The sequence below is a fragment of the Castellaniella sp. S9 genome (assembly GCF_027257175.1).
GTDB lineage: Bacteria > Pseudomonadota > Gammaproteobacteria > Burkholderiales > Burkholderiaceae_B > Castellaniella.
In genome coordinates this window covers 55,082-166,250 of record NZ_JAPFGD010000009.1, presented here as the reverse complement: position 1 = coordinate 166,250, position 111,169 = coordinate 55,082, and the positions used below count along the sequence as shown (strand labels likewise).

At 64.0% G+C, this 111,169-nt stretch carries 113 protein-coding genes and 6 pseudogenes (2 of these 119 cut by a window edge); 35 read left to right on the top strand and 84 right to left on the bottom strand.

Translation table 11 applies throughout. The features are described from left to right. The 4 genes in view from merA to merT are tightly spaced (at most 15 nt apart) and all read right to left on the bottom strand, a layout consistent with a single transcriptional unit that may run on beyond the window. Window positions 1-1,308: the 5' portion of a mercury(II) reductase gene (merA, locus tag OOZ48_RS15460; RefSeq protein ID WP_047351260.1), read on the bottom strand. It extends 339 nt beyond the left edge of the window; only the first 1,308 of its 1,647 coding nucleotides appear in the window; its start codon is at window positions 1,306-1,308; its stop codon lies off the left edge, out of view. Next, a complete protein-coding gene (gene merF, locus OOZ48_RS15455) occupies window positions 1,305-1,550 on the bottom strand; it encodes a mercury resistance system transport protein MerF (protein ID WP_000654684.1) in 246 nt (81 codons plus the stop codon). Before merF ends, merA begins: the two co-directional genes overlap by 4 nt. Window positions 1,551-1,552: 2 nt before the next feature. Next, window positions 1,553-1,828 carry a mercury resistance system periplasmic binding protein MerP gene (gene merP / locus OOZ48_RS15450; RefSeq protein ID WP_000735441.1) on the bottom strand — a complete coding sequence of 92 codons (276 nt, stop codon included), beginning with the start codon at window positions 1,826-1,828 and terminating at the stop codon, window positions 1,553-1,555. A 15-nt stretch (window positions 1,829-1,843) separates the two neighbouring features. Continuing rightward, window positions 1,844-2,194 (bottom strand): mercuric ion transporter MerT, encoded by a 351-nt coding sequence (gene merT / locus OOZ48_RS15445; RefSeq protein ID WP_001294667.1) that lies wholly within the window; start codon window positions 2,192-2,194, stop codon window positions 1,844-1,846. A 71-nt stretch (window positions 2,195-2,265) separates the two neighbouring features. Here merT and merR point away from each other — a divergent pair, with 71 nt between their 5' ends. From merR to OOZ48_RS15425, 4 genes and pseudogenes are all read left to right on the top strand, one after another. After that, complete coding sequence (gene merR / locus OOZ48_RS15440) at window positions 2,266-2,700, top strand: Hg(II)-responsive transcriptional regulator (RefSeq protein ID WP_036991831.1); 435 nt, start codon at window positions 2,266-2,268, stop codon at window positions 2,698-2,700. Between the two features lie 200 nt (window positions 2,701-2,900). Further along, the gene (locus tag OOZ48_RS15435; protein WP_269499724.1) at window positions 2,901-3,458 is read left to right on the top strand and encodes a recombinase family protein; all 558 of its coding nucleotides are present in this window, start codon (window positions 2,901-2,903) and stop codon (window positions 3,456-3,458) included. A 2-nt stretch (window positions 3,459-3,460) separates the two neighbouring features. Continuing rightward, window positions 3,461-6,433, top strand: a complete 2,973-nt coding sequence (locus OOZ48_RS15430) for a Tn3 family transposase (protein WP_269499723.1) — start codon at window positions 3,461-3,463, stop codon at window positions 6,431-6,433. 295 nt (window positions 6,434-6,728) lie between these two features. After that, window positions 6,729-7,199 (top strand): annotated as a pseudogene (locus OOZ48_RS15425) (IS3 family transposase); the annotation flags it as partial. 459 nt (window positions 7,200-7,658) lie between these two features. On the opposite strand, the pseudogene OOZ48_RS15420 reads toward OOZ48_RS15425, so the two are convergent. Then, a pseudogene (locus OOZ48_RS15420) lies at window positions 7,659-8,180 on the bottom strand (transposase); the annotation flags it as partial. Window positions 8,181-8,182: 2 nt separating this feature from the next. Next, window positions 8,183-8,401, bottom strand: a pseudogene (locus OOZ48_RS15415) (tRNA (N6-isopentenyl adenosine(37)-C2)-methylthiotransferase MiaB); the annotation flags it as partial. Between the two features lie 253 nt (window positions 8,402-8,654). Here OOZ48_RS15415 and sorT point away from each other — a divergent pair. After that, a complete protein-coding gene (gene sorT, locus OOZ48_RS15410; protein WP_269499722.1) occupies window positions 8,655-9,887 on the top strand; it encodes a SorT family sulfite dehydrogenase catalytic subunit in 1,233 nt (410 codons plus the stop codon). Window positions 9,888-9,899: 12 nt separating this feature from the next. Then, the gene (gene sorU, locus OOZ48_RS15405; RefSeq protein ID WP_269499721.1) at window positions 9,900-10,220 is read left to right on the top strand and encodes a SorU family sulfite dehydrogenase c-type cytochrome subunit; all 321 of its coding nucleotides are present in this window, start codon (window positions 9,900-9,902) and stop codon (window positions 10,218-10,220) included. A 153-nt stretch (window positions 10,221-10,373) separates the two neighbouring features. On the opposite strand, the pseudogene OOZ48_RS15400 reads toward sorU, so the two are convergent. From OOZ48_RS15400 to OOZ48_RS15355, 10 genes and pseudogenes are all read right to left on the bottom strand, one after another. Then, window positions 10,374-10,667, bottom strand: a pseudogene (locus OOZ48_RS15400) (protein translocase subunit SecF); the annotation flags it as partial. Window positions 10,668-10,924: 257 nt separating this feature from the next. Next, complete coding sequence (locus tag OOZ48_RS15395) at window positions 10,925-12,424, bottom strand: transposase (RefSeq protein WP_332108279.1); 1,500 nt, start codon at window positions 12,422-12,424, stop codon at window positions 10,925-10,927. Window positions 12,425-12,630: 206 nt separating this feature from the next. After that, window positions 12,631-13,299: a SorB family sulfite dehydrogenase c-type cytochrome subunit gene (gene sorB / locus OOZ48_RS15390; RefSeq protein WP_221892517.1), complete on the bottom strand. Its 669-nt coding sequence runs from the start codon at window positions 13,297-13,299 to the stop codon at window positions 12,631-12,633. An 11-nt stretch (window positions 13,300-13,310) separates the two neighbouring features. Further along, window positions 13,311-14,558: a SorA family sulfite dehydrogenase catalytic subunit gene (gene sorA, locus OOZ48_RS15385; RefSeq protein ID WP_045785196.1), complete on the bottom strand. Its 1,248-nt coding sequence runs from the start codon at window positions 14,556-14,558 to the stop codon at window positions 13,311-13,313. Between the two features lie 37 nt (window positions 14,559-14,595). Continuing rightward, entirely contained in the window at window positions 14,596-15,981 is a 1,386-nt protein-coding gene (locus OOZ48_RS15380; protein WP_044305152.1) for a YVTN family beta-propeller repeat protein, read from the bottom strand. Continuing rightward, a complete protein-coding gene (gene copM, locus OOZ48_RS15375) occupies window positions 15,981-16,472 on the bottom strand; it encodes a CopM family metallochaperone (protein WP_079391027.1) in 492 nt (163 codons plus the stop codon). The genes OOZ48_RS15380 and copM overlap by 1 nt, the downstream gene beginning before the upstream one ends. 4 nt (window positions 16,473-16,476) lie before the next feature. Further along, window positions 16,477-17,319 carry an anti-sigma factor family protein gene (locus tag OOZ48_RS15370; protein ID WP_061960173.1) on the bottom strand — a complete coding sequence of 281 codons (843 nt, stop codon included), beginning with the start codon at window positions 17,317-17,319 and terminating at the stop codon, window positions 16,477-16,479. Then, the gene (locus tag OOZ48_RS15365) at window positions 17,316-17,843 is read right to left on the bottom strand and encodes an RNA polymerase sigma factor (RefSeq protein WP_185807478.1); all 528 of its coding nucleotides are present in this window, start codon (window positions 17,841-17,843) and stop codon (window positions 17,316-17,318) included. The genes OOZ48_RS15370 and OOZ48_RS15365 overlap by 4 nt, the downstream gene beginning before the upstream one ends. Window positions 17,844-17,866: 23 nt before the next feature. Continuing rightward, on the bottom strand, window positions 17,867-18,307 hold the full coding sequence (locus tag OOZ48_RS15360; protein ID WP_044305150.1) for a nuclear transport factor 2 family protein: 441 nt from the start codon (window positions 18,305-18,307) through the stop codon (window positions 17,867-17,869). 117 nt (window positions 18,308-18,424) lie between these two features. Then, entirely contained in the window at window positions 18,425-19,471 is a 1,047-nt protein-coding gene (locus OOZ48_RS15355; RefSeq protein WP_044305149.1) for a YeiH family protein, read from the bottom strand. A gap of 131 nt (window positions 19,472-19,602) precedes the next feature. On the opposite strand from OOZ48_RS15355, the gene OOZ48_RS15350 reads away from it, so the two are divergent. Then, window positions 19,603-20,517 carry a LysR substrate-binding domain-containing protein gene (locus tag OOZ48_RS15350; protein WP_202808396.1) on the top strand — a complete coding sequence of 305 codons (915 nt, stop codon included), beginning with the start codon at window positions 19,603-19,605 and terminating at the stop codon, window positions 20,515-20,517. Window positions 20,518-21,016: 499 nt separating this feature from the next. On the opposite strand, the gene OOZ48_RS15345 is transcribed toward OOZ48_RS15350, so the two are convergent. Next, on the bottom strand, window positions 21,017-21,922 hold the full coding sequence (locus OOZ48_RS15345) for an IS3 family transposase (protein WP_036211117.1): 906 nt from the start codon (window positions 21,920-21,922) through the stop codon (window positions 21,017-21,019). Between the two features lie 64 nt (window positions 21,923-21,986). On the opposite strand from OOZ48_RS15345, the gene OOZ48_RS15340 reads away from it, so the two are divergent. From OOZ48_RS15340 to OOZ48_RS18580, 3 genes are all read left to right on the top strand, one after another. Continuing rightward, window positions 21,987-22,253: a BPSL0761 family protein gene (locus tag OOZ48_RS15340; protein WP_044305148.1), complete on the top strand. Its 267-nt coding sequence runs from the start codon at window positions 21,987-21,989 to the stop codon at window positions 22,251-22,253. A 2-nt stretch (window positions 22,254-22,255) separates the two neighbouring features. Beyond that, window positions 22,256-23,017 carry an SseB family protein gene (locus OOZ48_RS15335; RefSeq protein WP_079391026.1) on the top strand — a complete coding sequence of 254 codons (762 nt, stop codon included), beginning with the start codon at window positions 22,256-22,258 and terminating at the stop codon, window positions 23,015-23,017. 416 nt (window positions 23,018-23,433) lie between these two features. After that, entirely contained in the window at window positions 23,434-23,814 is a 381-nt protein-coding gene (locus OOZ48_RS18580) for an alpha/beta fold hydrolase (protein WP_199856242.1), read from the top strand. Window positions 23,815-24,124: 310 nt separating this feature from the next. On the opposite strand, the gene OOZ48_RS15330 is transcribed toward OOZ48_RS18580, so the two are convergent. Beyond that, window positions 24,125-25,060 (bottom strand): LysR family transcriptional regulator, encoded by a 936-nt coding sequence (locus tag OOZ48_RS15330; RefSeq protein ID WP_269499720.1) that lies wholly within the window; start codon window positions 25,058-25,060, stop codon window positions 24,125-24,127. Between the two features lie 113 nt (window positions 25,061-25,173). Between OOZ48_RS15330 and OOZ48_RS15325 the strand changes: the two genes are divergently transcribed. Together OOZ48_RS15325 and OOZ48_RS15320 are read left to right on the top strand one after the other, a co-directional pair. After that, window positions 25,174-25,662: a GlcG/HbpS family heme-binding protein gene (locus OOZ48_RS15325; RefSeq protein WP_269499719.1), complete on the top strand. Its 489-nt coding sequence runs from the start codon at window positions 25,174-25,176 to the stop codon at window positions 25,660-25,662. An 11-nt stretch (window positions 25,663-25,673) separates the two neighbouring features. Further along, window positions 25,674-27,227 (top strand): MFS transporter, encoded by a 1,554-nt coding sequence (locus OOZ48_RS15320; RefSeq protein ID WP_312483800.1) that lies wholly within the window; start codon window positions 25,674-25,676, stop codon window positions 27,225-27,227. On the opposite strand, the gene mobH is transcribed toward OOZ48_RS15320, so the two are convergent. Further along, complete coding sequence (gene mobH / locus OOZ48_RS15315; RefSeq protein ID WP_269499717.1) at window positions 27,169-29,031, bottom strand: MobH family relaxase; 1,863 nt, start codon at window positions 29,029-29,031, stop codon at window positions 27,169-27,171. The genes OOZ48_RS15320 and mobH overlap by 59 nt on opposite strands. Window positions 29,032-29,333: 302 nt before the next feature. Here mobH and OOZ48_RS15310 point away from each other — a divergent pair, with 302 nt between their 5' ends. From OOZ48_RS15310 to OOZ48_RS15300, 3 genes are read left to right on the top strand one after another with little or no spacing between them, the layout of a single operon-like run. Then, window positions 29,334-29,651, top strand: coding sequence for a type II toxin-antitoxin system PrlF family antitoxin (locus OOZ48_RS15310; protein ID WP_041536097.1), 318 nt, complete (start codon window positions 29,334-29,336; stop codon window positions 29,649-29,651). Next, the gene (locus OOZ48_RS15305) at window positions 29,651-30,109 is read left to right on the top strand and encodes a type II toxin-antitoxin system YhaV family toxin (protein ID WP_012112348.1); all 459 of its coding nucleotides are present in this window, start codon (window positions 29,651-29,653) and stop codon (window positions 30,107-30,109) included. The genes OOZ48_RS15310 and OOZ48_RS15305 overlap by 1 nt, the downstream gene beginning before the upstream one ends. A 27-nt stretch (window positions 30,110-30,136) precedes the next feature. After that, window positions 30,137-30,496, top strand: a complete 360-nt coding sequence (locus tag OOZ48_RS15300) for a DUF3742 family protein (protein ID WP_012112347.1) — start codon at window positions 30,137-30,139, stop codon at window positions 30,494-30,496. Window positions 30,497-30,502: 6 nt separating this feature from the next. Here OOZ48_RS15300 and OOZ48_RS15295 read toward each other — a convergent pair whose 3' ends face one another. The 23 genes from OOZ48_RS15295 to pilL2 form a co-directional block, all read right to left on the bottom strand. Next, the gene (locus OOZ48_RS15295) at window positions 30,503-32,026 is read right to left on the bottom strand and encodes a conjugal transfer protein TraG N-terminal domain-containing protein (protein WP_012112346.1); all 1,524 of its coding nucleotides are present in this window, start codon (window positions 32,024-32,026) and stop codon (window positions 30,503-30,505) included. Between the two features lie 15 nt (window positions 32,027-32,041). Next, window positions 32,042-32,401 (bottom strand): hypothetical protein, encoded by a 360-nt coding sequence (locus OOZ48_RS15290; protein ID WP_012112345.1) that lies wholly within the window; start codon window positions 32,399-32,401, stop codon window positions 32,042-32,044. Continuing rightward, window positions 32,398-33,792 carry an integrating conjugative element protein gene (locus OOZ48_RS15285; RefSeq protein ID WP_012112344.1) on the bottom strand — a complete coding sequence of 465 codons (1,395 nt, stop codon included), beginning with the start codon at window positions 33,790-33,792 and terminating at the stop codon, window positions 32,398-32,400. The genes OOZ48_RS15290 and OOZ48_RS15285 overlap by 4 nt, the downstream gene beginning before the upstream one ends. Window positions 33,793-33,801: 9 nt before the next feature. Next, a complete protein-coding gene (locus OOZ48_RS15280; protein WP_012112343.1) occupies window positions 33,802-34,749 on the bottom strand; it encodes a TIGR03756 family integrating conjugative element protein in 948 nt (315 codons plus the stop codon). Then, the gene (locus tag OOZ48_RS15275; protein WP_012112342.1) at window positions 34,746-35,192 is read right to left on the bottom strand and encodes a TIGR03757 family integrating conjugative element protein; all 447 of its coding nucleotides are present in this window, start codon (window positions 35,190-35,192) and stop codon (window positions 34,746-34,748) included. The genes OOZ48_RS15280 and OOZ48_RS15275 overlap by 4 nt, the downstream gene beginning before the upstream one ends. A gap of 159 nt (window positions 35,193-35,351) precedes the next feature. Then, on the bottom strand, window positions 35,352-35,846 hold the full coding sequence (locus tag OOZ48_RS15270) for a JAB domain-containing protein (protein WP_012112341.1): 495 nt from the start codon (window positions 35,844-35,846) through the stop codon (window positions 35,352-35,354). A 184-nt stretch (window positions 35,847-36,030) separates the two neighbouring features. After that, on the bottom strand, window positions 36,031-36,795 hold the full coding sequence (locus OOZ48_RS15265) for a DsbA family protein (RefSeq protein ID WP_113934405.1): 765 nt from the start codon (window positions 36,793-36,795) through the stop codon (window positions 36,031-36,033). Window positions 36,796-36,807: 12 nt separating this feature from the next. After that, complete coding sequence (locus OOZ48_RS15260) at window positions 36,808-39,678, bottom strand: conjugative transfer ATPase (protein WP_012112339.1); 2,871 nt, start codon at window positions 39,676-39,678, stop codon at window positions 36,808-36,810. Then, entirely contained in the window at window positions 39,678-40,127 is a 450-nt protein-coding gene (locus OOZ48_RS15255; protein ID WP_012112338.1) for a TIGR03751 family conjugal transfer lipoprotein, read from the bottom strand. Before OOZ48_RS15255 ends, OOZ48_RS15260 begins: the two co-directional genes overlap by 1 nt. Then, the gene (locus OOZ48_RS15250; RefSeq protein WP_269499716.1) at window positions 40,108-41,517 is read right to left on the bottom strand and encodes a TIGR03752 family integrating conjugative element protein; all 1,410 of its coding nucleotides are present in this window, start codon (window positions 41,515-41,517) and stop codon (window positions 40,108-40,110) included. Before OOZ48_RS15250 ends, OOZ48_RS15255 begins: the two co-directional genes overlap by 20 nt. Then, entirely contained in the window at window positions 41,507-42,433 is a 927-nt protein-coding gene (locus OOZ48_RS15245; protein ID WP_012112336.1) for a TIGR03749 family integrating conjugative element protein, read from the bottom strand. The genes OOZ48_RS15250 and OOZ48_RS15245 overlap by 11 nt, the downstream gene beginning before the upstream one ends. Beyond that, window positions 42,430-43,119 carry a PFL_4703 family integrating conjugative element protein gene (locus OOZ48_RS15240; protein ID WP_012112335.1) on the bottom strand — a complete coding sequence of 230 codons (690 nt, stop codon included), beginning with the start codon at window positions 43,117-43,119 and terminating at the stop codon, window positions 42,430-42,432. Before OOZ48_RS15240 ends, OOZ48_RS15245 begins: the two co-directional genes overlap by 4 nt. Continuing rightward, window positions 43,116-43,526: a TIGR03750 family conjugal transfer protein gene (locus OOZ48_RS15235; RefSeq protein ID WP_012112334.1), complete on the bottom strand. Its 411-nt coding sequence runs from the start codon at window positions 43,524-43,526 to the stop codon at window positions 43,116-43,118. Before OOZ48_RS15235 ends, OOZ48_RS15240 begins: the two co-directional genes overlap by 4 nt. A gap of 11 nt (window positions 43,527-43,537) precedes the next feature. After that, on the bottom strand, window positions 43,538-43,897 hold the full coding sequence (locus OOZ48_RS15230) for a TIGR03745 family integrating conjugative element membrane protein (RefSeq protein ID WP_012112333.1): 360 nt from the start codon (window positions 43,895-43,897) through the stop codon (window positions 43,538-43,540). Window positions 43,898-43,913: 16 nt separating this feature from the next. Further along, window positions 43,914-44,147: a TIGR03758 family integrating conjugative element protein gene (locus OOZ48_RS15225; protein WP_012112332.1), complete on the bottom strand. Its 234-nt coding sequence runs from the start codon at window positions 44,145-44,147 to the stop codon at window positions 43,914-43,916. Then, a complete protein-coding gene (locus OOZ48_RS15220; protein WP_012112331.1) occupies window positions 44,144-44,527 on the bottom strand; it encodes an integrative conjugative element protein, RAQPRD family in 384 nt (127 codons plus the stop codon). Before OOZ48_RS15220 ends, OOZ48_RS15225 begins: the two co-directional genes overlap by 4 nt. Before the next feature lie 98 nt (window positions 44,528-44,625). Next, window positions 44,626-45,375 (bottom strand): TIGR03747 family integrating conjugative element membrane protein, encoded by a 750-nt coding sequence (locus tag OOZ48_RS15215; protein ID WP_269499715.1) that lies wholly within the window; start codon window positions 45,373-45,375, stop codon window positions 44,626-44,628. Then, window positions 45,372-47,573, bottom strand: a complete 2,202-nt coding sequence (gene traD / locus OOZ48_RS15210) for a type IV conjugative transfer system coupling protein TraD (RefSeq protein WP_012112329.1) — start codon at window positions 47,571-47,573, stop codon at window positions 45,372-45,374. The genes OOZ48_RS15215 and traD overlap by 4 nt, the downstream gene beginning before the upstream one ends. A gap of 4 nt (window positions 47,574-47,577) precedes the next feature. Then, window positions 47,578-48,126: an integrating conjugative element protein gene (locus tag OOZ48_RS15205; protein WP_269499714.1), complete on the bottom strand. Its 549-nt coding sequence runs from the start codon at window positions 48,124-48,126 to the stop codon at window positions 47,578-47,580. Further along, window positions 48,123-48,713, bottom strand: a complete 591-nt coding sequence (locus tag OOZ48_RS15200) for a transglycosylase SLT domain-containing protein (protein ID WP_012112327.1) — start codon at window positions 48,711-48,713, stop codon at window positions 48,123-48,125. The genes OOZ48_RS15205 and OOZ48_RS15200 overlap by 4 nt, the downstream gene beginning before the upstream one ends. Continuing rightward, complete coding sequence (locus OOZ48_RS15195; RefSeq protein WP_012112326.1) at window positions 48,695-49,420, bottom strand: TIGR03759 family integrating conjugative element protein; 726 nt, start codon at window positions 49,418-49,420, stop codon at window positions 48,695-48,697. The genes OOZ48_RS15200 and OOZ48_RS15195 overlap by 19 nt, the downstream gene beginning before the upstream one ends. Window positions 49,421-49,434: 14 nt before the next feature. Beyond that, window positions 49,435-50,085 (bottom strand): hypothetical protein, encoded by a 651-nt coding sequence (locus OOZ48_RS15190; RefSeq protein ID WP_012112325.1) that lies wholly within the window; start codon window positions 50,083-50,085, stop codon window positions 49,435-49,437. Continuing rightward, complete coding sequence (gene pilL2 / locus OOZ48_RS15185; RefSeq protein WP_041536874.1) at window positions 50,082-50,681, bottom strand: PFGI-1 class ICE element type IV pilus protein PilL2; 600 nt, start codon at window positions 50,679-50,681, stop codon at window positions 50,082-50,084. Before pilL2 ends, OOZ48_RS15190 begins: the two co-directional genes overlap by 4 nt. A 224-nt stretch (window positions 50,682-50,905) precedes the next feature. Between pilL2 and OOZ48_RS15180 the strand changes: the two genes are divergently transcribed. Together OOZ48_RS15180 and OOZ48_RS15175 are read left to right on the top strand one after the other, a co-directional pair. Then, window positions 50,906-52,690 carry an ATP-dependent nuclease gene (locus OOZ48_RS15180; protein ID WP_012112323.1) on the top strand — a complete coding sequence of 595 codons (1,785 nt, stop codon included), beginning with the start codon at window positions 50,906-50,908 and terminating at the stop codon, window positions 52,688-52,690. Further along, on the top strand, window positions 52,677-54,491 hold the full coding sequence (locus tag OOZ48_RS15175) for an ATP-dependent helicase (protein WP_012112322.1): 1,815 nt from the start codon (window positions 52,677-52,679) through the stop codon (window positions 54,489-54,491). Before OOZ48_RS15180 ends, OOZ48_RS15175 begins: the two co-directional genes overlap by 14 nt. A 68-nt stretch (window positions 54,492-54,559) precedes the next feature. On the opposite strand, the gene OOZ48_RS15170 is transcribed toward OOZ48_RS15175, so the two are convergent. From OOZ48_RS15170 to OOZ48_RS15090, 17 genes are all read right to left on the bottom strand, one after another. Next, window positions 54,560-55,339: a competence protein CoiA gene (locus tag OOZ48_RS15170; protein WP_012112321.1), complete on the bottom strand. Its 780-nt coding sequence runs from the start codon at window positions 55,337-55,339 to the stop codon at window positions 54,560-54,562. A 140-nt stretch (window positions 55,340-55,479) separates the two neighbouring features. Continuing rightward, window positions 55,480-57,759, bottom strand: coding sequence for a helicase-related protein (locus OOZ48_RS15165; protein ID WP_012112320.1), 2,280 nt, complete (start codon window positions 57,757-57,759; stop codon window positions 55,480-55,482). Between the two features lie 103 nt (window positions 57,760-57,862). After that, on the bottom strand, window positions 57,863-59,011 hold the full coding sequence (locus tag OOZ48_RS15160; RefSeq protein ID WP_227335317.1) for a DUF6094 domain-containing protein: 1,149 nt from the start codon (window positions 59,009-59,011) through the stop codon (window positions 57,863-57,865). 25 nt (window positions 59,012-59,036) lie between these two features. Further along, the gene (locus tag OOZ48_RS15155) at window positions 59,037-59,687 is read right to left on the bottom strand and encodes a hypothetical protein (RefSeq protein WP_012112318.1); all 651 of its coding nucleotides are present in this window, start codon (window positions 59,685-59,687) and stop codon (window positions 59,037-59,039) included. 104 nt (window positions 59,688-59,791) lie between these two features. Next, a complete protein-coding gene (locus OOZ48_RS15150; protein ID WP_006226014.1) occupies window positions 59,792-60,133 on the bottom strand; it encodes a hypothetical protein in 342 nt (113 codons plus the stop codon). A 102-nt stretch (window positions 60,134-60,235) separates the two neighbouring features. Next, on the bottom strand, window positions 60,236-60,562 hold the full coding sequence (locus OOZ48_RS15145) for a hypothetical protein (protein ID WP_006226013.1): 327 nt from the start codon (window positions 60,560-60,562) through the stop codon (window positions 60,236-60,238). Window positions 60,563-60,656: 94 nt separating this feature from the next. Next, a complete protein-coding gene (locus OOZ48_RS15140) occupies window positions 60,657-61,346 on the bottom strand; it encodes a DUF3275 family protein (RefSeq protein WP_006226012.1) in 690 nt (229 codons plus the stop codon). A 58-nt stretch (window positions 61,347-61,404) separates the two neighbouring features. Then, on the bottom strand, window positions 61,405-62,334 hold the full coding sequence (locus OOZ48_RS15135) for a DUF3577 domain-containing protein (RefSeq protein ID WP_006226011.1): 930 nt from the start codon (window positions 62,332-62,334) through the stop codon (window positions 61,405-61,407). A 366-nt stretch (window positions 62,335-62,700) separates the two neighbouring features. Next, entirely contained in the window at window positions 62,701-63,054 is a 354-nt protein-coding gene (locus OOZ48_RS15130) for a DUF3085 domain-containing protein (RefSeq protein WP_006226010.1), read from the bottom strand. A gap of 141 nt (window positions 63,055-63,195) precedes the next feature. Continuing rightward, window positions 63,196-64,008, bottom strand: a complete 813-nt coding sequence (locus OOZ48_RS15125; protein WP_006226009.1) for a hypothetical protein — start codon at window positions 64,006-64,008, stop codon at window positions 63,196-63,198. 287 nt (window positions 64,009-64,295) lie between these two features. Continuing rightward, entirely contained in the window at window positions 64,296-64,574 is a 279-nt protein-coding gene (locus OOZ48_RS15120) for a hypothetical protein (protein WP_003108989.1), read from the bottom strand. Window positions 64,575-64,670: 96 nt separating this feature from the next. After that, window positions 64,671-65,408 carry a DUF5983 family protein gene (locus OOZ48_RS15115; RefSeq protein WP_003098947.1) on the bottom strand — a complete coding sequence of 246 codons (738 nt, stop codon included), beginning with the start codon at window positions 65,406-65,408 and terminating at the stop codon, window positions 64,671-64,673. A 213-nt stretch (window positions 65,409-65,621) separates the two neighbouring features. Further along, window positions 65,622-66,014, bottom strand: a complete 393-nt coding sequence (locus tag OOZ48_RS15110) for a hypothetical protein (protein WP_003098949.1) — start codon at window positions 66,012-66,014, stop codon at window positions 65,622-65,624. A 21-nt stretch (window positions 66,015-66,035) separates the two neighbouring features. Beyond that, entirely contained in the window at window positions 66,036-66,248 is a 213-nt protein-coding gene (locus OOZ48_RS15105; protein ID WP_003116833.1) for a hypothetical protein, read from the bottom strand. Window positions 66,249-66,585: 337 nt separating this feature from the next. Further along, window positions 66,586-66,897, bottom strand: coding sequence for a hypothetical protein (locus OOZ48_RS18575; RefSeq protein WP_003108988.1), 312 nt, complete (start codon window positions 66,895-66,897; stop codon window positions 66,586-66,588). A gap of 336 nt (window positions 66,898-67,233) precedes the next feature. Continuing rightward, window positions 67,234-67,734 carry a signal peptidase II gene (gene lspA / locus OOZ48_RS15095; RefSeq protein ID WP_003098955.1) on the bottom strand — a complete coding sequence of 167 codons (501 nt, stop codon included), beginning with the start codon at window positions 67,732-67,734 and terminating at the stop codon, window positions 67,234-67,236. Between the two features lie 3 nt (window positions 67,735-67,737). Next, entirely contained in the window at window positions 67,738-70,650 is a 2,913-nt protein-coding gene (locus OOZ48_RS15090) for a heavy metal translocating P-type ATPase (RefSeq protein ID WP_003098961.1), read from the bottom strand. A gap of 91 nt (window positions 70,651-70,741) precedes the next feature. On the opposite strand from OOZ48_RS15090, the pseudogene cadR reads away from it, so the two are divergent. Next, window positions 70,742-71,138, top strand: a pseudogene (gene cadR / locus OOZ48_RS15085) (Cd(II)/Pb(II)-responsive transcriptional regulator). 67 nt (window positions 71,139-71,205) lie between these two features. Here cadR and OOZ48_RS15080 read toward each other — a convergent pair. Together OOZ48_RS15080 and OOZ48_RS15075 are read right to left on the bottom strand one after the other, a co-directional pair. Further along, window positions 71,206-71,568: a DUF3703 domain-containing protein gene (locus OOZ48_RS15080; RefSeq protein ID WP_196588568.1), complete on the bottom strand. Its 363-nt coding sequence runs from the start codon at window positions 71,566-71,568 to the stop codon at window positions 71,206-71,208. Between the two features lie 24 nt (window positions 71,569-71,592). Beyond that, window positions 71,593-71,802 carry a hypothetical protein gene (locus OOZ48_RS15075; protein ID WP_014747696.1) on the bottom strand — a complete coding sequence of 70 codons (210 nt, stop codon included), beginning with the start codon at window positions 71,800-71,802 and terminating at the stop codon, window positions 71,593-71,595. Between the two features lie 411 nt (window positions 71,803-72,213). On the opposite strand from OOZ48_RS15075, the gene OOZ48_RS15070 reads away from it, so the two are divergent. After that, window positions 72,214-72,849, top strand: a complete 636-nt coding sequence (locus tag OOZ48_RS15070; protein ID WP_003098972.1) for a cation transporter — start codon at window positions 72,214-72,216, stop codon at window positions 72,847-72,849. 723 nt (window positions 72,850-73,572) lie between these two features. Here OOZ48_RS15070 and OOZ48_RS15065 read toward each other — a convergent pair. The 11 genes from OOZ48_RS15065 to OOZ48_RS15015 form a co-directional block, all read right to left on the bottom strand. After that, on the bottom strand, window positions 73,573-75,603 hold the full coding sequence (locus OOZ48_RS15065) for a DNA topoisomerase III (protein WP_269499713.1): 2,031 nt from the start codon (window positions 75,601-75,603) through the stop codon (window positions 73,573-73,575). Window positions 75,604-75,883: 280 nt separating this feature from the next. Next, entirely contained in the window at window positions 75,884-76,324 is a 441-nt protein-coding gene (locus OOZ48_RS15060) for a single-stranded DNA-binding protein (RefSeq protein WP_269499712.1), read from the bottom strand. Between the two features lie 73 nt (window positions 76,325-76,397). Next, on the bottom strand, window positions 76,398-76,925 hold the full coding sequence (locus tag OOZ48_RS15055; RefSeq protein WP_269499711.1) for a DUF3158 family protein: 528 nt from the start codon (window positions 76,923-76,925) through the stop codon (window positions 76,398-76,400). After that, window positions 76,922-77,701: a PFL_4669 family integrating conjugative element protein gene (locus OOZ48_RS15050; RefSeq protein ID WP_269499710.1), complete on the bottom strand. Its 780-nt coding sequence runs from the start codon at window positions 77,699-77,701 to the stop codon at window positions 76,922-76,924. Before OOZ48_RS15050 ends, OOZ48_RS15055 begins: the two co-directional genes overlap by 4 nt. Before the next feature lie 330 nt (window positions 77,702-78,031). Further along, complete coding sequence (locus OOZ48_RS15045; protein WP_269499709.1) at window positions 78,032-79,282, bottom strand: STY4528 family pathogenicity island replication protein; 1,251 nt, start codon at window positions 79,280-79,282, stop codon at window positions 78,032-78,034. 3 nt (window positions 79,283-79,285) lie between these two features. Next, a complete protein-coding gene (locus OOZ48_RS15040; RefSeq protein WP_269499708.1) occupies window positions 79,286-79,846 on the bottom strand; it encodes a DUF2857 domain-containing protein in 561 nt (186 codons plus the stop codon). A 15-nt stretch (window positions 79,847-79,861) separates the two neighbouring features. Continuing rightward, on the bottom strand, window positions 79,862-81,526 hold the full coding sequence (locus OOZ48_RS15035; RefSeq protein WP_269499707.1) for a ParB family protein: 1,665 nt from the start codon (window positions 81,524-81,526) through the stop codon (window positions 79,862-79,864). Continuing rightward, window positions 81,519-81,779 (bottom strand): hypothetical protein, encoded by a 261-nt coding sequence (locus tag OOZ48_RS15030; RefSeq protein WP_114470488.1) that lies wholly within the window; start codon window positions 81,777-81,779, stop codon window positions 81,519-81,521. The genes OOZ48_RS15035 and OOZ48_RS15030 overlap by 8 nt, the downstream gene beginning before the upstream one ends. After that, a complete protein-coding gene (locus tag OOZ48_RS15025; protein ID WP_269499706.1) occupies window positions 81,763-82,638 on the bottom strand; it encodes a ParA family protein in 876 nt (291 codons plus the stop codon). The genes OOZ48_RS15030 and OOZ48_RS15025 overlap by 17 nt, the downstream gene beginning before the upstream one ends. Before the next feature lie 43 nt (window positions 82,639-82,681). Beyond that, window positions 82,682-82,894, bottom strand: a complete 213-nt coding sequence (locus tag OOZ48_RS15020) for an AlpA family transcriptional regulator (RefSeq protein ID WP_269499705.1) — start codon at window positions 82,892-82,894, stop codon at window positions 82,682-82,684. Between the two features lie 119 nt (window positions 82,895-83,013). Next, complete coding sequence (locus tag OOZ48_RS15015) at window positions 83,014-83,769, bottom strand: hypothetical protein (protein ID WP_269499704.1); 756 nt, start codon at window positions 83,767-83,769, stop codon at window positions 83,014-83,016. 1,136 nt (window positions 83,770-84,905) lie between these two features. Between OOZ48_RS15015 and OOZ48_RS15010 the strand changes: the two are divergent. Then, window positions 84,906-85,067 (top strand): annotated as a pseudogene (locus OOZ48_RS15010) (superoxide dismutase); the annotation flags it as partial. Window positions 85,068-85,152: 85 nt separating this feature from the next. Here OOZ48_RS15010 and OOZ48_RS15005 read toward each other — a convergent pair. From OOZ48_RS15005 to OOZ48_RS14985, 5 genes are all read right to left on the bottom strand, one after another. Next, on the bottom strand, window positions 85,153-86,052 hold the full coding sequence (locus tag OOZ48_RS15005) for a DMT family transporter (protein WP_269499703.1): 900 nt from the start codon (window positions 86,050-86,052) through the stop codon (window positions 85,153-85,155). Between the two features lie 78 nt (window positions 86,053-86,130). Then, a complete protein-coding gene (locus OOZ48_RS15000; protein WP_269499702.1) occupies window positions 86,131-86,490 on the bottom strand; it encodes a DUF2149 domain-containing protein in 360 nt (119 codons plus the stop codon). Further along, a complete protein-coding gene (locus OOZ48_RS14995; RefSeq protein WP_269499701.1) occupies window positions 86,487-87,089 on the bottom strand; it encodes a MotA/TolQ/ExbB proton channel family protein in 603 nt (200 codons plus the stop codon). Before OOZ48_RS14995 ends, OOZ48_RS15000 begins: the two co-directional genes overlap by 4 nt. Window position 87,090: 1 nt before the next feature. Beyond that, window positions 87,091-87,759: a hypothetical protein gene (locus tag OOZ48_RS14990; protein WP_269499700.1), complete on the bottom strand. Its 669-nt coding sequence runs from the start codon at window positions 87,757-87,759 to the stop codon at window positions 87,091-87,093. Continuing rightward, window positions 87,756-91,904, bottom strand: a complete 4,149-nt coding sequence (locus OOZ48_RS14985) for a cobaltochelatase subunit CobN (RefSeq protein WP_269499699.1) — start codon at window positions 91,902-91,904, stop codon at window positions 87,756-87,758. The genes OOZ48_RS14990 and OOZ48_RS14985 overlap by 4 nt, the downstream gene beginning before the upstream one ends. A 72-nt stretch (window positions 91,905-91,976) precedes the next feature. Between OOZ48_RS14985 and OOZ48_RS14980 the strand changes: the two genes are divergently transcribed. Continuing rightward, window positions 91,977-94,259, top strand: coding sequence for a TonB-dependent hemoglobin/transferrin/lactoferrin family receptor (locus OOZ48_RS14980; RefSeq protein ID WP_269499698.1), 2,283 nt, complete (start codon window positions 91,977-91,979; stop codon window positions 94,257-94,259). On the opposite strand, the gene OOZ48_RS14975 is transcribed toward OOZ48_RS14980, so the two are convergent. Next, window positions 94,256-94,852: a Fur family transcriptional regulator gene (locus OOZ48_RS14975; protein WP_269499697.1), complete on the bottom strand. Its 597-nt coding sequence runs from the start codon at window positions 94,850-94,852 to the stop codon at window positions 94,256-94,258. The genes OOZ48_RS14980 and OOZ48_RS14975 overlap by 4 nt on opposite strands. Before the next feature lie 88 nt (window positions 94,853-94,940). On the opposite strand from OOZ48_RS14975, the gene aztC reads away from it, so the two are divergent. The 4 genes from aztC to OOZ48_RS14955 all read left to right on the top strand — a co-directional run bounded on the left by aztC (window position 94,941) and on the right by OOZ48_RS14955 (window position 97,314). Continuing rightward, window positions 94,941-95,912, top strand: coding sequence for a zinc ABC transporter substrate-binding protein AztC (gene aztC / locus OOZ48_RS14970; RefSeq protein ID WP_269499696.1), 972 nt, complete (start codon window positions 94,941-94,943; stop codon window positions 95,910-95,912). A 79-nt stretch (window positions 95,913-95,991) separates the two neighbouring features. Further along, complete coding sequence (locus tag OOZ48_RS14965) at window positions 95,992-96,450, top strand: HoxN/HupN/NixA family nickel/cobalt transporter (RefSeq protein WP_269499695.1); 459 nt, start codon at window positions 95,992-95,994, stop codon at window positions 96,448-96,450. A 278-nt stretch (window positions 96,451-96,728) separates the two neighbouring features. Further along, complete coding sequence (locus OOZ48_RS14960; RefSeq protein ID WP_269499694.1) at window positions 96,729-96,989, top strand: ribbon-helix-helix domain-containing protein; 261 nt, start codon at window positions 96,729-96,731, stop codon at window positions 96,987-96,989. A 4-nt stretch (window positions 96,990-96,993) separates the two neighbouring features. After that, window positions 96,994-97,314, top strand: coding sequence for a type II toxin-antitoxin system RelE/ParE family toxin (locus OOZ48_RS14955; RefSeq protein WP_269499693.1), 321 nt, complete (start codon window positions 96,994-96,996; stop codon window positions 97,312-97,314). Here the strand turns inward: OOZ48_RS14955 and OOZ48_RS14950 are convergent. Continuing rightward, entirely contained in the window at window positions 97,231-97,806 is a 576-nt protein-coding gene (locus tag OOZ48_RS14950; protein WP_269499692.1) for a type II toxin-antitoxin system RelE/ParE family toxin, read from the bottom strand. The genes OOZ48_RS14955 and OOZ48_RS14950 overlap by 84 nt on opposite strands. A gap of 338 nt (window positions 97,807-98,144) precedes the next feature. Here OOZ48_RS14950 and OOZ48_RS14945 point away from each other — a divergent pair, with 338 nt between their 5' ends. Together OOZ48_RS14945 and OOZ48_RS14940 are read left to right on the top strand one after the other, a co-directional pair. Beyond that, window positions 98,145-98,483, top strand: coding sequence for a hypothetical protein (locus OOZ48_RS14945; RefSeq protein WP_269499691.1), 339 nt, complete (start codon window positions 98,145-98,147; stop codon window positions 98,481-98,483). Next, a complete protein-coding gene (locus OOZ48_RS14940) occupies window positions 98,470-98,895 on the top strand; it encodes a DUF2231 domain-containing protein (protein ID WP_269499690.1) in 426 nt (141 codons plus the stop codon). Before OOZ48_RS14945 ends, OOZ48_RS14940 begins: the two co-directional genes overlap by 14 nt. A gap of 1 nt (window position 98,896) precedes the next feature. Here the strand turns inward: OOZ48_RS14940 and OOZ48_RS14935 are convergent, their stop codons facing one another. Next, window positions 98,897-99,235, bottom strand: coding sequence for a hypothetical protein (locus tag OOZ48_RS14935; RefSeq protein WP_269499689.1), 339 nt, complete (start codon window positions 99,233-99,235; stop codon window positions 98,897-98,899). A gap of 313 nt (window positions 99,236-99,548) precedes the next feature. On the opposite strand from OOZ48_RS14935, the gene OOZ48_RS14930 reads away from it, so the two are divergent. Further along, window positions 99,549-100,787, top strand: a complete 1,239-nt coding sequence (locus tag OOZ48_RS14930; protein WP_269499688.1) for an FAD-dependent oxidoreductase — start codon at window positions 99,549-99,551, stop codon at window positions 100,785-100,787. Window positions 100,788-100,850: 63 nt separating this feature from the next. Here the strand turns inward: OOZ48_RS14930 and OOZ48_RS14925 are convergent, their stop codons facing one another. Continuing rightward, a complete protein-coding gene (locus OOZ48_RS14925) occupies window positions 100,851-101,426 on the bottom strand; it encodes an HdeD family acid-resistance protein (RefSeq protein WP_269499687.1) in 576 nt (191 codons plus the stop codon). Between the two features lie 160 nt (window positions 101,427-101,586). Here OOZ48_RS14925 and OOZ48_RS18570 point away from each other — a divergent pair, with 160 nt between their 5' ends. The 6 genes from OOZ48_RS18570 (at window position 101,587) to OOZ48_RS14895 (ending at window position 108,295) form a co-directional block, all read left to right on the top strand. After that, a complete protein-coding gene (locus OOZ48_RS18570) occupies window positions 101,587-103,560 on the top strand; it encodes a glycine betaine ABC transporter substrate-binding protein (RefSeq protein ID WP_269499686.1) in 1,974 nt (657 codons plus the stop codon). Then, window positions 103,560-104,393 carry an ATP-binding cassette domain-containing protein gene (locus tag OOZ48_RS14915; RefSeq protein WP_269499735.1) on the top strand — a complete coding sequence of 278 codons (834 nt, stop codon included), beginning with the start codon at window positions 103,560-103,562 and terminating at the stop codon, window positions 104,391-104,393. The genes OOZ48_RS18570 and OOZ48_RS14915 overlap by 1 nt, the downstream gene beginning before the upstream one ends. A gap of 89 nt (window positions 104,394-104,482) precedes the next feature. Beyond that, a complete protein-coding gene (locus OOZ48_RS14910) occupies window positions 104,483-105,091 on the top strand; it encodes a hypothetical protein (RefSeq protein ID WP_269499685.1) in 609 nt (202 codons plus the stop codon). Between the two features lie 14 nt (window positions 105,092-105,105). Beyond that, the gene (locus OOZ48_RS14905) at window positions 105,106-105,861 is read left to right on the top strand and encodes a sulfite exporter TauE/SafE family protein (RefSeq protein WP_269499684.1); all 756 of its coding nucleotides are present in this window, start codon (window positions 105,106-105,108) and stop codon (window positions 105,859-105,861) included. Window positions 105,862-105,971: 110 nt separating this feature from the next. Next, a complete protein-coding gene (locus OOZ48_RS14900; RefSeq protein ID WP_269499683.1) occupies window positions 105,972-107,876 on the top strand; it encodes an FAD-binding monooxygenase in 1,905 nt (634 codons plus the stop codon). Then, window positions 107,873-108,295 (top strand): MarR family winged helix-turn-helix transcriptional regulator, encoded by a 423-nt coding sequence (locus tag OOZ48_RS14895; RefSeq protein WP_269499682.1) that lies wholly within the window; start codon window positions 107,873-107,875, stop codon window positions 108,293-108,295. Before OOZ48_RS14900 ends, OOZ48_RS14895 begins: the two co-directional genes overlap by 4 nt. On the opposite strand, the gene OOZ48_RS14890 is transcribed toward OOZ48_RS14895, so the two are convergent. Next, window positions 108,292-109,233: a LysR family transcriptional regulator gene (locus OOZ48_RS14890; protein WP_269499681.1), complete on the bottom strand. Its 942-nt coding sequence runs from the start codon at window positions 109,231-109,233 to the stop codon at window positions 108,292-108,294. The two genes, OOZ48_RS14895 and OOZ48_RS14890, sit on opposite strands and share 4 nt — an antisense overlap. A gap of 109 nt (window positions 109,234-109,342) precedes the next feature. On the opposite strand from OOZ48_RS14890, the gene OOZ48_RS14885 reads away from it, so the two are divergent. Further along, a complete protein-coding gene (locus tag OOZ48_RS14885) occupies window positions 109,343-110,623 on the top strand; it encodes a gallate dioxygenase (protein ID WP_269499680.1) in 1,281 nt (426 codons plus the stop codon). Between the two features lie 37 nt (window positions 110,624-110,660). Here the strand turns inward: OOZ48_RS14885 and OOZ48_RS14880 are convergent, their stop codons facing one another. Together OOZ48_RS14880 and OOZ48_RS14875 are read right to left on the bottom strand one after the other, a co-directional pair. Continuing rightward, window positions 110,661-110,936, bottom strand: a complete 276-nt coding sequence (locus OOZ48_RS14880) for a chaperone modulator CbpM (RefSeq protein ID WP_269499679.1) — start codon at window positions 110,934-110,936, stop codon at window positions 110,661-110,663. After that, window positions 110,933-111,169, bottom strand: the 3' end of a protein-coding gene (locus OOZ48_RS14875; RefSeq protein ID WP_269499678.1) for a J domain-containing protein. It continues 675 nt past the right edge of the window; 237 of the gene's 912 nt are visible here — the last part of the coding sequence; the start codon falls outside the window, past its right edge — the gene reads right to left on this strand; it ends in the stop codon at window positions 110,933-110,935. Before OOZ48_RS14875 ends, OOZ48_RS14880 begins: the two co-directional genes overlap by 4 nt.

The following is a 111,169-nucleotide window of genomic DNA, read 5'->3' as shown; positions in this document are numbered from 1 at the left end:
GGTGGCGACTTGCGGGTCGGTGAACACCACTGCCGGCATCGCGGTCAGATTGAGGGCTGCGTCGCCGCCGGTCATGTTGATCGCGGCACGGGTGCCGGCGGCCGCTGCCACGTAGACGAACTGCGGCTGGTCGGTGCAGTCGCCGGCCGCGTAGATGTTCGGGTTGCTCGTGCGCATGCCTTGGTCGATAACGATGGCCCCTTGCGCATTGACAGTGACCCCCGCCGCGTCCAGCGCGAGGCTGCGCGTATTCGGTGCCCGACCGGTGGCAACCAGCAACTTGTCAGCGCGCAATTCACCGTGTCCGGTGGTCAGCACGAATTCGCCGTTCACATGGGCGACCTGGCTGGCTTGCGTGTGCTCCAGCACCTCGATGCCCTCGGCGCGGAAAGCGGCTGTCACGGCCTCGCCGATGGCCGGGTCTTCCCGGAAGAACAAGGTGCTGCGTGCCAGGATCGTGACCTGGCTGCCGAGCCGGGCAAAGGCTTGCGCCAGTTCCAACGCCACCACCGACGAACCGATCACGGCCAGGCGTGCGGGAATGGTGTCGCTGACAAGCGCTTCGGTGGAAGTCCAGTAGGGTGACTCTTTCAGGCCCGGAATCGGCGGCACGGCCGGACTGGCACCGGTGGCGACCAGGCAGCGGTCGAACGTTACCTCGCGCTCGCCACCCTCGTTCAAACGGACGACCAGGCTCTGGTCGTCCTTGAAACGCGCTTCACCGTGCAAAACGGTGATGGCTGGATTGCCGTCCAGGATGCCTTCGTATTTGGCGTGCCGCAGTTCATCGACACGGGCCTGCTGCTGGGCCAGCAGTTTGCTGCGGTCAATCGCAGGCACAGTTGCCGCAATACCGCCGTCGAACGGACTTTCCCGGCGCAGATGGGCAATATGGGCAGCGCGGATCATGATCTTGGACGGCACACAGCCGATATTGACGCAGGTGCCGCCGATGGTGCCGCGTTCGATCAGCGTGACCGTCGCGCCTTGCTCGACGGCCTTCAGCGCCGCCGCCATCGCGGCCCCGCCGCTGCCAATGATGGCGATATGCAAACCGGCGCCCTCAAGTGCATCACGGATTTTTGGTTCATCTTTGAAATCACCAACCCGGATCAAGCCTTGATAACCCAATGCGGCGATGGCGGCCAGCAGTTGGTTGTGGCTCACGGCGGTGTCTGCCATGACTTGCGCGCGGCTTTCTGGATAGGACACCACAGCGGCATTCACGCCGGGAATCTTTTCCAAAGCATCTTTGACATGGGTGGCGCAGGATGTGCAGGTCATGCCATTCACGGTGATTTCGGTCATTTTTTTACTCCATTGAATTTCGGGGTGCAGCAGGCATCGGCTTGGCGTTTTCGTTGGATGGCGTAGATGGTCAAGCCGATGAAAATCGCCAGCGCAGGCAGCAGCACATAGTCCAGATAGCCGGTCAGCGCGGACAAGCCGACCACACCGAGCAAAATGACCAGAACAGGGGTGAAGCAACACAGCGCCACGAGGGTTGTGCCAATGATGCTGACCCGCAGCAGTGTCTTCGGGTCTTTCATGATCAGTTCTTGACTGATGATGGGTAGCCCGCATCCTCGGTAGCCTTGGTCAGTTTCTGCACGCTGGTCTTGGCATCATCGAAGGTGACCACCGCTTCGCGCGTCTCGAAGGTCACGTCAACTTTACTGACGCCATCGACCTTGGAAATCGCCTTCTTGACAGTGATCGGACAGGCCGAGCAGGTCATGCCCGGTACGGACAGCGTAACGGTCTGGGTGGCGGCCCACACGGGGGCAACAACGGCAGCGAGGGCAAGGGCGGAAAGCAGCTTTTTCATGGTGAACTCCTGTGATCAATAGAAAAATGGCACGACGTAGGGAAATCCGAGCGCGACCAAAACCAGCACGGCCACGCCCCAGAAAATGAGCTTGTAAGTAGCTCGCACTTGGGGAATCGCGCAAACCTCACCCGGTTTGCAGGCGGCTGACGGCCGGTAGATGCGCCGCCAGGCGAAGAACAACGCCACCAGCGCCACGCCGATAAAGATGGGGCGATAGGGTTCCAACACCGTCAAGTTGCCGATCCAAGCGCCGCTGAACCCCAAGGCGATCAGAACCAGCGGCCCGAGGCAGCAAGCCGAGGCGAGGATGGCGGCCAGCCCGCCAGTGAAGAGCGCGCCGCGCCCGTTTTGAGGTTCAGACATGCGTTTGTCCTTTCGAATCTGAATTGGATAGCTTAAGCTTACTTCCGTAGTTATGTACGGAGTCAAGCGATATGGAAAACAATTTGGAGAACCTGACCATTGGCGTTTTCGCCAGGACGGCCGGGGTCAATGTGGAGACCATCCGGTTCTATCAGCGCAAGGGCTTGCTCCCGGAACCGGACAAGCCTTACGGCAGCATTCGCCGCTATGGCGAGACGGATGTAACGCGGGTGCGCTTCGTGAAATCAGCCCAGCGGTTGGGCTTCAGCCTGGATGAGATCGCCGAGCTGCTGCGGCTGGAGGATGGCACCCATTGCGAGGAAGCCAGCAGCCTGGCCGAGCACAAGCTCAAGGACGTGCGCGAGAGGATGGCCGATTTGGCGCGCATGGAGGCTGTGCTGTCTGACCTGGTGTGCGCCTGCCATTCGCGGCAGGGGAATGTTTCGTGTCCGCTGATTGCGTCGTTGCAAGGTGGAACGAGCTTGGCAGGGGCTTCCACAGCTTAGCGTGCTTTATTTTCCGTTTTCTGAGACGACCACAGATCAGAAAAGACTGTGCAGCCGACTCTTGATATTCCGTGCAGTCACCTTCTGAAAATGACAGTTGAGCACAAACAACGTCAGAGTAGAGTGTAAATTTATATTTATTGACACATTCAGCCAAGGGTAATAGATTTCATCCTGACATTTTTACCTTTGGAGGCATCTTGCAAGGTCAACGTATCGGCTACGTCCGCGTCAGCAGCTTCGACCAGAACCCTGATCGACAACTGGAACAAACTGAAGTTGGCAAGGTATTCACCGACAAGGCTTCAGGCAAGGACACACAACGTCCCGAACTTGAAAGGCTGCTGGCCTTCGTCCGCGAGGGCGACACCGTGGTGGTGCACAGCATGGACAGGCTGGCCCGCAACCTTGATGACCTGCGCCGCATCGTTCAGGGGTTGACACAACGAGGCGTGCGCATGGAGTTCGTCAAAGAAGGGTTGACGTTCACCGGCGAGGACTCGCCGATGGCCAATTTAATGCTGTCGGTCATGGGGGCCTTTGCGGAATTCGAGCGCGTCCTGATCCGCGAACGTCAGCGCGAGGGAATCGTACTTGCCAAGCAGCGCGGGGCCTATCGAGGACGAAAGAAATCGCTGAACAGCGAACAAATTGCCGAGTTAAAACGGAGAGTCGCGGCAGGCGATCAAAAAACCTTGGTGGCTCGTGACTTCGGCATCAGCCGCGAAACTTTGTACCAGTACCTGCGGGAAGACTGACCATGCCGCGCCGCTCAATCCTGTCCGCCACTGAGCGCGAAAGCCTGCTGGTATTGCCCGATACCAAAGACGAACTGATCCGGCACTACACGTTCAACGAAAACGACCTGTCGGTGATCCGTCAGCGTCGCGGCGCTGCGAATCGATTGGGCTTCGCGGTGCAGCTTTGCTACTTGCGATTCCCTGGTATCTTCTTGGGCGTCGATGAGCCTCCGTTTCCGCCCTTGTTGCGCATGGTGGCCGCGCAACTCAAGGTGCCAGTGGAAAGTTGGAACGAGTACGGCCAGCGCGAGCAGACACGTCGGGAGCACTTGGTCGAGCTGCAAACGGTGTTTGGGTTCAAGCCCTTCACCATGAGCCACTACCGACAAGCCGTGCATACATTGACCGAGTTGGCCTTGCAGACCGATAAAGGGATTGTGCTGGCCAGCACCCTTGTCGAAAACCTGCGCCGGCAGAGCATCATCCTACCCGCCATGAATGCCATCGAGCGCGCAAGTGCCGAGGCCATCACCCGTGCCAACCGGCGTATTTACGCGGCGCTAACCGATTCTTTGTTATCACCCCACCGTCAGCGCCTGGACGAACTTCTCAAGCACAAGGACGGCAGCAAAGTGACGTGGCTGGCATGGCTGCGCCAGTCTCCCGCCAAGCCGAATTCGCGTCACATGCTGGAACACATCGAGCGCCTCAAAGCCTGGCAGGCACTCGACCTACCTGCTGGCATCGAGCGGCAGGTTCACCAGAACCGCTTGCTCAAAATCGCCCGCGAGGGTGGCCAGATGACGCCCGCCGATCTGGCTAAATTCGAGCCACAGCGGCGTTACGCCACCTTGGTAGCACTGGCCATCGAGGGCATGGCCACCGTCACTGATGAAATCATCGACCTTCACGACCGCATCATCGGCAAGCTGTTCAATGCGGCCAAAAACAAGCATCAACAGCAGTTCCAGGCTTCCGGCAAGGCGATCAACGACAAGGTGCGGATGTATGGCCGCATCGGTCAGGCGCTGATTGAGGCCAAACAAAGCGGCGGCGATCCGTTCGCCGCCATCGAAGCGGTCATGCCGTGGGACACCTTCGCCGCCAGCGTCACCGAGGCGCAAACACTGGCGCGGCCTGCGGATTTTGACTTCCTGCACCACATCGGCGAGAGTTACGCCACGCTGCGCCGCTATGCGCCGCAGTTCCTGGACGTGCTCAAACTGCGGGCCGCGCCCGCCGCCAAGGGTGTGCTCGATGCCATCGACGTGCTGCGCGCCATGAACAGTGACAGCGCGCGCAAGGTGCCCGCCGATGCGCCAACCGCATTCATCAAGCCGCGCTGGGCAAAGTTGGTTCTGACCGACGATGGTATTGACCGGCGTTACTACGAGTTATGCGCCTTGTCGGAGCTGAAGAACGCACTGCGCTCTGGTGATGTTTGGGTGCAGGGTTCGCGCCAGTTCAAGGACTTCGACGAATACCTGGTGCCGGTCGAGAAGTTCGCCACTTTGAAGCTGGCCAGCGAATTGCCGCTGGCAGTGACGACCGACTGCGACCAATATCTGCATGACCGACTGGAATTGTTGGAGGCGCAACTCGCCACAGTCAACCGGATGGCGGCGGCCAACGACTTGCCGGACGCCATCATCACCACCGCATCGGGCCTGAAGATCACGCCGCTGGACGCGGCAGTGCCAGACGCCGCGCAGGCCATGATCGACCAGACAGCTATGCTGCTGCCGCACCTCAAAATCACCGAGTTGCTGATGGAGGTCGATGAATGGACTGGCTTCACGCGCCACTTCACACACCTGAAGACCGGTGACACGGCCAAGGACAAAACCTTGCTGTTGACAACGATCCTGGCCGACGCGATCAACCTGGGGCTGACCAAAATGGCCGAGTCCTGCCCTGGCACCACCTATGCCAAACTGTCTTGGCTGCAAGCCTGGCACATCCGCGATGAAACTTATTCGACGGCGCTGGCCGAGTTGGTGAACGCGCAGTTTCGGCAACCCTTCGCCGGAAACTGGGGTGACGGCACCACGTCATCGTCGGACGGCCAGAACTTCAGAACCGGCAGCAAAGCAGAAAGCACTGGTCATATCAACCCGAAGTATGGAAGCAGCCCAGGACGGACTTTCTACACCCATATCTCCGACCAGTACGCGCCCTTCAGCGCCAAGGTGGTCAACGTGGGCATTCGTGATTCAACTTACGTGCTTGATGGCCTGCTGTACCACGAGTCGGACTTGCGCATCGAGGAACACTACACCGACACGGCAGGCTTCACCGATCACGTTTTTGGCTTGATGCATTTGCTGGGATTTCGCTTCGCGCCGCGTATCCGTGACCTGGGCGACACCAAGCTATTCATCCCCAAGGGCGATGCCGCCTATGACGCGCTCAAGCCGATGATCAGCAGCGACAGGCTGAACATCAAGCAAATACGCGCCCATTGGGACGAAATTCTGCGCCTGGCCACCTCCATCAAGCAAGGCACGGTAACGGCTTCGCTGATGCTGCGCAAACTCGGCAGCTACCCACGCCAGAACGGTTTGGCCGTGGCGTTGCGCGAGCTGGGGCGCATCGAGCGCACGCTGTTCATTCTGGATTGGCTGCAAAGCGTGGAGCTGCGCCGCCGCGTCCATGCGGGGCTGAATAAGGGCGAGGCGCGCAACGCGCTTGCCAGGGCGGTCTTCTTCTACCGATTGGGTGAAATCCGCGACCGTAGTTTTGAGCAGCAGCGCTACCGGGCCAGCGGCCTCAATCTGGTGACGGCGGCCATCGTGTTGTGGAACACGGTCTATCTGGAGCGTGCCACCAGTGCTTTGCGTGTCAACGGCACGGCGCTGGACGACACGTTGTTGCAATATCTGTCGCCGCTGGGGTGGGAGCACATCAACCTGACCGGCGATTACCTATGGCGCAGCAGCGCCAAGGTCGGTGCGGGGAAGTTCAGGCCATTGCGACCGCTGCCACCGGCTTAGCGTGCTTTATTTTCCGTTTTCTGAGACGACCCCTTGAAGGCCAGAATAGTCGGGGTTGGTATGGGGCGGTGGCGCTTCGGCGTCTTGTTACCAGCCGCAAGGGCCGCTTCACATGGCGTACGCCGATGGAAAATCCGTATATTCTGCGCGACGAGGTACGAAATACTATCGAGTCGCGCTACGTCGATGTCGCCTTTGCTATGAGCAACGCTTAGATGGAGAGCCGGATGCGCTGAAAGGTGCACGTCCGGTTCGGAGAGGAGAGGCAGGGAAATAGTTCGACTACGCCCTGCCTCTTACTCTACTCCGAACCCACGAGAGTTGGATCTACCTGGCGGTCGTCCTGGACCTGTTCTCGCGCCAGATCGTCGGCTGGGCGACGCAGGGCCACATGCAGGCCGACCTGGTTCTTCAGGCGCTGACGTCGGCGGTTTGGCGTCGCAAGCCGGAACCCGGCCTGATGCTGCACTCGGACCAGGGCAGCCAGTTCACCGGCGGCGACTGGCAGGCATTCCTCAAAGCCCATGGCATCGTTTGCAGCATGAGCCGCCGGGGAAACTGTCACGACAACGCGGTCGCCGAGAGCTTCTTCCAGCTGCTGAAGAGGGAGCGGATCCGTCGCAAGATCTATCTGACCCGGGCCGCGGCCCGGAGTGATCTGTTCGACTACATCGAGATGTTCTACAACCCCCGCCGCCGCCATGGCTCCAACGGAGGCTTGTCTCCGGTAGAGTTTGAAAGGCGGTCGGGACATTCAGGCCAGTAGGTGTCTACGAAACCCGGGGCGATTCACGGCGACGTCGACCATGGCATACATTAGGACGTAAATGGCCACGAAGGACACCAGCAGCATGACGGCCAATCTGAGGTAACCATTTGCGTGCCCTGCACCGCCACTGGACTGGCCGACGGAATGTGCCGCCGGATGCGCTTTCGCGTGCGGTTTACTTCCCTCGTGCTCCATGAGCGTCGTATAGGAAGTTCAACCGCCCTTTTTGGCGAGTCTGGCGGGTAGGAAGCGGCCACGCAAGCGCCGCTTTGGGCACAGATCGGGCACAGATCGGGGGTTCATGCGTGGGTTTTCGACATCGCGGGGCCACGCAGCGGCTCAGTGCGTAGCCATTTCTCACCGAATCCCGGCACAGGGCCGAGCGCAGCCCTGCGGGGTCGTGGCCGCATCGGATCGGACTCTGGCTTGGCTGCCGGCTGTGTGGCCGGCACCTCGTCACGCGGCCGGCGGCGGCGCGCGCGCCGCGGGCCGGTAGTGCGCTTCTTCCCGCGCACCGTGCTTCTCGAAGTGGGCCAGGATGGCGCGGATGGCGGTGGGTTCCTCGATGCTGGCGACGATCCGTACCGCGCCGCCGCAGTGGGCGCAGGTGGTGACGTCGATGGAAAAGACCCGCTTGAGCCGTTGCGCCCAGCTCATCGCACGGCGCTTCTGCTCGGGGCTGCGCGGCTCGTCGTGGGCGCTTGCGTCAACCGGCGCCGCATCGCCCGCAGGCCGCCTGCCGCGCCCCGAGGGCGTCAGCTGCGCACGCAGGTTTGCATTCGGGGCGAATACGCCGTGGAAGCGGGTGAGATGCGCGCGAGGTGGCGGGACCAGTGCCGCCAGCTTGGCGATAAAGTCCACCGCATCCCATTCGACATGCGTGGTCCCATTTCGCCACGGCGTCTTGAGCTGATACCGCACCCTACCCTGCGGTGAGATCGACAGCCGCTGCTCGCTGATCGCCGGGCGCGTGATGTAGGCGCCTTTTCGCGTACCGAACAGGTGTTGAACAGAATAACGTCGGCTTCTTCGGGGTTCTGGGTAATTTCCAGGCCACGATCGCCGCGCAGCACGTCGGCCATTTTGTCGGAATCGTATTCGTTCATCTGGCAACCAAAGGTTTTGATGAACAATTTGCGTGGGCCGGCGGCGTTGTCGGATTTGGGCAGGTTAATGCGTTTGAGGGGAGTTTCTTGCATGGTTTTAGCCGTGACGGGTGTTTATCCCGGGGGCATGAATAGTGGAAAACCCTTCATTTTAACGCGCGCCGGATCTTTTGACCCGACGACGCAGACTAAACCTTTATCCATAGCCCGTTTATGCCCGCGACGAGGTCGTTGTGCGGGCGTAAAGTGCCTATAATGGGACTCGATACTTAAGGAAATAAGCCAATAACACCAGGATATATTGGTGTGGTTCCCGGCTATTTCTGGTTTACACAAGGAGGTTGTCATGTCTGAACAAATCAATGTGCCGCGTCGTCGTGTCATGGCTGCAGCAGGGGCTGCAGCTGCGTGGGTGGGGGTTGGTGGGGTGGCGCGCGCCGACTCCACCGAACCGGCCTCGCAATCCAATCCCGGCCCGGTGTCGGCGGCCAAGCCACTGCCCGATTACGCCAAATGGAAAAACGCCGATAGCCTTATCGTGCATAGCGCCAACACCATCGAAACGCGTCGCGATGCGTTTGGTAGCAGTGTGGTCACTCCGCTCGACCGCCTGTTTATTCGTAACAACGTCAATCCCCCATCAGAATCGATCATGGCCGATCCCGACGGGTGGGCGCTTGAAGTGAACGGTGTAGGCAAGCCAACGACACTGACCGTAGCCCAGTTGAAAACGCTGGGGTTGCAGGCCCTGCCCATGGTGCTGCAGTGTTCGGGCAATGGCCGTGCGTACTTTCAGCACAAGCCCAGCGGCACGCAATGGCAGGTTGGGGCGGCCGGTTGCGTCATTTTTACCGGTGTACCCGTAGCCGCCGTTGTCGAGGCTTTGGGCGGCGTGGCCGACGGCATGGTCTACATGACAGGCACAGGCGGTGAAGAAATCCCCGCCGGGCTCGACCCTAACACCGTACGCGTCGAACGCTCGGTGCCCCTCGAAGCCATGAAAGACGCTATTTTGGCCTGGGAAATCAATGGCGAGCCCTTGCCATTGGCGCACGGCGGCCCATTGCGTCTTATTGTGCCCGGCTACACCGGCGTAAATAACGTCAAGTATTTAAAGCAACTGGCTTTTACCAAAGAGCAGTCGCAGGCCAGCATTCAGCAAAACAGCTACCGTATGACCGATATTGGTGTCAAAGGCGGCCCACAGTTTCCAGCCGTCTGGGAAATGCCGCCCAAGTCATGGGTCACGTTGCCGTCCGACCCTGCCAAGCCCATTAAGGCAGGTAAGGTCGTCATTACCGGTTTGGCTATGGGCGGTGTCGATGCCGCCACCAAAATCGAGGTTTCAGTTAATGGCGGTAAAGATTGGCAAGAGGCGCAGTTTGTTGGGCCCGACCTGGGTAAATACGCCTGGCGTCAGTTTGCCCTTACGGCAGACTTAAAACCGGGCAGCTACAATATAGCCAGCCGCACCACCAACGCCAAGGGCGAAGCACAACCGGCCGACCGCGTTGAAAACAATCGTGGCTACAACAACAACAGCTGGCGCGACCACATGGTCGCTATCAAGGTCGTTTAACAAGGAAACACAATGAAATTTGCAGCATTAGTTGCCGCTGCTGCGTTGTCCATGGCAGGCGCGCCTGCCATGGCCGACGATGCGCAGTTGGCTCGTGGTAAAGAACTCTTCATGAGCAAGGCTGTACCGGCCTGTGCAGTTTGTCATACGTTGGCCGATGCCGGCGCCAAGGGTGCCATCGGCCCTAACCTCGACGAGCTTAAGCCCGACGCAGCCCGTATCATGAAAGTGCTTAAAGAGGGCATGGGTGCTATGCCGTCGTTTGCAGCAACGCTTAACGCCGCCGACATGGAAGCCGTTACAGCCTACGTGGTGCATGCTACTTCCAAGTAAGCCTGCCCTGAAACGGCAATAAAAAAAATGCCCCGGTTTTTTGTTAACCGGGGGTATTGCTAGGATGGTGCTTTGGGTATTGCTACCCGCATGGTGCATCAGGTGGCAAGGTCGTGTGCAGCGGTACGCTAAAACACGTGGCCGACAAAAAAATCAGCCTTCTTCGATTTCTGCTGCAGGGTCGTCTTTTTTAACTGGCTTGACCAGGTCTTCGCGTTTGACGCCCAGCCACATGGCAATGGCCGCTGCCACGAAAACCGACGAATAAATACCGAACCAGATCCCGATGGTGAGCGCCAGTGCGAAATAGTGCAGGGTGGGGCCACCGAAAATCAGCATGGAAATCACCATGATTTGCGTGGAGCCATGGGTAATGACGGTTCGGGAAATGGTTTGCGTGATGGCTCCGTCAATGACTTCGCTAACAGACGCTTTGCGTTGTTTGCGGTCGTATAGGAAGTTCAACCGCCCTTTTTGGCGAGTCTGGCGGGTAGGAAGCGGCCACGCAAGCGCCGCTTTGGGCACAGATCGGGCACAGATCGGGGGTTCATGCGTGGGTTTTCGACATCGCGGGGCCACGCAGCGGCTCAGTGCGTAGCCATTTCTCACCGAATCCCGGCACAGGGCCGAGCGCAGCCCTGCGGGGTCGTGGCCGCATCGGATCGGACTCTGGCTTGGCTGCCGGCTGTGTGGCCGGCACCTCGTCACGCGGCCGGCGGCGGCGCGCGCGCCGCGGGCCGGTAGTGCGCTTCTTCCCGCGCACCGTGCTTCTCGAAGTGGGCCAGGATGGCGCGGATGGCGGTGGGTTCCTCGATGCTGGCGACGATCCGTACCGCGCCGCCGCAGTGGGCGCAGGTGGTGACGTCGATGGAAAAGACCCGCTTGAGCCGTTGCGCCCAGCTCATCGCACGGCGCTTCTGCTCGGGGCTGCGCGGCTCGTCGTGGGCGCTTGCGTCAACCGGCGCCGCATCGCCCGCAGGCCGCCTGCCGCGCCCCGAGGGCGTCAGCTGCGCACGCAGGTTTGCATTCGGGGCGAATACGCCGTGGAAGCGGGTGAGATGCGCGCGAGGTGGCGGGACCAGTGCCGCCAGCTTGGCGATAAAGTCCACCGCATCCCATTCGACATGCGTGGTCCCATTTCGCCACGGCGTCTTGAGCTGATACCGCACCCTACCCTGCGGTGAGATCGACAGCCGCTGCTCGCTGATCGCCGGGCGCGTGATGTAGCGGCACAGCTTTTCGAGCTTGTGGCTTTCGTGTGCTTCCGCGGCCACGCCGGCATGCAGCGAGAAGCCGCCGACCTTGCCGGCATCGCCCTCCAGCGAGCCTGCGTCACCGGGCAATGTTTGCAGCGTGACGACCTTGCGGCCAGCGTCGCGACCGGTGGCGATGCGGTAGGTCATCGAACTCATCCGCAGCCCATCCATGCCGTCGTCGCTACCCGCGCTGTCGGACAGGAACACGGATTCGTCTTCGCCTTCGAGCCAGCCGCGGCGCGACAGGTGCCGGCACACGCGATGCGCGATGGTGTTGGCGAGCTGCGTCAGTTGCGCAGAGGTGGGGGCACGGGCGCGGCGCAGGCGCGGCTTGCGCCGCGGGGGCTCGACGTTCGCGTCGTACACGCCGTCGAGCCACAGCATGTGGAAGTGAACATTCAGGTTCAGCGCGCTGCCGAAGCGCTGGATCAGCGTTACCGCGCCGCATTGCGCCGTATCCCGCGGCACGCCGGCCTGATCGGCAAGCCAACCGGCGATCACACGATGCACGATGCCCAGCACCGGGCTGATGGCATCCGGTTTGCCGGCGAACAGGAAGCGCAACGGGTAGGGGAAACTCAGCACCCATTGCCGCACCGGCCGCGGGCCGAACACCTCGTCCACCAGATGCCGCGCCGACTCGGCCATGCGCCGCGCGCCGCAGCTCGGGCACAGCCCGCGCTTCTTGCAGGAATACGCCACCAGCCTCTCGGCACGACAGTGCTCGCAGACCACGCGCAGGAAGCCGTGCTCGAGCACGCCGCAGCGCAGGTAGGTCTCGAACTCCTCGCGCACATACTCGGGCAGCGGGCGGTCTTCTACCTCACGGCGCGCGAGAAAGTCCGGCCAATGCGCCTGCACCAGCGAATACAGCAGCGTGCGCTCGGGACGGTGAGGCGCATAGCGAGCCGTGGGCAGATGCGCTGCCGGCGACGTTGCGTGCGCCACGGCATCCTGCAGCTGCGACACGGTCGCGGCGAAGCGCGGCACGAAACACTCCGGTGCAGGGAATGGCTGCTCAGGCTTGCGCCCGCCCCGAACCATGGTCGCGTTGAGCGGCAACCCACAGGTGCGCGAGGTGGCCGATGACGCCGCGGCGCGGCTGGCTCGCGTGCGCGAACGCCTGGCGGCGGGATGAGGAACGCGGACCGGCGTCAGCGGCTCAGCACCCACTTCGCCAGCGTATCCAGCTCGGCCGGCGTCAGTCCCGGGTACGGCGGCATCGGCACCGTGCCCCACTTGCCGGCGCCGCCCGCGCGGATGTTGGCGGCCACCTGCTGCAGCGCATCGGCCTTGCCGGCGTATTTCGCCGCGACCTCCTTGAACGCAGGGCCCACGACCTTCTGCTCGACGGCGTGACAAGCGGTGCAATTGTTGGCCTTCAGCAGCGCTTCGGGCTGCAGCGACGCAGCGGTAGTGGGGGTTGCCGGTGCAGCGGTCTTCGGGGGCGGCGCGGCGGCCACCATGGCGGGTGCCGGTGTGGCAGCGGTGGTCTGCTCGGCGCCGTAGGTCTTGACGAGGTAGTCGACCATTGCCGGAATGTCCTCGTCGGAGAAGGGCGCACCGAACGGGTGTTTCATCTTCTTCACCGTGGCTTCCCAGTAGCTGCGCGGGGAGGTGGACGGCTGGTACTGCACATATTGCGCCGAATGACAGGTCATGCAGTTCTGCTGCACCAGCCGGTAGCCCGGCAGCTCGCTGGGCTTGTATGCGGCCGTCTCAGCGGGCAGCGTGATGTCCAGCGCGAAAGCGGCAGGCAGCGCGGCCGTCGCCGATATGATCCCCACGAGAACGCGCAGGCAGTAACGTTGTTTTGTGCTCATGCCTGTTCTCCTCATGCCGCGACGACGCGCGTGGTCTCGACGACGTTGCGCATGTAGCCGGCCGGGTTCCACAACGCGGACAGCGGCTGGCTTTGACCGATGCGGTTGACCGCGCGCACCTTCAGTTCATGAGCGCCTCGCTTGCTCGGCTTGAAGGCCACACTCCACTCGCGGAAGGAATACTTGCCCAAATCCTTGCCGAGCCGGGCTTCCGTCCAGGTGTGTCCACCATCGGCGGAGAAGGCGACTTCGGTGATGCCGAAGCCGCCGTCGAAGGCAATGCCGCGCACCACCGTCTCGCGCCCAACGCGCACCTTGTCGCCGTCGCGCAGGCTGGTGATGAACGAGCGCACGTTGAACCGGTTGATAGGCACGGTCTTGGCTGGCGCCTTGCCCGGCTCCACGCAGGCGCAGGCGTTGTCGGGAATGCGGTAGGCCGTACTCATCCAGAACCCGTCGAACGCCTTGTCCAGCACTTGAATGTCGGACAGGTGCTTGACCCAGTAGGTGCCGTAATGGCCGGGAACGATCAGCCGGACCGGATAGCCGTTGAGCATCGGCAGGTCCTCGCCATTCATCGCCCAGGCCAGCATCACCTCGCCGTCGAGCGCGTGGTCGACCGCGAGCGCCTTGACGAAGTCCGGGCTCTCGCCTTGCAGCGGCGGATGGTCCAGGCCATTGAAGCTCACCTGCACGGCACCGGCCTGCACGCCGGCCTTCTCCAACACTTTCTTCAGCGGCACCCCTGTCCAGCGTGCGTTGCCCATCGCGCCATTGGACAGCTGGCCGCCGTTGGCGCGCGGCGTGAAATGCCCGCGGCTGTTGCCGGAGCACTGGTTGACCGCCACCAGCTCCACCGGGTCGGCCAGACGCTTCAGGTCGTCCAGCGACAGCTCCAGCGGCGTGTTGACCTTGCCGCCCACGCGCAGCCGATAGCTTTGCGGATCGATCGAGGTGGGAATGCCGCTCCAGTGGTAGCGCACGAAGAACGCGTCGTTGGGCGTGATGACGCCTTCGTTGAAGACCGAAAACGGCGTCTCCAGCTGCGGCGGCCGGCTGGTCAGCAGGATCAGCGGGCGCTTCTGCGGAAAGGCCACCAACTCGCGCTCGCCATTGTCGAACGGCAACACGACGCGACCCGCAGTCGCCGCAAGCGCCTCGGCGGTCGGACCCATCAGGCCGGCACCGGCGCCGATGGCGCCCAAGGTCTTCAGCACACGGCGGCGCGCAGGCCAGGGGGGGGTGTCGTCACGCTCCATGTTTGTCTCCTTCTTCGAGTAGATGGGAAACCGCGCCCTATCGGGCGCTCACCAGAACTGCATTCGACGCCTGCGCCGCCGCATCACCTTCGACCACGAGAATCTGCGCGACGGAAGGCGTTTTCGACGACATGGTGGTCACCGCGTCTCGCAGCGGGCCGATCACCGTGCCGTTGGCCGCCCCGGCGGGGTTGGTCTTGAAACTCGCGATCGGCGAACGCTGGCTGCTCACATACACGTTGTACACCGTTTGCGGCTTGAGCTTGAAGAGGAAGACTTCCAGAGCGTCCACCAGCCCCAGGTTGCGCGCCACGACGAAGCCGCGGGCCTCTCCCTGCGTGGCTTTGAGCGTAATGTTGACTGGCTCGTCGTTGACGCGGGGCACGAGGTGGGCTGTGCCCGTGCCGCTGGGCACGGCGTTCGACACATAGACCAGCGCCTGCGGGGCCTGCCCCACGGGTGCGCGAGCGATCACCCGGTCGGTGGCGGTGTCGATCACGTCCACCGCGTCACCGTTTTCCAGCCCCACGTACATGCGCGTGCCATCGTCGGATGGCCAGATGCCGTGCGGTAGCGCGCCCACCGGGATGGTGGCCAGCAGCTTGGGCGTGGCGTCGGTGGTGTAGACCTTCACCACGTGCTCGCCGCCGATGGTCACGTAGGCCAGCGTGCCGCGTGCGGTCTTGGCGAACCCGAGGTGGTTGGTGATGAATCCGGTCTCGATCACGCCCTTGACCTGAAGCGTATCGGTGTCGATGCGGGTCACCTTGCCCACGTCCTTGTGCGTCATCCACACTTCCTTGAAGTCCGGGGTGAACTGCAGGAAGGGCGAGAACGGGCTGACCACCGGGATGCGCTTGATCACCTTGCGCGTGGGCACGTCGATCACGTCCACCTCCGGCGTGAAGCTGTGCACCACGAAGGCGATGTTCTTCTGCGGATGGAACAGCACCATGCCCGGCCCGGGCGCGGTTTCGATGCGGCCGACTTCCTTGAAGGTCGCGGCATCGATCACGGACACGTAGTTCTCGCCGCGCACGACCGCCCACACGTGCTTGCCGTCCGGCGTGAAGAACGCCTCGTGCGGCGAGCGGCCGATGTAGGCGATGCCTTTGACCTGGTTGGTGGCGGTGTCGATGAAGGCGACCGAATTGGAGCCGTTGGAAATCGCGACCAGGGTCTTGTGGTCAGGCGAGAAGCCCAGGCCGTGCACGTTGAGCTCACCCTTGTACAACGGCGACAGCACCTCCGGCCGCACGTTGCCCAGCCGGATCTGGCCCAGCAGCGTGTTGGACGAAGGATCGATCACCGACACCGTGTTGGTGTTCTGGTCGGCGGTGTAGACGCGATCGGCGGGGGCCGGCGCGGCCAGCACGATGCTGCTGAACAATGCCAGCGGCAGAGTGAGGGAGAGTCGTTTCATCACCGGGTTCCTTGTGTTGTGCTGGTGGAGTGGGATGGGTTGCCCGCTGCGTCCTGGGTGGCGGCACCGTCGGCAGGTCGTGCGAGCCAGGCCTGCATCAGCCGGATTTCGTTGTGTTGCTCGGTGATGATCGACAGCGCCAGGTTGCGCAGCTCGGGGTCCTGGGTATGCAGGAGGACGGCCTTGGCCATGTCGATGGCGCCTTGATGGTGCGGAATCATCATCGTGACGAAGTCGTGGTCCGGGTTGCCGTTCATCGGCGCGGCGCGCATGTCGTGCTCCATCACCGCCATCGCGTCGTCCATCAATTGGGCGAAAGGTTTGGCCGTGCTCGCCACGAAAGCCGGCGGGGATTGCATTAGGGTTGCGGCCGGGTGGGAGTGGGCGTGTTGCGCCAGCGCCGGTGAAGCTACCAACATGGCCAAGGCAGCAAACACCAGCGGGCGGGTTGATCTCGAGAGCAACGTGATCGTGAAGGCGGGGGTCTGCATGCGTTCAGCTCGGTTGCAGTTGGGAATAGACGGCTGTTGCGATGCGCGCGAGCTCGCCCTTGTTGATACCGGCCGACAAAGCATAGCCAAATTTGCCGTCGATCCAATAGAACACGTTGACCGGCCCCTCCTGTGCGAAGCGGAAGCCGGTGTCCTGGTTGGCGGCCTGCTCGTGGGTGACATACAGGGTCAGCCGCTGCCCCGTGGCGTCGTGGTACATGAACTGCGCCACCGGGCCGCTTGATCCCGGCAGCAGGCGCCCGCCGATCAGCTCGTAGCCCAGCGCGCCCAGCTTCGGGGGGCGGATCTTTGCGCCCAGGCGCTTGGACAGCCAGGCGACCAGCTGGTCTTCCTGGTCGGCGCCGATCTCCACCGGGCGCCGCACGTCGGGGCTGTAGACCACGTGCGCGATGGCGGCTTGCCGGGACAGGCTGCCGGCCGCCGCGTTGATGATGGCCGCCGGTCCACGGGTCGATCGGGCGAGCATCTCTGGCGGTTGCAAGGCGCCTCGCCCCAGCCAGCCTGCGCCTGCACCCACAAACACCAGTGAAAAGCCCGCGGCCACGCGTTCGAGCGACCAGCGCGACAGGCGCGTTCCCGCGTGGGGTGCAGCGGAGCGCGTGCGCGGCGCACGGGCAGCCTGCAGCAATACGTCGGGAACGGGTTCATCCAGCAGCGACCCGTACAGCGCCTTGATCGCCTGCTTGTCTTGCCGGTAGGCCTGCAGGCGCTGCGCCTCCTGCGGGCGCTCTGCCAGGTAGCTTTCGATCTCGGCGCGCCGGTATTCGGGCAACAGGCCATCGACATAAGCCTGCAGATCGGCTTCGGTGATGGGCAATGCGTTCATTTCACCACCTTCAGAGTCTGGGGTTGAGAACGCCCCTCCATCACGCCACCCAGGCGAGCCCGCCCACGCGACAGGCGCGACATCACGGTGCCCAGTGGCACGCCGAGCGTACGCGCGATCTCCTCGTAGCTCATGTCTTCCAGCGCCACCAGCAGCAGCACCTCGCGCTGCTCGGTCGGAATCTGCCGCAGCGCGGTTTCGAGATCTCTCATGTCCAGGCCATCGGTCTGTGAAGCCCTCACCGGCAACGCCAGCGCTTCGTCATGCAGGGGCACGGTCGCCACGGCGGGCCGGCGGCGCTGGTCCACATGCAGGTTGTGCAGGATGCTAAACAGCCAGGCGCGCATATCGCCGTCCGGCCGCCAACTGTCGATGCGCGCCCAGGCCCGCTCCAGGGTGTCCTGTACCAGGTCGTCGGCAGCGGCGCGGTCGCCCACGAGCGCGCAGGCGTAGCGGTGCAGGCGCGGCAGGGCGGCGACCATAAGCGCGCCCGCCTCGGTCAGTGACACCTCCTGCGCATTCATCGCGCCGGGGCCTGTGTGGCCGATCAGTAGCTGGCGACCGCCAGTTTCGGATCGATCTGCCAGGTTTCGTTGACGATCTTCGCGTCGCGGTAGATCAACACATAGCGCACTTTGATTGGCTGCTTGCCCTCGAACTGCACATTGGCGGTCACGGTCGCGCCCCTGGGGTTGGCGGCTTCCTCGACCTTGTCGACCGACACCTTCAAGGCCCCTTGGGACTTGGTGAACTTTTCCCACACGCCGCGGATCGCATCGGCGCCCGCGTAGCTGCCGTCCAGCGGCCCCCCAACCCAGGTGAGGTGGGCGTTGTCGGCATAGCCGCGCATCAGCGCGGCCAGATCGCCCGAGCCGATGGCCTGGAAGTGCGTGCGGGCGTCGTCGGCGGGTCCGGCGAACGCCGTGCCGCTGAACAGGGTCGCGAGAGCGAAAGCGGTGGCGGTGGCGGTGGCGGTGAGTCGTTTCATGATCGGTAGTCCTTAGTACGTGGGTGGAAGAAATGAGGTTGACATTGAGGTATACGGGAGCGTCGGCCGGTTTATTCCCGCCTGGGCGCAAAACTCATCGCCTCATCGCGGCATGCTTCACCCCAGCCAGTGGCTGACGGCCCGGTTCACACCATAGCCGCCGACCATCAGAAAACCGAACAGCGTGGCCGCCAGCAGCAAGGGCTTAAGGCCCGCTTGGCGGATGGCTCCCACGTGGGTACGCAGCCCGAGCGCGGCCATCGCCATGGCCAGCAGCACGGTGTCGAGCTGCACCAGGGCCGCGACCCATTGCGGCGGCAGCCACCCCAGCGAATTCACGCCGGCGGCGGCGATGAACACCAGCGCGAACCAGGGAATGGTGATGCGGGCCGCGCCACCCTGTCCGTCGGCCCGGACGGCCCTTGACAGCGCCAGCAGGAACGGCGCAAGCATCATCACGCGCAGCATCTTGACGATGACGGCCGTGGCGGCGGCCGGCTCGCTGACGCTGCGCCCGGCGGCCACCACCTGCGCCACCTCGTGGATCGTCGAGCCCGCGTACACGCCATAGGCCTGCTCGGACAGGTGCAGGTACGGGTACAGCAGCGGGTAGGCGAACATCGCCAGCGTGCCGAACACGACCACCGTGGCCACGGCCACCGACACCTTGTGCGCCTGCGCGCGCACCACCGGCTCGGCGGCCATCACGGCGGCGGCGCCGCAGATCGCGCTGCCCGCGCCGATCAGCATCGAGGTCTGCCGGTCCAGCTTGAACACGCGCGTGCCCAGCTGCAGCGCGAGAACAAAGGTCAGCGCCACCATCAGCGCATCGATCACCACGCCGGCCCAGCCGATGGCGCCGATCTGCTGGAAGGTGATGCGAAAACCGTACAGCACGATGCCCGCGCGCAGCAGCCGGTTCTTGGAGAAATCGACCCCGGCAGCCGTGTGCGCGGCGATGGCCGGAAAGAACGTGTTGCCGGCCACGATGCCCAGCACGATGGCCAGCGTCAGCGCCGACAGGCCCCAGCGCCCCGCCCAAGGCGTCTGCGCCGCCACCATGGCGGCGGCGGCAAGTAGCCCCGCCAGCGCCAGGCCTTGCCACCAGGCACGCGTCCTCCAGGTCGGAGGCGCAGAGGTCGTGGCGGACAACGAGGTGGACATGGTCGGACTCCTTCACGGAAAACGTTGGCTGGCGCTTAGAGACCGCTATGAGCGCCGCGATGCACGTCAGCTTCCTGCATCTGGTACCATGAGTCCAATACATTCTTTTCAAGAAAACGTAACTTTAAGTTATGCGACTGAATCTTCACCTGCTGCGCGTGTTCTTCACTGTGGCTGAGCTGCGAAGCTTCTCGCGCGCGGCCGAGGCCCTGTTCATCAGCCAGCCCGCTGTCTCCAAAGCCGTGCGCGAGCTGGAATGCCAGATCGGCCTACCCTTGCTCGAACGTGGCGCGGGCGGCCCCAAGAGCGCCCGGGGCGTGCAACTGACGCCGGACGGTGCGGCGGTGTTCGAGCATGCACGGGGCATCTTTGCGCTGGAGCGGGCCGCGATCGAAGACGTGCAGGCGCGCGTGGGGCTGCAGCGCGGTCGCCTGCGGGTGGGGGCCAGCACCACCGTGGGTGCCTACTGGCTGCCCCAACTGCTGGCGGACTTTGTGCATCGCCATCCAGCCGTCGATGTGCAAGTGGTTCAGGGCAACACGCAGATGGTCTGCGAGGCCCTGCTCGACTGCCGCATCGACATCGGTCTGGTCGAGGGCGATGTGCACGACCCGCGTCTTGCAGCGCACACGTGGCGCGAGGAGCCGCTGTGCGTCGTCGCTGGCGTGCACTCGCCGCTGGCGCGCAGCCGACGCCTCACCGCCGCCACACTGAGCAGCGAGATCTGGCTGCTGCGCGAGCCGGGCTCCGGCACCCGCGACGTGGCCCACCGGCTGCTGCACGAACTCGCGATCCGGCCACAGCGATGCATAGAGATCGGCAGCAACGAAGGCATCGCCCGCGCCGTCGCGGCCGGCCTGGGGGTGGCACTGCTGCCGATGCGCGTGGTGCGCGAGCTGCTGGCGCTGCGTGAAGTGGCTGCCCTCAAGCTATCAGGCGCACCCAAGCTGGTCCGGCTCCTGTGGCGCGTGGAACTGAAGGGCCGTCCGCCGTCGCCGCTGGTGCTGGCCTGGCGTGAGGCGCTGGCGCGCCCGCTCGCGCACTGACCGGGCGCGAGCGGGCCGCTCTGCTGTCGTTGCCTTCAGGAGTAGTCGTCTGAGCTGCGCGAGTTACTGGCACCAGATCGCATTCACAAGCTGACCGAGCAGGAGTTCGTAGATGCCGTTTCCCGGGTGCACGCGATCCGAGACCAGGCCGTCAGGCAGGGATACGAGCACTTGGTCTTGCCTGACCGACCGCAGGCCGGCGACGACAAGGTGGAAAAGTTCGGCGAGTGGCTCTGACGGCAGCGATTCGCGGAACGCGATCCGCAGCGACGACTGCCGAAGTGGCTTATTGCTTCAATCGCCGATTCGATCTTAAAACCACCCTCCCGCGCCTGATCATCGCAGCGGCGCGTACGTGCGCTTGCCCGTTGCAGATGATCAGGTGGGCTGAGGGACATTGCTAATCAAGAGTACTTGTGGCGTCCCCTTGAAATCTACACACCAGGGCACCACATCGCAATTGTTTCCAAGCACCTGCAACGATTGGAGTTACCAGGATTTAGTGGACACCTGAGCGGCGGGACCGATGTGCCGCTTCGAACTCGATGGGACTAACGCCACCGAGGTAGCTGTGCCGACGGATCGGATTGTAGAAGCCTTCGATGTACTCGGATACGTCCAAGGCAGCCGTTTGGCGGTCCGCGTAGATGCGCTTCTTGATGCGCTCCTTCTTCAGGCTTCCGAAGAAAGACTCGGCAACTGCGTTATCCCAGCAGTTCGCCCGCCTGCTCATGCTTGGCTCAAGATGGTTGGCCTTGCAGAAGCGTCGCCACGCGTCGCTTCCATACTGCGTTCCCTGATCCGAGTGGATCAGGGTCTTTCTTGGGCGCCGAGCACGAACGGCCTTCAAGACGGCTTCTAGGACCAGCTCTCGATGAATCGTCGGCTTGACGGCCCAGCCTACGACCTTGCGCGAGAAGAGGTCCACGACGACGGCCAAATAGAGCCATCCTTGCCAGGTACGGATGTAGGTGATGTCCGTAACCCAGGCCTCGTTGGGCCTCGACACCGTGAACTGACGCTGCAGCACGTTAGGGATCAATGCGTGCGGCTTTGCAACCGGGATATGACGTATGCGGTAGCCGTGTAACGCCTGGAGGCCGTTCTCGCGCATGAGGCGTGCAACCCTGTGCTTGCTGCATTTCTCACCGCGTTCGCGTAGATCCTGCAGCACCCTGGGGGCGCCATAGATCCCGTGACTTGCGGTGAAAGATGATCGTATGAGACGTAGCAGGCGCGCATCTTCCTGGGCTCGATCGGACACCGGATGATCGAGCCAAGCGTAGTAGCCAGCACGAGCAACTCCAAGCAGCCGACACATCATCTGAACGCTGAACTCATTCCGATGCGACTCAATGAACTGATAAGCCCGCCGAGTCCGGCTTGGAACCTTCTTCGAAGACATGATGCTTGCCTCCCGCTGATCGCATGGATGCTAGACCTGTCCACAAGATGCTGGTAACTCCACGATGCCATCTGAGCGCACCCGCAATGTGCTGCAGGCGGGCGCATTCCTCAGGCAGCTAGCGGCCAGCCAAGCCGTGCCGAAAGAGGTGCGGCAAGAGGCATATCGACTGCTGCGGCACTATCCAACCGTCAGCGACATCGAGGCGATTGCTGAGCACGAAGAGCGGCTGCGAGCGCTGACCCAGTCGGCCTTCGTACGGCCCTACCTGAGCAGCGAGATCGAGGCGGATTGGTTCTCCGGGTACCCGCTTGGCCCTCATCGCATCTGACCATGAAGCAACCGAGCAGGCCGCGTGGAAGAGGGACTACGTCTGCGGAGACAGCGCTGGAGGCTTCCTTTGAACGGGCCCGCGACAGTGCAGCCGAGGAACGCGCATTCTTCAAGCGACTGATGGATGCGATCGTGTACGTGCATGCGCCCGTCTCGGACGACGCGCGGACACTGCGCCTCGTCCAGTTCCGCCATCCTGACGGTTTCGATGCGATCCCTTTCTTTACCTCGCTCGACAAGGCGCAGGCGGCCAGCTCGGCTGCTGTCAGAATTCTGGGAGTTTCAGGCCGTGAGCTGCTAACCGGTACTCGCGGCGCGACGTTGATGCTCAATCCCAACGACGGCGGCGTTGTCCTGTACCCGGAAGAGGTTGCGACATTGTTGGATACGGGCTTTCTGGCCAGGGTGGAACGGCTGGCGCCGGCGGAGTTCGCGGTGAGGCCTGCCCAGGCCGCACCGGCTTGGCTCGCTCCGGCCATCAGCGGCAGCCTTGAGCACGCCGACTTCGTCTCGTCGGCGTATCTCCTGGAAACTCACTCGTCAGGGGGCGTCGAACAGCCTCCCGGTCTGTTGATCTGGCTCGTGGTCGACCTGGCTTTCGCCGAGCGGGCGGCTCGTCTGGTGACCACCGCCATACAGCCCTTATGCTCAGATTTGGAAGTAATCATCGACTTGGCGGTCCATGACGTATCGCTGCCTTTGCTGGCGGGCTTGGATGATCCCCAGATCCTGCCCATATTCACGAGAATCAAGCCAACTTGAGCGCAGCTCATCGGCCTATGAGCCCTGAAGACAAGCTACTAGCACTCCTTCCGGAATTGACCGAGGAAGAGAAGGATCGGCGGACCCGCGAGGGTATGGCCGACGTCGACGCTGGACGTACGATCCCGCACGAGGAACTACTGCAATGGATCAGGCGATGGTCGGAGCCTTCCTGAGCAGTACTCCAAGAATGCCTGTGTCACGCGGCTTCTGGTTCGATCAAGCCTAGGTCTGTAATCCACGAACTGCCTGACGTCAAGGGGTGTTTCCTCGTTGAATCATGGTGTTAGAGCCGATTCGGCTGTTTTTCTCACGAATCCCTGCCGACCCTCTATATGGATAAGGCTGCTGTAGGGGCTGGTCGCGATCCCCGCGGCAAGCTTCCTGCTGATGAAATGTAGACATTCAAGTTCCGCGTGGTTTGCCTGGAGCTTCTAGGCCACGGCGAATCAGAGGGACTGGATGTATCATTCGCCGTGTACCGGGATGTGCTCGCAGCCTTGCTGGAGCACTTGGACATCGAGACGGCGGACATGTGTGGACTTTCCAAGGGCGCACGAGTCGGCCTGGACCTGGCAGCACAGATGCCACGGCGCGTACGGCGACTGGTCGTTGTCAATGCTTTCGCACGCCTGGGGCCACCTGATCACCTCGAGCGTGCGAAGCTGAAGCGCTACGCGCTGCTCGGGCAACCGGGCGGACGGCAACTATGGGCGGACCGACTGATCGGACTGATGGGCGTACGGGGATTATTCAACCATAGCGAACGGTTTCCGGCGCGCTGCGTCGCAATTTAATGCGGCGCATATACAGGGGCTTTTCAGTGAGCGCATCGAATACGACCAGCGCGCGGTGCTGTCGCGCGTCATGGCACCGACGCTTTTAATGCGTGGCATGCACGATGGCTTCGTGTCCGAATACTGCGTTCAAAAGATGCACAAACTGATTCGTCGATCCTCGATGGTGTTGTTGCGGAATACCGGTCATCTGCTGTATCTCGAACAACCGGCCGTGTTCAACCAGTATCTCTCAACGTTTCTCGAAGAATAAAAATTGCCGCTCCCTATCTTTCGTCAGTCGTGACTGTTTCCTACAGTTGCAGTGGCGCTAAGCGTTCTGTTTAGGGCAGTTGATCTGCATACTTTGCGGAAACCCTGCTTTCCACAGGCTTGCGTCGGTCTCGAGTATTTGGCCGATAAGGTTGCGCACAGTCGGCAGTCGCTCATGTCGTCGAAATAACGCCTCCACCTCCGAGGTAATGGCAGGTCCAGAGATCTCCCTGTAAAACACATTCGGCAGTTGGATGATTTGGGTCAAGATACTGGGAATGACCGCAACGCCCACACCAAGCGCCACCTGCGTCAGCACCGCAACCAAAGTTCCAGGGGCCGAGACGATATGTGGATTGAATCTCCCGCGCTTACCCACCTCGCGCAGTCCCAGCGCCTGCTCCGGAACCACAAACGACTCGTTCGCTAGTGCCCGCGGATGAATGTCACTGGGCGTCTGGGCCAAGATGTGGTCTGCCGGCAGAGCCAAGCAGAATCGGTCTCGTGCCAGGATATGGCTTGAGATCGAAGGTGGCAGGAGCACAGGCGTCCGGACAAGGGCCACATCGATTCTGCCTTCCTCAAGGAGGGTCGTGAGTTGGTCGGTTGGGAACTCCTTTGTGTTTACCATGACGTCAGGCCATTGATTGCGAAATCGCTGAACTTGGTCCTGGAGTACTCCGAAGAAGGCTGCTGAACCCACATAGCCGATCTCCACTCTTCCGACTTGGCCGCGACCGGCACGGCGGCCCACGTGGATCGCCCTATCAAGTTGCTCGAGGGTAGCGCGCGCTTCCGTCAGGAAGGCTTCTCCAGCAGGTGTCAAGCTGACTGACCGCTTTGTTCGATTGAACAGCCGCGCCTGCAACAAGCGTTCGACTTCCTGAATCTGCGCAGTCAATGTCGGGGGAGATAGCCCAAGCTGCTCAGCAGAGCGTGAAAAGTGCAGATTTTCTGCAACCGTGACGAACGAGCGGAGATGACGGATGTCCATGGTTATCGAGTTTTCTATTCATTTTTACTGAATTATCTTAACAAACTGCTTTATTGAACTGAATTGTCGGCCCTGCTTCAATGACAGGAATCTACTTTCATTGGAGTTTCGTGATGTCTCGTTTTTCACATCGGACAGCGGCACTTGCGCTTGCTGGCTCACTTGCACTGGCTTCGTTGCCGGCGGCCGCAGTCGAGTTGCCTAGCCAGCCGGTGCTCACCCTTGCTGCCGCACAACAGGTCCTCTCAGCTGCGCAATCCAAGGCACAAGCGTCTGGTTGGCCGTGCGTAATTGCCGTTGTCGACAGTTCCGGTTCGCCCATCCTTCTGCTTCGCATGGACAACGCGGCTGTGCCTGCAGGTGTAGAACTCGCTCCAGGTAAGGCGCGCACCGCTGCGCTCTTTCGACGTCCCAGCGGTGCGCTCGAGGATGCGATCAACGGTTCTCGACCTGCCGCCATCACTGCCCAAGGTTTCGTCCTGATGCGTGGCGGACTTCCTATCGTCGTCAACGGACACACTGTTGGGGCCATCGGAGTATCCGCGGACACCCCCCAGCATGATGAAGAAATCGCCCAAGCCGGCATAGCGGCACTCAAATAGCCGATCCCACGATGAATAATTCAGTTACCCGCCCCGCGATGAGGAAAGAGACCGCAATTCTCTTTGTCGCGTCAACCGGCTGCGCAATGACCGTCCTCGACACAAACGTCGTTGGTATCGTTCTGCCAACCATCGCCAGGGATCTACAGGCCTCGTTTGCCGAAGTGGAGTGGGTCATCAGTACCTATGTTCTATGCTTCGCAGCCCTACTCCTTCCCGCCGGCTCCATCGCTGACCGCTATGGCCGACGAAGGGTTTTTCTTTTCGGGATAGCACTCTTTGCAATTGCATCGCTGGCCTGTGGTCTGGCGCCTTCGGCACCGGGACTGTATCTGGCTAGGGCGGTTCAGGGAGTTGGGGCCGCGTTCCTTCTCGCCCCTGCCTTGGCCATCATCGGACACACATTCCACGATGAAAACGCACGTGGCCGTGCGTGGGCGATATGGGGTGGCATCATGGGGCTCACGATGGTCGTCTCGCCGCTGATTGGTGGAGCGATCAGCAGCGTGCTCGGCTGGCGCTGGGCTTTCCACATCAACCTTCCGATCTGTGTACTGCTTGCGATAGCGGTACTTACGCTGGTGGAGGAGTCGCGTGACCCAACACCGCGGACCTTGGACATCCCAGGAATCGTTCTCTTCGCACTAGCAATGTTTAGTGTCACCTGGGCCCTGATCGTCGGACCCAGCCACGGTTGGATGAGCGGCCCAGTTTTGTTGCGAATTGCGGGCGGCCTGTTGTTGTTCGCTGTCTTTGTCTGGGTTGAACGGCGTCGCACTCATCCAATGCTCGATCTTGAGCTTTTCACGGCTTGGCCCTTCGTGGGAGCGGTGTTGGCGATGTTCGCCTACGCCTCGTCGGCCCAGGTCATGGCATCGCTGCTGCCGTTGTTTCTGCAAAACGGCCGTGGCAATGGAGCACTTGCGGCGGGGATCGGCATGCTGCCCTTTGCTCTTGCCATGCTGATTTTTCCGCAAGTCGGCCGGCGACTCTCGCCGTATTTGGACAGCTCACGCATCTTGACTCTGGGTCTCGCAATCGTTGCACTGGGGAACTTGACCATGATGTTCGCCGCCCGACAACCGGGAGAGTTGTTGCTGATCGTCGGGATGGCAATCTTGGGAACAGGTGGCGGGCTGCTCAACGGCGAAACGCAGAAGGCCATCATGGGCACGGTACCCAGGCATAGGGCAGGAATGGCATCCGGCATTAGCACTACGTCACGTTTCTCTGGAATTCTGCTCGGTTTTGCCGGACTGGGGGCGGTGCTAGCCAGTGGCGTACGCTCTGCGCTCGAACAGGCAATGGCAGCGGAGCGTTTGCCGGTAGAGCCTGGATTCGTCGACAGCATCGCAGCGGGAGATCTTGAGCGTGCCGTCGGGGCTTATCCACCCGACCTCGCGGCCACGATTACTTCGCTTGCACAGCATGGCTATAGCGCGGGATTCTCACACGCCTTTTTGACGGCAGCGATCATTGCGCTTGCTTCGGCGGTGGTCGTGTTCGTCACGATGCGACGCCGAGAGATAGGTACGGATTGTCAGGTGGGACTTCAACGAAGATGAGGTGGGGATCGGACAGAAGGTAACCATGTAAACGCCTTGACTTCCTGGGTCCTGTCACTTCACATGGCCAGATGTTCAGGCCATTGGGATGCTTGCGGTGCAGTTGCAGTTTCTCAAAACGCTTCTGCACCCACTGCCAGTCTTGCTGCGCATCCTGCTTGGCAAGGGACTCCACCTGGGGGTGTTCCTGCGCATAGCGCTGGAACACCCCCGGACTGACCAGATAGGCCGTGTCGCTGACCGTATGCACGAGCGCCTTCGCATCGTTGATGATGAGCCGCCGCGAGGCGACTCCCTGTTTCAGCCATGCCATGAAATGCTCGCCGGATGGCTGTGCCCCGGAGGACGAAAGTGCCGCCGGGGGCGCGGGCGATGGTGGTGGCGCTGCGGCCCTCGCTGGCGTGAGAGCTTTGGGAGGTGTGGCAGGCGCCTTGCCTGAGACGAACTGCGCCTCTTCCTTGGCGCTGGACAAGTCGTCCATGCCCACCATCGCCAGCATGTCCTCCATGACGTCCGGCATGGGGTCGACTGCGGGCGGCGTAGCAGCGACGGTGCTGCCGCTCTCCCAAGGCGGCATCTCCTGGCCATCGAGGGACGGTGGTACACCGGCCACAGGCGGCGTGGCCGGCGCACCTGCGTCGTTCTCTGCGGGCGTCGCGTCGATCACTACCGTGCCCGCAAAGGGCGTTGGCCGCTCGCCGGATTCCCAGATCAGCGCGGGAGCGAGGCGCAACAGGGTAAATGAATGGGACCAGCCGGTCGCGCTGGTGACGCTCGCGCGCCAGACTGCCTTGCCGTCCAGCGTGGGCTGCAACATCCCATGGTCCTGCAACACGTTGAATACGGCGGTGTTGTTCGCCGGGATACCGTCGATGCCCTGGGACAGCAGATGCGCGCGCAGCTTGTCGGAGACCGTCTTGCTGACCAACCACAAAGCGTCTTCCGTGAGCCAGCCATCGGAGGCTTCCGGCTGGTTCAGCTTCAGCTCTTCCTTGAGCAGGTAGCGCAACCCGTCCAGCAGCTTGCGTTGCAATGCGTGCTTGGGTGCGGCCATGGCACGCGCCGGATCGCCGCCCAGTTCCTGGGCCACGGAGGCGCGATCGGCCTGCACGACGAGTTCGCCCAGTACCCCGGCATGCTCGTACTGGCCCGCCAGGACGTAGAGCAGCGGCCCCCACAATGCAGGGTAGCCACTGAGCCAGTCCAGAAGCTGGGCGTCCAGTAGTTGGCGATAGAGCAGGCCTGTCGCGGCACTGTGTAGCCGGTACTCGCGGTCCTCGCGGTAGCGGAAGCGGTACGGCTGGCGCAGGGGGCCGTGCCAAGGGTGCCAGGTGCTGCCGTCGGCCAGCTCGACGTGGAGATCGACGGCGAGCTTGCCGATGTCGTGCAGCAGCGCCGCGTAGGCGACGGCGGCGGTCCAGGCTTCGGATTGAGCCGCCTGGTCTTCGGGGGTGCTTCCGGCCGGCAGGAGGTGCGACTGACGCAGCTTGAGGGCGTAGGCAACAATCTCCAGGCCGTGGTCCAGCATGCCGCCGGGGTACGCATGGTGATGGGCCTCCGATGCGGGAAACTGCTGGACCAGCTCGGCGTAGCGTTCCAGCGGCATGCGGTACAGGGTGGCGAACTGTTTGCGCGACAGCGACGTGCGCTGCCAGATGTGCTCCAGTAGCTTCTGCCGGCGCGGTGTCGCCAGCAGCGATGCGGCCGACTCGGGCCGCAGCCGCCCTTTCGGGGGATCGGTGGCGGGTGTTGGCGGCGGAGCGGCAGCGGCCGAGGCCCGTTTTCGCTGGAACAGTGAGAGCATGTAGGGTGTCCTGGTGGCGGGCCGACCGGAAGGCCTTTTCGCCTTTTCAGGTAGGGCCTTTCCCCTTGCGCCCCATTCCCTTGCCCTTTCGGCCCTTTGGCCTTTAACCATTTGGGTATAGGACGCCGGGCATCGATCGTCCATCGCCAATGCGGGGTGCGGGCGGTCGGATTGATGCATGAAGGCTCGCTATTCCCGGCCTACGATGGGCGATTCTTGGACGGGAGAACGCCATGAGGCATCACATTGACAAGGTAAGGAATATTCCTTACCATAGAGGCATCTCTATCAGGAGAACGGCCATGCCTGTCATTCATGAAGTTGCCACACTGACCTCCAAGGGCCAGATCACTCTGCCCAAGCCCATCCGGCAAGCGCTCGGTGTCGATGCCGGCGGCAAAGTCGCATTTGACCTGCGTGACGGCGAAGTCGTCGTGACCCGTGCCGACGCCGAGCACGAGGACCCCGCCATCGGTGCGTTTCTGAGCCTGCTGGCCCGCGACATCGAGGCTGGCCGGAACGTCCAAGGCCTGCCCGAGGATCTGGCTCGCGCCATGCTGAAGCACGCGGGGCACGGCGTGAAGCTGGACGAGGAAATCGACGGGGAAGTGGCGCTCTGATGCAACGGCATGGCTGGACGCTGCTATTCCATGACTGCGTGATCGAGCAGTTGCAGAAGTTGCATGCAGCCGCCCGGCGCGCGCAGGAGAACGATCCGAATGGCTTCGAGTCCAACGCCAACGTCAAGCTCTTCCGGGCCTTGAGTCAGTTGATGCTGGATGTGGTGCCGAGTGATCCGGCGCGCGACGAATACCGCCAGGGCAATACCTTGGGGCCGGCCCACCGCCACTGGCGACGGGCCAAGATCGGAAGGCGGTTCCGGCTGTTCTTCCGGTACGACTCCAAGGCGAAGATCATCGTTTACGCCTGGGTCAACGATGAGCAGACATTGCGGTCGTCGGGCAGCAAGTCAGACCCCTACGCCGTTTTTGAGAAGATGTTGGGGCGGGGAAATCCGCCGGACGACTGGAACGCATTGGTACTGGCAAGCAAGCAGGATTGGAGCAAACTGAAGTAGGCATCCCCCATGTAGCAGGAGACGACCATGAGCACGACAACACGCATCAGCACCGCAGAACGGCTTGGCCGCAGCGTCGGCCGCGGGTGGCGGGCCTATGCCCGCAGCGAACGGCGAGTGTCGAACTGGCTGGTTTCCAAGGGTGTGCCGGTGGCTGGTGCCACCGCGCTGCTGTGGTTGGTCAAGTTGGCCGTGCTCGGTGTGCTCCTGTACACCACTTTCTGGCTGGCTCTGCTGCTGGTGTTCGCAATAGCTGCCGCTTGGATGGCCCGCAATGCTGATCTGGATCACGAGTTACCCGAGCCGGAATGGAGAAACGGGCCTGCGGGATTTGGCCTGTACACCTATGACGGCTTTCGCGTTGATCCACATGTCGAGGATGATTAGCAGCACTCACTTTTTCGACACGGCGTTGAGCGCAATACCTCCTCCTTTACCCCCTGCAGCCTTGGCATCTCCCGTGGCTCCAGCGAGGCCTTGAAGGACGTTGCCGGCGCGAACGCCTGCCCAAGCCAAGGCCATGACCCAGAAGGTGGGCATTACGATGAACATTGTGCCCATGACGAAGTTCAGGAGCATGTCGCCGAACGCATTGTTCAACCCGACCAGTGGATCAAAGTTGTTGTGCGGCCGGTTCCAGCCCCAGCCCCACCCATAGAGCGCGTCGAGGATAGTGCTGTCGATCCAGCGTGCGAGCTGGAACCAAAAATCCACGAAGAACAGCGCGAATTGCACGACGCTGACGGTAACGACCGTCTTCAGGTCATAGGTGCCAATGACCAGCACGAGCGGGATGCAGATGACCAGCGCCATCTTGAGCAAGGCGAGCACCATGGGCAGCGCCTGGCGAACGACGTCCATGGCAGGGAACGCTGCGATTCCCCCGACTGCCATTCCTACGTCGCCGGCCGCGCGCGTGATGACGTTCGGCAAGGTCTTGTCGATCTGGCCACCGTAGTCCGTATAGACGCTCCCCTGGTTCAGTTTCTGCTGTCTCGGTGAAGCGATGGTGCGGATCACGGAGTCGTCCACCTCGGCGCGGCTCAGAAACCCGGCCCAGCCCGCCACCCGCGTGAGCAGATTTGGGTCCACTTGGCCCAACAGCCGCGCGCGCAAGCCATTGCTGCCGTCGGCCCACCATTGCCTGCAGGTCGGATAGCCACCGCCGCTGGACACTTGGGCCAGCCCAGCATCACGGTCACTGTCGTAAGGCCAGTCATCGCGTGGCGTGCTCGACCGATAGTTGTCGTAGTAGCCGGCCGTGTCCGTGAAAAAGCGGGAGCCAATCCAGGTCACGTCGTGCATCTGCGCCTCATCGAGGTTCGGGCGCTGCATGAACAGCTTGGCGCGGGCCGGCCCGTAGCAGTCGTGCGTGAAATCCGCGACCTCCTGAGCCAAAACCGGGTCGTCGATGCGCGTGGCGTCGATCTCCATCCGCATCTGCCGCAAATCAGTGCCGCAAGGGATCGCCGCCACGGAAGCTCCCGTGACCGCACGCGAGAGCGCGTGCATGAAGGCCCACCACACCGGCAGCTTGGCGCTCTGGTTGTTGAGCGTCGAGAAGGACTGCGACCAGCCCGTGCCGGTAGGCTGCGGCACGCTGACCTGGCACTGCGCCGAGCGCGAGCTGTCGTACTGGATGGTGTTGAGGTCCACGTCGATGAACGGAATGCCAGCGAACATCACCACCACGATGGCGACGAACACCCGGTTCTCAATGCGCGCAGCCGACAGCACGCCCTTGTTGCCCTCGTCCGCGCCTTCCGCGCGTGCCTTGAGCCATTCCTGCACGATGATCGCCACGAAAGGCAACGCGAATACCCCGCTGGACACCAGCACGGCCCAGATTCCGTTATGGACGATCCAGGAGACTAGGGTGAGGTAGTACTCCAGGTAGTCGGTCGTAAAAAGCGTCATTGCCTGAATCTCCCCTCAGCCCTGCATCAGCAGGCTGGCTTCCAGCGCTACGATTGCGATGACGCCAGCGATCTCGCTGCGCACCAGGCGGCGCCGTGCCTGCCCATCCGCGCCGTTCTGGGCCTCGCGCGCCAGCAACCGGCGGCGCATCCAGACCCATCCATAGGCTGTCGCGCCGTACAGGCACAGCCGCCACACCAGGAAGTAGCCCGCAGTGGCGGCCAGCCACTGCTCCCAGCCGTCAACGCTGCCGACCAGGTAGATGCCGACGACGTTGGCCCCCACGGCAGCCGCGATGATCACCACCGTCCATAGCAGCGCCTTCACCGCGTGCCGGCTGAACAGCCGGCCCAGCCAGTTCGCGCGCGGACTCATGGCCGGCCTCCCGGGTTGCCCTTCTGCAACTGGTCGAGGCGGTCGGGCACCGGGTCCCCCTCATAGACGCCGCGCGAACCCGCCGCGCGCGTACCGTGGCGCTGGATGATGGCCATCGGCGAGTTGTTGGCCAGCTCGCGGCGCAGCTCCAGCTCGGTCTTGAGGTTGCGGATCTCGCGGTCGAGCGTGTCGCTCTCGTGGTTCACCGCCTCGACCGCCAACTGGTTGGCCGCCACGTTGGGTTCCTTCTTGCCCGTCAGCAGGGTCCGCTGGAGCAGCAATGCTTTCTCCAGCACCGACGAGAGCGCGACCTCGGACGCTAGGCGTCGCGCGAGCAGGTCCTGGTCCGGCTCGTCGCGCAGTGCCTCGATCACGCCGCGCGTGATCGGCAGCGACGTGCTGCCGGCCTCGCGCAGGTTCTCGAAGGTCGTGTTGCGCGTCCCCGAGATCAGCTCCTGCAAGGTTTCCAGCTTCACCTCGTATTCTTCCTGGATCAGCGGCGTCAGTCCGACGCCGGGCACCGTCTCGGTCTTGGTGCAGGCATCGCAGGTGCGCTGCTCCTGCTCCCCGAGGACCCGTGTGGCCCATTCGATCGCCTGCTGCGGCGAGGTCCAGGTCTGGCACGACAGGCTCACGCAACTGGCTGATGCGATGGATGACGTGTCGGTCACGCCACGGCCGTTGACCAGGTTGTAGCCCGCGCGAGTGACATCGCCGACCACCCGAATAGCCGGCTGGCCTGCGCCACCGGCATTGCTGCCGCCCACCCAGGGCACGCCATCATTGCCCCGGCGCGTCTCGGCCTGCTCGATGGCCGACACGGCGTCCGTGCTCGACACCGCATCGCGCAGCGCCATGCCTTCGGCCATCTGGCTCCAGCCAAGCTGGCCGCCCGCCATCTCGGCCATCTTCTCGGCCATGGCGCGGCACGTCAGCTTGGAACGGTCGAAATCCAGCCGCGCTTGCAGCACGCCATTCGTGAGCAAGTTGTACAAACCGGGATCGGCGCGTTGGATGATCAGCGCCGGCAGGGATGCCACGGCACTCGTGGCGCTCTGGATCACGTTACCCATGATCTGCTGGAAACCATTCGTGATGCCATTGAGCTGATTGCGCAGGGTGGTCTGAAGGCTCATGTCACCGCAGATCAGGTTGCTGTTCCACCCCACGCCGACCCCGATCGAACGCATGCCGGCGGCGCGGCCCATGGACACTGCGCTGCCGCCGCCGATCGAGTACATGACGTCATCGCCGACGACGGGGCCGCTGTTCTGGTATCCGGCCTGTGCCCATGCCAGGCCGCAGCCCAGGGCGAGCGCGCCGGCCAGTGCCGTCGGACGCAGCAGGCGGTACGCCCTGGTGGAGAGATTCGTCGGTTCAGGACGCTTCATCGTGGCACCTCAGAGGAAATCAACGCTGCCAAGAAACACCTGCCCACGGCGTTCACAGCACGCATAGGGCCGCCACAGCGCCCACGCGTAATCGCCTTGCTGGGCCTGTGTCAGGGAGCCGTTGCGCGGGAAGACCGAGCATGACGATGACAGGACGGGTGTGAGTTCCTGCCACTTGCCCGTCGAGGCGTCGCCTTCGACCAGCTCGCCAGCCGGCCAGTAGCCATCACGGGCGTTGGCGAGCAGCGGCTGGTACACGTGCAACTGCCCGCGGCGAGTGACGACATCGCCCGCACGCTGGGCCACCACGGCACCAGCCTTGTGGTCGTCTGTCTGATGCAGGAAGCCGCCGCGCGGATACACGTTGCCCCAGAGGTTCAACGTCGAGCGCACGCCGATCTCGCGCGTCCCGGGGATCAGTGCCTCCGGGTAGGCCATCTCGGGCACGTTGTAGCGCCAGGCCAGCGTGTCCAAGGTGCTGAGCAGATACGGCATGAACGCCGTGCCCGCGCCCTCGCAGAAGTAGCCCGATGAGGAGACGAACTGGTTGAATACCTCGACGCCGGGATGCCCGATGACATCCGCGTTCTTGAATTTGGCGAGGTTGTTCTCGTGGTCTTCGTTGGTGGTGCCGTCACCACCGGCCTGAGCTGAAGGATTGGGCGTGCTCATCGCCCGAACCTCGGCCCAGGGGTTTTCTCCGGTATTGCTGTAGCTGGAGACGACCGCATCCGGGATGTAGTGGCGCACTTTGACCGACGTGCGCACCGTGCAGCCGGTCCAGGTGCAGTACAGCCAGTAGCAGATCCCGACGACGCGGTATTCGAGGCAGTCTGGCGATGCCACCGAGCCGACGATGGTTGCGGTGTTGAGCGCATAGCTGCCCGTGGCGCTGAGCAGCAGCACGGATGCCACGCCAGCACGCAAGCGGCGCATCAGGTCGAATGGGCGGGTCACGGCTGGGCCCTCCGGTGCTGCTCGATGCGCGCGACAGCGCGGGCCACATCGGGTTCGCCATAGACGACGTAGCGTTGATCCACCACGACGGCCGGGATGCTGGTGATGCCCAGGCTCCATGCGTCGGCAACGCCCTGGTAGGCGGAAGCGATGCGGCGTTGGAGGTCGGTGCCGCCGCTGTTCAGCCGACGCTTGACGAGGGCGGTCGCCTGTTCGGGTTCGGCGGGCAGTTCCGCAGAAAGCTCCGCTTCAATCCGGTACGCTTCGTCCAGCTCGATCAGCCGCTCGCCGCCCATAGTCTTGACCGGATGGCGGCTGTCGGTGATGACCAGCACATCGGCAGCGAATGTGGCCGGACTGAAGACACCCAAGGACACCGGCAGTACAACGGCCAGGCCAAGGGCTCGCCAGCTTGGAGCGGACCTGGGAAAAGATGCTGGCATGACGCGTGCCCCGGAAGTTGATCAGGGCCATAGTCAAACGCCGAACCCGGTCCGGCCCCCACAAACAATGCGCATCGCGGACACCCCGCATACCTGCTTGCTTCTCGGCAAGGAAGAAGCGGAGGCCGAAGCCCCCGCTGTGATCAATGAAGCGATGTGCTACAGCAGGCCGTGCTCCGCGAAGGAGTACGGAATTCCCTGGCCGACGATGATGTGATCCAGTACCCGAACATCGATCAGCGCCAGCGCGGCCTGCAGTTGCTGGGTCAGCGCGCGGTCGGCGCTCGACGGCTCAGTGGCTCCCGAGGGATGCTGGTGCGAAAGAATGACCGCGGCGGCATTCAGCTCCAAAGCACGCTGCACGATGACACGCGCGTGCACCGTGGCCGAATTGATCGTGCCTCTGAACATCGGCTCGTAGGCCAGCACCTGGTGCAGGCTGTCCATGAACACAACGACGAATACTTCGTTGGGCTCGGCGACCAGTTTCAGACGCAGGTAGTCCCGCACGGCTGCTGGCCGGTCGAGCCGGGGGCCGGCTTTGAAAACCCGCTGTTCCAGCAGCGCGATGGCTTGCTGGATGATCCAGTCTTCGTGCTGGGCTGCGACGACGGAAAGCGACTCCACGCAGGAGTCATTGACGACGAAAGACATGACGAACCTCCGGGTGATGAGATCGGAGGCGCATGCCCAGGGAGGGCAAGCCCTCCTGGGGATGGGAACAACGGAACATGATGCATCCACCACCGCGGGTGCGGTGATCGTTCGCGGCCAGGATGCGAGGCGAACGGGTAGCGATCAGCGCAGAGGACTGCGCCGTAGCCTCAAGGACCGCAGGCTACCTGGGCATGTCGCCGACAACGTCGGCAGGCATTTCGGTGGTCGGTGCGGCGGCCGAGTCGTCAGCCGACAGCATGTCCATGGCCGAAAGCAAGGAGTCGCCCTCGATCGGCCCTTGCAGTAGGATTGCCTGACCGGTCTGGCGATCATGCAGCCGGATAGATGGCGTGGCGGTCACGCCGCCCTTCGTGGCTTCCTCGGCCTGGGCGCGGATCACCGCATCCGGCCGCTTGCTTGCCAGACAGTGCTCGATGGCGGGCGTAAGGTCTGGATAGCTCAGGCCGTCGGGCAAGCCCTGGCCGTCGCTGCGTGTATGGGCATAGACCCATTCGATGGCCCGCCAGAAGGCAGCTTGCCCGCCGACCTCAGCGGCGCATTCGGCCAGGCGTGCTTCGGCGGACGCGGCCGGCTCATGCGCGGCCAGCGGCTGGTGATGCCATTGCAAGGCAACGTCGGTATTGGCTCCCACCCACTGCTTGAGCCTCGGAAAATAATCCCGGCAGAACGGGCATTCCAGGTCGGCATAGAGCGTCAGCGTAAAGCGGCCGTCCTGGTTGCCCATCTGCCACGGCGGCCCCGCCGCCTGCGCAGCGCTGTCCGGGGCGGACGACTGCGTTAAGGATTCGCCGGACGACTGGAACACGAGCCAGATCAGCAGTAGCGCGACCAGCGTAGCGGCCGAGACCCAGATCCAGCGCTTCCGCGAGCGATGGCGACGGAACGCCTGCACTTGCATCGGAATGAAGGGACGTTTCGGCTCCATGGCGTTCTCCGGCTATTGCGGCAGGTCCAGGGCCGGCGACTCGATGCCGCGTGCCTGGTCGATGTTCTCGGCCACCTTGAAGGCCGCCTCCAGTTCGGTGATGCCGTACTGCTGCATGAGCTGGTAGCGTTCGGCCTTCTCCTCGGGTTCGGTCTGCGCGAGTGCGAGGTAGAGGCTTGGCGGTACGGCCCGAAACAGCACCTCCATCGACTTCGACAGGATCACGCCTTCGGTGAATTTCCCTGCTTCCTTGCGTGCGGAAAGCATCAACGCCTTCTGCGCGGGCGAGAGTTCGCGAAAGCGCGCGATCTTCTCCACCTCGTCCGGCGGCATCGACAGGCAGATCCACCACTCGATCATGTTGAGCATGGGTTCTGCGGCACGGGGCAGATCGTCAATGTTCTGCGTCGCGAGCCAGAACCACGCGCCCAACTTGCGCCACATCTTCGTGATCTTCACGACGTAGGGCGCGAGCAACGGGTTCTTGGTGATGATGTGGCCTTCGTCGGTCACATTGACGATCGGTCGGCCCAGATACTGGTCGCGCTCGGCGATGTTGTTCACCGTGCTGATCAGGCTGATGTACGCGATGGAGAGCTGCGCGTTGTAGCCCTCGCGAGCATAGGTCGCGAGATCCACCAGAGTGATGTCGGCCTCGGGCCAAGGGGAACCGTCCCGATCGAACATCTCGCCATCCGTGCCCTGGCAGAACATGTCCATTGCGTCCGCCATCTCCAGCAGCCGCACGCGCCGCATCTCTGGCAGCGTGCTGTCGTTGCCCCGCGCGCGCAACGCATCACGCACATCACGCGTGAGCACCGTGCGCCTCTTGGCCACGCAGCGCTCGGCAGCATCCAGAATGCACTGGCGGATCAGCGAGCGGTCGGCCCGCGTCATGCGGGCTTCTTCCTTGTCTTCCCCACCTGTGATCATCAACCGCGCGGTGATCTCCAACTCGCCCAGTACGTCGCGTTGCTCGTCCGGCTCCATGGCCGAGGCATCGGGTGGCAGCTCTTCGTCCAGCGCATCGGCATCGAGCGTTTGCACGTCGCTGGGTGTCTCGATCAGCCGGCGCGCATCGGCAAACGGCGCCAGGGTCACGCCCGAGCCAGGGGCCAGCTTCACGCGGTTGACCGTCAGACCCAAACGCCTGGCAAATTCGCTGAACAAACCGAAGCTGTTGCCAGCCTCCACGATGAAGAGCCGCGGCCGGTAGATGGCCGTGACCTGGTTCAGCAGGTTGTTGAGCGTGGCGCTTTTGCCCGAGCCGGTTGGGCCGAACAGGAACAGATGGGCATTCATCTGTCGGTCCAGGCGGTTGAGCGGGTCGAAAGTGATCGGGCCGCCGCCGCGGTTGAACATCGTGATGCCGGGGTGCCCGGTGCCCTGAGCACGGCCCCATACCGGCGACAGATTCGCCGCGTGCTGGGCGAACATGAGTTGCGTGTACCACTTGCGCCGGTCTTGGCTGGGGTTGTAGCAGCACGGCAGCCAGCGCAGGTAGCTGTTGAGCGGCGCCACCTCGTCGTCCTCGCGCACCGGCTGCAAGCCGGCGTTGAGCATCACGTTCGCCAGATCCAGCCCGCGACGGTTCAGCTCGGCTTCGTCACGCCCGCGCAGGTAGAACGCCAGCGTGCCCCGGTAGAGCTTGTGCGCGCTGCCGATGAGCGAACGGGCCTCGTGCACATCCTTGAGCGTCTGCTCGGATGCCAGGGTTTCGCCCACGGCCTTCTTCGCCAGGTGATTCAAATCCGATTCGAGGACATCCTGCGGTGTGGCGACCATCGTCAGGCACATCAAGGTGTCTTCGGGCATCTGGTCGAACAGCGTGTTGATCGCATCGCCCTTGCGGGTCTCTCCGGTCAGATGCCCGGCGCCGGGTGGCATCCGTAGCCGGTCGGTGATCAGCACGCGGTGCGGCATGCCGTCGAAGGTCCAGGTACCGCGCGCTACGTCGGAGCGCGGTTGCCCAAAGAACAACCGTTGGCTGAAATCCCGTCCGCTCGCCAGTTCGATCTCGCCGTCTTCGGTCTCATCGGGATAGCGTGCCAACGCATAGAAGCGCTCGCGGTCCTCGACCGCAGGCCCGAGCAACGCGGGATTGGGGTTGAACCACCGCAGCAGCCAGTCGTGAACGTCGGTTGCGACCATACGCCGGGCCTGAATACCGGCGTTGGCCAAGCCACCACACAGGCGATCGCAGACGATATTGAGCATCTGCTCCGGCGTCTGGCCACGGCGGCTCGCCTGTCCGCTGGAACGCCGATAGACCACCATCCGTACACGCCGGCTTTGGCCGCGCCAGCGCAGGCGCGTGACCACGGTGTCCTCGAACAGGCCACCCGGCTTGGCCACCGCGCGCAGGTGATGACCGAAAAAGCGCAGGTAGAACTCGGTGAAAGCTGTATCGCGTGCGCGCGGCTGCACGTAGTCGCGCAGGGTCTGCATGTACTGGTCGAAGCTGGCCTCGTCCTGGGCGTAGAGCTGGAGTACCCAGGGGTGCTCGTCCAATTCATCGAAGCTGTCTTGCAGCGCATTCTCCAGGGCATCCCGGGCATGTGCGAGCCAGCCGGGTTCCCGGCCCTCGGTGCCCAGCGGCACCAACTCGTAGAAGGCCGCGACCGATTGCCCGTCCTCCAGCAGCATGGCCTTCGACTCGGGCAGGAACTCCACCCAAGGCAGCAGTTCCACGAACGAAGGCGCGACGTCGTACAGCGCCTGCTCGTCGGCCACCGTTGCCGACCTGCGCCCGCGGACCGCCGAGCCGGGTTCGGGAATACCGGCCTGGCGCAAGGCCTCAACATGGCGCTTCCAGCCGTCCGGTTGCTCTTCATCGCCAGCACTGGATGCGGCCAGCTTCGGCCAAGAGAGTTTCCAGCGCATCAATAATCCTCCACGCGCTCGCCCGGCATGGCGTACTGGGTACGCTGGTACAGGGGGAAAACGGTCGTGTAGCCCGGCACAGGTATGGGGTCGGTGCCCGCCAGGTGGGGGAACACATACATCACAAGGTCGGGATTCGGCAGGCGCTGAAATTGGCGATAGACTTCGTTGCGCGCCGTGCGCGTGTAGCGCATCTGCTCAGAAGGTGCGGCCTGCACGTCCGCTTCGGTCAGCGGCCGACGCAGGCTTTGACGCGCATCGAGCAATTGCCTGCGCGCTACCTGGCCAGCACCGCCGCCACCGTCGCCGGCTTCCTGCTGCCAAATGTCCATCATCGTGCTGCTACCGTGGGGCAGCAGCTTTTCCTTGCTGGTGGCGCAGCCGCCGAGCACCGCAACGGCAACGGCCAGCGCAAGGCCACGGGTCAAGTCAGTCAAGTTCGAGAGCATGGCTTTCTCCTGCGCGGTGATCGACCTTGCGACCCTCGGGGTCGAAGTCGATGGCAAGGGGTTTTTCGAGGTGGACAGCGACTTTCGCGCCGGGCCGCACATAGACGGCGGCGAAGGCCTGCCCGTAGAGCTTGTTGACCCAGTTCGACATTTCCTGGACGCCACCGGCGAGAATCCGGCCCACGGCCTCCTGACCACTGATGCCCACAGTGCCGATGGAGCCGTCCGAGCCGACGTAGGACATCTGGCCGCTGTCGCTTTCGATGAGCGAGGCCACGCCGGCACCGGCCGCGGTGATCAGGGCCTGCGAACCGAGGTACTGCTGGGCGTTGCTGCGCCGCTCCCCACTGACGCAGGGAATGCCATAGGGATCGCTGATCCAGCCCAGGCCATCGCGTTGCTGGTTGTTCTGCTGGTTGCCCTCGCGGTCCTCGGGAATGGTGCGGATGGTTCCGTCATGAAAGACGAACGTAATGCTGCGCACCTGGCCGCGCACGCACGAGAGCGTCCAGTCGCCCGAGGCTGTGCCGCTGAACACGGCGCCCGCCACGTCGGGAATATCGATGCCGTTGGCCGTGAGGTTGTCGGGGCCCACCAGGACTTTGAAGGGGTACGGGTCGTTCACGGTGCCGTCGATCGGCACACGGCCGATTAGCGCGGTCATCGCCACCGATCCCATGAGGGTGGAGTTTGTCGGAACCGTATAAACAGCCTTGGCGGTCTTGACGCCGGCGGCGCGTGCGCCCGCGTTCGCCACGGTTTCCGCCGTGGTTTCCAGCGTGCGCTGCGCCGGTCCAAAGCTCGTCGGAAAGCTCATGGCGCCACTGGACGAGCCGCGCGCCTCAGCCTTCTTCGCGTCGTCCGGTTCCACCCAGCGCACGCCGCCTTCCATCCCGGCCTCGTCGCCGTCGCGCAGTCCCAGGCCCACCGGCAGGTCGGCATGGCCGCCGCCACGACCGCCGATCGCCTCCAGGCGTCGCTGCAAGTCCGCGAGCAAGCCTTCGGTTTGCTGGCGCTCGCTCGCGGCTTGCTGCTGGTCGCGCCGCAGGTTGGAACGCTCGGCTTCGAGCGCGGCGTTGATGCGCTGATCGATCGAGTTCTCGCGCTGGCGCAGGCGTTGGTTTTCCTCGCGCTGAGACTTGTTGTCGGACAGCGCGGTCTGAAGCTCGGTGCGCAGTTGCTTGACCTGCGCGACCAGCGTGGCGACGGTATCGCGCGGGGTATCGCCCTCGATGCCCAGCGCCTTCATCTCTTCGGGCGTGAGCTGGCTCCCCGCGTCGGCTTGGGAAAGTGTCGAAGGTCCGCCGCCCGAGAACAGACGGACGCCGATGAACAGCACCAGGAGGGCCACTGGGATCATCAGCCACTTCAGGAGTCCGTTACTGCGCATGACGGGCCTCCTTGCCGTTCTCATCCGCATTCGGTTGCGGCAGATGCACGGCCGGGTCGAAGCGGTGAATGGCGGGCAGCAGCGATTGCGCAAGGCCCCGCCCGCGCGTTACCAGGTACACGGTGGTGGTGTCCTCCGGTGTGCCGCGCGGGCCCAACGCCTCATGCTGGAAAGTGGCGGTGAGGAAATCGCCTTGCAGCACGCGCGGGTCGAGCGTGATCCAGGCGGCACTGCTGTTCGTGAGACGCACGGCAGTGACCCACTGATCCTCCAAGCGCCAGGATGCGAGCGCGACGGCGCGCACCGACAACGTCGGCATCAGCGTGCCGAGGTCCAGGTTGCGGCGCAGGTTGACGCGCATCACGCCCGCAAGTGGCTCAACCGTACGCAGCGGTGCGTACAGGTTCTGCGCGGCAAACCGCGTCAGCACGACCGCGACCGGCGTTTCGCGCCGGGCCGGCGGCGCGCCCGTCGAATCACCAGAGCGTGCCGACACTTTATCGGCGCCCGCTGGCTGACCGCCATAGCGCGCTGAAGCGGTATTGCCCTCGACGATGCGCACCGGCTCCAGCTCCGCTTCGCCGTCCTTGGGCGGCTCGGCCGCAATGTCCAGCAGGATCAATGCGCCCGTGTCGGCGTCTTGCAGTTGCAGCCGTGCGGGCTCGATTGGCTCGCTGGCGCGCAGGTACACCGCGCCGCCCGCGCTCTGCACCCGCAGGCGCTCGCCCACGGCGGCCGGCACGCCCACGCGCACGTTCCGGTCGATGAACACAATGCGCTCCTGGCCGACCTTCAGGGGAACGGCCAGCGGCATGCGCTCCCAGCGCAGGATCTCCACCGCCTGGGCCGCAGATGCCAAGGCCACGGCCAGCAGCCCCAGCAAGGCGAGGGAGTAATGCTGTAAGGAGTGCTTCATGGGGTTTCTCCTTGAGGCGCTTGCGAAGGCAACCTGCCAGATGTCGGGCGCGTCGGCTCCGGGACGTTGATGCGCTGGGGCGTGCCGTCGTAGCAATCGAGCGCCAGGCCGAACGGGTTGCGTGAGGGATCGACGTCCACCCGCGTGACTTTGATGGGGTAGCGCACCAGGGCGCGCTTGACCTGCTCAGCGCCGTAATACTCGTCGGCGCTGATGTCTAGCGTCACCACCCAGTCGCGGTCGGAGACGACGCGCACGCGGGCGGTGGGATCGTCGCCATAACCACGGCCCGGGATTTCATAGATGCCGCGCACGCGCTGGCGCAGCTCGCCGGTGCTGCGCCGGTAGTCGTAGTCGGCACGCAGAAAGGCGTGACAGGCTGGCGTGAGGTATGGCGAGAGCGCGTGCAGGTTGCGCGGGTAGTCTTCCTCGCCATTGGTCGGCCAGCGGTTGAGCTGCTGGAACACGTAGAACGTGAAGGCATAGACCGATTCGGGTGGCACTTCCCACCACTTGCGGGTGCTGCCGGAGCGCAGGTCAGGCGGGACGTGGATGGTCAGATCGCGCGGGGCACTCCACCAACCGCCACCCATGACCAGCGCGACGATGACCAGCGCGCCCGCGCCCAGGCGCAGCGTCTTAATGTGCGCCTGCAGGTGGGTGATCTCGTTCTTGAAACGGCTCATCGCGTCCCCCTTGCAACAGACCTTCGGGTGGTCCAGAAGCCGGAACGCGAGATCAGCACGTGGCCGCCCACCCAGCCGGCAGCCAACGGATGCTTCGTGGCGATGCGCCACTGCAACTGCCGGTACAGCCAGGTGTCGGGACGGCCGCGCTTGAGCCGACGTAGGATACCGCCGCCCACGAACACACCAAACGCCACGCCCAGCACGATGAATGTGGGCGCCAGCGCAATGGTGCGGGACACCCAGGACAGCGGCGCGCCGATCAGCAAGCCGGCGCCGCCAGACAAGCCGCAGCAGATCCACAGTTCGTCTGCGGTAAGGCCGCGCACCACAATGGGATGGCGGTTGAGCCGGTGTGGAAGGAACGTGACCGTCCCGTCCGCACGGACGTGCTGCTGCTCGGACATACCGACCTCGCTTACAGGATGCCGGTGGCTTCGGTGAGCAGCCAGATGCCGATCACGAGCAGCACGGCGCCAATGGCGACCGTGAGGCCGAACTGGCCCCAGGTCTTGCGGCCGGTGTGGATCTCCGCGTAGGTGCCGTAGGCGTGATAGCAGACACCGATGAACATCGACGCCACCACCAGGAGGGCCACGAGCATGATGATGTCGTAGCCGTAGTTGCGGATCGTCTCCATGATGCCGTTGCCCGTGCCGCGAGTCGGGTTCTCCAACTGCGGCAGACCCTGCGCGTACGACAGCGCAGGCAGCGCGGCTGCACCCAGGGCCACGGCGGCGCGCTGGGCAAAACGGGAAGTGAGGATGCGGTTATGCATGGTCAGGCCTTTCAGGTCAGGAGAGGAGGAAGAAAGTCAGGACGAGGTACATCGCGACGAAGCGGATGCAGACGCCGAGGAACTGGCGTTGGTTGAGGCGGCTCTCGGACCACCCCACGTAGGCCGTTCGGATGGCCCAGACGCCCCAGACGAGCAGGACCGCGAGCACGACACCGACCAGGACGGTCGCCATCGCGGAAGGCGCGATGCCGCTATTGGCTTGAAAAGCCGAGACCTGGGCGCCGTTCATGGCTTGCCCTCCGCAGTCGTAGCCGGCAGCGGCTCAGCCGGCCGCTCGGTGCGATAGTCGCCGGCCAGTTCGGAGGGGTCGCGCGGCTGAGCGCGCGACGGTGTGAGATGGGCCTGGATGCCAGCGCGCACGCGGGCCAGGTCGGCCAGCAGCCGCGGGTAGTCGAAGTGGTAGCGCTCGCCCGGAATGACGGCGGTGTGCGCGGCGCTGTCGGTCACGGTGCGCTCCAGCGCGTCGAGCTGGCGCAGCGCGCCGGCCAGTTCCTGGCGCTGTGCCGGGGACTCGGCCACCGCCATCGGGGACTGACCCATCAGGAGGGCCGTCACGAGAAAAGTGGGCACGCCGCGATGCGCGGCGCGCAGCCAGGTTGAAGCCACCATCGCGCCATTCCTGTGTGATCAGCAATGGCTCGATCGTGGAGATCAGGGCGACTTCAGGCCGCAAACAATAGGAACTCGCGGGCGACCGGATTGATGGTCTAGAGATACTTTTTGAAGCTGCCGGCGGTCAGGCTCACGGCCAAGCCCAGCAAGGCGGCACTCGGCAGGAGGATCAGCAGCGGATGCACCGAGATCGGCAGTGCCAGGTAGGTGATCCACGGCAGCACGGCCAGCGGCATCAGGCTGGCTTTCGCACGATGGTAGATGAAGCCCGATTCACGCCCGGCGCCAAATCGACGCACGTCACGCCGAACCAAGCCGTCGATCAGCCCGACGAATGCCGCCGTGAAGATCAAGGGCAGCGTGAGCGCCAGAACCAACAGCCGCACAAGAAAGGTCAACGTCGTGAACGCGGCGGCAATCAGATAGCTCTCGGCCCAGACATAGACCTGGCTGATGAAGTACCGAAAGTTCCGCGTCTGTCCCTGGCTGGGCGTGCGGGCGCGCTCAGCGGTCTGACTCATGCGTTCCAGCAGCCCCGAGCGCACGAACACCCATTCGTAGCCGGTATCCACCAGCTCGTGCGCCGTGCGCCCCGGCTCCTGCACGACCACGCTGCGCGTGAAGTGATTGGACAGGTGCCCCATTTCGTACTGCAACATCTGCTGAGAATGGCGCCAGCCCTGTTCCTTCCAGAACAGGTGCATGCCGACGCACTCCACCACGATGGAGAACAGCAGCGAGCCGATCAGCACCCCGAGCAGCCGGAACGGCAAGGTGATGGTGCCGACGATCAGACCTTGGCGCTGGTTCTGCTCCCGCTGCGCGGTCGAGGCGGCATCTTTCATGGCGAGGCCTCGTTTTCGGCGCTGTCGTCGGCGCCGGTGGCCGCCGCGGCAGACTCGACCGGCTTGGCCAGCTCGGCGTCATCGAGCAGATCGTCGGGCAAGGCCGCATCCTGTAAGGCTGGGGAACTGGTGAACTCCCACCATTGGGTGGCATCGGTGTAGCTCTGGCGCATGTAGCCCGCCAGTTGTTGCAGATCCTGCGGCATGGCCTCATCGGGGTCCGGCGCCGGCAGTGGCATCCTGATTTTCCAGAGTTGGCCGCCCTGCAGCAGCGCGAAGCACTGCCCCTTGGGCAGGCCGACGATGTGGGAGGGCTCGATCATTGGCACGCTGGACATGCTGATACGGTCCTGCGTGTTGCTGGTGAAATCCGTCGCGCCGCGGATGTCCGAACTGTCGGTCGCACCGGAGACGATGGTGGTCGTATAGACCTCGACCTTCGGCAATTGCCGGGTCAGCAGTTCGGCGGTGGCCGTCTCCCGGACCCTGAGCATGAACAGGTTGTTGAAGTTGCCGATCACCTGGCCGGCTTTCGCGCGGTTGCCAATGCGGGCTTCAATGTCCGAGAGCGTCTGCGTGTACGCAGTAACTTGCAGGCCGGCGCCGCCACCCTTGTTGATGAGCGGTATGAACTCGTCGCCCATCAACTCATTGAATTCGTCCGCGTGCACGTTGATCGGCACGCGTGTGCCTGCCGATGCACCGGGTAAGCCATCATCGATCCCGTGCTTATAGATGTGCCCTGCGACGGATACTAGATCCGAGAACATGGAATTGCCGACCGCTGCGGCGACTTCAGCGTCCGAGAGCGCATCCAGGCCCACATAGACCACGGCGCGCTTTCTGATGACTTGCATCCAATCGAAGATCGGGCGCGGATCGGCCAGGTCGGAGTAGTTCGGGGCCAGGAGCTGGGCGATCTTGCCGCTGGTGAGCTTCTCCAGCAGCGGCAGCAACGATGCGACGATCTTGTCGAAGTACGTCTTGTCGTAGCGGACTGCAGAGCGCAGGCCGTCGAGTACCGGGTCGTAGTTGCGCGCCTGGGAAAGGTACTGCTCCAGCGCCACCACGCGCTTCTCGCGCCCGATCATGTTGCGCGGGATGTTCTTCTCATTGAGCTTGGCCTCGATCTGGACGATCACCTCCCAGGCCTTGGGCTCGGTCTTGGCGAAGAAGTGCTGGGCGTACTCGATGAACAGCGCGTCGATGTTGATGACGTGCCGCTGGATCAGCATGTAGTCCGGGCGCTGCCCCAGTTCCACCAAGGCGCGGGCGATGATGTTGACGAAGCGCCATGCGAACTCGCGGAATGCCGCGCTGTTGCCTTCGCCGGAGAGCTGTCCCGCGATGCGTGTCGCCACTTCCGAGATCCGACCGAAGCGACCCACCGCGTTGTAGCGGGCGCTGATTTCCGGCCAGCCCAAATGGAAGATGTAGAACTCACCCTCGCGGCCCACGCGCTTGGCCTCGACGTACATGCGCTTCAGGAGGTCGGCATCGCCCTTGGGGTCGATGACGATGACGACCTCATGCTCGCCGGATGCGTTCTTGCGCCGGATGTCCTGCGTCACGAACAACTCGGCCAGCCGGGTCTTGCCCACGCGGGTGGTGCCCAAGACCAGCGAATGCCCGACGCGCTCGCCCAGCGGCAGGCTGACGTCCACCTCCTCCGGCTCGATGCCGTGCAATCGCGGCAGGCCCCCCACGGGCGGCAACGGCCGAACGGGGTTGAAAGGCACATCCCAGCCTGTGAGCCTCGGCAGGCGTGAAAGCGGAAACGGCGCGAACTCCAACCGTTCTTCCAGACGCCGCGCCAGCCGATAAGCGGGTGTCGGCTCAACGTAGCGGCGAAACTCCGGCCGGTACGTCTGCATCAGCCGATGGGTGTGCTTCTGCTCCCAGAGAAAGCCCCGACCGATGAAGAGCCGCTGCTGGCTGACCGGCACGTCGCGGCTGGTCATCACGTACCGCGGCAGGCGGCGGATGTTGCGCCGATAGCACAGGATCACGCGGGCATCGCGGTAGCGGATGGCACCGTAGGCGCCGAACGCCAGCGCGCTGCCGACGCCCATGCCGGGGCTCAGTGCGAGCGACCACGGGGCCACCAGGGACAGAAACGCGGCACCTGCACACGCTGCGACGGTATATAGCTCCACCGCAGGGCGAAGCAGAACCTCAACCGGCTGTTTGCCCGACATGGCTTCATTGCTCGATGCCGGTGGCCGTGATCAGCGCCGGGTAGTGCCTCAAGCCCAGACGCTCAGCCAGGTCATCGCCCGCCACGGGTGCCAGTGGCACGCCGGGCGCCAGTGCGCGCAGCCGCGCCAAGGTTTGTGCGGTCTCGACATTGACCACCAGGCCGACCGCGCCGCGCTCGTGCAAGGAGCCCGCATGGCGCTGCAGCCAGTCCCGGGAAGCCTTGTCGTCGCCAATGACCACTAACGGCCGCAGGCCCGGTGCCTCGATCACCCGTCGCGCGACGGTGCCGGGCGTGAGCTTGGCGCTGCGCACCGGCAGCATCGCAGCCTCATCCGCGGGTGTCGCGGGAACCTGCGGCATCGGGATGGGCGACCGCGCTGCACCGTTGTCCCGCGGCTGGAGGTTGAGTGCTTCGTAGTACGGCAGCGCCGATGCACCGCCACGGTCCTCGACCACGATCAGCGGCACGCCGGCACGCGAGGCCAGCGGCAGGATCGTCAGCAGCATGAGCAGGCCCTTGAACGTGAGATGGGCCAGATGGGATTTCGTCATGGGGAGGTCTCCTGGCGCGCGGCGGACGCCGCAGTGGTTGAGCGCGCACCCTGCACGCGGGCGAGGTGGCGGGATACGCTGCGCCGGTAGCGGGCGGCCGGCTCACCACCCGCGGGGCGGTGGTAACGGCCGACCGCCACCAGCCAGTCCTCACCGGGGGTGTGCTGTTCTTTCAGAATCTCGGCGGCGATGGCGAGGTTGCGGTACGGGTCAAGCAGGTCGCACGCGGTGCTGTAGCGCTGCTGGTGGTAGCCGAGGTTGATCTGCCCAAGGCCCGCGTCGATGCGCGTATGAGGCGTCGAGCGCATCGCCCGCTGCAAACCCGCGCAGGCGTCGGCTCGGGTCGTGTAGCGGCGCGACTGGCCGGCGACGTTGAGGGACCAAGGCCACGGGACGATGCGCCCGTTGCGTCGGATACCGCTCTCTTGCAGGGCCACGGCGTAGAGCACCGTCGAAGGGATGCCCGCGCGCTGGGCGGCAAGCTGGTAGGCCGGCGGCGGAACCTCCTGGGCATAGACGGTGCTGACGTACAGGCCAGCAGCGACCACCAGTGCGCGCAGCGGCGCCGTCAGGGTTGGCGCTGCCATTGGCCGTTCACCTCGCGTACGACCGCTGGTAAGTCGCCGGGCAGGCCCAGCGACAGCCAGCGGCCGCCGTCGTGGTTGAGCGTGATGCTGCCGCTGCGCACGCGGGCCGGATCGATTTGCGCGCGCTTGGCCCAATCACGGATGCGTGCATCGTCCTGGCGGCTGCCGACCATGTACAGGTCGAACTCGGTACCCGAGGATTGCAGGCGCTGCACGAGCTGTCCGCAGGCCGCGCAGCCGTCCTTGACGAACACCGCCATGCGGCCGCTGCCGCGCACTGCGCCGGCGCTGGGCTTATCGTCAGGCAGGTTCACCCGTTGCATGCCGGGGTTTAAGCGCTGCCAGGCTTCGTCGTAGGCACGTTGATAGGCAAGCAGCTTCTCGACGCGGCGCGCTTCGATTTGCACCTGCAGTTCTGCGTAGCGCCGCCGTTCCTCGTCGGTGCGGGCCTCAATACCCAAGGCGGACAGCGGGTCCAGGTTGGGCGAGTAGATGCCTAGCGGCCCGTCCATCAACTCGCGATAGCGCGTCCATTCCTGCGGTTGCAGGCCCCAGTCGCTTGCTACCTTGTCATCTGGGGTTCGGGCGACCAGCGGACGCTCCTGGCTCTGCGCATTGCGGGCCGGGGCGGTGGCCGGCTGCTGCGCCCAGGCGGGCAACTGGGCGGATGCCAGCAGGAGCGCGAAAAGGATGATCGACGGCTGCATGTCGTGTGCTCCGGTCAGGGAATCGCCACGCGACGGGTCCGATCGCCGGCCAGGAACACGGCGGTGTTGCCCTCGACAGCCCGCAAGCGCCACGGGCCGAGCGCATCACCTGGCAGCAGCACCTGAAGCTGGTCGGGCGTGGAGTCCGCGCTGCTCGGCGCGACGGACACGCTGCGCTGGCCAGCGCGCAATTCGGCGCCGACGACACGGAACGGCAGCGACGGCGGTTCGGGCTTGGCAACGGCCTTGCCCGATGTGCGCCGCCGGGCGGGTGCTGCGGCGCGCGGAACAGGCGCAGCGGTCTGGCGCGCCTTGATCTGCTCGACCTCCGCGCGCAGCGCCTGGAGGTCGTCGGCAGCGGCATAGCCGCTCAGCGTTTTCTCAACTTGGGCAGCGCGTGCTTCCAGGACTTGGCGGGTGTCTTTGAGGTCTGCCGCCGTTGCGACGGCCGGACGCTGCTGGATGGCCTCGATGGTCTCGGCCAGGCCCGTCGCCTGCGCTTCCAGGCGTTGCAGGCGGGAATCGAGCCGCTCCTGGTCGGCTTGGTCGTTCATGGTCTGGTAGCCCAAAGCTACGAAGACGCTGAGGCCGATCAGCCACAGCCACAGAAGGCTCTGCACCACCACGGCGGCGGCCGAGCGCCGGGCAGACCGCGGGGCGTTCATAGCTGGCCTCCCGAAACCGAAGGCTCCACCGGGAACGTCTGCACCGCGTCGGCGGCGGATGGCTCGGATGCAGGTTCGATAGCCGCGCTGTCGGCGGGCCGTTCGAAGCAAATCTGTCGTGCGCGATCATCCGCGTGCAGTTCCCAAGCCGGGCCAGCCAGTGTGAGCAGCGCATCGCGTAAGGTCATGGGGCCGAGGTGCAGGTGCGCCGCCGGCAGCGGCAGGGCATACAGCTCGGTCACCGCGTGCGCCGTCTGGCACAGGCCGTAACCACTGCGCTTGAGCACATGCCGCAGCCCATCGCCGACGGTGGCGCGGGCATCTTCGGGCATGGACACGTCGATGGTCTGCAACAGCAGGTCCCGCTGTGCAGCCGGGGGTGCTAGCTCGACTAGCGTGTAGCGACCGTAACGCACAACGGGGATGTACTCGGGCGTCTCGGGTTCGGGTGCGGCCGAGACTTCCTCGATGACATCAGGCGCGGGTGGCGCAGTCGTCGTCGCGCAACCGCCAGCCAGCACCGACCAGAGCAGGCCGAGGACTCCCGCCAGCAGGCGGCGTTCGGGATGGTGAAACCAAGGTGGAGTTGGGCACATAAGCTCGGCGTCCTGAAACATCGAGCCCTCACCATCGCCGCTTAGGCCGGGAGCAGCAGCAAACAATGCGGACCACGCTGCGTCCGATTTACCGGCAGCGGTCTAGTCGAACAAAATCGGCCTCGAGGGGGGGCTGTAACGGAAAAGCTCGGTCGTGGTCGGCGGATGGAGGCCGGCCGCATGACTGCTACAATTTGTTAAAACACCAATGGATGGGGACGTAAATGAGGGTTTCTCGGGTCAGGTTGATCAATTTCGCCAATTTCTCGGATGTTGATGTCGAGACGGGGGAAAGCATCGTCATCGTTGGAGAGAACAAGGTTGGCAAGAGCAATTTCATTCGCGGCCTGCAGTTGATCCTTGATCCAGGTTTGTCTGAACGCGATCGACAACTGGGGCTTGAGTATTTCTGGGACGGACTTGGCGAAGACAAGGTTGGTGCGACCATTGAGGTCTCTGTGGATCTAACGGACTTCACAAACGATCCCCGGTTGATGGCCCACCTCAACGACTGCGTGATTAATCCTGGCCCTCCTATGGTGGCCCGACTCACCTATCGCTTCCAGCCTAAAGCGGGACTGGGGCGCGCCCCAGAATCGTTGAAAGACTATGAGTACATAATCTTCGGTGGTAACGATCCCGATATGCTCATTGGTGGCGCACTTCGCCGAATGTTGCCAATAGATGTTCAGGTAGCGCTGCGCGACGCTGAAAAGGACCTTGCGAGCTGGCGTAATTCGCCATTGAGACCGCTCATTGAGGATCTCGCAGCATCCCTGGATGATGACGCCCGCGAGGAGATCCAGAATCAGGTCGATGAAGCACAGCGAGAGCTGGCCGGTCATGAGGAAGTGGTCGCGACAGCGGAACGAATCAGCGAACGGTTGATCGCCATCGCCGGTGGGCAGCATGCCGTCCCGGTATCGCTCGGACTTGCACCTACGCGAGTCGATGCGTTGCTGCGTAGCCTTCGGCTGCTCATCGACAACGGTGTTCGCGGTGTCGGCGATGCCAGCCTAGGAACGGCAAATCTGATCTTCCTGGCCTTGAAGAGCCTCGAACTCGACCGCTTCGTCTCCGAGGGGGAGCGCGACCACACATTCTTCGTCGTCGAGGAGCCCGAAGCGCACCTGCATCCGCATGTCCAGCGTCTTGTCTATCGCTACTTCCTCGGCACAAGAGCTGAAGATGAGGACGAAGCCCCTCCGCTGACGACAATTCTCACTACTCACTCACCGCATATCGCAAGCGTTGCACCGATTAGGTCCATCGTTCTCCTGCGCCATAACGCAGCGGACGGAAAAACCATCGCGGTTTCAACCGCAAACGCACCTTTCACACAGAGGGATGAAGACGACCTCCAGCGCTACATCGACGTCACTCGCGGAGAAATATTCTTTTCCCGGGGAGTGATTCTGGTTGAAGGGGACGCTGAGCGCTTCATCATCCCCGCGTTCGCCGAGGCCCTCGGGATTCCTTTCGACATACTTGGAATCACTGTGTGCTCGGTCGGGGGGACGAACTTCACTCCTTATGTGAAGCTTTTGGGCCCTAAAGGGCTAAATATTCCACATGTAATTTTGACAGATCGCGACCCGGTCAATGGCAAACCTCCACTGGCCCACAGGCGATTAATTAATCTCTTGAACGAGGTCGATGAAGAATATGGCTACGATGACCTGGATATAGATGATGTGCTCAAGTACGCCGCGGAGTTTGGATACTTCGTCAACGAGAGCACGCTGGAATCCGACCTATTCGCTGCCGGAATGGCCGAGGCGATGAAGGCGGTAATCGAGCAGGAGTTGCCGCTGAGGCAAGTCACCCGGGACGCATTACAAGAGTGGGTGGCTGATCCGGATCAGGTCGATGAAGACCGGCTGCTGAAGTTGATTGAACGGATTGGCAAGGGGAGATTTGCACAGGCACTTGCGCCGTCGGTGTCTGAGGGCGTTTGCCCGGCCTACATTCGCTCTGCGCTGGAGCATATCCGCGATGCCGTCGCGTAACGTCGGTACAGCCTACCTGGCTCAGGCTGCCGAGTTGGCTGGAAATCCAGGGCAGTTGGCAGCTTACAACTCTCAAGGACATTGTGTGGTACTCGCCGGTCCCGGGAGCGGTAAGACCAAGACGCTCGTCCTAAAGCTCGCCCGAATCCTGGCCGAAGACGTCGAGTCCCCTCGTGGCGTTGCGTGCATCACGTACAGTCAGGAGTGCGCTCGCGAACTCGTTCGCCGAATTGAAAGCTTGGGACTTCAGCAGGCACCTAATCTTTTCATTGGTACAGTCCATGGGTTCTGTCTGCGTCATCTCTTGATGCCGTATGGACGCTTGGCCGGCCTGCCCATATCCTTCCCGCTTTCGGTGGCCACTCAACGAGTCAGTGATCGGTTGTTGAAGCAAACTGGAGACGCAATTTTCGGGCAGAACCATCCGTACAAGGTCATTGACCTCGGGCGGCATCGCCGTTCCGTGCTCAATCGAAATAGCGTCGCTTGGCGTAGCGAGGAGGAGCTCGCTGCGTGGGCCGAGGCCTACGAGGCCGCTCTGCGCGACGAGGGGCTGATTGACTACGATGACATGGTCGTCTTCGGCCAGCGTTTGATCGCCGAGCACGACTGGGTACTACCTCTGGTTCAGGCAAAATTCCCCGTGCTCGCGGTGGATGAGTACCAGGATTTAGGCGTGGCACTGCATCGCATCGTCAAACGCCTTGCCTTCGACGGGGGTGTCCGACTTTTCGCGGTCGGTGATGCGGATCAGTCGATCTATGGATTCACGGGCGCTGACGGCGCGTTGCTCATGGAGCTGGCCGCACGCGGAGACATCGAGCCTGTTAGGCTCCAACTGAATTATCGCTCTGGCACAGGGATCGTGACGGCGTCGGAGATGGCGCTCGGAGAAGTCCGGGGCTATCAAGCGAGCGATCCAGCTCGACAAGCGACCATTGAATTCGTCCTGCGGCCAGGTGGTATGGCCGATCAAGCCGCGCACGTTGTCGCGCAAATTATTCCGGCAGCATTGGCTTCTAAGCCGGGACGAACACTGGGTGATATCGCAATCTTGTACAAAGACTACCGCGCAGGCGATATCGTCTCCGAAGCTGTGACCGCCGGCGGTTTAGATTACATCCGCGTGGACACTGCGGCGCCTTACCGCAAGGTTTCCCTGACGAGCTGGGTGGAAGATTGTGCGGCGTGGTGCGCGGGCGGCTGGCGTGTCGGACGCCCACAATTGCGCGGACTGATCGACCGCTATCTCGCATTTCATCGAGCGAGCTTGGACGATGCACAAGCTAGGCGCGAGGGACAAGAGCTAACCGCTTTGCTATGGGCGTTACGCTCCGACCAGCAACCTGCGCGTGATTTTGTCGCTTCGCTGCGTAGCGGCATCGTTGACCGTCTGTTGGCTGCTGAATTGGCGCTTGCCGATCAGAAGGAACAACTCGATCGCATGACGGCAGCGCTCGCCGAAGGCGGCGCACTGGCTACGCTGGACATGACGAGTTTGGGCGGTAGGGACGGTTCGCCTGATCATCTAAATCTGCTGACACTCCACTCCGCAAAAGGGTGCGAGTACGATGTGGTCATCATGGTCGGTCTCGACCTCGGAAATCTACCGTGGCGCAACGAGAGTCCAGAGAAGTTGCGAGAAAGCCGCCGGCTGTTCTACGTGGGTCTCACACGTGCGCGTGACGAGGTCCACATGTTGTATTCGGGGTTCGTTGAGGGGCGCTATGGCCCGATGCGCCTTGGGCGCTCGCCATTCTTAGATGAGCTAGAGGCTCGAATGCGTGCCACCGGCATTTGAGTACTGGCCATAGGAACTGAGGAGCCCGGGCGTTTCTTCGGCACATGACAAGGAGCACCACAGCCGAACTACGTGTTTGCCGCCACGCGCTTGGCTGCGGCGAGCTCGTGTGAGCGTTTGGCGGCGCTACTCATCGAGTCCAGGTTATTAATACACCAAAGACCGTCAATGCAGAGAAAGCGATTGCTTAGCACTGCCTCAAGCAGGTCTGGAAGGGTCGCAGTAAAGAATCCGGCACCTTTGATCGTGGGCACTGGCTCTAGCTCAAGCATCGCGACGGGTAGATCAGGAAGGCACGGGCCGAAGTGTCCGCCTGGCGGGAACTTACCCCCAAATTCGGTGCGCAAGCGCTCCTTGCCCATGCTCTTTGCGAGAGTGCTGTATCGCTCCTGCCCCAACAACCAAAGCGACTTGACGCCCTCGTCGCTGTACCGCCCTTGGCGTTTACGGTAGTCGCGGAGCGACTGATACGACCTTTGGATCTCGACGGCCAACCTAACACCATTGCGCTCACCCCAAACGTCAGCCTGCCAGCGGCCTGCGTCACCCGAACCCGGCATTTCAACCGAAGCGCGGCAACCCAAGTCTTCGAGCACGCTGCGCACAAGTATCTTGGCCGCCAGATGCCATTGGCTTTCTTCGGAAGTAGTGCACGCACCTCCTAGATGTGCGAAGAATGGGTAGCCATTAGCACTGACCTTGGGGACCGCTGGAGCGCTGCAGCAAGGCATCTGCAGATCACCAACGCGGTAATTCCGTTGCAACTCGTGCCACTGCACCTGAGACATACGCAGTGCATTGGCTACACCAGTGCCGTCTGCATATGCGGCTTCGATCACCATAGCCATAGTGCCTCCTTAGATTTCGATATTGTCCGATCAGTTTAGCCTTCCCGGCGTTGGAAACGGGGGCGGCGATCAAATCCTCCGAGCAGCAATTTCCTAGAAAAACCGCCGGCACCCCAAAAGGGATGCCGGCAGACAGAGGATCAGGCGGTTACCAGTTGCCGGGCCAGTGCAACCTCGACGGAATCACCATCCTGGTTCAGGACATCGAGCCCGGATTCGGGCACATCGCCCGAGGTGGACTGCGAGACCATGATCTTCTTGGCCATCAACTCAAGGCAGGTCATCTGCGAGGAGCCGGCGTAGCCGAGGTAGATCACGCGCACAGGCTGTTTCTGCCCGATGCGCCAGGAGCGGCGTGCCGCCTGTTGGAGCGAGTACACGTTGTAGCCCGACTGCATGAACACGATCGTCGGAAACTCCAACAGGTCCAATCCCGTCTTGACGAGTTCGGGGTTGGTGATGAGCACGTCGATGCCACGGTCCAACTGCTCGGCGATCCAGTCCTCGCGGCGGCTGGCATCCACGCTTGCGCGCAGTACCGCCACTTTGAAGCCTTCCTGCTCCAGCAGCACCTTCAGGCGCGACGTGGTGTCGCGCGTGCCGGTATAGACCGTATAGGCCAGAACCTTGCGGCCCTGCGCCTTCTCCTCTTTGCAGACGTCGATCAGCTCGCGCTCTTTCGGCGTCAGCTCGAACTCAGAGAACTGAGCCGGGACGAACGCCAAGGTGTTGCGCGTGCGCGGATGCACCACGGTCTCCGACCGGAAGCAGCAATCCGGCCAGGCCAGCAGCACGTTGAGGACCACGCCCAGCAAGGTCGTATCGCGTCGCGCCAGAGCCTGTTTCAGCTCCGCGGTGAGCCGACCCGCCAGATCGCGGTAGGCCGCGGCTTGCGCCGTGTCCATCGCGACTTCACGGAACTCCTCGTCATACGGCGGCAGGACGTTGCCGCCGATGTCCTTGAGCTTGAGAAAGATCGTGAACGGCAGGATGCAACGCAACACGCCCTTGGGGCCGAAGCCCGGAGCCTTGACCGTTCTGACACTGACTTTCGTGCCTTTCGCGGTCTTGTGCGCCGTGCCAGTGCTCTCGGAATAGATGTCCTTGAGGACACCGTGATCGCGCATGAACGCCATCGAGGCCGAGGTCATGCTGCCGCTCGTGGTCGGGCGGTAGCCGTCTTCGATCATTCGCCCGGGTAGGGCTCGGAACAGCAGGTAGAACAGGTCGTCGCCGTAGCCGCCCATCAGCGTGCCGGTCAGCAGCAAGGTCTTGCGAGCCTTCGCCGCCAACACGCCCATGGCCTGGCCCTGGGCGCTTCCGCCGTTCTTGTACTCGTGTGCCTCGTCGGCGATGAGCAGGTCGAACGTGCCTTGCGGTAGGTAGCGCTTGATGAACTCGGACGGCTGGTAGCCGCCCTCGCCGAAGCCGAACTCCATGTTGGCCATCGCACGTTCCATGCGCGTGGCCTGACGGTCGGAAAACACCAGCTCGCCGCTGCCATCCATGAGGTTGATGAACTCATGGATGTTGTCGCCCAGCATCGAGGCCAGGAAGCCATCACCGAACTTCTGCATCAGCCTCTGCGCGGTGACTTCCCCGATGGTCGGGATGCGCTTCAAGGCTTTGAGGACAGCCGAGGACTGGTCACTGCCGGACAGGCTTCTCGGACGGATCAGCGTCCACAAGGGCGCGGCGCAATGGCTGCACTTCCTGCGGTACTCCTCGGCTTCGAGTGCGATCGGGTTGACCGGCTCGCCGTCAAGGTCGGTGATGACAGTGCCGCAGTCCGGGCAGGCCGCCACGTCTCCGTGGCGGGTGCGCCGCCGGGTGAAGACAGGCTTCCAATGGAACCCCATCCGCATCCTGACGCGCCCCAGGACATAGAACTCCTGGCCCGTGGGCTGCACACCCAACTGCTCGCGCAGCCTGATAAGTTTGACGAGGGTATCCGGACCATTGAGGACCCAGACCTTGGCGCCCGTCACCGTCTCCTGGATCTCGCGTCGCCACTTGTAAACCAGGTGTGGCGGCGAAAGCACCAGGGTGCGGCGGTAGCCTTCGGCGTTGAGGACGGCGGCCGTGGCGATGCCGACGGTCGTCTTGCCGCACCCCATCTCGCCATTAACGATCGCGGCGCGTTCGCCACGATCGACCAGCAGCTCGGCGGCGGCATAGACGACTTCGGCCTGGGCCTCAAACAGCTTGCGTTTGAGGCTGGCGACGATGAGCTGGCGGTGCGCCTGTGGCTGGCCGGTATAGACCGGCGGGTTAGCCCGATTGAGAGAGTCCAGCAATTCGTCGCCGAACTCACCGACGAAATCCTGAAGGCTCAGGGTCAGAGGAGAAGGTGCCGCGTCGAGCAGTTCACCCTGCACGGGAGTGGCTTCTGCGGCAGTAGATTCAAGATCGAGGGACATAGTGATGCTCCGAAGAAAAATGGGGCATGCACCACCCCCACAGGGGCAATGGCATGCCCCGTGGTGGGAGAAGAAACGCCGAACCGTCGGCGGTGGAAAGAGGTCAGCGAATGGTCAACACCTCGCCCCGAGTTGGGGAGCCAGGCGTCATGTCCCACGCGCGGATGACGGGAACGAACTTGTCGGTGAAGATGCGGGTCTCGGCGATGGAGCCATCGTCGCGTTCGGTGAATTCCCGCTGGAGCGTCTTGTCCTTGTGGGTGTCCCCCTTGACGACAAGCACACGCCCGGTCTTGGAGCGCACCACGCCGGAGATCGCACCCGCGGCCAACGCCAGGGCAAGATGCCAGTGGGAAAGAGCACGCGCCGGTGGACGCAGCGACTGCTGCGCGGCCCCCAGGTGCGTGTCCAGCGACGGCCAGAGGCCTTGCAACCGGCCAACTTCGTCGGCGAACTGCTCGGGCTCCATCGTCACGCGAAAGAAATGCTCCGGCTCGGCCGGAGTGGCGGGGACGATGTACGGCAGGAACGGCCAATCGCTCGGCAGTTCCTCGGCTTCGACTTCGCCAAGCCCCACCTGCAGCAGCAGATTGCGCATGGCCTTGACGCCATCGAGGGCCTGCTCGCGCTGGCGTGCCCTGCGGCCGAAGATCACCACCTGCTTGAACTGCGTCTCCACCGCTCGGTAGATCCGCAAATCGGTGTAGTGGCGTGTCAGCCAGCCGACCAGCTCCGCGTCGAGCACGTAGCCGGGGACGATGAAGACCAGCACGCCGCCGTACTGCAGCAGCGACAGGGTGCGTTGGTAGAACAGCTTTTCGAGGCGGGCACGGCCCTGGCCTTGATAGCCGATGTTGCCATTGACATCCTTGGATAGGTCGCCATACGGCGGGTTGAGCCAGAGCAGTCCGAACGACTGCTTGGAGACCATTGTGTCCATCAGGTCCGCGTGCAGGCAATGATCGACGAGGCCGCGGGCATGGCGTGCCCGCTCCGCGTCGAACTCGACGGCGAACGCCTTGGTCTGCTCGCGCCCGAGGGCATGGGCGGCTTCGGCGACAGCCACGCCTTCGCCGGCGCAGGGATCGAGGATGCACATCGTCCCGTCGCTGGGCATCAGTGCGTTAAGGGCTCTTTCGAGCGTGGGTTCGTCGGTCGGGTAGTAACCGTTCTTGGCGAAATTGCGGGCGAGCCGCGGGAACATGCGGGCCATGGAAGTCTCCTGGTTGGCGGGAAGGAATGGCGGAAGCACGCCAAGGCGTGCCTCCGCGGGTGGATCAAGCCGCTACCGCTTTCGGCGTCCAAATCTTGGCCGGATAGGGATAGGCGGTGAGTGCGTCACTGCGGATCAGAGAGCCCAGCGCCAGGGTCAGCGCCGGCACGTCGATGGCGAGCCGATGGCCTTCCAACGGCCCAAGGGCGAACGGAAGGCGGGCCAGCATCTCGCGGGTCTGCAGCAGCTCCAGCACGGTTTCGCGCCAGTGGTCGAGTAGCGGCAACGGGCAGGTGTCGCGCACCAGCGTCCACAGGCGGTCAAGCCGGTGGGCGCTGTCGCGTGGCAGCAATGCCAGTGCGCTGGCGTTGGCCTTGTCGGGCTTGACGCAGCGCCGGTCGAACAGCCACACGTTGGAGAGGGAGCCGAACAGCGTGCGCCGGTAGGCCCGCGTGATGCGCTTCTCCAGATGATCGACGTTGCCGATGAACACCGGGACGCTGCCGCCCTGGTCGGTGAGGATGTGGAACTGGTCCAGTCCCTGCTCGTCGCGCCCGAGGGTCAGGCGGGCGAGGAACTGCTGGACGGCGGTGTCGCGCGCCCAGATGGACAGGAAGATCAGGCTGCCCTGGTCGTCGCCGACGCAGGCGTCGGCCATCAGGTCCGGGCATTCGTCGATGTGGAACAGCGTGGTGGATGAAGTGTGTGCGTGCATGGTGGTGTCCTCGATGAAATGAGGGGCAGCACCGCCCGCAGGGGCAGCGAATGCCCCGTTAGGGATGAAGGAATGCGGATAAGGTGTTCGATCCGCTTGGGCGTTCAGAACGTCTGTTCGGTGAACGAGCCGTCGGCCTGATGCTTGACTACACGGTTGCCAACGTTGCCCTCGCAGTCCTGTTGGACTTCGGTGAACATGCTTTCGGGCACGTCGATGTGGAAATGGCGCAGGACCACTCGGTAGTAGTCCAGGTAGTGGTTGAACGGGTCGCTCTCGTGCAGGTTGCTGTACAAGAAGTCGTCGCTCTCGACCTTCGCGGTATCGTCGATCAGCTCGGCCGGCTTTTCGATGAATAGGAAGAAGTAATTTGCCGGCCGGTCCCAGCCCAGTACGACGGTGATGGGAAAGCCCTTGTGAACGGTGTCGAAGTAGTGCCGACTCATGGTGATGTCCTCGGTGAATCGGAAACAGCACCGCCCCTGAGGCAGGTGCTGCCCCAAGGGGTGGAGAAAAGCCGCGCAAGCGGCGATGACGTGTGCCGGACCTCAATAGTCCGAATCGCAACCGGACGGGCAATAACCCAGTTCGATTCCGTGCGAGCAGTAGCCGTTTTCGGCGTTCCAGTCCTGGGTTTCCTGCCTTTCGGCCGGTGTGGCGTAGCCCCATTCCTGTGCGATCTGCAGCGCCTGTGCGCGTTGCTCTTCCGGCAATCGACTGGCTTGCGCGTCGATCTCCGAACTGAAAAGCGTGACCCAGTGGTCCCAGGACAGGCCACAACCACGCTGGGCGTGCTCGGCGGCTGTCTTGCAAACAGCTCGCCACGCGGGTTCACCCAGCGAAGAACGGGGTGTATCGCAATCGATGGTGGACATGATGGAGACCTCCAGAAGAAAGCCGGGGGCCTCCCCGCATAGGGAAAGAGCCCCGGCGGGTGGATGAAGAACACCGCGCATGCGGTGTCTGCGATCACGCAGGTTGCAGTTCGGCCTGGCGGCTCCACTCCTGCGTTTTGAAGTCCAGCGCGTAGCCCAGATCGCCCAGGCGGGCGATCTGCGCGCGCAGGGCGCGGCGGTCGATGGTCGAATCCAATTTCACGGAATCGCCCAGCGGCCAGAGCAAGCCGAACAAAGCAACGTCGCCCTCTTCGGTGCTGCCAGGGGCAGCCGCCGCAGCGGGCGTCGGTGCATCCACACCGAAGGGCGTGGTATCGACCAGCGGGTCCGCCGAGGCCTGCACGGGTGCGGGCTTGGCGGGTCTGGAGGCCTTGGCGGGCTTGGCCGGCGTTTCCGCAGGCTGCGTCCCCAGCTCTTCATCGAGTGGATCGACTTCCTGGGTGGCGAAGCTGCGGGCCTCATCACGACTCAGTTTGTCGATGCCGTTGAGCGTCATGCCGTCGAGGTTTGCGCGCACTTCAAACCGCGCGCCGCCCGCGACCGGATAGGACTTCGCGAAGATGTAGCGAATGACGAAATCCCCGTCGTACTTTCCTTCGGGGTACTGCTCCAACTCCGCGTCTTTAACCGCGAACTCGCCGATGGGGGTAGAAAGGCGCCCAACCGTGAACGGGCCGTTCTTGCCCCGGATGGTCCGCAACGTGAGCTGGCCCGGGACGACGATGGGTAGGGCTGATCTCGTAGGTGCCGATGTGGCTGCCATGATGGTTCTCCTTGGACGAATAGGAAAAAGGCAAGGCCCCGTGAGGGGCCGTGCCGGATCAGAACGAAGCAGCCAATGCCGGCTCCTGCTCCTCGACTGCACATTCGGGCTCGCGCTCGGCGGGCTCGGCAGATTGGTAGGAAACGGCGTCGGCGGCAGTGTCGATGGCGTTGGCGGCTTCGGACGCGGGTGCGTCCTCCGCTGGCGCTGCCTCGGCATGCGCCTGGCTCGTCGGATAGACCTGGGTGCCGTCGATCTTGATCAGACCGATGTGGACCAGCGTCGATTCCAGGCTTGCGGCCGGTTCCCCAGCGTGCTCGCCCTTGGTGCGGATGTACGGATCGATCTTCATGTCGTTCAGACGAAAGGCGATCAGCACCTTGCGATCCCCTTCGATGGCCTGCACGCATCGGCGAACCAGATGCTCGGCTTCAGGGGTGGCGACGATCGTGTCGAAGTACCGATATTCCGGTTCATCGACAGGTCCGGCCAGCGCGGCGATGGAGCACGACAGGAACGGGTCACCATCCTTGGGGGTGACGTCCTTCGGACGGTTGAGGTAGCCGATGCCACGGGTGATCAACTCGTGCTGCTCGATCGAAGCCAGTTCGGCCCGCTCGATCAGCTCGGCCTTGAGCAGTCGCGCCTTGAGGGATGCGGCGGCCTGGCCTTTCTGTTCGCCCTTGTCGCGGATGTAGGCATCGCCCCAGAGGTCGCCGAGGCGAAAGCGCACCAGCGGTCGCTGCTTGGAATCGTCAACGCCGATGTAGCGCTGAACGAGCTTCTTGGCCTCGGCACCCGAGACCTTGACGTCGAAGTAGCGGTAGCTCGGGTCCCTGGCGGGGCCGACCAGCGCGGCGATGGTGCAGGCCAGGAAGGGCTGCGCACGGCGGCCGCCCCTGACGGGCACCTCACGGACACGCTGGAGGTAGCCGATGCCCGAGGTGTGGAGGTCGAAATACGATTTCTCGTTGGAAGTGGTGTTCATGGTGAATCTCCATAGGGAAAAGCGGAGACACACCGAGCCCACGCATGCGAGGAAAGGTGCGTAACCCCGCGGTGGGTTGATAAGGCGAAAGCATCCGCCACCAGGGACTGGTGGCCGCTCGCGGATGGATGCGGTGCGAGCTGGCTCGGTCACGCAGTGGAAACTGCGCCGCAACCTCGAAGACCGATGGTTGCCTGGCATGTCGCTGACAGCGTCAGCAGGCATGGGGTCAGCATGGCCGGGCCTCGCGCGCGCGACAGCAATCAATTGGCATCCGCGCGTTTCCCTTTGTCCACGCAGCCCGGCTCAGCGCAAAAGAAAGCCCCCGGTGTGGGGGGCTGCGAGAGTCGAGTGGCGGTTGCCGCGCTATGCGGGAGGCACCACCTCCAGCGACAGATGTGTGGCGGTGGCCGACAGCATCAGGTCGTCTTCGGTGTGCAGGATGCGCGTGAATACGCCGTCCTTCGGGTCGAAGTACTCCCCGAAGTCGTCGCCGCCCAGTTCGGCGCGCGCCAGTTCCCACCAGTCGTCGAACGGGTCGGTATCCGGGTTGCAGCCGACGGCATAGGCCAGCAGCTTCACACGCCCATCCGGGCGGCGCTCTCCCTGCTCGGCGAGGAAGTACACGCCCTGGTCCTTGACCAGGATGACGCGGCATTGGCTGGCGATGGCCTCGGTCAGCACGGGGCGCAGGTCGGAGCCTTTGAATCGCAGTGACATGGTTGAAATCTCCTATGTGGAATAGAGAAAAGGCCCTCCATCCGCATGGATGGAGGGCCTGTGGGCACATGGCCCATGGGCGAAACTTCGTGGCGGGACCCACGGGTCAGCCGTAGAACCGGCAGGATTCAGTTTCCGGCGTCATGCCGGCACCGCCTGGCGCTGCCGGGTAGCCTTGGCGTCGATCACGCTCACATCGATCAGGCGCCAACGTCCGTCGTCGATGAGTCGCTCCAGCACTTCGCCGAGCATGTCGAAATACACCTCGTCATGCCGATCGACCAATTCGCCGTCGCGATGCAGCTCCACCACGTAGGTGTCGCCGCCTCGGTCGTACAGCACCGTCACCCGGCCCTCGAACTTCGCGGTCGAGACCGTGAAGCTGATCGCCGGAGGCGTCTCGATGATCTTGGACGGCGTCGGATCGACCCAGGTGAAATCCCGGGCACCCGCATCGACCAGCATGTGGGTGATGCGCCGGAAGCCATCGGGCGCCGGCATTTCCTCCAACTGCTGGATGAGCTGACCCAGCTCCATGCACTGCGGCTCGGGAATGGGCAGCTTGGCCGGCGCGGAGCCGAGGATGTGCGTCTTGACGGTGTAGGGAATGCCGTCGGACGTCATCTCGGTGCGCTCTTCCGGCGTGTCCGCCCGCAGCCCATCGAAACGGCGCCGTGCGTAGGGTTGGACATGCACCTTGGCGCCTTCGTCGGGGACGGTGGTCACCAGCTTGGAATCGAGCACAGCGAACTCGCTCGGCTTGAGCTTGACGACGATGGCATCGTCGGTGATGGCGACTACCTTCCCGTCGAAGGGCTGGGGGTCGACGGCGAAGCCCAATGTCGAAGATTGCGGCTGATCGTCGAACACGCGGTACTTGAACGACCGCACGTTGCGGGGCACGTGGCCTGCGACTAGCGAAGGCATCATGGATTTGATGAGGGAACGGTCCATGGGAATCTCCTTGAGGAAGAAACAAGGGATTCCCCGCCCGCAAGGGAGAGGTCCCTTGTGGGTGGTGTGGATGGACGCGGTACGTCCGTGGAAAACATCGACCAGCACGGCTTCCCGTGCTTGCAGCCTTGAAGGTCTTGGCTGCCTGGGCATGTGTCGGCAACGCCGACGAACATGGGGCAAGAATGGCCCGGGAGTAAGCGGCCCGCTTGCAGGAAACGGCACCCCATCGCACCCGCTTTCCAGCGCTGCGGGCGAGAAAAAGCCCCTCGAAAGGGGCTTGGGGGTCAGGCTTCGTACACGAAGTAGTGTTCTCGCTGACGCGGGAAGAACACGTGCTTCCACGTGTCGCCGCTTGTGTTGCCACCGTCGAATACGACCATTTCGTAGTCGTCAATGTCGGTGTCCACCAGATCGGCGCTGTCGATATGGCGCATGTGCAGCGTACCGCTCATGCGCTCGAACACCAGGATCTGGCCGATGGCGTCGTCCTGGCTCATGGCGTTGACGCAGGCTCCAAGCTGATTCTCGAAGTCGGGCGTGGGCAAGATGAGATCGGGGAACATGAGATTGCTCCTATGGAATTGAACCAGCCCGGCTCCTGGTGGGAGGCGGGCTGGCATATGGGGGATAAAGGGGAAGGCTTGCGCGTCGCGTGTCTGCTAGGTCTCGGCCAGTGGCAAGCCCAGTAGCGCGGGTGCGTCGGCATCGAGGATGAGGATGCGCACATCTGCCTGGCCGGCCAGTTCAAGGATGTTCGCCAGGTCGTCAGGCATGCCCTTGTCGCGGTGCTCCTGTCGAAGCTGCTCAGCGCTGATGCCCTCGGCATATTCCAGGTTCTTGTCTGTCCAGGGCGTGGAGATCAGCTTGACGCCAATCGCCGGGCTGTACGGAACCCGAAAGGCGATGAACAGAAAAGCCTCCGGCGTGGCGAGGTCTGCCAGGTTGGCGAGGTACTGGCCGGTTTCCTGGCAGATGTGCGCGCTGCTGACTTCCCAGCACCGGCTGTAATAGCCGGTCTCGAAACTCAACCGCTGCACCACGTCTCGCGCGGCTTCGGCCGAATAGGTATCACCGACATGGACCGGGCGGCCGTCGAGGTCGTCGCCATGGATGGCATAGACCACGGCGCCCACCACGCCTTCGCCGTTGATGCCTTCAACAGCATCACATTCAGCAATCAGCTCGTCGCTGATGGCGTCAGTGCCGCTTTTGATCAACGCGAAGTCGCTGGTGACGATGCAAGGCGATGAGATCAGGTCGTTGTCGGAAAGATGCGCTTGGCTCGTGTGGATGGATCGCCAGACATGCGGGCTTCCGTCCCCGTAGCAGATGCACAGCGTTCGGACGACTCTCAGATTCCAGTAGCCGCGTACAAAGGGATTGGGATTCTGGGTCATGGAATTTCTCCAGATTGAATAATGGAGCCAATTCCCGCCACCGGGAATTGAACCCCGGTGGGTTGAAAGTGGAAAAAGCGTCAGGCGGCACTGATCGAGGGCTTTGGGCCAATCGGCGCAGGCTGACGGAAGAAAAATCGAGGGACATGGCCGCGTGGACGCATGTCCCTCATGGGCAGTGAACAAAAAGACGGTGGTATGCCGCAGACCGGCTCACCAACCGCTGTAGTTCACCAACAGATCGGCGATGACCTTGCGGCGTTGCAGATCGAGACCATCGAAGTCCGACAGTCCTTGGAAGTGGCAGCGCTTGAGCATGGCACCGCCCTCGCGCGCGTTGTAGAAGCTGAACATGGCGGACAGGAACATGCGTTCCCCGCTGCTCAGGACGCCGAGTGCGTCGTTGGCACGCAGCATGTCGGGACGCAGATCCCACTTGCTCTTTGCCTGGTTCAGGCCTTCGCGCGTGCCGTCGCCAAACCATTGCGGGCCTGCGATCTCGACGCCGCGCTTCCAGACCTCGAAGAAGGCTTGGGGCGCGGCGGCGAAATGCTGCTCTTCCCGCATGATCTGATCGACGACTTCCTGGGGCAAAAGCTGGTTCATGACGTGGTTCCTCCAGTTGGATCAGGGTGTGGCGAGCTGGGACCAGCCGCCTCTTTCGAGGGCACGTTGAGCCGCGGCATAGCTGCGGAAGTACTGGCAGGATTCCCGCGAAACGGGACCTTCTGTATCGCGCGTGCCGATGTAGTGGCCGGCGGCGCTATGCAGGATTTCGAGCGGCAGGAACTTGCCGCAATGGATCAAGGCCAACTGGCCGAAAGAGGCTTGCTGGGACATGGACGGGCTCCTTGGAAAAAGCGGGGCCTCGTCCCTCACGGGATGGCAGCTCCCGCACGCGGTTGAGAAAAAAGCATCGGCGTCACGGGTGACGCGCGTCCGCAGACTCGATGCGATGGCGGACTGGCGGGTAGCGCGGAAAGAATCCGCGGCAGCCTGGAAACTCTGGCTGCTGGCATGGTGCTGACGAATCAGCGACACATGCGGGCAGCTTCATGCGCGAGGCGAGCCGCGTCAGCCGGAAATCGGCATTTGCAACAGCCCCGATTGGCGAACGCGGAAAAAAGAAAGCCCCGCAATAAGTGCGGGGCTGTCAGGAGGATGAGGCGAAACTGGGTCAGCGAGGCCTGTCGCCCAGTACATGCTGCTTCCACAGGGCGAATGCCTCGTCCGGTCCCAGCTCTGCGAGGATGACGATGGGCTGGCCCCGACGGGCACGCAGCGATGCGAAATACGCTGGCCGGTCGGCGATGGCGTTGAGCTTGATGCCCTTTAGGAACAGCAACTGGCGGGGGCGAACTTTGGTGGTAACGCAGGCATGATTGCGCTTGTTTGGGGCAAAAGGGCCAGCGAAGCGGGCGGACACGGCCAGAAAACCGCGACGAACTACTTGTACTTGCCAGGCGAGGCGAACGGGTGACATCAGCATATCGCTATGCGGTAAAGAAGACCGTCCTAAAGCTTGCAGGATCCCGGCATAGCTTCATCATCACCTCTCCGTGACGGCTCATTGGAACGAAAAAGGCCAGCATCGCCGTGATGGACTTTCATAATTGCCAGGTCAACTGGCTTGCGTGCTGTTTATTCACAGCAAGGCATTGCGACGTCGTTGCAGCAATCGCCGCCATCGCAACAGGGCGTTGCAGCAAAAGCGGCGGTGGGCGCTAGCATGAGGGCCAAGCCGCGGCCGCTCATGCTGGGGGCCGTTCTCTTCAGATTGGTGTCCTGCACCGTGTGCATTGCGAATTTCCGGATCGTCCCAATGTCACTGGGACTCCTTTGTGGCGGCCGGGTTCTCCACGCTCATGAACGACTGGGCCACCAGCGCGATCGCCCCGCCCACGATGGCCATGTCAGCGATGTTGAAGGCGGGCCAGTGCCAGCCGTGCAGGTGAAAGTCGATGTAGTCGATAACGTGCCCGCGCGTGGCGCGGTCGAACGCGTTGCCCAATGCGCCGCCCAGAATGAGGCTGTACGAAAGGCCTTCCGTTTTGCGCAGCGGCCGGGAGAGCAGCCATGCGAGCCATGCCGATATTGCGAACGCGATCGCCAGAAAAAACCACCGCTGCCAGCCGCCCGCGCCAGCAAGGAAGCTGAACGCCGCGCCGGGATTGAGAGCGTGAACTAGGTTGAAGAATGACGCCACCTCGTGCGACCAACCCAAGGGAGTTGTCGCGTCAATGTAGCTCTTAGCTGCCTGATCGCCGGCGAATATAACGATCGCGAGTGAGTACCACTGCGTCTTGCGAAGAGATGGTTCATCCATTGTTCATGCCGCCTTGAACTTCAGGAGGCGCAGCCCATTGACGACAACCAAAAGACTTGCCCCCATGTCAGCGAACACAGCCATCCACATGGTGGCATGCCCTGTGAACGTCAACGCAAGGAACACCGCCTTGATGCCAAGGGCCAGAACGATGTTCTGCGTGAGGATCGCCGCAGTGCTACGCGACAGCCGGATGAAGGCGGGGATCTTGCGCAGGTCGTCGTCCATCAGGGCGACGTCGGCTGTTTCGATCGCGGTGTCGGTGCCGGCCGCGCCCATGGCGAAGCCGATGTCGGCACGGGCGAGCGCGGGCGAATCGTTGATGCCGTCGCCCACCATGCCCACCTGGCCCTCGCCGCCGACCAGGCTTTCGATGGTCTTGAGCTTGTCTTCGGGCAGTTGGTCACCACGGGCTTCAGAGATTCCGACCTGGGCAGCGATGGCCGCGGCCGTGTGCTGGTTGTCCCCCGTCAGCATCAGCGTGCGCACACCCAGCGCCTGCAGGTCGGCCACCGCCTCACGGCTGGTTTCCTTCACGGTGTCGGCCACTGCAAAAATGCCGAGCACGGTCGCATCGTCCATCAGCAGGATCGCTGTCTTGCCTTGGCGCTCCAGGGTCTCCAGCCGAGCCTGGAGCGTCGCTTCGCTCAGGCCCAGCTCCTGGGCGAGCCTGTGGTTGCCCATGTGCAACATGCGCCCGGCGACGCGGCCGCGCACGCCGCGGCCAGGCAGCGCCGCGAAGTCGTCGACCTCGTGCAGCGCGATGCCGTCACGGTTCGCCTTGCGGGCGATGGCCTGAGACACAGGATGGTCCGAGCGTGCCGCGAGGCTTGCGGCCCAGGCGGCAACTTCCTGCGCCTCGCCGATCAGCGGCACGAAGTCGGTCTGCTCGGGCTTGCCATGTGTGAGTGTGCCGGTCTTGTCCAGGGCCAACGCCTTGAGCTTGCGCCCGCCCTCCAGGTAGACGCCACCCTTGATCAGGATGCCGCGTCGGGCGGCAGCGGCCAAGCCGCTGACGATGGTGACCGGCGTGGAGATGACCAGAGCGCAGGGGCAGGCGATCACCAGCAGTACCAGGGCCTTGTAGACCCAGTCAAACCATGCGCCGCCGAAGGCGAGCGGCGGCACGACGGCAACCAGCACGGACACCGCGAACACCGCCGGCGTGTAGACGCGGGCGAACTGGTCGACGAAGCGCTGCGTGGGCGCACGGCTGCCCTGCGCGGACTCCACGGCATGGATGATGCGCGCGAGCGTCGAGTCGCTGGCGCCTGCGGTCACCTTGTATTCGAAAGAGCCGGTCTCATTGATGGTTCCGGCGAAGACCTGGTCACCTTCGGCCTTCTCGACGGGCAGGCTCTCGCCGGTGATGGGCGCCTGGTTGATGGCCGATCGACCCGAGGTGATCAGGCCGTCCAGTGCGATGCGCTCGCCAGGACGCACGCGGACCACCGCGCCCTTTGCGACCTCCTTGGCCGGCAGCTCTGTCCATGAGCCATCGGCCTGCCGCACGGTCGCGGTCTCGGGCGCCAAGTCCATCAGCCCCCGAATGGCGTTGCGGGCGCGGTCCAGCGACTTCGCCTCGATCACTTCCGCCAACGCGAACAGGAACATGACCATGGCGGCCTCCGGCCAGTGGCCGATCGCCATGCCGCCGGTGACCGCGATGGCCATCAGGGCGTTCATGTTCAGGTTGAGGTTCTTCAGCGCGATCCAGCCCTTCTTGTAGGTGCTGAGGCCGCCGGTGAAGATCGAAACCAGTGCCAGCACGATCACGGCCCAATGATTGCCGTCGTTGACCCAGTACACGCCTTCGGCGGCCACCGCCGCAACGCCCGAAACCGCCATCGGCCACCAATTGGTCTTGTGCGCGGCCACCGGGGCATCGCGCGGCTCATCAGTCCTCTGGACCTCGGCTTCCATGCCCAGCGATTCGATGGCTTCGACTGCCGGCTTGATCGCGTCGGGTGTGTGCCGAACCGTGAGCGTGCGCTGCATCAGGTTGAAATCCATTCCCTGCACGCCCGGCATGCCTTGCAGCTTGCCGCGGATCAGACTTTCCTCGGTCGGACAGTCCATCTTCGCGATGCGAAGTACCGTGGTGGCTGTCTGCATGTCCTGCCGCGCAGCCTGCATTCCAATGGAAGCAAGCGCCTTCTCGATCGGCGCTGAGGTCGCCAGCGTGTGCTGGACTCCCAGCACACGCTGCATCAGATTGAAGTCGAGCGCGGTCACACCCGGCAGCTTGCCCAGCCGGTCGCGGATCAGCGCTTCTTCCGTCGGGCAATCCATGTTCTCGATCCGGTACGTCACCCGCTCGCCGATCGGCGGCGCGGAAACGGCAGCGGTTGGTTGCTGCTGCAGGGCCGAGGATGGGATCACAGCCGCGGCTTCGATCGGCCCCGTGTGGCCGAAGGTCTGCTCCTTGGCGCGCATGCCGATCGAGGCCAGGACCTGCTCCATCTGCGCGCGTGCCTGAGCGAGGTGTTTCACCGACAGGGTGCGCTCAGCGAGGTCGAAGTCGAGGTCCTGAATTCCCTCGACTGCCCCGAGGTGCGAGCGGATGAGTTTCTCCTCGCTCGGGCAGTCCATGTTCTCGATGCGGTAGGTGGTCGACACGGCGGCGTCTCGGACAGCCTGAGCCTTCATGCCCACCGAATTCAGCGCTTGCTCCAAGGCATCGGCCGAGACTTCGCGGTGCGAAATGGTCAACAAACGCTGCGGAAGATCGAACAGGAGCCGCTCGACACCGGGCATGCCCTCCAGCGTTCGCCGCACCAGTGCTTCCTCATTGCGGCAATCCATGTTGCTCACGTGGAAAACGGTGGTTTCAGTGCTGGCCTGCTCACTGGCGCACGCCGTCTGTTGGCCATTGCCGCCGGAGCAGGCGCATGGGCTGGAAGGTTCTTTGTTCATAGATCGCTCTTCATTGACAAGGTTTTCCCCGGATGCCATCATTAGAAAACCTCTAGTAGATATAGAGTCAAGTTTTTTATAGGAAGCAACCATGATGCGGATCGGTGAACTGGGCAAGAAGGCAGATTGCTTGGTGCAGACCGTGCGCTTTTACGAGTCAGAAGGCTTGCTGCCCGCCTGCACGTAGCGAGGGCAACTTCAGGCTCTATGACGAAGTCCATTTGCAGCGCTTGCTGTTCATCCGCCGCTGCCGGGCGAAGGACATGACGCTGGATGAGATCCGTCAACTGCTGAACTTACGGGATCGGCCAGAGTTGGGCTGCGGCGAGGTGAACGCGCTGGTCGACGCTCATATCGCGCAAGTGCGGACCAAGATGAAGGAATTGCGCGCCTTGGAGCGCGAGTTAATGGATCTGCGACGCTCCTGCGATAGCGCCCGAACCTCGCGCGAGTGCGGCATTCTCAACAGCTTGGCCGAGCCCGCCTGAAGCTCGAGCGTGTCATCGGTGCTGGAAGTGATCGGGTCCAGTTCTGAGAGCCACGTGCCGCGCTCCATCATGCGAAAGCGCGCGGTTCTGACGTTTTGAGACGGCGTGCGACCGAGGGCGTGGCCCACAGGAGCCAGCGCGAGCCGGACGACCTGCGCGCCGCAATCTCCGCCACCTTACGGGTTCTCCAGGCCAGACCGAGCATCGCGGCGTGGCTGCGCAGGTGCAGGTGCAGGCCAAGGTAGCAGTGCGCCACGACGCGGCCCGACTCATGGGCACGCCACGCAACTCGCGATCGCTTCGCAAGAAGCCGCAAGGCCCGACTCGCGCAAGAATGCGACGTGGGCAAGATCGTATAGCCAGCAGCGCAAGCGTTTGCCGCTGCTGGCCGGCTCCGGAAGGGATAGACAAGCTGCGGGCCGTAGTCCATTGGAAAGTCCATCTTTCTTGAGTGTCACTCTTTGGCGCCCAGCGTGTGCTTTTGCGACCGGAAAGCGCTGAACAAGTGGCCCCCGGGCATCCAGAAATCGCCGTAGTTGACTTGGGCGTCTTCGTGCTCACGCTTGTGATGCCAGCGATGGGCTTCAGCCACCCCGATCAACAATCCCAACGGCCCGACCCGGTATCCCAGATTGGAGTGCTGGAAGGCCAGATGCACGACCAAGAAGCCGAGCCATGCGCCGACGGCCAACCACAGCTTGGAACGCCGCTACTGGCTCAACGGGGAGTGGAAAGGCCGCCCGCCCTCTAGCAAGGCGGCACAAGCGAGCGCGACGATCACTGTGAGTAGCTCCGTCGGAAAAGACGGCCGGCCGGTCGCGAGCTCGCCGAAGAGCACAACCGCAGTGGCGCCACGGATCAGTGGATAGCAGCCATACCGGATGACAGTCGCAATGAAGGGGGCGCATTGGTGCTCATCTGTTCTGTCCTAAAGCTCTGACTGGATTGGAAAACCTTCTAGCTACGGTAGAGTCAAGGGCGTCCGGGAAGACCCTGTGGCAAGTTCGTTGCATCTGCGCCTTGACTCTCCAGCCGCTACAGGCTTCAGCATCCATCGATTTGGAAGGAACAATGCATGGCTGAAAACCACAGAAATCACGAAAACGACGAGTTGGGCCGCCTAGATGCGAGCGATGCGAAGGACCGAAAGATTCTTCTGACTGTGTTGCTGATCAACCTGACGCAGTCCGCCGCCGGCATTGCCCTTGGCATCTGGGCTGGCTCTACGGCGCTGATGGGCGCCGGGTTGGACAACCTCGCCGATGCGTCGGTCTATGCGGTTAGCCTGTATGCCGTCGGTCGTGCGGCAACGGTCAAGGTGGGCGCGGCCCGCTTGTCGGGTTTCTTGCTAATCGGCCTGGCCGCGCTGCTGCTGTTGGAAGTCCTACGCCGCTTCGCTGGAGGGGAAGAGCCTGTCGGCCCAGCCATGATGGCCATGGCCGCGCTGAACGCGGCTTTGAACCTAGTGTGCCTCAGACTACTGCGCCGCCATCGCGGGGAAGATGTGAACTTCAAGGCGTCAGCGATCTTTACCAGCAACGACTCCATCGTCAATGGTGCGATTGTGCTGTCCGGGGTGCTGGTGATGGGGTTCGGGTCGAACATCCCGGATCTGGTGCTGGGCGTCATCGTGGCCGCAATCGCAGCGAATGGGGGGCGGGAAATCCTGCGCGAAGCATCGGAAACAGCTCGCCGTAAGGCGGGCACATAAGGCATGTTTTCGCCCAGTTCATCCCGAGGTTTACCTCTGCAAAAGAGGTAGTCCAGCCTTTGGGCTACGGCCTCGGCTGCAGCCGAGCGTACCATTGGCGATGGCCGCGCGATAGGCGGGCATGCCGTTCTCGACCTCCGTCTGCCGTACAGCAGCGGTGCGCAAGGTTGAGGGTGCATGTCGTCTCTCCTGTTCGTGTGGCCCAGGCCAATGGCCGGGCCGGGACGTTGATGGGCAGGAGAATGGCGCCGAAGGCCCAACGGCCTTCGGCTCGGGAGAAAAGAGGAACCACCCGTGGGCTGATTGGCAGGCCCGGTCGTCGCTAGAACCGTCTGCTCATCAAGCAATCACACCCGGCCCATGTCGTGGCTGGGGCCGGCATCGTCTGGCGCACATCCGCGCACAAAGGGAGCCCGTTTTTGCACCGGCGGGCACCGGCACCGATTACCGCTGACCACGAAGGGTCTCCCGGTGGCTCGTGCAGCCTGGCAAGCCACCGGGAGACCCTTCGCAGAGGGCGGAAGAAACGCAGATCAACAGAACGCGCGTGGTGCGGCTCGCAGAGAAGCTACCTTCAGGTCCCGCGGCCGGGGACGGCTGGGCGGGACGCGCACACGGATCAAGAAGGCGTTGCGCGCTGGGCGTCCCGCAGGGCATGCGGCGGAGTGCGGGACAGGGGCCACGCCGCCGAAGGCGGGCACGGCTCACGGGGAACGGGGGCGGTCAGGAGCCTTTGCGGCCGCTACGGCGCGGGCGCGAGGCGCCGCGCTTGGAGCTGCCGGATTCGACTGGCAGCGTGCCTTTGCAGTCCGGGTAGCGGCTGCACGACCAGAACGGGCCGCTCTTGCCGCTGCGCTGGCGCGTGGGTGCGCCGCACTGCGGGCATGCCGGCCCTTGGGGAACCTTGATGGACAGGGAGGCGCTGCCGTACTGCGCAATCAACTGCGAAATCCACGCGGCCTGCTTGCCGATGAACACGTCCAGGGTGAGCTGTCCGGCCTCGATCATGTCGAGCGCCTGTTCCCAGACGGCGGTGGTGCCAGGGTCGGCAATCGCCGCAGGCACGGCATCGATCAAAGTGAAAGCCGCATCCGAGGCGCGGATGGCGCGCCCCTTCTTCACGAGGTAGCCGCGAGCGATCAGGCCGCCGATGATGTTGGCCCGCGTCGCTTCGGTGCCGATGCCAACCGTATCCTTGAGCTTCTGCTTCAGGCGGGGATCGGACACCAGCTTGGCGACGCCTTTCATGGACTTGACCAACTCGCCTTGCGTGTACGGTTTGGGCGGCAGCGTCTTGAGTGCCTTGAGATCGACGTCGGCCACCTGGCATGCCAGGCCCTCATACAGTTTCGGCAGCGCGGGCAGCACCTGGGCGCGGACCGCAGTATCGCCCTCGCCATCACCGTCTTCGGCCTGCGGCTCGGCGAGCACCTGGCGCCAACCCGGGATGACAACCTGCTTGCCCGTGGCCGCCAGGTTCTGCCCCCCGCACGAAAACTTGGCCACAGTGCGGTCGAACTCGTGGTGAGGGAGGAACTGCGCCAGGTAATGCGACCGGATGAGCCTGTACACGGCCAGTTCCTTCTCGCTCATGGCGGAGAGCTTCGCCGGTTCGAGCGTCGGGATGATGCCGTGGTGCGCCGTGACCTTGCCATCGTTCCAGGCGCGCGAGCGCTGCGAGCGGTCGAGCTGGCCCATGATCGAGCGCAGCGAGGGATCGGTCTTGAGCAGGCTGTCGAGAACGGTGGGCACTTCGGCAAACATGCTCTCGGGCAGGTAGCCGGAGTCCGAGCGGGGGTACGTCGTGGCCTTGTGCGTCTCGTACAGGGCTTGGGCAATCTCCAAGGTTTCCTGCACGTCCAGCCCAAGCTGCTTGGAACACACTTCCTGCAAGGTGCCCAGGTCGAACGGCAGCGGCGGGCCTTCGCGGACACGCTCAGTCTCCACCGACACGACGTGGGCACTGCCCGCAGCGCGGATCTGCTGCATGGTCTGCTGTGCGACCGGCTGCCGCAGGCAGCGGCCTGCGTCGTCGGTGCACGCATCGGGTGGAACCCATTGCGCGGCGAAAGTCGAACCGCCTGCGAACAGGGACACGGCGATGGCCCAGTATGGTACGGACACGAAGCGCGCGATCTCGCGGTCGCGGTCCACAACGAGCTTGAGCGTCGGGGTCTGTACGCGGCCGACCGACAGCACGCCGTCGTAACCCGCCTGTCGCCCCAGCACCGTGAACAGCCGGCTCAGGTTCATGCCCACGAGCCAATCCGCACGGGAGCGCGCCAGCGCCGAGTGGTACATCGAAAGCGTCTCGGCCGAAGGCCGCAGCTTGCCCAGTGCCGCCCGAATGGACGCATCGTTGAGCGCCGACAGCCACAGGCGTTCGATGGGGCCGCGGTAGCCGCAAAGCTCCACGATCTCGCGGGCGATCAATTCGCCCTCGCGGTCGGCATCGGTGGCGATAACCAGGTGAGTCGCCTTCGCCAAGAGCGCCTTGACGACCTTGAATTGCGTGGCGGTCTTCGGTTTGACCTCGACCCGCCAGTGCTGGGGAATGATGGGCAACTGCTCGATGGACCAGCGCTTGAGTTGCTCGTCGTAGGCTTCCGGCGCTGCCGCCTCTACGAGATGGCCAATGCACCAGGTGACCGTGACGCCGGAACCGTTGAGGCAGCCTTCACCGCGTTGTGTGGCGCCTAGAATCCGGCCAATGTCTTTGCCCTGGGAGGGCTTCTCGCACAAGAACAGCCGCATGTCCGTTCATCCGATTCCCGTGGTTCATGGAGTTGCTGGGATCGAGGATGCCAAGCACCACTGAGGGCAGCAGCAAACAAGCTGCATGCGGTGGCGACCGCTTTCACGGGATGAAATGGCGTGTGCGGAGGAAGGCGCGTGGCCGGACGTGTGCGGGCCGATAGCCACGATTTCCGGGAGCGCCTGGAAGTCGGTGGACGTTGGTGGAGCTATCCCCTGGGGATAGTTCGCAGCGCATGGAGGGCGGCGAAGCACTGCAGCAGCCGCCCTCCATGTAGGGTCACTTCCTGCGCTTCGTTTCCTTCGGTGCCGCTGGTTCCTGGGTGGCCTGGGGCTTCGGCTCTGCCTCCTGTGGCTTCGGGCTGAGGGTCGCGGACTCGATGCGGTACGGCAGGATGCCGACACTGCGCGCGTTGACCTGCCAAGTCTCACGCGGCTGATCTTCGTTGTCCGTCCAGGGGTCGCGCTCCATGCGGCCGACGACCAGCACCCGCATGCCCTTCTGGTAGAGCTGCTGCCAGCGGTCGGCGTCGTGGTGCCAGAGTTCCACCGGCGCCCAGAAGCCGCCACGGTCCTCGAACTCGCCGCCTTTGGTGGGAACGGGGTTGTCGAAGTACACGTTCAGCCGGAGCAACCGGCGAGGATCGTCGTTGCCGTTGGGGAATTCGCGGTACTCGGGAGGCGAGCCGATGTTGCCCTCGCCGATGAATTGTGTGCTCATGTTGATATCTCCGTGGTGGTTGAAATACCCGTGCCTCGTCGGCGCCGGGCGCGTGCTGGGATGTCTGGCGCAATCACCGATCACGCATTGCGGGTGGGGTGGACTTGAGCCGGCGCAGGTAGGCGTCGTCCGCCTCGGCCGCCTTGCTGGCGCATTCCTGCGCCTGCCTGCCCAAGGTGTGCAGCAGGCTGATCTGCATGTTCAGCGTGATGCGCTGCAACTCGATCACGTGCAGATCGGTCAGCAGGTTGACCGGCGTGCTAGTGCTGGCGACCAGCTCCTGCCACAGGGCCACGCCCATGGCCGATCGGTCGTGTCTGCGCCAGCGAAGAAAGGTCGTGCCTGCGCCAGTGGTCTGCTGGGCCAGCTCGATGGGAAGCAGGTGGAAGGGATGCCCGCACGCCTGTGGCAGCACCTGTCGCTGCGCCAGGGCAATCAACTCGTCGCGCATGGCGAAGCACTGGCTGGCCCAGGCCTCGAAGTCCCCTTTACCTTTAAAAGGCTTTAAAAGGCCTTTTAGAGAGGCCGCGTGTTCCAGCCGCATGAAGGCTGGCTGTTCCAGACCACGGAAGTAGCGAGGTTCGCGGTTCGGGTCGCTCATGCCTGTTCGTCCTCGCCGGTGCTGGCCTCGGCCGGATCGGCGGCAGTGCCTTCGTCGCTGGGAGGTGCGTCTGCGGCAGCGCTATCACTGCGCTGTTGCAGGCCGCGGCGCACGACGGGCGGCGCAAACTTCGAGCGGCGAGCGCCTTCGAGCACGTCCTGCGGCAGGTCGCCGAACTTCTCCAGCGCCGCCCGCGCTGCGGCGTTCTTGGCCGCGAAGTCGTCGCGGGTGCATCCCGAGTAGCGGTACTGCTGGGCCAGGCTGAACAGGCTGCGCAGCGTGTGAGCGCCTTCGTTGAGCCAGCGCTCCAATGTCGAGCGATCGATCAGTGCGGTGTGATGGGCGAGGATCAGCTTGCGGGCGATGTCGTCATAGTCGGCCAGGAGATAGACCGCGGCAAAGCCGAGCTGCGCGTTCACGAACAAGGGGAGCTTCACCGGTTGCACGTTGAGGTTCTCGCCCAGGCTCAACGCCGCAGGCACGCCGGCCAATGCCTGGTCCACCTGCTCGCGCAGCGATTGCAACGTGGTCTTGGCCTGGTCGAGCTTTTCCTCGATGCGCAACATCCACCAGTCGCTGTACGGGTCGTCCTGTTCCGAGCCGCGCTTCATCTTGTTCATCACGGCGATGTAGCCGTTCAGGCCGACGATGCCGGGTCGTCCCTCGGCGGCGGCGCGGCCATGCCAGATGCGCGAGGCGTGGTGGGTGTGAAGCGTCAGCGACATCGCGCTGCGCAAAGAGCCGAGATTGAGTTGCAGAGGTTCGTTGGTTGCCATGGTGTCCGCTCGCTTGGGAAAAGGAGCGGTCAGGATCGGCACGCAGCGGAAGGCAGTCAGTCAACAAACCGAAATGAACTGGTCCCCGGTTGTCGTCGTGGTGGCGGCCCGCAATGCGAGCTATCCCCAGGGGATAGCTCCATCAAACGCCACAGAGCGCTGCTCGCGCAGATGGTCGGGCGCTCATGAAACGGACGCCACTGCAGCTCCGTGGACAGAAGCACCCAGCCTGTGCCTGTCGGTGTTACGCCTTGCATCACATCTATCCCCAGGGGATAGCTCTACTGACGGCCATGGGCGTCTGCTTCACGCCCTTGTCGCTCGTCGCGCTCAGCTACTGCGCAGAAGGTCGCGCAGCCGGTCGATGTGCTGCCGGGCTACCTCGGGCGGAGCCACATTGCGGGGTGGCTCAGGCGGTGCATCTCGTGCAGGGGCAGGTGGCGGTGCTGACCCAGCTTGCTTGGCCCATGCGTTGAACTCGCCACGGATGGCACGTTGGATGATGCCGAACAGGTAGCCTGCCGGGTTGCGGATGGTGCTGCCACGACAGCGATCCGCCCATTCGTCCAGCACGGCCTGGCGTAGCGGGGCATCGACCTGCTGCAATGCCACCATGGCGCCGGCCTGCTGTTCATCTTTCAAGCCGAGAAAGCGATCAGGCAAACGAACTCCCGGCATCGCGCGCGCCTGCCCACGCTCACGCGCGGTAGTACGTACTTCATTAATACGACTACTACGTACAGTACGGTCCTGCTTCGGATTCCGAAGAGCGCCGTCTGCTGCGTGTTTCGGCCCTACTTCGGAATCCGAAGAGGGCCGATCAGAACTCCGAAGAAGGCTCGGAGCCCCTTCTTCGGAATCGTGAACCGTGTCCTCCTGTGGATAACTCTCCTGCGACCCAATGCCTTGGCTTGCGAGGCGTTCGGCAAGGACCTGCAGCCGCGAGGGCAGCATGCGGCCAGACAGCAGCGGGTCTTCGGCGATCTCATTGAGCGTGTGCAAGCCCACGACCTGAACGGCCCTGGCCGAATGGCCCAGGGCTTGGCTGACGAGCTGCAGGTAGTCCGGGTCAAGCTGCATCGCCTCGAACGGGGTCAGGGGCTCATCGTGCAGGACGTAGAGGTTGCCGAGGATGCGCCCGGTCTTGGGGTCGCGCCTGCGGCGCACGAGACTCAACCAGCGCGTCAGGCGCAACAGCGTCAGCGCCCGTGCCACGGTCTCGTGGGAGGCCTGTCCGGCGCAGGGCATTGACGCGAGCCACGGGCGAAGTTGCTCATACGTCGGAAACGCCGTGACGCCATCCTCGTTGAGCATCATCCGGAAGACTTGCCAGGCATTGCGTTCCAGCGGCGTCAGGCGTCGGTCGAGGAACAGCCGTCGCGGCACGCTCTCGTGCCGATTTCCACTGAACAGGAAACCGTCGCCGGTTGCAGACACAGGAGACGTCGCGGATGCGAAGGCGGGAGCCGGCGCGGGTGGGCGAGGTTTCGGTGCAAGGTCTTTCAGCGCGCTGTCGAACAGATCAGCGAGGGCGACCGGGCCTTGGCGTGGTGCTCGTGGTGCAGCGTCGTCCACGGCCATGATTCAACCCAATCCCTGATCGATCCAGTTCTTGATCGCAGCCCAGACCACCGACAGCGGCAGTTCCATGCCTTCGGCGAGGTCCATTGCTGCATCAAGAACCGAGGTCTCATCCTCCAGCTCGACATTGCTGCTGTTGGTCACGGCCTTCCAGCGCCGCCACAGCTCGGTGTCCTGCTCCTCGTCCAGAACCGGATGGCGCCCCTTGCGTTTGGGCAGGCCGAGAACTTCGCGCCGTAGCGCGACTTCCTGATGCGTCAACCCATAGAAACGGCTCACCATTTCCGTGCTGGCGCCCAGGCGCAGCATGCGATCGACGGTGGCGATCTCCTTCTCCACGTCCTGCGCCTGTTTGAGCAATCGCCGGAGCACCTCCCGGTTCACGGAGACAGAGCACCAGGAGACGTTGGCATTGGCCAGTACGCTGATCAGCGCCGGATGCTTGAGCGCATCCAACTCTTCCTCGCCGAATCCCATCGCCTTGCAGCGACGCAGTTGCCCGTTGCGCAGGTCGTAGAGTGCCTGCGCGATGACGGCCTGGTTGAGTGGGTTCGGTGCGGACATGCTGGTCTCCCTCGCTCAGGTCCCAGGACCGACAGCGCCGGGCTCCAGATCCAACAGGCGCCGGGCCAGTCGCAGCAGCCGGAACAGCTTGACCAGCGCGGTGTCGCTCAATCGCTGCGCCCCGTCGTCATGACGTTGGCCATGGCCGTGCAACACCGTTGGCAGGTCGGCGGCGAGTTGCCTGCTGTCCAAGCCGACGCTGGCTGGCTGCTGACCGGCCAGGGAAACCAGCAGCCCGAGCACGACGCGGCCCAGTGGAGACGAAGCCTGAGTCGGGGCACGACACGCGAACCCGATGCCGTCAGGTCGATCCTCGACGCACTCGTCCAGGTCGGCCTCGCCCGCGATCTCGCGCGCGAACTGCGCGATGTGGATGCGCAACCGGTCAGGCGTGTCGAGGCCAGGGTCGATATGCCAGATGTCCGAGATGGGATAGAGGCCACCAGCCTGCACGGGTATCGACTGCAATACGTTGGCCGAGAAGTCGGGTGGCAGCGCATCGCCCAACTGGTCGGCGACCATGCGCTGGATGGACTGGAGCCGCTCCGTCGTGGGTGCCGGGGAGATGATGTGCTCGGCAAGCAGATCGCCAGCCGCTGCCGCAGGGCTCGCCGTGGATGCCTCGCTCGGGGCCGCATTGTTTTCGCGCCTTGCAGGTACGGCCTCGGAATGGCCTGCGGGAGGTGCTGGTGTAGCGGGGGACGGTGCCGGTTCGATCGGCGGCCGTGCGATGCGCCCAGGCTCAGGCAATGCCGGCGGCGCCGAAGGCGGGGTTGGGTCGCTGACCAGGGCGCGATGACGGCTCTCGGATTCGGTCAGGTCCAGGGCGAGCAGATCGTAGTCAATGCCCAGCAGCTCGGACATCTGACCGATCAACTCGTCCTGTACACGCTGCGGCGAGAACTCGTCGGCCTGGGCGTCGAACTGCGACAGCGCCTCCAGAAAGAAGCTGTCGAAGTCCAACGGCAAGGAGCGGCCCTTCGCGTAGTGCTCCCACGTGCGCTCGCTGGCCTTGCGCATGACTGACAGCCGCTCGACCTGGTGGCGGCCGAGGCCCCCATACAGGACGGTCGGAATCGCGGGCAGCAGGTAGCGCACCGCATCGGCCATGCGGCTGATGTGCGACTGCTGCACGGGGAAGCCGTCGGCGGCCAGGCGGCGGGCTAGCTCGGACTGGCTCAGGGTGGTGCTGGTTTCTTCTTCATAGAACTCGCGCGCCTTCTCGACGCCGAGGGCGCGCTCGATGAACGTCAAGCCGCCACGCAGTTCGTTCTCGGCGAGGTGCCCGGTCAGCGCGACGATCTCTCCACGCGCAGGCCACGGCCGGAACAGGCACGATATGCGGAAAAAACGTTCGTCCTTCGTCTCTGCCCAGAGTTCACGCAGGATCGCGAGCCGCGTGTTGCCACCGTTGCGAATGATGTAGTGCGCCTCGCCAGGACGGCGTGTGATGGCGGGCGCTGCATCCAGGCCGCGCTCTCGGATGGAGGCCTTGATTTCATCGTAGGCCGAGTTGCGTTTTTTGCGGGGGTCGTGGTCGTAGGGCCGCAACTGGTCCAGCGTCACGACCATCGGGGTGTCGGCGATGGGGTCGCTCAAGGCCGTGGCCGATGGGCCGCTGCGCTCGAACCCGGCGGCAAGCAGCTTGCCGGCCATGTCCTGGGAGGTCATCTCAGCCATGGCCGCATCCCTCTGCGTTGGCGGCCCGGGCCATGCGGGCCTCGCGCTCGGCTCGGCGGATCTGCGCACGGGCGTTGAGATCCGCCCGGTAATCGCTCGCGGTCGAGCTGGTGTAGATGGCGGCGCAGCCGGTCTTGGTGAATTTGAGGTGTCCGCCCCGGGTGCGTTTGACGTGCCAGCCTTCGCTCACCGCGAACTCGATCAGGGCGCGCAGCCGCTTGTGGCCACGGGCCAGTTCATGTGCGTTCGCCATGGGGCCTCCCTGTTTCAATAGAACGTGGAGGACGGCTGGACACGAGGGCGAATTTGTTTTGCCATTGAGGGAACAATTCGCCGGCGAGCGCGCGCATGGTGTCGAGCGCAGCGGGCGCAACTCTGCCCGGTGGCTGGCGATGCTCGACGCGATGCACCGGCAGGCCGCGGGTCGCAGCACGCGGATAGGCTTCGATGGCCGGCACGTCGGTGCCCAGCACGCATATGCCGGCATGGTCCTGGAACAGGTCGCGCAGCGCCTGCTGGATCAGCCGGGCGTTCGTGGACACTGGATGGACGCGGTTGATGAGCAGGTGGAGCGGCGGCGGCTCAATGCCGAGGTGCCGGTACGGCGCGATGTCCTCCAGCAACTGCATGGTGCCGCGCCGCAGCTCGCGCGCCGCAAGGATTTCCGGGGTCACGGGCGACAGCGCAAGATCGGAGGCGAGCACGGCCATCTCCAGCAAGACGCTGCGCGCGCCCTGGGTGTCGATCAGCAGCAGGTCATAGAGAGGCGCCAGCACCGGCAACAGATGGCGTAACCGCAGGCGCCCGTCCGGCGCATGCAGCAGCAAGGTGTTCAGTTCGCCTCGGTGGTCGTTGGAAAGCACCAGATCCAGGCCCGCGATGCTCGTGCGGGACACGAGCCGGTCGAGATCGCGCTCGTTGAAGGCCAGCAGCTCGTAAATGCCACCGGGCGCGCGGTGGGCCAGTTCGTAATAGGACGACAACGTGGGCTGCACGTCCAGGTCGAGCAGCAGTACGCGCAAGCCCGCGTCGGCGGCAAGTCCGCCGAGGTTGGCTGCGGTGGTCGTTTTGCCGACGCCGCCCTTGGTCGAGATGATGGATACAACCTGCATGGCGCTCTCCGTCTAGGGATAGGGAATTCCGAGGGAGAGCGGCTCAGGTGCGATTGTTGAGGCGTTCGGCGATCCATTGGTCGATCTCGACCGAATCCCAGCCCACTGCTCGCACCCCCAGACGCAGCGCCTGGGGGAACTGGCGCTTTTTCATCAGGTTGTAGATGTGGGCGCGTTTGAAGCCAGACTTGGCTTCGACTTCATCCAGCCGCAGGATGCGGCGCTCGTTCGGATGCAGTACAGGTGTTTGCGACATGGCGGTCACTCCTGAACGCTCAGTGGCGTTTGTTGGCGTGACACCTATTCAAATGTCGACTTCTGTCTCAGGCCACCGTAAATGCGGTTTCCGTGACCGCAGATTCGGGTTTGCAAATATCAGGAAACGGCGGCCCGCAGCTTGCGGCGGGCTTGTGCAAACTTGGCTTGCAGCGTGCGATCGGTAATGCCCATGAGTTCGCCGTGATGCGCGATCATCGCGGTAGCGATAGCTTCCTGGCTATTGAAACTGGAATACGGTGTGCCCGACGGGGATTGGCCGAGCATCAGCTCCAGCATGGTGCCGATAATGTGGAGGTAGGTGGCCTCGGCCCGGTCGCTGATGGGGCATTGCGCGCAGGCGGGAATGACCGTGGACTGCTTGAGTAGCGCGTCGTGCTGTTCTTGCAGCTCGCGCATTTGGCGCTTGCACTGCTCCAGAGCGGATTTGAGGGCCAATCGTTCGATCAGCATGGCTTGGCCGGTCTCCAGCGAGATGAAGGGATGGGCGATGCGTTCGCTGCGGGAGAAGAGAAAGCCGGGCCGCTGCTCGGGGTAGTGCTGGCGCATCCAGCGCTTCAGATCGACGTGGCGAACCGTCAAATCAGGGGAGTCGATCAGTGCGGTATCGCTTATTGTGATGCCGTTCTGCCCGAAGGGCAGTTCCCCATTGAGGATGCCGTCGTAGATGCGGTCGGTGTATAGCCGCAGTTCGCCCCAGCGTGGGCAATCCAACGACTGTGGCAGATTCCTTGGCGATAGCACCGAGGCCAGGATCACCTGCTCGTATCGCAGCAGCCCAGCCCAGCGGATGGACGCTTCGATCGGGCGGTAGAACACCTTTGATGTTGGTACATCATTCTTGTTCTCGTGCATGCTCCGTCTCCTTCCAGGAGAAGAACTACATGGCCGACTCCTTTGACACCGACCCAGTGGTCGGGAAGTTGTCTGTGTAGGAAACGAGCCCCGAGGCCCGATCCGTCATGGGTGCTTGAGCACTTCTCACCAGTGCGCTTTACTGGTGGCTGTAATGTGCCCAATGTGCAAAAATTCATCGGCCGCTAGAAGGTCGAGCATCGGGACATAGGCTCGACAGTGACGCTCACGCTATCAGCGTCGTAATAAGTTGCGACTTCTGCAAACCTGTCTCGGTATGGCCTTATATGCCAGCGGTTTCACAAGGCGCGACGAGATGGTGGTCGTTGTCCAAGGTCTTGGAAAACGTAGCGAATCCACGCCTGTCATACCCGCCCTGTCATCCTGATATACCGACAAAGAATCGCGTGCTGACCCGCCACGCCCAGGGCGCGCGTTCGTCCTGCGTGACTTGCGCAGACGGGCGATGCAGTGCGCGTTGCATGCGGCTCGTAGATGGCATCCGAACTGGGCCGCCACCGAGAGGATCGGCCTGGGCGTCATCGCGGTAGCGGATGCGGGAGCTGAGAGCAGGGGCACGGTCGGCCAGTTCGAGACCGTCGCCGTCGCCGTCGCCGACGACGTTGTGACGAGTGTGAGTCTGGTGTGCTGAGTGTTGGTCTATGGATGCCAGCGGAACTCTTTGGACGGTCTTGTTGGCGGGGACGAAAAAATAGGCTACAATTTAGGTCTTCGCTGGCCACCTCGGCGAAGAAAATGTTCGGGAAACAACGACTTACGCGCCTAGTGCACGTCTCGTTTCCCGCTCCAGAATTTTCGTCCATGGACATCCACCAACGTCCATAGATGATTGAAAGAAGGCCGAAAACTTTGTTTTTCGGCCTTTTTTTCGTCCAGTGACATCCACGGCGTCCGCCTACAGCCACACGATTTAAGGCCATTTTTGAGTCCATTTTTTGAGCTGCACTCGCGGCTGATGGATTGGCTTTCGAGCAGCCGATCCGCATAGATGTGACCGAAAAATAAACCCCACTGTTCAAAAAACAGGGGGTTTATCAACATTCTGGAGCCCAGATTTCGGTCTGGGCTTTTTTGCGCTTGATGGTTTCGTTCTGAATATTCTGCTATCGCGAATCAACAGCCCGCTGATGCACGGCAATACGCCCGTGCTGGGGCTGGACGTGTGGGAACACGCCTACTATCTGAAGTACCAGAACCGCCGCCCGGAATATATCGCCGCGTTCTTCAATGTGATCGACTGGAACGAGGTGGCGCGTCGCTACCAGGCCGCCACATGAGCAACCGCCCCGCCGAAGCGCACGACATTCCCGCTGGCGACGAAAAACCGTCTTCCACGATTGCCGCCGTGGCGGCACACGCCGCTCAGGCGCGTCGCCTCTTGCCGGGACGCGTTTCCCGCCACGCAATGCACAGGCCGCTGCCGACGATCAATGCCGCTCCGAGGCTGTCGAGCACATCCGGGATATCCTGCCACACCAGCCATCCCAGCAACGTTGCCCACAACAGGCCCGTGTAATCGAAGGGCGCAACCACCGACGCGGGCCCGATGCGGAATCCCTGGGTAATGAAGGTCAGCCCCAGCGTGCTGAACAAAGCGATACCGACAAAGAACGGCAGGTGCGACCAGGCCGGCGGCGTCCAGAACACCGGGGCGGCAAGCGCGCTGCACACCAGTTGGCCCGCCACGATATAAAACATCGTCGTCAGCATGCTCTCGGCGGCGTTGATGCCTCGGGCGCTCAGCATCATGACGGCATACATCGCCGCGGTCGCCAGCGGCAACAGCGCCGCCATCTGGAAGCTGTCGGCGCCAGGCCGCACGATGACCAGCACGCCCGCGAATCCGGCCGCCACCGCCAGCCAGCCCTTGCGGTCCACACGCTCTTTCAGCACCAGCACGGACAGCGCGGTCACGAACAAGGGCGCGGAAAACGCAATGGCGGTGGTCTCCGCCAAGGGCAGGCTCCGCAGGGCCAGATAGAACAGCGACGCCGAAATGATATTGAGCCCGCCGCGCAACAGGTGCAGGCCCACATGACGCGTGCGCAGCGCGCGCTGCCCGCCCAGGGCGAGGACCAGCGCCAGCACCACCGGCAAGGCAATCACCGACCGCAGGAACAGGATCTGCACCGGGCTGTAATAATCACCAATCCATTTGGCCAGGGCGTCGCTGCAGGTCAGGAACAGGATGCCCGCGGACACGCAGGCGATCCCCGCCAGAGGAGATGCATTGGAAACGGATTTGGCTGACGGCTGGTTCATGGCCCGTATGCTACTGCCTGCGCGCCCATCGCGGGCACAACGACGGACCAAAAACCTGGCGCAACGCCAGAGACCGCCCTATTGCGCCGCAGGCGGCGAGCCATCCGGCACGTAGACGATCTCCCCGCTCTCCAGCCGGTACGCGGTGCCCACGCGTTCGCCCTGGCGCGAACCCGCCTTGGCGTCACCGGCCACATAGCGCGACACCTTGCCGCCTTCGCGGGTGATGATCTCCATGTCGGGCTGGCCCGGATTCTTGACCATGGTGAAGTCCTTGGAGGTGAGCAGATCGGCCATCTTCAGGTTCGAAACCAGCGCGATCATGAGGGCCAGCGCAAAGACCAGCGCCACATCGAACAGGTTGATGAGAAAGCCCAGCGGATCCATGTCATCGCTGTTTGCGCCCGTGCCGCGCAGGATGGAGCGGCGCCGGCTCACGGCTTTTCCCGCAGCTTGCTGCTCAGGAATTCCAGCAGCGACAGGTCGTCCAGCGCCCAGCGGCTGGCGCTCTGGTGCAGCAGGAATCCCATTGCGCCGATCACCAGGCCCACGACCGTCGTGGCAAAGGCGACTTCCATCTTGCGCGCGAGCAGGCTGATGTCGCCCGCGGCCAGGCCCACCAGCGCCGGGCCCAGCGGAATCAGGGTGCCCATGAGGCCCAGCAAGGGCCCGATCCGCGTCATGCTGCGGTAGAGCGCCAACTGCCGGTCCGAACTCAGCTCAAACTCGGTGATGACCCGTTCGTGCCAGGCTGCATCGGTGGGTGCCAGCCGCAGGGCCGCCACGGCGCGTTGCAGCGGCCGGCCCGCGCCGCGCCCGCCATCCAGCCCTTCGACGAGCGCATCGATGTCCGCCCCGGGCAAATGCCCGTCGCGGTCCACGCCGATGCGCCGGCGCCAGCGCAGCCGGTCCGACCAGCGGCCATAATAGCCGCCTGCGGCCAGCAGGCCACGCGCGAGCAAATAGAGGATGGCGACCACGACCGGCACCTGCAGGGCGGCGGAGATCCAGGAAAGGGCGTGTATCAACTGTTCCAATTCATCGATTCCAGGTAGAGCGGCGCTGCCAAAGCCAGCCCAGCGCCATGAAGACAAATGCAGCGGCGGCCAGAATACCCAGGCGCCCCCACAGGGCGGGCGCCGGCTCCGCAGGCAGCGCTTGCGCGGGCCTGGCCAACCAGAGCCCGATGGCCGCCTGTGTGATGTGCAGCACGACGCGCAGGCCCGAGCGCATGAGCGGATCCGGCAACAGCCAGCGCAGCAGGCGGGCGCTCAAGACAAACAAGCCGGCAAATGCCACGGCGCACACCCACGACACCAGCCCATAGTCCACGCCGTCCGTGGCGAGCATGGCCGCCACCTGCCCAAAAAACAGAATAGCCAGCAAGGACGGCGGCGGGCACGCACCCACGATGCGCCACCTCAGGCGCGCTCCATCCTGAGCCACCGCCAGCGCCTGACCGCCAAAGACCAACGCTTCGAGCAGCAGCAGTGCCGACAAATCCAGCCGCCTTTGCGGGTCGGACACCCAACTGGCGACCTCGGCCAGACTGATTCTGCCGGCCACCTCGCCCGTCGCCAGCACGCCCACGCCTATTGCGACCGCCAGCACCATCAGGCCACGCGGGCGCAGCGCCGACATCTGGGCGGCGGCCAGCGCCAGGCACACGGCGGCCAGCATGAACACGAGAAGCTGGGCCAGGTTCAAGCCCCCCTCCCCGCAGCGGCGTGGCGCCAGCGCACCCATGCAATGACCGCCGCCAGCATCAACAGCAGGCCAAGTACCACGCTCGCTGGAATGGCCAACCCCCGCCAGGCGGGCGACGGGGTGGCCCGATCCGTCTTTGCCCTTGCAGGCGGTTGGTCGCTGTCTTGCCCCGCCTGTGCGGGCTCGGCGGCACCACCCTCCTTGCTCAACACCACGCCTTTGTCGATGTCGATCAGGGTGCCCTCGTTGGCCTGCTGCAAACGGTCCTCGTAGGGCCGGCGCTGACCGGCATCGAGCCGCTGCGCAATGAACGTGCGCAATGCCTGGTTGTCGTTGACGAACTCGGTGCCGCTTGCGCCAAATTTCGCTACCAGTTCGGCATGCAGGCTGGCCACCGAGTGCAACACCGGCTCGCCAGGTTGCCAGTATCCTTTGCGCGCCGTCTCCAGCATCACCGCCGTCATCTCCTGCAAGGCGTAGGGATTGGTTTTCTCGAAAAATTCGCGCACGCCCAGGTTTTGCGCATCCTGCACGTAGGTCTCGTACAGCGCATCCCACAGCGCGGGCCGGATGACCGAGGGCTTCATCACGTTCCAGCCGTAGACATTCCGGAAGGTTTCGGCAAAGGTCTCGGCGGACGACGCGCCGCCCTGGGTCATGGCCTCGATATAGGCGGGGTTGAGCAGGGTCGCGCGCGCCTCGACGGCAATCGCGGCGCCCGCTTCGCGCATGACGGGGCGCGCGGGGTTGCGCAAGTCGCTGAAGTAGGCGGCCGGGTCCTTGCCGGTCACTTCGCGCACCGCCAGGTTCAGCCCGCCCATGAACTCGTAGACGTGATCGAGCGAAATCGGTCCCCAGGTGTTGGACTGCAAGGGCTGGACCACCAGGTCGGTGCCGCCCAACGCTGCCTGGAAAACACCGGGCTGGAAGGCGCCCCACAAATCCCCTTCGCCAAAGGCTGCGCCCATATTGTTCAAGTAGGTGCCGGCCACCTGCGAGGCGTCCTGCCAGCGGTCCCCCGCCTCGACCATGCCCAGGATGCCCGTGCCGTAATTGCCGTTGACCCCCCCAAAGACCCGTACCGAGGCCAAGCGCCGGGCATCCAGCGGCGACAGGCCTTTATCCTTCAGTTCACGCTCCACGGCCCGCACGCCTTGCGCCACGGCGTTGTCCTCATCGCGCGCGCCGGCGGCCAGCGCCACGGCCTGATTGATCAGGTACAGGCGCGATGCCGCCAGATCACGCAACTGGCCCGAAGTCTGCACCACCACGTCGATGCGCGGGCGCGCGAGCTCGGCTTGCGGGATCAGGCGCAGGCTGGCGATACGGCCAAAGGGATCGCGCACCGGCTCCACCCCCAGCAGATAAAGGATTTGCGCAAGCGCCACGCCCTCGGTCTGGATGAAATCGCCCGCCCAGAGCGTGAAGGCCACTTTCCGGGGCCAGGCGCCCTCGTGTGTTGCCCGATGTTCGGCCAGCAACTGGTCGGCCAGCCGCACCCCCACGCGCCAGGCCTGCTCGGACGGTGTTTTCTCGGCGTCGATGGAAAACAGATTGCGGCCCGTGGGCAGCGCGGCGGGATTCGCAATGGGATCGCCGCCCGACGAAGGCGGCGTGTAGCCGCCAGACAGCGCATTATCCAGCGCGGCCAGCTCGCGCGCCGGGCTGTCGGCCAGCAGTGCCCCATATCCCGGAATGGCACGCAGTCGATCGCGCAGGGTCAGCACGGCTTGGGCAAAACCCGTGATCAGATCCTCATCGCCCGGTTGTGGTCGCGCACGCTCCCAGGCTTGTGCGCGTTGCAGTTCCGAGTCGCTGACAACACGGGCCAAGACTTGCGCGGGATCTGCGCCTTCTGCGCTGACCTCGGTGATCAACGCATCGGCCCGGTCGCGATAGTGCTCGGCCAGCCAGGCGGGGCTGTCGAGCTGCGCGCGCGTCACCACCCCGCGCGCCACGTCCAACTCGGCTAGCGCCTGTATCAGCGCATCGATCCCCATGAGCCGCGCCGAGCCGTGCTGGTCATCGACCGAATACGCGGTGCCCAGCGTATACAGCCCGGCGATGATCTTGGCATGCTCCAGCGTTTCCATATGATCGGCCAGCTTCGCCAGCTGTTCGGGGCTCCAGGCCATATCCGCTGAGAAACCCAGATCCTCGTTCAGCTTCAGCGCCACCGCCTCGCGCTGAACGTCTTTGGCATATTCCGCCTTCAATGCAGCATTCTCGGCATGGTCCCAGGCCTGCAGGCGATCGGCCAACTGCTTGGCGTCGGCCTGCGCCCCGCCCTCGCGAAAGGCCGGCGTCAGGTGCGAGACGATGGTGGCGTAGCTGCGCCGCTTGGCGATCATGGCCTCGCCCACATTGCCCATGGTGTACAGATAGACGTGCGGCGTTTGCCCGATCAGCGCATCGGGCCAGTCGTGATCGGACAGACCCACCTGCTTCCAGGGTGTGAACTCCAGGCTGCCGTGCGTGCCGAAGTGCATGATGGCGTCGGCCTGGAACACCTGGCGTGTCCAGAGGTAGGAAGCCACATAAGGCCAGGGTGGCGCCCGATTCGTGCCATGCACCAGCTTGAAGGTATCGTCACCGATGCCGGGCAAGGGCTGCGGCAAGAGCACGACATTGCCCAGCGGGACGCGCGCCACGGCCACCTGGTCATCGATGCGCAGATAGCGACCCGGCGCCGGCCCGAACTGCTGGGCGACCTGGTCGCAGAGCGCCTGCGGGATGCTTGCGCCGCACCACTGCCCCAACTGCGCGGCGGACACCAAGGCTGGATCCGCATCGCGCGCGAAGGCCGCGAAATCGCCCTTGGCGTACGGCCCGATATTCGGTCCACGCTGCTGTAGCAAGCGGGCAAACCCTTCGACCGTATCCGGCAATCCTTCGACACGGTAGCCCTGCGCTTTCAGATGCGTGAGCAGCGCGTACAGAGACGGCACGACCTCCAGATCGCCGGCGGTCAGCGCGCTGAGCCCCGGTCCCTTGTAGTAGTAGATCGCCAGCTTCTTGTCCGCGTTGGCGGTGTGCTTGAGCGCCACCGTGCGCCGCACGAGGCTGGCAAAACGCGCCAGGCGCTCGGGCAAGGCTCGAAAGACTTTCAGGCCGTTGGCATCGCGCGCCTGAGCGGCGATCACCATGGGCGCGATCGCCCCGTCCAGCTCGGGCAGCGTCACCGACATGGTCAGCAGTCCGCCGTCATAGCTGCGCTGATCGCCCTCCCAATCGCTCTGTTCATTGAAAATGGTCAGGGGCGCAAACAACGGAATATTGCGTTGGGCGAGCCAGGCCTGGGCTTCGTCAGCCTGGCCCAGGGTCAGCCGGCCATGCGGCATGTAGACGACCGCCGCCGGATCCACCTGCTGCAACAGCGCCAGGCGCCGGCCCACCGCCGAAATCGGCACCACATTGAAGCCTTCGGCCTCGAACGCGCGGATCACCGCATCGACGTGTTCGCGATTGGCATTGAAGGGGCCGGGCACGCTGGTCAGCAGCGCCAGGCGCGGCCGCCCCGCCTGCCAGCCGGGCTGGTCCTTACGCCACGCCTGGAACGCCGCGAAGTCGGTAAAGACCGCCGCCTCATCCAGGCCAAAGAACACATCCCGAGGCATTTCCTCGGGCGCTCGCACGTCGGCGGAAAACAGTGGCTTGCCATCGAAGACGCGACGCGCGTAGTTCAGGAACTGCGCATAGTTGCGCCGTCCGCCGTTGCGCAAGTAGCCCGAAACCGCATCCAGGTCGGCGCCCTCGAGGTTCGTCACGTCGTGGCGCGGATCGGTTGCGCCATCCACATACACGGGCGTGCCTGCCGCGGCCACCGACTGCAGGCGCGCCAGCTGCGCTTCATCCAATTTGAGGCCCCGGCCAAAGACGAGCGCCAGGTCATAGCCTCGGATGTCCTCCAGCTGCTCCGTTTTCAGTGCCTTGACGCGGACCATGGCGTTCGGGCGCGCCTGGATGATGCGCGCGGCCTGGAAGTCCGGATAGTTCACCAGCGCCACGCGCGTAGGGGCAAGCCAATAGTGCCATGCGACCCCCAACACGCCCAGCAGCAGCGCCGCCGCCATGCCCCAGCCGAGCGGACGGCGCGAGCGCAACCATGGCGCCGCCCATCGATCAAACCCTCTTGTCCGATTCATGCGTTCTTCTTTTCATCATCAATAATGTGATGTTATAACATAGCATTTTCTAACGCTCTCTTACGGCCTCACATGACTCGACCTCATCACTGGACGCCACTCGCCCTGGCGCTCGCCGCCGCGTTCTCGGGCGGCGCATACGCTCAGCAAAGTCCCTCCTCCGACCACGCTCAAACGTCCGTCACGCACACGACGCAACTGGCCCCCGTGGTGGTCACCGCCACCCGGCAGGCCAGCGATGCCTTGACCACACCGGCCACCATCAGCGTCATCGACCAGGCGCAGATGCAGGAAAATCTCGTCACCGACTTTGGTGAACTGTTCCGCTACGAACCGGGCATTGCGGTCAAGCGCGAGCCGCGCGGCCGGGGCGGCGAAGCCGGAATCGAGGTGCGCGGCATCGGCGGGCAACGCCTGGCGATGCTGGTCGATGGCGTGCGCCTGCCCAACGGCTACGTGGCCGCCGGCGCCAATCTGGGCCAGCTCAAGCTTGACCCAGCCTCGCTCTCGCGCGTGGAAGTGTTGCGCGGCCCGGCATCCAGCCTGTATGGCAGCGATGCCCTGGCGGGCGTCGTGCTGTTTCGTACCCTGTCGCCCACCGACTTTCTGGACGAGGGACAAGGCTTTGCCGGCAACGCCTCGATCGGCTACGACGGCGCCGACAACAGCCGCTCGGCCACCGCCAACCTGGCATTTCGGGCCGGCCCCACGCAGAACCTGCTCTCGGTGACCGCGCGCAAAGGCCATGAGCTGGAAAACAACGACAGCAGCGCCGTCCCCAACCCGCAGGACGTCGATCAGCAAAACGTGCTGCTCAAGTCCATCCTCGATCTGGGCTCGGCTCAGAGCCTCACACTGACCGGCGAGTACTACACGCAAAACGTCAAGACCGAACAGGACTCGCTGGCCGGCCCGATCGCCGGAGGCACCCGCATCCTGCGCAGCTCGGCGGACGACGACAGCACCCGCTCGCGCCTGGGGCTGGCCTATCGCTGGGATGCGCAGGCCGGATGGTTCGATACGCTCAGAGCCCAGATCGACTACCAGCGCAGCACGAGCAAGGAGCGCACCGCCGAGCATCGCCAGCCGCCAGGCGCATCGCCGGCCCTGCTGCGCGACACCCTGCTCTCGTACCGCGAGCCGCAATGGTCGGGTTCGCTCCAGATCGATGGCCACGCGAGCGCGGGTGCGACGAGCCACCGCTGGGTGGCCGGCGTTGACCTGCTGTATAAGTCGATCAGCTTTACCAACGATGCCAGCCAGCGTTCAGCCGCGGGCGGCCCCGCCACCCACGTGATCGACGGCGACGTCTACCCGCGCAAGATCGCGCCGGACACCGACGTGCGCAGCATCGGCCTGTTCTTCCAGGACGAGATCGCTTTTGGCGATGGACGCATCAAACTCACACCCAGCCTGCGCTACGACTACTACAAGCTGTCGCCCAAGCCCGATGACGAGTTTGCCAACGCGAACGTGGCCAACAGCCAACCAGTGGGCCTGTCCGAAAGCGCCTTCACGCCGCGCCTGGGGCTCAGTTACGAATGGCACCCCAGACAGGTCTTATATGCGAATTATGTGACCGGCTTCAGAATGCCGACCTACGATCAGTTGAACCGGATCGGTCAGGTGCCCGTGGCCACTTTCATCCACGACTTCATTCCGGCGCCGGACCTGAAACCCGAGCACAGCCGTGGGGTGGAGTTGGGCATGCGCGGCGAGTCCGCGGCCGGCACGTACGAACTGACCGGCTTCTACAACCGGTACAAGGACTTCATCGATACCCAGATGATCGCCTACATCCCGTCTGGGGCGAGCGGCGGGCCGCGCGCCATCCGGCGCTTTCAGTCGCGCAACATCGGCGAGGTCGAGATCTACGGCATCGAGGCCAAAGGCACGCTGTCGCTGAACCCATGGATCGACAGCCAGGATCGGTGGCGCCTGATCGGCGCGGCCCAATGGGCGATGGGCAATGACCTCACCAACGATCAGCCGCTCAACAGCGTGCAGCCCTTCAAACTGGTCGCGGCGCTGGCCTGGGATGCGGCGGGCGCCCAGTACGGCGGCCAGCTGATCGGCACCTTCGTCTCGGCCAAGAAGCGGGTCAATGAGGATCTGACGCAAACCGGCCCCACCGCCCCGGTGCCCCTGACCACCGCCGGCTACACCACGGTCGACATGACCGGCTATGTGCGCCTAGGCAAGCAGGCCACGCTCAATCTGGCGGTGTTCAACCTGTTTGACCGCAAATACCACGAGTGGTCGCGGGTCAGCGGCCTGACCGGCAATGATCCGCGCCTGGCCGCCTACACCTCGCCCGGGCGGACGGTATCGGCAAACCTGCGGGTGGAGTTCTAGACCTGTGCCCGACATTTGCCGCAAGTGCCCTTCACCTCGATCTCGGCCTCCACAAAGCCGCCGCCCGCCTGGCGCAGGGTTTTTTGCACGGCTTCGTAGGCCTGGTCGTCGTGCAGCTCGGTGACGGCCTCGCAACTGGAGCACACCAGCAGCAGCGGATGATGCGCCGTGTGCTCGGCATTGCATACGATGAAGGTATTCAGGGCATCGACCCGATGCACCAGATGCTGGTCCATCAGGAACTCCAGCGCCCGGTACACCGTCGAGGGCGCCACGCGCCCGTGGCGCGCGCGCATATCGTCCTGCAAATCGTAGGCTTTGGCCGATCCGCCACGCCGCAACAGCAGCTCCAGAATCTCTTTGCGCTGGGCCGTCAGCCGGCCACCCCGGGCGCGGCAATGCGCCTGGGCCGCCTCGAGCTGCGAGGCGAACGCCGAAGCCGTTGTTTTAGCGGAAGATTTACGCGGGTTGACCATAGGGGTAGTGTACAACGCGGCAGACTTTTTGACGGCCGGACCGCCCGTCAACCACAGCGCCTCCATAAAACCTTGTGCGCGGAGCCTGCGCCATGGATTTCGCTTGAATACGAGCATGTCGAACAGCCCATAAATGCTATGTTATAACGTATCAATTGCTTGTACCAATTATTCCTATCTACCACTCATGATCGAAAGGCACCCCATGTCCAAATCCCGCAAACTCGCCGCCATGGCCGGCATTGCCACGGCAGCCTTGCTGGCGGGGCCGCAGGCCCATGCCCAAGAATTGCAAGTCGTCTCCACGTTTTCCATCATCAGCGATTTCGCCAGGAACGTGGGCGGCGAGCGGATCAAACTGACCACGCTGGTCCCGCCCAATGGAGACACCCATTCCTATGAGCCCAAGCCGACCGATGCGGTTGCCATGGGTCAGGCCGATGTCGTGCTGGCCAATGGCCTGCACCTGGAAGGCTTTCTGGATCGGCTCGTCCAGGCATCGGGCGCCAAGGCGCCGGTGATCGCGCTCACGCAGGGCGTCGAGTTGCTGCGCAACACCGAGGAGGATCATGAGCACGCAGATCACGATCATGACGACCACGATCATGACCATGCGGACGAACACGCCCACCATCATCACCATGGCGAATACGACCCGCATGCATGGCAGTCAGTGGCTAACGCGCGGGTATACGTCAACAACATCGCCCAGGCCTTTTGCGCCGCCGATGCCGGCGGCTGCCCCAGCTACCAGGCCAATGCCAAATCCTATGACGAGAAGCTGCAGGCGCTGGATGCCGAGCTGAAAGCCATGGTGGCTCAGATTCCGGCCAGCCAACGCACGATCATTACCTCGCACGATGCCTTCGGCTATCTGGGACACGAATACGGCCTGCAATTCCTGGCCCCGCAAGGCGTGAGCACCGGCTCGGACGCCTCGGCCGCGGGCGTGGCCTCATTGATCCAGCAGATCAAGGACCAGCAGGCTTCGGCCATCTTTATTGAAAACATCAGCAACCCCCGGTTGGTCCAGCAAATCGCCCAGGAAACCGGCATGAAGATCGGCGGCGAGCTGTATTCCGATGCTCTGTCAACGGCAGATGGCCCCGCCTCAACCTACATCGATATGATGCGGCATAATGTCAGCACCATCCGGGATGCCGCGCTGGGGCGGTGAATCACCGATGACGCCATGATCGGCGCGGCTCGATGCCTTGAGCCGCGCGCGGCTCAGCCCGTTGCAAGGCCCAAACAACGTGAATCGATTCCTTGCGGTGCTGGCGCTGGCACTCGCGCCATTCAGCCTGCACGCCCACCCTCATGCCTGGATCGACGTGCGCAGCACGATCATCCTGTCAACCGAAGGGCTGATCTGGCGCAGCGCATTGCCCGTCATCCTGGCGATCGGGCTGCGACCCTGCACGGGCGCCATTCTCGTGCTGCTGGTCGCCTACTCGCTTGGCCTGCGCTGGGCCGGTATCGGCGCGGTGCTGGCCATGTCGCTGGGCACGACGGCCACCGTGAGCCTGCTGGCCACCGCTGCCGTCTCGTTTCGGCACGTCGCGCTGCGAGTGTTCCAGCGCAGCCGTGCCGCGTCGCATCACACAGGCCTGGTTTTCGACCTGCTGGGCCTGCTGGGCGGCACGGCAATCGGTCTGATGGGCGTCGGCCTGCTTCAGCAAGGCTTGAGCACCGCCCCGCATCCGCTTTTGTAGCCGATCCGACCCCAAGATTGCCTAATCCAGCAATGGGATACAACCAGGTATGTACGGGGAACTGGGCTGTCGCCAGTATCTCTTTGCTTGATGACTCCTACTGCAGATACCTCGCCTTTGCTCCGGCCGGGACTTCAGTGGTGGATACGTGCAAGCCGGGAGGGCTTTCGTCCTCGGCAGCCGGCGCTAGCGCCCTTCCGCACCTCTGTCCTACGACCTTTGCCATCGTATTCAAATTTAATTATATTGAATACCAATACCTCAGGTAGGAACACACCATGCCAAAAGCACGCACGACGACCATGACGGTCCGCCTCAGCGGGACTCTCAGCGACTTCGTCGCTGCCAACGTGGGGGAGCACGGCGCCTACGAAAACGTCAGCGAGTACATGCGCGATCTGATCCGCCGGGACAAGGAGCGCACCGAACAAGAAGCATTCGACCGGTTGAAGACAGAGCTGGCCCATGCCTACGCAGCCCCAGAGTCTTCATACCAGCCCCTGACAGCGGCCGACGTGATTGCACGCAACCGGGCTTAAATGCGTGGCCAAGGTACAGATCCGAGTCCAGGAGGCGGCCTCCTACCGGCTCGACGAGATCTACCACTACACGAGGGATCATTGGGGCACGCAACAGGCTGACCGCTATATCACCGGATTGTTCGAGACCTTTGACGGAATCGAGAGCCGACGGACAACATCACGTCCCATCCCCGCTGAATTCGGCATCGACGGTTACTTCTTCCGCTACGAACAGCACTTCGTCTATTGGCGCCGGCTGTCAAACAACGACATTGGTATCGTGACGATCCTCCACTCCCGGATGCACCAGATTGACCGATTCAGAGAGGATTTTGGTTTGTAACAACCGTTGTGCCTTCTCGTGAGACCAGAATTTGTCCATAATCTTGTCCATCCTGCTCGGACAGGATAGAAAAATCCCATTCTCATCAAAGAGTGAGATCCTGATCCAGTGACTCGTTTCCCGTTCCAAGATTTGAAAAGGCCCAGACTCCGGTTTCGGGCCTTCTTGCGTACCGTCGTACAGCACCCGGCCGATGACAACCACGTCGGATTCCAGCCGATAGATCAGGAAATGCCGGGGCCGGCGCACGATGCCGCTCGGGGTGCGTCCGCGATCCTGGCTCAGGCGCACATGCCAGGAACGAATGCCCTCACCCAGTTCGGGCCGCTCGATGCTGCCCACCCGTTCGGGAGCGGCAGCGATATCACGCAGTGCGGTGAGGATCAGGGACTCATAGCGAAAACGCGCCTGTTCACCGAAGTGTTCATGAGCCCAGGCGAAGATATCGATCAGGCCGCCTTGCGCAGAGGCTGTCAGCCGGTAAGACCGCACTCGTCAGCCTGATCTGCCAAATGTCCCGCGTGGCTCCCATGCAGCTCTTGGAAACTAGTGTCGTGTCTCAGAAGTACGTAGCCATGATGAAATCGGTGGATTCGTGTCCGGGGCAAGGCACAAAGCGCAGCGATAGCCTGTGCTATCGCGAGCATTTGCAACGCCGCATGGCAAGTTCAGGCGCCGAAGTCAAGTATGCGAACTAACCAAACAGCACACTCTAGATCACAATCAGCGGAACACTGAAACGTCCTTCAGTCAGGAAGCATCTATACGGATGTACCCCCAATGGTCGGGTACGTTTTCGAGATCCGATACTGCTATCCAAGGATAAAAAAATGATCACCGCTGCAATCATCGTCTTCGCCATTGCCGCCGTGGGAGGCTTGATTCTCGCCGCTCACGTCCTGCGCGGCAAGTTCGCCCCCTGGGCCTTATCGCTGCTGCACGCCTTGCTGGGGGCGGTGGGACTGATACTGCTCATCGTCGCGCTGGTCCAGGGATCCACCTCGCAACCCGTGTTGACCGGCTTCATCCTGCTGCTGATTGCTGCGCTCGGGGGCTTCTTCCTGGTCTCCTTTCATGCACGCAAGCGGCTTCCGCCGAAAGCCGTGGTGGTCGTGCACGCCACAATCGCCGTCATCGGCTTCCTGACGCTCCTCAGTGTCGTCCTCTGACGCCATGCGCCATCCCCTGCACCCCGCATTGGTCCACTTTCCGATTGCCTGTTGGTCGCTGGCGACGCTGACGGATTTCAGCGGCCTCTGGTTCGGGGAATCCGCCTGGGGATGGTCGGCCGGCCTGCTGGTGGTGGGTTGTGTCGTCGCACTGCCGGCCATGGCGGCCGGCATCATGGAGCTGTCCCGCGTCCCCGACGGCCCGGCCCTGCGCGATGTCTACCTGCACATGGGGCTCATGCTGACCGCTTTCGTCTTTTTTTCGACGAGCCTCCTGTTGCGCCTGGACCATCTGCAGCCGCTCGCACCGGACATTTTGTCCCTGTTTCTGGATATTGTCGGCTTCATCACACTGGCCATCGGCGGCTGGCTGGGCGGCCGCCTGGTATATGGCCACGGCATCGGGCGCTGACTCACGCAACGGTCGCCCGGGCTCTTTCTTCGGGGCTCATGTTTTCCGCGGCCCATCTTGCTATTGCAAACTCAGGGTGCCGTGTGTGATCGCCACCCGAAACACGGTTGCGGTCTTCAAACAAAACCTCGCCGCCAGATGACACAAGCAGCGAACCAAAAGGCTCATCGCCGGCGGCAAGGGCCGATGCCGCCAATTCCACGCACCGCCGAAGGTGCATACGATCTTGTTCATTTATCATCAGACTATCTCCAACCAGTCGCGGCCAGGACTTGCCGCAGCCTGCACCTGCCAACTCGAATCCTATCACCTGCGCTTCGAGCGCCCTGATGTTCGCCATTGACCATCCGCCTGAGTCCAGCCAGACGCCGAGCTGACTGACCTTGCTCTCTATTCAAGGAAAACCATGACGGCGCCATGAACCGGACGCTGTACGGCTTCCTCGACCGGCTCGTGGAAGCCTACGCCGATCGGCGCCCAAAGCGGCCCTCGCATGATTCAATCCCTTGAATCGTCCTCTCTCACAAAAGGCCGCATGTCCATGTTTCACCAGGTTTTTTCAGGCCGGGTTTGTGGAACTCATGCTTGGATGGAGGCCAATTGGCGCTACTATTGACCCCTGCCGGCGGGCGCCTATTCTCGAGCACACGATCATGCCACTCGATCCGAATCCCCTTCATTCCACACGATGCTGCGTCGTCGGCGGCGGCCCCGCCGGCATGATGCTGGGGCTGTTGCTGGCGCGGGCGGGCGTGGCGGTGACCGTCCTGGAAAAGCACAGTGATTTCCTGCGCGACTTCCGCGGCGACACCGTGCATCCCTCGACCCTGCAGATCCTCCAGGAACTCGGCCTGCTGCAAAAATTCAAGCAATTGCCCCAGCGGCGCGAAAGCCTGCTCAGCGGCCTGATCGCCGGACGTGAACAGCCGGTGGTGGATTTCCGTGGACTGCGGCCGTTCGACTACCTGGCGCTGGTGCCGCAATGGGATTTCCTCAATCTCCTGGCGGATGCGGGCAGGCGCTACCCGAGCTTCGACCTGCGCATGCGGCATACCGCCACCGGCCTGATGAGGGACGGCGGGCGCGTGGCCGGCGTGCGTGTCGAATCGCCCGACGGGGCCTATGAATTGCGCGCCGACCTGGTGGTCGCCTGCGACGGACGGCATTCCACGATACGCGCGGCGGCGGGCTTGAAAGGCACGGACTACGGGGCGCCGATGGATGTGCTGTGGTTCCGGATGCCCCGCTCGGCACACGATCCGCAAGGCACGTTCGGCATCGCGAACCACGGCCACTTGATGGTCCTGCTCAATCGCAACGAGTACTGGCAGACGGCCTTCGTGGTGCCCAAAGGCAGCGACGCCGAGCTGCGTGCCCAGCCGATCGACCGCCTGCGCGACGCGGTCGTGCGGCTGGCACCCTTTCTGTCCGACCGGAGGGACAGCATAGAAAGCTGGGATGCGATCAGCACGCTGGCGGTGCAAGTCGATCGCCTGGACCGCTGGCACACGCCCGGTCTGCTGCTGATCGGGGATGCCGCGCACGCGATGTCGCCGATCGGCGGCGTCGGCATCAACCTGGCGATCCAGGACGCCGTGGCCGCGGCCAACGCGCTGGCGACGCCGCTGCGCGAGGGGCGCCGCATCGACGAGGCGCAGCTTGCGGCCGTCCAGCGACGGCGCGAGCTGCCGGTGCGCGTGGTGCAGCGGGTACAGCTGGCCATCCAGAACCGCGTCATCAGCCGGGCGCTGGAGGCGGACGGCAGGCCGCCGCGCATCCCGTGGCTGTTGCGGCTGCTGCTGTCATTGCGTGTGGTGCGCAACCGCCCGGCCCGGCTGTTCGGCTACGGGATCCGGCAGGAGCACGTGCGCACGCCCGAACTGGCGCCCTGACGGGCTTGCCATTCCCCATGGAGCACCTCAGCGCGGCACTGGCGCGCGGGGTGGCCGAAAGCGCTATATGCGATGCAAGGCCAGGCCCACCATGATCAGCGTCCAGCCTTGAAGAAGCAGGTCCAGGGCCAACAGCAGTCCCAGCACCCAGACGCTGTTTTCCGGCCAACCGGCGGCGATGGCCAGCCCCGCCAGCAACGACGCCCCGCCCGACAGCGCCAGCCACTGCCAGCCCCGCTGGGCCCGGTTCTGGAACCACACCCACAGGCGAAAGGCGCCCGAACCGATCAGTGTGGCGCCGATCAACAGGGTAAATAAGGTGGCGCCCACCAGGGGGTTGTAAAAGGCGACGACGCCGGCTGCCAAATACAGGATCCCGCTGACAGTCCACAACAGGAAGCTGCCCCACCCCTGGACCCGCCAGGCATGCACCAGCATCCCCACCCCGCCGATCAGCATCAGGATGCCGATGAAAATCACGCTGGTGAGGGTCGCCGTCAGGATGTGGTAAGAGGCCACGAGGCCCACCACGATGAGCAGGGCGCCCAGGGCAATGAACCATTTCCATTTCTCGCGCAAGGCAGCCTGCGCACGGCTGGATTCGGAAGATCTCGCCTCGCCGGGTGTGAGTTCGCTCATATCGTTCCCCTGGTTTCAACGCTCGGGAAAACCTTAGCACATCGGGGTGGCGCCGGGCAGCCGGGCAAGCATGCCGCGCGGCCAGGGCCATCGCCGGCGCATCAGCCCGGTTTCTGCGCGGTGTGGACGGTATCCGGGCATTACTGTAAGATTTTTTCGGATGGGAAGATTGCTGCGCGCGCTCGCAACGGCATCTGTCTGCCTGGCCTTCATGCTGCCGTTGACGGCTCGGGGACAGACGGCCGCCTGCAATGATGGGCAACCGATCAGGCTGGCGGACCTGAACTGGGAAAGCGCCTCGTTCACCACGCAAGTCGTGCGCAAGCTGCTCGGCGCCGGCTACGGCTGCGCCACGGAAATCGTGCCGGGTGCATCGGCCGCCCTCGAATCGGCGCTGGCGCAGGACGACCTGCAGATCATCGCGGAGATCTGGTCGGGCCGGTCCGCCATCATCGAGGACGCCATCCGGGACGGCAAGGTCCGCATCGTGGGCGACACCCTGGCCGGCGGCGCCGAACAAGGCTGGTACGTACCCGACTACGTGGTCCACGGCGATCCCGGGCGCGGCATCGAGGCCTCGGCGCCCGAGCTGCGCAGCTGGCGCGACCTGCCGCGGTACAAGTCGCTCTTCACCGATCCCGAGGACCCCGGCAAGGGGCGCTTTCTGAACTGCCCGTCGGGCTGGGTCTGCGAAAAGACCAACAGCCGGCTGTTGCAATTGCACGGCCTGGAGGACGACTACACCAATTTCCGCGCAGGCACGGGCGCCGCGCTGGATGCGGCGATCAGCTCGGCATACGACAGGGGCCTGCCCATCCTGTTCTATTACTGGCAGCCCGCCGGCCTGATGGCCAAGTACACATTCCACAAGATCGACCAAGGTCCCTTCAACCAGGCCTGCTGGGACGCCATCGTCAGCGGCGAGGGTACGCTGTGCGCCTCGGATTTCCTGGTGGCCCGCCTGTCGGTGGCGGTGTCCGCGCCCTTTGCGGCGCGCAACCCCGAACTGATGGCGTTCTTTGAAAAGCTGCAATTCCAGCCGCCGCTGCTGAACCGCATGATCCTGGACATGACCGAGACCCGCAAAGGCGGCGAGGCCATGGCCGACCAGTTCCTGCGCGAACACCCGGAGGTCTGGCGGGCGTGGCTGCCGCCGGACGCGGCCGGGCGCGTGGCCGCCGCGCTGGGGCTCGCCCAGCCGGCGAACGCCCGGGCGGGCGAGCCCGACACCGCCGCGGCGGGGACCGCGGCCGGCGCCCAGGCGGACGGCTTTTTCCCCGACTGGTCGGCCGCCGCTTTCGTGAACCGGCAGCTGATGGACATGGTGAAGGCCTACGGCGGCGTATTCCGCCAGGCCAGCGACCTCATGCTGCGCGGCCTGCTGCTGCCCGTCGAGCGCCTCATGCAGGCGATCCCGCCCTGGGCGTTCCTGCTGCTGGTCGCGGCGCTGTCCTGGCACGCCACGCGCAAGCCCTGGGCGCCGGTGCTGTACGTCGCCGGCCTGTACCTGGTCGGCGCCATGGGGCTGTGGGACAAGCTCATCCAGACCTTCGCGCTGGTGCTGGTGTCGACGCTGGTGTCCATCGTGCTGGGCGTGCCGACGGGCATCATGGCCGCCCGCAGCCGCCTGCTGCGCCGGCTGCTGACCCCGGTGCTGGACGTCATGCAGACCCTGCCCAGCTTCGTGTACCTCATTCCGGTGCTGATGCTGTTCGGCCTGGGCAAGGTGCCGGCCCTGTTCGCCACCATCATCTATGCGGTGCCGCCGCTGATCCGCCTGACCATACTCGGCCTGCGCCAGGTGGATCACGACATCATGGAGGCCGCGCAGGCCTTCGGCGTCACCCGCTGGCAGATGCTGACCCGGGTGACCCTGCCGCTGGCCCGGCCCAGCATCATGGCGGGGATCAACCAGACCACCATGATGGCGCTGGCCATGGTGGTGGTGGCGTCCATGATCGGCGCGCGCGGCCTGGGCGAGGACGTGCTGGCGGGCATCCAGACGCTGGACGTGGGCCGCGGCCTGCAGGCCGGGGCGGCCATCGTGATCCTCGCCATCGTCATCGACCGCATCACCCAGGCCTATGGCCGCCCGCGCCGGCGGCGCCCGGCCCCACCGCGCGAGACACGATGATGGACGAGACCAAGATCGAGATCCGCGAGGTGTACAAGGTCTTCGGCCCGCGCGATGGCGGGCCCCAGGAGACCCGGGCGGTCGAGCTGTTGCGCCAGGGGGCCGACAAGGCCGGCGTCCAGGCCCAGACCGGCTGCAACGTGGGCCTAGCCGGGGTCAGCGCCAAACTGGCGGCGGGGCGGATATCCTGCATCATGGGCCTGTCGGGATCGGGCAAGTCGACCCTGGTCCGGCACTTGAACCGCCTGATCGACCCCTCCGCCGGACAGATCCTGGTCGACGGCAGCAATATCCTGGACCTCAGCATGCCCGCACTGCGCGAGCTGCGCCGGCACCGCATCAGCATGGTGTTCCAGAACTTCGGCCTGCTGCCGCACGTCAACGTCATCGACAACGTGGCCTTCGGCCTGCGCGTGCGCGGCGAGAGCCCGCTGCAGGCGCGCGAGGCGGCCGGCGCCTGGCTCGAACGCGTGGGCCTGCAGGGATACGAAAAGAACTACCCCGATGAACTGTCGGGCGGCATGCGCCAGCGGGTCGGCCTGGCGCGGGCCCTGACGATCGATGCGGAGGTCCTCTTGATGGACGAGGCGTTCTCGGCCCTGGATCCCCTGATCCGCCGCGACATGCAGGACCAATTGCTGGGCCTGCAGCAGCGCCTGCAAAAAACCATTGTCTTCGTCACCCACGACATCGAGGAGGCTCTGCGCCTGGGCCAGCACATCGTCATCCTGCGCGACGGCAAGGTCGAACAGGCCGGCAGCCCCGACGACATCCGCCATCACCCGGCCAACGAATACGTCGAGCGATTCGTGGTGCGGCGTCCCGAGCCCTGAGGTCCCCGCCCGCCGGCGAGACGCGGCCGCTCGCGGGCCTCTTGCTTTTGTGCCAGTATCTCGGCTGGACGACGAGGGGAATCCTGACGATGGACATTGTATTGACCGCGCTGGCGGTCATCGTGGCATGGCGGCTGCTGTGCCTGCGATACCAGCGCACGCATATCGCCTTGCTGGGCGGCCACCTGGCCGACCTGCGGATCGAACGCCACATGGAGATGCTGACGCAGGGCTACACCCGCGCCATTCATGAACAAGACGAGGCCCGCCAGCTGCAGGTGCTGGAGTCCTTTGCCGAGGCCGAACGCACGGTCGCGGATCAGGCCCACGCACTGGCCGAGGCCATGGGCAAGGAAAGCTCCCAGGCGACCGGCATGGGCGCCCTGCCCCTGTGCCTGCCCTATGTCGAGCGCTTCATCCCCACGCTGACGCGGGATTTCCGCGAACTGCTGCGCATCCACGCGGCCGGCCTGCGCCACGTGGTCGACAACGAAAGCCGGTGGGGCCTGAAAGAGCGCGCCTACCACCTTTCCGCAGAGCTTTATCTACTGCAGCACAGCTGCCACTGGTTCTGCAAATCGCGCGCCGTCGCCGATGCGCGGCTGGTGCTGCGGCACCAGGTCAAGCACCAGAAAGTGCTGGAGTCCGTGTCCGAGCCCACGCGCTCGGCCTACTTGCGGTGGCTGCGCGGCGGCTAGTATCGTGAACTCCCATGGATGACCATCTTCTCGTCGCGACGGTCGCGGGCCTGCTGGCCGGCGTGGTCAACGCGTTCGCCGGCGGAGGTTCTTTCATCACCTTTCCCGCGCTGGTGCTGGCCGGCCTGCCGCCCGTGGCGGCCAACCAGACCGGCGCCATCGCCCTGCTGCCCGGCAGCCTGGCCAGCGCCTGGGCGTACAAGGACGACATCCGCGCATTCCAGCACGCCAGCCTGCCGCTGATCATGGCCTCGACGCTGCTGGGCGGCGGCGCGGGGGCCGTGTTGCTGCTCTTTACGCCCACCCGTCTATTCGACCTGGTGATTCCATGGCTGGTCCTGATCGGGGCCCTCACATTCACTTTCGGGAAAACCATCCAGGCGCGGCTGGCGCCGGCAGGCACGCGCCTGCGGCCCGTGCCGATCGCCGCCTACCAATTCCTGCTGGGCGCCTACGGCGGCTATTTCGGCGGCGCCGTGGGGATCATGATGATGGCGGGCTGGACCGTATTCGGCCTGGGCGACGTCCGAGCGCTGAACGGCATGAAGACGCTGATGGTGGGGGCCGCCCGGGTCGTCGCGGTCCTGATTTTTGCGCTCTGGGGCCAAGTGTATTGGGAACTGGCCCTGTCCATGACGGTGGCGGCCGTGGCCGGCGGCTACGTGGGCGCCCTGGTGACCCGCCGGCTCACCACGGACACGCTGCGCAGGATCATTGCCCTGGCGTTCTTTGCCGTGACGGCGGCGTTCTTCTATCGCGGCTACGCCTGAGGTTTCATGAGGGTTATGACTGATGACATTTAGTTGGTGTACGGATTAAATTAGTTGGTACACTGATTAATTACAGCCCCTTCCCATCTTCGATCTTGGAGATTCGATCCATGCAGTATTACCTGAACGGCTATCAATACGGCGACCCCGAACTCCAGGCGGCGGCGCCGGGCTTCGAACATCCGCCCGCGGACCCGCCCGACACCGTGGACGTGCTGATCATCGGCACCGGCCCGGCGGGCCTGGTGCTGGCGGCCCAGCTCTCGACCTTTGCCGGTTTCACGACCCGCATCGTCGAACGGCGCGCGGGCCCGCTGGAACTGGGCCACGCGGACGGCGTCGCCTCCCGCACCGTGGAGATGTTCGAGGCGTTCGGGCTGTCGTCGCGCCTGCTGCGCGAGGCCTGCTGGATCACCGAAACGGTCTTCTGGCGTCCCGACGAAAAGGACCGCTCGCGCATCACGCGCACCGGCCGCGTCGATGACGCCGCCAACGAACTGTCCGAGATGCCGCACGTCATCGTCAACCAGGCCCGCCTGCAGCAGCACCTGCTGGAATACATGCAGAAATCGCCGACGCGCCTGACGCCCGACTACGGGCTCGAGGCCGTCCGGGTCGAGGTGGCCGATTCCGGCGACCATCCGGTCACCGTGACGCTGCGGCCCACGGACGGCGGCGCCGAACGCAGCATCCGCGCCAAATACGTGGTGGGCACCGACGGCGCGCGCAGCGCCGTACGCCGTTCGATCGGCCGCGAACTGCAGGGCGACGCCGCCAACCATGCCTGGGGCGTCATGGACATCCTCGCGGTGACGGATTTCCCCGACATCCGCATCAAAGCGGCGATCCAATCCGCCAACGAGGGCAACATCCTGCTGATCCCGCGCGAGGGCGATTACCTGGTGCGCCTGTACGTCGACCTGGGCGAGGTCGTGCCCGAACGCCGCGACGAGATCCGGCGCACGCCGCCCGAACGGCTGATCGAGATCGCCCGGAAGGTGCTGCATCCCTACACGCTGGAGGTCAAGGACATCGCCTGGGCCTCGGTGTACGAGGTCGGCCAGCGCGTCACCGACAAATTCGACGACGTGCCCGAGGACCAGGTCGCCGCCCGCCTGCCGCGGGTCTTCATCGCCGGCGACGCCTGCCATACGCACAGCGCCAAGGCCGGCCAGGGCATGAACGTCTCGATGCAGGACACCTTCAACCTGGGCTGGAAACTCGCCGCGGTCCTGGAGGACCGGGCCGCGCCCGCGCTGCTGCACACCTATTCGGCCGAACGCCAGCCGGTCGCCAAGGAACTGATCGATTTCGACAAGGAATGGTCGGCGATCATGGGCTCGCCGCCCAAGGATCCGGACCACCCCGAACGCGGCGGCGTGGACCCGGCCGAGCTGCAGGACTACTACATCCGCTCCGGCCGCTACACCTCGGGCCTGGCGACGCACTACCCCGCCGGGCCGCTGATCGGCACCTCGGAACACCAGGCATTGGCCCGAGGCCATACCGTCGGCATGCGCTTTCATTCGGCGCCGGTGATCCGGGTCGCCGACGCCAAGCCGCTGCACCTGGGACACGTGCACCGCGCCGACGGCGCCTGGCGGCTGTATGCCTACGCCGACGCGCGGGCCGAACGGCTGCATGCGCTGCTGGGCTGGCTGGGCGAATCGCCCGCCTCGCCCTTGCGGCGCTACACGCCCGCGCACGCCGACCCCGACAGCGTGATCGACGTGCGCGCGATCTATCAGCAAGGCCACCGCGAAATCCGGGTCGACGCGCTGCCGCCGGTGCTGCTGCCGCGCAAAGGCCGCCACGGCCTGATCGACTATGACAAGGCCTTCAGCCCCGACCTCGTCAAGGGACCGGACATCTTCGACCTGCGGGGCATAGACCGCGTCCAAGGCGCCCTCGTCCTCGTGCGCCCGGACCAGTATGTCAGCCACGTGCTGCCGCTGGACGGCCATGAAGCGCTGGCCGCGTTTTTCGACAGCTTCCTGCTGGCACCCGGCGCATGAGCAGTCTCAGCGAGGTCCTGCCGTACACCGGCTCCTTGATCCGGCGCGCCCAGCAGCGCCACGCCGCCGAATGGCTGCGCCTCGTGTCCGGCACGATCACCAGCGTGCAATTCGCGGCGCTGGCGATCCTGGCCCGCACCCCAGGCGCCAGCCAGCGCGAACTGGGCGATGCGCTGGAAATGGACCGGTCGACGATCGCCGACCTGGCCGCCCGCCTGGAACGCCACGGCCTGGTCGTGCGCACCCAGGACGAGGCCGACCGCCGCCGCTACGTCCTGCGCCTGACCCCCGCGGGCCGCGCCACCCTGCGGGACCTGCAGCCGCGCGTGGATGCCGTCGAGGACGCCATGACCCAGGCCCTATCCGCGACCGAGGTCGCCGATCTGCGCCGCCTGCTGCGGAGCCTGCTGGAACGCTAGGATCGGTTCACCGCTGAACCGGGGGCGCGCGCAGCCCGCGCCGTGTGCGCCTCGCAGATCTCGACCAGGAAATCCAGCAGTGCCCGCACCCGCGGCGACAACAGGCGCCGGCCGGGATAGACCGCCGTCAGGCGCGCGCTGGCCCGGCTGAGGCGGATGTACGGCCAGACCTCGACGAGCCGGCCCTCGGCGAGGGGCTCGACGCAGTATTGGTGCGGCAGCATCGACACCCCGCCGCCGGCCATGACCATGCGGCGCACCGCCAGGGGGTCGTTGACCCGGATCACGCCCCGCGACAAGTCCAGGTGGGCCGCCTCGCCACGCACCTCGACCGGCAGGCGCCGCAGGGCATAGCGCGCCTCGCACGCCTGGATCTGGGCGCGCAAATCCTCCAGGGTATCGCCGGGCCGATGGTCGGCGAGCCAGCGCGGGCCGGCCACCCAGATCAGCGCCCCCTCGAGCAGGCTGCGCGACACCAGCTCGCTGTCCTCCAGCGAACCCACGACCACCGCCAGATCGACCCGGTCGCGCACCAGGGACGCCCCGTGGCTGGTGACCACGATCTCCAGGTCCAGCCCGGGATGGCGCGCACGGAATTCGGGCAGGCGCGGCGCCACCACCTCCAGGTTGAAGGCCGGCGGCAGCGCCACCGACACGCGGCCCATGGGCACCGAGCGCAGGCCCGCCATCAGGTCGTCGGCCTCGCGGGCCTGCTCGAGGATCAGCTGCGCCTGGCGAAAAAAGGCCTCGCCCTCGGCCGTGACCCGCAGGCTGCGGGACGACCGGTCGATCAGGCGCAGCCGCAACGCGCCCTCCAGCCGCGACAGGGCGGCGCTGACCGTGGATTTGGGCATGCCGAGCTCGCGCGCGGCGGCCGAAATCCCGTCCTGGTTGACCACGGCGACAAAGACCGGCAAATCGTCCAGATTCCATCTCATGGCCGCATTATCGTTCATAAATCTGAACGAATCGTATAAACAAACACGGTTGTTCAAAAAATCCACACTCTCTAACATATTCATTTTCCACTTCCCCCTGGAGACACACATGGCTCGCATCGTCGGCGGCATCGGCGCCTCGCATTCCCCCACCATCGGCTACGCCAAGGACACCGGCAAGCAGGACAGCCCCGCCTGGAAGCCGATCTTCGAGGGCTTCGACCGCATCCGCGGCTGGGTCAAGGACCGGCGCATCGACGTGCTGTTCATGATCTACAACGACCACGTCACCTCGTTCTTTTTCGATCACTATTCGGCCTTCGCGCTGGGCATCGGCGACCTGTACGTGGCGGCGGACGAAGGCGGCGGCCCCCGCGAGGTGGCGCCCGCGCACGGCCACCTGGGCCTGTCGCAGCACATCGCCATGGCGCTGATGGCCGACGAGTTCGACATGTCGATCTTCCAGGGCAAGCCCGTCGACCACGGGGTGCTGTCGCCGCTGTCGATGCTGGGCGACGAGGACGGCCCCTGGGCCGGCCGGATCGTGCCGCTGCAGGTCGGCGTGCTGCAATTCCCCATCCCCAGCGCCAAGCGCATGTGGAAACTGGGCAAGACCCTGCGCAAGGCGATCGAGAGCTATCCCGAGGACCTCAACGTCGCCATCATGGCCACCGGCGGCCTGTCCCACCAGGTGCACGGCGAGCGCGCCGGATACATCAACGAGGCCTGGGACGACGAATTCCTCGACCTGCTGGAAAAGACGCCGGAAAAACTGGTCGAGATGCGGATCGCGGAATTCGCGGCCAAGGGCGGCATGGAGGGTGCCGAGGTCGTCATGTGGCTGATCATGCGCGGCGCGCTGTCCGAACAGGTCCGGCGGGTGCACCGGCAGACCTACGCCCCCTCGGTCACCAACATCGCCACGCTGATCTTCGAGGACCTGGGCGAGGCGCCCGACCCGGCCGCGGTCGACGCCTACCGCCGGCACATCGGCCGCGAGCTGGAAGGCGCGGGCGACATCCCCGGGTCCTATCCGTTCACCCATGCGCGCAGCCAGGCCAACCTGCGCATCAACCGTTTCCTGCACGACCTGGTCGAACCCGCGCACCGCACGCGTTTCCTCGCCGATTTCGACGCCCTGGCGGACGAGTACGGCCTGTCGGACGAGGAAAAGAACCTGGTCCGCGAACGCCAATGGATCCAGATGGTGCGCCGGGGCGTGAGCTTCTTCGTGCTGGAAAAGCTGGCCGCGGTGCTGGGCGTCTCGAATCCCGAGGTCTATGCGGCCTTCCGCGGCGAAACGCTGGAGCAATTCCTTGCGACCCGCAAGGTGCCCATGACGTACTCGGTCGCGGGCGGCGACAAAGTGCGGGAAATGGACCAGGCCTGAACCCGGGCCGCCGCAGCCTGGCGGCCTGCGGCCCGTTTCACTTGAAGCGCGAGGATTCGCGCAGCAGGCTGAGCGCGTGGCGCGTGCCGTGCAGCTGATCCATCAAATGGAGGATCAGCTCAACGCCCGCGTCATTGACGCCGAAATCCCGCTGCAGTTCCTGGATCAGCGCGGCCCGCGCGACGTCGCATTCGGAAAAGCGGACCTCGGGATCGGTTTCGTCGGGGATCAGCCACCGCTGCTCGAGCCAGAACTCCAGGGTCTGTTCCCGCAGATTCGCGCTGATGAGGAATTCCTGTTTGGTCATGATCATGATGGTTCACCTTTGCGCGGGTCGTGGGCCTTGCCCTGCTCCCAGCCGGCCACGAACGCATCGAGTTCGGGATCGGGCGATTTGGGCAACACCACCTTCAGCGTGACCAGCTGGTCCCCGAACCCGCCCTCGCGGCGCGGCGCGCCCTTGCCCTTCAGGCGCAGCGTGGTGCCGCTGTTGGAATGCCTGGGGACGGTCAGCATCACGTCGCCCGTGGGCGTCGGAACCCGTAA

Bases quoted from the DNA above. Each gene is read 5' to 3' on its own strand.
- merF (WP_000654684.1), bottom strand. From the start codon at position 1,550: ATGAAAGACCCGAAGACACTGCTGCGGGTCAGCATCATTGGCACAACC.
- merP (WP_000735441.1), bottom strand. From the start codon at position 1,828: ATGAAAAAGCTGCTTTCCGCCCTTGCCCTCGCTGCCGTTGTTGCCCCC.
- merT (WP_001294667.1), bottom strand. From the start codon at position 2,194: ATGTCTGAACCTCAAAACGGGCGCGGCGCGCTCTTCACTGGCGGGCTG.
- merR (WP_036991831.1), top strand. From the start codon at position 2,266: ATGGAAAACAATTTGGAGAACCTGACCATTGGCGTTTTCGCCAGGACG.
- OOZ48_RS15430 (WP_269499723.1), top strand. From the start codon at position 3,461: ATGCCGCGCCGCTCAATCCTGTCCGCCACTGAGCGCGAAAGCCTGCTG.
- sorT (WP_269499722.1), top strand. From the start codon at position 8,655: ATGTCTGAACAAATCAATGTGCCGCGTCGTCGTGTCATGGCTGCAGCA.
- sorU (WP_269499721.1), top strand. From the start codon at position 9,900: ATGAAATTTGCAGCATTAGTTGCCGCTGCTGCGTTGTCCATGGCAGGC.
- sorB (WP_221892517.1), bottom strand. From the start codon at position 13,299: ATGAGCACAAAACAACGTTACTGCCTGCGCGTTCTCGTGGGGATCATA.
- sorA (WP_045785196.1), bottom strand. From the start codon at position 14,558: ATGGAGCGTGACGACACCCCCCCCTGGCCTGCGCGCCGCCGTGTGCTG.
- OOZ48_RS15380 (WP_044305152.1), bottom strand. From the start codon at position 15,981: ATGAAACGACTCTCCCTCACTCTGCCGCTGGCATTGTTCAGCAGCATC.
- copM (WP_079391027.1), bottom strand. From the start codon at position 16,472: ATGCAGACCCCCGCCTTCACGATCACGTTGCTCTCGAGATCAACCCGC.
- OOZ48_RS15370 (WP_061960173.1), bottom strand. From the start codon at position 17,319: ATGAACGCATTGCCCATCACCGAAGCCGATCTGCAGGCTTATGTCGAT.
- OOZ48_RS15365 (WP_185807478.1), bottom strand. From the start codon at position 17,843: ATGAATGCGCAGGAGGTGTCACTGACCGAGGCGGGCGCGCTTATGGTC.
- OOZ48_RS15360 (WP_044305150.1), bottom strand. From the start codon at position 18,307: ATGAAACGACTCACCGCCACCGCCACCGCCACCGCTTTCGCTCTCGCG.
- OOZ48_RS15355 (WP_044305149.1), bottom strand. From the start codon at position 19,471: ATGTCCACCTCGTTGTCCGCCACGACCTCTGCGCCTCCGACCTGGAGG.
- OOZ48_RS15350 (WP_202808396.1), top strand. From the start codon at position 19,603: ATGCGACTGAATCTTCACCTGCTGCGCGTGTTCTTCACTGTGGCTGAG.
- OOZ48_RS15345 (WP_036211117.1), bottom strand. From the start codon at position 21,922: ATGTCTTCGAAGAAGGTTCCAAGCCGGACTCGGCGGGCTTATCAGTTC.
- OOZ48_RS15340 (WP_044305148.1), top strand. From the start codon at position 21,987: ATGCCATCTGAGCGCACCCGCAATGTGCTGCAGGCGGGCGCATTCCTC.
- OOZ48_RS15335 (WP_079391026.1), top strand. From the start codon at position 22,256: ATGAAGCAACCGAGCAGGCCGCGTGGAAGAGGGACTACGTCTGCGGAG.
- OOZ48_RS15330 (WP_269499720.1), bottom strand. From the start codon at position 25,060: ATGGACATCCGTCATCTCCGCTCGTTCGTCACGGTTGCAGAAAATCTG.
- OOZ48_RS15325 (WP_269499719.1), top strand. From the start codon at position 25,174: ATGTCTCGTTTTTCACATCGGACAGCGGCACTTGCGCTTGCTGGCTCA.
- OOZ48_RS15320 (WP_312483800.1), top strand. From the start codon at position 25,674: ATGAATAATTCAGTTACCCGCCCCGCGATGAGGAAAGAGACCGCAATT.
- mobH (WP_269499717.1), bottom strand. From the start codon at position 29,031: ATGCTCTCACTGTTCCAGCGAAAACGGGCCTCGGCCGCTGCCGCTCCG.
- OOZ48_RS15310 (WP_041536097.1), top strand. From the start codon at position 29,334: ATGCCTGTCATTCATGAAGTTGCCACACTGACCTCCAAGGGCCAGATC.
- OOZ48_RS15305 (WP_012112348.1), top strand. From the start codon at position 29,651: ATGCAACGGCATGGCTGGACGCTGCTATTCCATGACTGCGTGATCGAG.
- OOZ48_RS15300 (WP_012112347.1), top strand. From the start codon at position 30,137: ATGAGCACGACAACACGCATCAGCACCGCAGAACGGCTTGGCCGCAGC.
- OOZ48_RS15295 (WP_012112346.1), bottom strand. From the start codon at position 32,026: ATGACGCTTTTTACGACCGACTACCTGGAGTACTACCTCACCCTAGTC.
- OOZ48_RS15290 (WP_012112345.1), bottom strand. From the start codon at position 32,401: ATGAGTCCGCGCGCGAACTGGCTGGGCCGGCTGTTCAGCCGGCACGCG.
- OOZ48_RS15285 (WP_012112344.1), bottom strand. From the start codon at position 33,792: ATGAAGCGTCCTGAACCGACGAATCTCTCCACCAGGGCGTACCGCCTG.
- OOZ48_RS15275 (WP_012112342.1), bottom strand. From the start codon at position 35,192: ATGCCAGCATCTTTTCCCAGGTCCGCTCCAAGCTGGCGAGCCCTTGGC.
- OOZ48_RS15270 (WP_012112341.1), bottom strand. From the start codon at position 35,846: ATGTCTTTCGTCGTCAATGACTCCTGCGTGGAGTCGCTTTCCGTCGTC.
- OOZ48_RS15265 (WP_113934405.1), bottom strand. From the start codon at position 36,795: ATGGAGCCGAAACGTCCCTTCATTCCGATGCAAGTGCAGGCGTTCCGT.
- OOZ48_RS15260 (WP_012112339.1), bottom strand. From the start codon at position 39,678: ATGCGCTGGAAACTCTCTTGGCCGAAGCTGGCCGCATCCAGTGCTGGC.
- OOZ48_RS15255 (WP_012112338.1), bottom strand. From the start codon at position 40,127: ATGCTCTCGAACTTGACTGACTTGACCCGTGGCCTTGCGCTGGCCGTT.
- OOZ48_RS15250 (WP_269499716.1), bottom strand. From the start codon at position 41,517: ATGCGCAGTAACGGACTCCTGAAGTGGCTGATGATCCCAGTGGCCCTC.
- OOZ48_RS15245 (WP_012112336.1), bottom strand. From the start codon at position 42,433: ATGAAGCACTCCTTACAGCATTACTCCCTCGCCTTGCTGGGGCTGCTG.
- OOZ48_RS15240 (WP_012112335.1), bottom strand. From the start codon at position 43,119: ATGAGCCGTTTCAAGAACGAGATCACCCACCTGCAGGCGCACATTAAG.
- OOZ48_RS15235 (WP_012112334.1), bottom strand. From the start codon at position 43,526: ATGTCCGAGCAGCAGCACGTCCGTGCGGACGGGACGGTCACGTTCCTT.
- OOZ48_RS15230 (WP_012112333.1), bottom strand. From the start codon at position 43,897: ATGCATAACCGCATCCTCACTTCCCGTTTTGCCCAGCGCGCCGCCGTG.
- OOZ48_RS15225 (WP_012112332.1), bottom strand. From the start codon at position 44,147: ATGAACGGCGCCCAGGTCTCGGCTTTTCAAGCCAATAGCGGCATCGCG.
- OOZ48_RS15220 (WP_012112331.1), bottom strand. From the start codon at position 44,527: ATGGTGGCTTCAACCTGGCTGCGCGCCGCGCATCGCGGCGTGCCCACT.
- OOZ48_RS15215 (WP_269499715.1), bottom strand. From the start codon at position 45,375: ATGAAAGATGCCGCCTCGACCGCGCAGCGGGAGCAGAACCAGCGCCAA.
- traD (WP_012112329.1), bottom strand. From the start codon at position 47,573: ATGTCGGGCAAACAGCCGGTTGAGGTTCTGCTTCGCCCTGCGGTGGAG.
- OOZ48_RS15205 (WP_269499714.1), bottom strand. From the start codon at position 48,126: ATGACGAAATCCCATCTGGCCCATCTCACGTTCAAGGGCCTGCTCATG.
- OOZ48_RS15200 (WP_012112327.1), bottom strand. From the start codon at position 48,713: ATGGCAGCGCCAACCCTGACGGCGCCGCTGCGCGCACTGGTGGTCGCT.
- OOZ48_RS15195 (WP_012112326.1), bottom strand. From the start codon at position 49,420: ATGCAGCCGTCGATCATCCTTTTCGCGCTCCTGCTGGCATCCGCCCAG.
- OOZ48_RS15190 (WP_012112325.1), bottom strand. From the start codon at position 50,085: ATGAACGCCCCGCGGTCTGCCCGGCGCTCGGCCGCCGCCGTGGTGGTG.
- pilL2 (WP_041536874.1), bottom strand. From the start codon at position 50,681: ATGTGCCCAACTCCACCTTGGTTTCACCATCCCGAACGCCGCCTGCTG.
- OOZ48_RS15180 (WP_012112323.1), top strand. From the start codon at position 50,906: ATGAGGGTTTCTCGGGTCAGGTTGATCAATTTCGCCAATTTCTCGGAT.
- OOZ48_RS15175 (WP_012112322.1), top strand. From the start codon at position 52,677: ATGCCGTCGCGTAACGTCGGTACAGCCTACCTGGCTCAGGCTGCCGAG.
- OOZ48_RS15170 (WP_012112321.1), bottom strand. From the start codon at position 55,339: ATGGCTATGGTGATCGAAGCCGCATATGCAGACGGCACTGGTGTAGCC.
- OOZ48_RS15165 (WP_012112320.1), bottom strand. From the start codon at position 57,759: ATGTCCCTCGATCTTGAATCTACTGCCGCAGAAGCCACTCCCGTGCAG.
- OOZ48_RS15155 (WP_012112318.1), bottom strand. From the start codon at position 59,687: ATGCACGCACACACTTCATCCACCACGCTGTTCCACATCGACGAATGC.
- OOZ48_RS15150 (WP_006226014.1), bottom strand. From the start codon at position 60,133: ATGAGTCGGCACTACTTCGACACCGTTCACAAGGGCTTTCCCATCACC.
- OOZ48_RS15145 (WP_006226013.1), bottom strand. From the start codon at position 60,562: ATGTCCACCATCGATTGCGATACACCCCGTTCTTCGCTGGGTGAACCC.
- OOZ48_RS15140 (WP_006226012.1), bottom strand. From the start codon at position 61,346: ATGGCAGCCACATCGGCACCTACGAGATCAGCCCTACCCATCGTCGTC.
- OOZ48_RS15135 (WP_006226011.1), bottom strand. From the start codon at position 62,334: ATGAACACCACTTCCAACGAGAAATCGTATTTCGACCTCCACACCTCG.
- OOZ48_RS15130 (WP_006226010.1), bottom strand. From the start codon at position 63,054: ATGTCACTGCGATTCAAAGGCTCCGACCTGCGCCCCGTGCTGACCGAG.
- OOZ48_RS15125 (WP_006226009.1), bottom strand. From the start codon at position 64,008: ATGGACCGTTCCCTCATCAAATCCATGATGCCTTCGCTAGTCGCAGGC.
- OOZ48_RS15120 (WP_003108989.1), bottom strand. From the start codon at position 64,574: ATGTTCCCCGATCTCATCTTGCCCACGCCCGACTTCGAGAATCAGCTT.
- OOZ48_RS15115 (WP_003098947.1), bottom strand. From the start codon at position 65,408: ATGACCCAGAATCCCAATCCCTTTGTACGCGGCTACTGGAATCTGAGA.
- OOZ48_RS15110 (WP_003098949.1), bottom strand. From the start codon at position 66,014: ATGAACCAGCTTTTGCCCCAGGAAGTCGTCGATCAGATCATGCGGGAA.
- OOZ48_RS15105 (WP_003116833.1), bottom strand. From the start codon at position 66,248: ATGTCCCAGCAAGCCTCTTTCGGCCAGTTGGCCTTGATCCATTGCGGC.
- OOZ48_RS18575 (WP_003108988.1), bottom strand. From the start codon at position 66,897: ATGCTGATGTCACCCGTTCGCCTCGCCTGGCAAGTACAAGTAGTTCGT.
- lspA (WP_003098955.1), bottom strand. From the start codon at position 67,734: ATGGATGAACCATCTCTTCGCAAGACGCAGTGGTACTCACTCGCGATC.
- OOZ48_RS15090 (WP_003098961.1), bottom strand. From the start codon at position 70,650: ATGAACAAAGAACCTTCCAGCCCATGCGCCTGCTCCGGCGGCAATGGC.
- OOZ48_RS15080 (WP_196588568.1), bottom strand. From the start codon at position 71,568: ATGGACTACGGCCCGCAGCTTGTCTATCCCTTCCGGAGCCGGCCAGCA.
- OOZ48_RS15070 (WP_003098972.1), top strand. From the start codon at position 72,214: ATGGCTGAAAACCACAGAAATCACGAAAACGACGAGTTGGGCCGCCTA.
- OOZ48_RS15065 (WP_269499713.1), bottom strand. From the start codon at position 75,603: ATGCGGCTGTTCTTGTGCGAGAAGCCCTCCCAGGGCAAAGACATTGGC.
- OOZ48_RS15060 (WP_269499712.1), bottom strand. From the start codon at position 76,324: ATGAGCACACAATTCATCGGCGAGGGCAACATCGGCTCGCCTCCCGAG.
- OOZ48_RS15055 (WP_269499711.1), bottom strand. From the start codon at position 76,925: ATGAGCGACCCGAACCGCGAACCTCGCTACTTCCGTGGTCTGGAACAG.
- OOZ48_RS15050 (WP_269499710.1), bottom strand. From the start codon at position 77,701: ATGGCAACCAACGAACCTCTGCAACTCAATCTCGGCTCTTTGCGCAGC.
- OOZ48_RS15045 (WP_269499709.1), bottom strand. From the start codon at position 79,282: ATGGCCGTGGACGACGCTGCACCACGAGCACCACGCCAAGGCCCGGTC.
- OOZ48_RS15040 (WP_269499708.1), bottom strand. From the start codon at position 79,846: ATGTCCGCACCGAACCCACTCAACCAGGCCGTCATCGCGCAGGCACTC.
- OOZ48_RS15035 (WP_269499707.1), bottom strand. From the start codon at position 81,526: ATGGCTGAGATGACCTCCCAGGACATGGCCGGCAAGCTGCTTGCCGCC.
- OOZ48_RS15030 (WP_114470488.1), bottom strand. From the start codon at position 81,779: ATGGCGAACGCACATGAACTGGCCCGTGGCCACAAGCGGCTGCGCGCC.
- OOZ48_RS15025 (WP_269499706.1), bottom strand. From the start codon at position 82,638: ATGCAGGTTGTATCCATCATCTCGACCAAGGGCGGCGTCGGCAAAACG.
- OOZ48_RS15020 (WP_269499705.1), bottom strand. From the start codon at position 82,894: ATGTCGCAAACACCTGTACTGCATCCGAACGAGCGCCGCATCCTGCGG.
- OOZ48_RS15015 (WP_269499704.1), bottom strand. From the start codon at position 83,769: ATGCACGAGAACAAGAATGATGTACCAACATCAAAGGTGTTCTACCGC.
- OOZ48_RS15005 (WP_269499703.1), bottom strand. From the start codon at position 86,052: ATGAACCAGCCGTCAGCCAAATCCGTTTCCAATGCATCTCCTCTGGCG.
- OOZ48_RS14985 (WP_269499699.1), bottom strand. From the start codon at position 91,904: ATGAATCGGACAAGAGGGTTTGATCGATGGGCGGCGCCATGGTTGCGC.
- OOZ48_RS14980 (WP_269499698.1), top strand. From the start codon at position 91,977: ATGACTCGACCTCATCACTGGACGCCACTCGCCCTGGCGCTCGCCGCC.
- OOZ48_RS14975 (WP_269499697.1), bottom strand. From the start codon at position 94,852: ATGCTCGTATTCAAGCGAAATCCATGGCGCAGGCTCCGCGCACAAGGT.
- aztC (WP_269499696.1), top strand. From the start codon at position 94,941: ATGTCCAAATCCCGCAAACTCGCCGCCATGGCCGGCATTGCCACGGCA.
- OOZ48_RS14960 (WP_269499694.1), top strand. From the start codon at position 96,729: ATGCCAAAAGCACGCACGACGACCATGACGGTCCGCCTCAGCGGGACT.
- OOZ48_RS14945 (WP_269499691.1), top strand. From the start codon at position 98,145: ATGATCACCGCTGCAATCATCGTCTTCGCCATTGCCGCCGTGGGAGGC.
- OOZ48_RS14935 (WP_269499689.1), bottom strand. From the start codon at position 99,235: ATGGCGAACATCAGGGCGCTCGAAGCGCAGGTGATAGGATTCGAGTTG.
- OOZ48_RS14930 (WP_269499688.1), top strand. From the start codon at position 99,549: ATGCCACTCGATCCGAATCCCCTTCATTCCACACGATGCTGCGTCGTC.
- OOZ48_RS14925 (WP_269499687.1), bottom strand. From the start codon at position 101,426: ATGAGCGAACTCACACCCGGCGAGGCGAGATCTTCCGAATCCAGCCGT.
- OOZ48_RS18570 (WP_269499686.1), top strand. From the start codon at position 101,587: ATGGGAAGATTGCTGCGCGCGCTCGCAACGGCATCTGTCTGCCTGGCC.
- OOZ48_RS14915 (WP_269499735.1), top strand. From the start codon at position 103,560: ATGGACGAGACCAAGATCGAGATCCGCGAGGTGTACAAGGTCTTCGGC.
- OOZ48_RS14910 (WP_269499685.1), top strand. From the start codon at position 104,483: ATGGACATTGTATTGACCGCGCTGGCGGTCATCGTGGCATGGCGGCTG.
- OOZ48_RS14905 (WP_269499684.1), top strand. From the start codon at position 105,106: ATGGATGACCATCTTCTCGTCGCGACGGTCGCGGGCCTGCTGGCCGGC.
- OOZ48_RS14900 (WP_269499683.1), top strand. From the start codon at position 105,972: ATGCAGTATTACCTGAACGGCTATCAATACGGCGACCCCGAACTCCAG.
- OOZ48_RS14895 (WP_269499682.1), top strand. From the start codon at position 107,873: ATGAGCAGTCTCAGCGAGGTCCTGCCGTACACCGGCTCCTTGATCCGG.
- OOZ48_RS14890 (WP_269499681.1), bottom strand. From the start codon at position 109,233: ATGAGATGGAATCTGGACGATTTGCCGGTCTTTGTCGCCGTGGTCAAC.
- OOZ48_RS14885 (WP_269499680.1), top strand. From the start codon at position 109,343: ATGGCTCGCATCGTCGGCGGCATCGGCGCCTCGCATTCCCCCACCATC.
- OOZ48_RS14880 (WP_269499679.1), bottom strand. From the start codon at position 110,936: ATGATCATGACCAAACAGGAATTCCTCATCAGCGCGAATCTGCGGGAA.